This is a genomic window from Nocardia sp. NPDC005745 (assembly GCF_040630775.1).
Classification (GTDB): Bacteria; Actinomycetota; Actinomycetes; order Mycobacteriales; family Mycobacteriaceae; genus Nocardia.
In genome coordinates this window covers 1-115,343 of record NZ_JBEXYF010000014.1, presented here as the reverse complement: position 1 = coordinate 115,343, position 115,343 = coordinate 1, and the positions used below count along the sequence as shown (strand labels likewise).

Here is a 115,343-nt window from a genome sequence, read left to right as displayed (position 1 = left end):
CGTCACCGCACACTCGGTTGCCAACTCGCAGAACCCGCTCGGCACCGACCTGCAAAACTTTCCGGCCGGGGTGAACATGATGGCCAATACGGCCATGTTCGGCGTCGGCGTGCCGCTGACGCCGGTCACCTTGCTCTTCGGGCCCACCGTCACGTTCGTGCTCGTGCTCACCATCGGCCTCGCCGGTACGGCGTTCGCCTGGTATCACCTGTTCTCCCGCGAACTCGTCCGATCCCGGGTCGCCGCGGTGATCGGCGGCCTGTTCTGCGGTTTCGCGCCCGGGATGATCTCGCACGCCAACGCGCACCCGAATTTCGTCGTGCTGCTGCTGCTTCCGATCATCGCGGGCCTGCTGATCCGGATGACGCGGCGAGCAGCGCAGCCGCGCCCGCGGGTGCGCGATGCCGTCATCCTGGGCCTTCTGGTCGCGATGCAGATCGCGCTCGGCGAGGAACCGCTGCTGATCTTCGCACTCGCCTTCGGCTTGTTCGCGCTCGTCTACTACCTGCATGCGCCACGCGCCGGGCTGCGCGTGGCGCGGATGATCGCCCCCACCCTCGTGCTGAGCGCGGTGATCACCCTGGCGCTCGCCGAGATCCCGCTGTGGTGGCAGTTCTTCGGCCCGCAGAGCTATCGCTCGATCGACCACGGCCCGATGGGCAACGATCTCGAAGCGCTGGTGCAGTTCCCGTCCGAGTCGCTGGGTGGCGTGTTCGCTCCCGGCCAGAACGTGGCGATCAACCCGACCGAGCAGAACGCGTACTTCGGCTGGCCGCTGCTGCTCCTCGTGGTATTCACCGTGGGCCTGCTGTGGCGCGACCGGGTGGTGCGGGCCGCGGCCGTGGTGATCGCGGTCTTCGGAGTGCTGTCGCTGGGCGCGGTCGCCACGATCGGCAAGCGGCCGACCGGCATCGCACTGCCGTGGCGCTGGGCCGAACAGGTCCCGCTGCTGAACACGGTGCTGGAGAGCAGGCTCAGCATGGCCGCGATCCCGGCCATCGCGATCGTGCTCGCACTGGCCAGCGAGCGGGCGGTGCGGACCTGGACGCTATCGGCGGTGGACTGGAAGCCGCTCGCGTGGTTCGGCGCTCTCGCCTGCGCGCTGCTGCCGTTGATCCCGACAATCCTGCCGGTGGTCGAACGGACGCCGACGCCGGATTTCTTCGCCGACGGCACCGTACGCCGCTATGTCGGCGACGGATCGGTGGTTCTGGTACCCCCGCCCCGGCCACCCGACGCGCGGGGGCTGCGCTGGCAGGCCGACGCCGATTTCAGCTTCCCGCTCGCGGGAGGTTACTTCGTCGGCCCGACCGGTATGACCAAGAAGGGGATCTACGGCCCCGAGGCCCGTCCGACCACCGCCCTGCTGGTGCAGGCGCAGGACACCGGGGTGGTCCCGCGGATCGACGCCGACGTGCGCGCCCGCGCGCTGGATGATCTGCGGTTCTGGCGCGCCGACGTCCTGGTGCTGCCCGCGACGAGGAACGGCGAGGTACTGCGCGAGACGGTCACGCAGCTGCTCGGATTCACACCGACGCGCGTCGAGGACGTCTGGCTGTGGGACGTTCATACGCTGCGTGCGTCGGGGGCAGTCGGAATCACACCGGACGGTAGCTAGCATCAACCACCGTGCGACCGGACCGATCTTCTCGAGCGTTCACCCGTATCCGCTTGATCGCCCTCCTCTCCGGGCTTCTCGGATTCCTGCTGGCGTTGCTGACCCCGATCCTGCCGGTGCGGCAGGATCGGGCGAGCGTGGACTGGCCCCAGCCGGGCGCCGCGAGCGTGGCGGCGCCGCTGGTGTCCTACGAACCGCTGCGGTTGCGCGCGACGCTGCCCTGCTCGCTGGTGAGCGAGCTCGGAGCGGGCGGCACCGTGCTGTCCACCGTCCCGGTGGCCTCCGGCCAGGCGGCGACCAAAGGGCTGGTGGTCTCGGTCGCCGACGGCGTCCTCTCGGCGGTGCTGCGGGACATCCCGCTGCTGTCCGCGCCGCTGTCGGAGGTCGGGTCCTGCGCGACGATCGGCATCGAGTCGAACGCCGCCGCGACGACCCTCGAACTCACCGGCGTCACCCGTCAGGACGGCACGCCGTTTCGGACCACGATCGGCCGGGACGTGCGGCCGCAGCTGGTCGGCATGTTCACCGACCTGGATGCCGGTCGGCTCGCCGGAGCGCAGGTGCACGCGGACATCGACTCGCGTTTCTCCTCCACACCGACGCCGCTGAAGCTGGCCGCCATGCTCGCCGCCGCTGTGTTCACGCTGATCGCACTCGTCGCACTGCATCTGCTGGACACCACCGACGGGCGCAGAGCGCGGCGGTTCCTGCCCGCGCACTGGTGGCGGGTCACCCCGGCGGACGGCGTCGTGCTGGGCATCCTGGCGCTGTGGCACGTCATCGGGGCGAACACCTCCGACGACGGCTACATCCTGAACATGGCCCGAGCCTCCGAGCACGCGGGCTACATGGCGAACTACTACCGCTGGTTCGCGGTCCCCGAGGCTCCGTTCGGCTGGTCCTACGAGGTGCTGGCCTGGATGGCCCGGATCTCCGACGCGAGCCTGTGGATGCGACTGCCCACCTTGCTCGCGGGGGTCGTCTGCTGGCTGGTGATCAGCCGTGAGGTGCTGCCCCGCCTCGGCGCCCGGGCGCGCCGCAACAAGGTGGCGCTGTGGACGGCCGGGTTGGTGTTCCTCGCGTTCTGGCTGCCCTACGACAACGGACTGCGCCCCGAACCGCTGATCGCGGCGGGGGCGCTGCTCACCTGGTGCTCGATCGAACGCGCCATCGCGACCGGCCGGTTGCTGCCCGCGGCGGTGGCCGTGCTGATCGCCGCGTTCTCCCTTGCGGCGGGCCCGACCGGTCTGATCTGCATCGCGGCGCTGATCGCCGGGTCGCGACCGGTGCTGCTGATCATCATCAAGCGTGCGCGCGGTGTGATCCCGGTCCGCACCGGACCCGACGCGGACGCGGCCGCCGCGGGTTCCGCCGAAGCCGCGGCAGCGGTGAACGCTCCCGGGACCGTGCGCAAGACCTCCCGGGCAGCGACGGTCTTCCGGTTCGCCGCGCTGCTCGCCCCCGGCCTGGCGGCGGGCACGCTGGTGCTGGTGGTGATCTTCGCCGACCAGACGCTGTCGACGGTGCTGGAAGCCACCCGGGTCCGCACGATCGTCGGCCCGAACGTCGCGTGGTTCGACGAGCGCACCCGCTGGGATTCGCTGCTCATGCTCTCGCCGGACGGTTCACTGGCGCGGCGGTTCGGCGTGCTGGTGATGCTGCTGTGCCTGCTGGTGTGTGTGCTGCAAGTGCTGCGCAAGGGCCGGATTCCGGGCACCTCGCGCGGTCCTTCGGTGCGCATTCTCGGCATCGTGTTCGCGTCGCTGTTCTTGATGATGTTCACCCCCACCAAGTGGACGCACCACTTCGGCGTGTATGCCGGACTGGCCGGATCGTTGGCCGCGCTCGCGGCTGTCGCGGTGGGCACCACCGGCATTCGCTCTCCGCGCAACCGGGCGCTGTTCGCCGCCGCCGTGTTGTTCCTGCTCGCCGTAACCTTCACCGGCTCCAACGGGTGGTGGTACGTGTCCAGCTACGGTGTCCCGTGGTGGGACAAGGCGCCGCTGATCGCGGGCAAGGGACTGTCCACGTTGTTCCTCGGACTCAGCGGCGTCGCGTTGCTGATCGCCATCTGGCTGCACTACCGGGAACCGTATCGGCGCGAGCGGGCGACGGCGCCACGGCGTTTCGACCGGTGGGCGTCGGCGCCGCTGACCGTAGCCGCCGCGCTGCTGGTGGTGTTCGAGATCGCCTCGCTCGCCAAGGCCGCGGCCACGCAGTACCCCGCGTACTCGATCACCAAGTCGAACGTGGAGTCGGTCGGCGGGGATTCGTGCGCGCTGGCCAACGAGGTGCTGGTGGAGACCGACACCGCCGATTCGCTGCTGCAGCCCTTCACCGGATCGCTCGCGGACGGATCGGCCGCGCAGAACAAGGGTTTCACTCCGAACGGGGTGGCGAGCGACCTCACCGCCGACGCCGAGGAGACGGTCTCCGGCGGAGCGAACTCGGTGGACAAGGATTCCGAGAACAAGACCAGCAAGACCACCGGCGCCGGCACCGGAGGCGGCACCACCGCGCAGGCGGGCATCAACGGCAGTACCGTCGCGCTGCCGTTCGGCCTGGACGCGGCGAAGACCCCGGTGCTGGGCAGCTACCAGGAGGGCGAGCAGCAGCAGGCGAAGCTGACCACCCAGTGGTACCGGCTCGATCTGACCGACAGCATGCGCCACGACCCGGCCTACCAGGTGCTCGCGATCACCGCGGCGGGCCGGATCCGGTCGGTGGACGCGGACGGCGTGCTCACCTACGGACAGGAACTGCACCTGGAGTACGGCGTCCGCGGAGCGGACGGCGAGGTGCGCACACTCGGCTCGATCGATCCACTGGACATCGGCCCCGCGCCGTCCTGGCGAAACCTGCGGGTGCCGCTGGATCGACTGCCGGGGGAAGTGAACGCGGTGCGTCTGGTCGCGATCGACAACGACATCACGCCCAAGCAGTGGCTGGCCGTCACCCCGCCCCGGCTGCCCAAGCTGGCCACGCTGAATTCCGTGGTCGGCTCGGTTGATCCGGTGCTGCTCGACTGGCACGTCGGCCTGGCCTTCCCGTGCCAGCGGCCGTTCGACCACAAGGACGGCGTCGGCGAGATCCCGCGGTGGCGCATCCTGCCCGACCGGGTGGGCTCCGACGCCTCCAACGCCTGGCAGGACGACATCGGCGGCGGCCCCCTCGGCTGGACCGGCTTGCTGCTGAAGTCCCAAACCGTCCCCGCCTACCTCGACCACGACTGGGCCCGCGACTGGGGCTCCCTCGAGAAATTCAGTCTCTACGCCCCCGACGCCAGCCCCGCCACCATCCACATCTCTCCCCGAACCCGCACCGGCCTCGACACCGACGACCCCATCCGCATCCGCTGAACCCTGTGGGGCGCACACAGAGATGTGCGCCCCACAGGAGTATCGATCATAGGGTCGGCATCGAAAGCGATTATCAAGGCAATCACCGCCCTCAACTCGTTTCGAGCGAAATTCCTACCGAGCCACCCGCTGTCAATTATTGGCGGAAAAGCCCGTCCGAGCGCAGTGGAAAGAATGCTGGGATCATCCAGCCGCCCGCCGCCAGCCTTCGATCACGAAATCGACGTATTCATGACCGGGCACCCTCGAGCTCAGCACACCATTCGCGAAGTTCAGAGTGTACCGAATCACCGGCTTACCGAAGGGCTCTATTGGTACCGACAGCGAAATCCCGGATTCTATGACCGACCGCAATATCTCACAAATATCGGACAGGTCGAATGGATCGTCTCGGGGGGCAATGAACGACAGATTCAAGCCGAGGTCTACCCGCACTCCATCATCTACTTTCGTCAAGATCATAGACGAGCCCGAGCCACCATAGGGAGTCGCAGCGATCACGTCCGATCCTGCGTCGAAAAGGAATCGGCCTAATGCTCCATATTCTTTCGACAGCCATGAATGCAGATCCGGCATCACCCTATCGAAATCGCTCACAAGCTTTCCTTCCCACCTTCATCAGCGAATCAGCAAGTCACCGTCGATCGTGGCCCGAATCCATTCTGATAGTTCTTTGTCGTTTTACCGCCTACGGTGATGTGGCCCTCCGCCACCCCGATGTACTCTCCTGCGACACAGGGAGTTCCGTTCTGCGACATCACAGTATACTTCTTCCCCGCCGTCGGTGAGTGCACAGTTCTCTGTGCGATACTGTTTTCCACCCGGACCCACTCCGGACCATCGACTTTCACATAGTAGATGAAGACGTCTGCACGTTCGACGTCACCCTCGCAGATGAGCGTTCCCTTCACATCCATGAGTCCGGGAGAGCCTTTGGATGGGTGCACGTTGTGGACTTTGACTTCGCAGCTCCCGACACCAGCATTTGCGACACCCGATCCAGCACCGAGAATCCATCCGGTGGACATGACCAGTACAACTGTTGCCAAAAGCCTTGACTGTGATTTCGACAGATTATGTCTCGAAAGCATTATTCCCCCAATCGAACACAGCCCGAAGCGCTGCTTGATTTCGAGGTTACGTATAAGGTTCCCTGCGGTCAAGGTCGAAAAAGTGATGCCACCGCGACCAGCAATCCGCGAGCGGCACTAGACGCCACTCGCGGATCGAGATCAGGGGATGAGGACCAACCGCCCACGAATGCCGCCTGTCGCCAGACGGTGCTGAGCGATATCGACGGAAGTGAGGGGGAGCGTCCCCGCTACGCGGAGGGTGAGTTCGCCCGCGTCGACGTGGGCGACCAGTTGGTCGAGTTGTGCGCGGTCGGCGCGGACCAGGACCGTGCGGACCTCGGTTCCGCGCAACGGGATCGGGGTGTTCGGGACGCTGATGGACACGAACCGCCCGCCGCCGCGCACCGCCGCGAGCGTCGTGGGGCCGAGTGCGGCCGCGTCGAGGGCGGCGTCCACTCCGCCGGGGACGAGGGCGCGGACGGCATCCGGAAGGGAGGCCTGGCGCGGCACGAAATCGGTGGCGCCCAACGCGCGGACCGTGTCCTCGTCTGCTGGCGAGGCCGATGCGATCACCCGCACGCCCCTCGCGGCGGCGAGTTCGACGGCGAAGCCGCCGACCGCGCCCGCCGCGCCGGTCACCAGCAGCGTGTCGGTGGAGGTGAGATCCAGCGCGTCGAGTGCCTGGATGGCGGTGAGGCCGTTCAGCGGGATGGTGGCCGCTTGCACCGGAGGCACGGAAACCGGAGCGGGCGCGACGTTTCCGGCCTCCAGGACCACATAGTCGGCCTGCGCGCCGAGCGAGACGTCGAGCCGGTCGCTGATGCCGATCACCGCCTGCCCCACCGTGAACCCGGTGACGCCCGCGCCGAGCGCGTCCACCGTGCCCGCGACGTCCCAGCCGACGCCCCATCGGTCGCGCGGCGCGGCGAACGGCGTGCCGCCCACGCCCGCACGCACCATCAGGTCGACCGGATTCACCGTCGCCGCCGCGACCGCGATCCGGATCGCGCCCGGACCCGGTTGCGGCGTCGGCACTTCCACGATCTCCACCTCGGCTTCCGGTCCCGGCTGGTGAACCACTACTGCGCGCATGGCGTTCCTTTCTCTCGGCTGTCGACCAACTTACGAGGCGCTACTATCTGCTGGGTAGTAGTTACCCGAGAGTGCGTTAGTGGCGGCGAGGTATCCCCGATGACGACGAAGACCGCGGCGCAGCGCCGTGAACTGGCCAAACAGCATTACGACGCGTATATCGCCGAGTGTCCGACCCGGCAGCTGCTGGACCGGATCAGCGACAAATGGGTTAGCCTCGTGCTCGCTGCGCTCGCCGAGGGCCCTTTGCGCTACGCCGAACTGAACCGGATCATCGCGGGCGTGAGCCCCAAGATGCTCACCCAGACGCTGCGCGGACTGGAGCGCGACGGCTTGGTGAAGCGGCGGATCACCGCCGAAGTGCCGGTCCGCGTCGACTACGAACTCACCCCGCTCGGGCACAGCCTTCAGCCGGTCATGAGCGCCGTCAAAGCCTGGGCGGAGGCGCGCATGGACGACGTCATCGCCGCGCGGACACGCTACGACGGCAATCGGTAAATAAACCGGTTGTCCGGTCTGAAAACGTGCTCCCACCTGTGGCTAAACATCGCAGGACGAATCGGGTCGATGGCCTTAATCTGATTGCCATGACAACGGCATTCGATGAAATGGATCTGCGCGATCTTGTCGGACTGCTCAGCGAAGAGGAACAACGGGAGCTGCGGCCTGCGGTGCTGCGCGTGCTCGGCCGCCTCCCTTCGCAAGAGGTGCTCCGGCGCGAGCTCGGTCTTCGACTGAAGGTCTGAGCGCCCGGTTCGCACCGGCGAAATACGGCAGGGCCGCCGCGCAGGGTTCACCTGCGCGGCGGCCCTGTCTTCGGGTATCTATCCCGTAGCCAGCTCGCCGAAAGCGACATCGACGGGTATCGGCACGTCACAGCGATGCCAATACTCTCGACCTTGCCTATTCGCGCTGCTCGGCCACAGCGCGGATCTCCTCGGCGCAGGACGCCGCTCGAGCCAGACGTCCGTCCGTGGTGATCAGCGGCATGTCCAGCTGTTCGGCGAGTTCGACATAGAGAGCATCGGTCAGCCTGATAGCGGCACGCCGAGCCCAAGCCCCCTTGGTGAGGTTCATCAGTGGATGGCGGGTCAGTGGGGCGCGAGCGAGACGGCTCAGCGCGGTCTCGACTTCGGCATCGGTCAGATCGCCGGCACGGTTCAGTCGCCCCAGCGCGGACAGCACTTCGGCGTCGAAGTGCGCCGGGACGTGCATGACCGTCGTCGTGATCCGCGCGGTCACAGCGGCCGTGCGATCGTTGCGCATGAGTATGTCGACCATCGCGCTGGCGTCCAGCACAATCTGTTCGGTTTCGGTCACTGGCCGAACTCATCCCGCGCCGAATCAACAGCGGCGATGATGACCTCGTGTGAGACCTCAGGCCGGTCGTCGAACTCGGCCAACCATGCCGAGGTGGCGGTCTTTTCGAGTTCCGCGAGGATCGCGGCCTGAGTGAGCGCGGACACATTCAGCCCACGTTCCCGGGCGCGTTCAGCCAGTTCGTCGGGCACATAGACATTGAGCCGAGTCATACGCCAAATATACACACTTGTGTGTGTATAGATCGCTGAGGATGTCGCCGAGTTGTCCATGACACCAGAAGGCCGTCGCACAGGGGTTCTGCGCGACGGCCCGTTGGCCGGGATCACCCGAAACGGATCAGAAGACCCGCAAACTACCCGGCGACCAGAACCCGGAACGAGTGGTCGTACCGGTCTCCAGCTTCGCAGGGACGGCGTTGCGGTCGTACTGGTCGTAGCGCTCCAGCGAGCCCCAGTCGCGCGCCCAGTCGTCCTTCAGGTAGGTGGGCACGGTGACCGACTTGGCCAGCATCTGGGAGAAGCCGAGCGGGCCGCCGAATTCCTCGGCCTGCCAGGTGTTCGTCGAGCTGATGGCCAGCGGGCGGTCCGGCAGGATGCGGTAGCCGGGCACCTCGGCCACGCCGTTCTCGTGGTCGAACGGACGCTGGCACGGGAACTGCAGGCCCACCGCCCAGTCCAGCAGGATCGGCTGCTGGGAGCCCAGCAGGCTGTTGAGCGTCTGCAACTTCGGCATCCGCGGCGGCGTGAACGCCAGCCACTGGTCCCCGATCAGGATCGGGTCGTTGGCGACGATGCGCACCGCGTCGGCGTCGGGCGCGATCTCGTCCAACGGCACCCGCAGGTTGCGCCAGGACGGGAACGGGCCGATGTCGCGCGGCAGATAGGTGCCGAGCTTCTGCACGCTGCCGTCGGGCAGGTGCTTGCCGTAGTCGACGGTCAGCGATTGGCCGTACTTCATCGAGCCGGTGTCGTCGAATGAGAGGATGCGACCGGCGGCCGAGATCACCACCAGCGGCCTGTCCGCCGAACGAGCGGGCAGCCCGTACCAGCTCGAGGTGACGTTCGCAGGCTGCTGCACACCGTTCTGGTAGCTGCCGAGGATCGGCGTGGTGGCCGGGTCCAGACCGAACGGGAGGGCGACGGTGGAGCCGTTGACGCCGAGCGCGCCCTGACCGCCGCCGGTGCCCGCGCTCTGCCCCTCCGCGAACGCCGCGCCGACCGACTGCGTGGAGGTGTTGCCGGTGCCCGGCTTCACCTCGACACTGTCGGCGGACAGATCGTTGGGCACGCCGTTCGGAGCGAAGCCGACCGGATCGACGCCGGCCAGCGGATCGGCCGGATCGGTCGGCGGATGCGCCGGATCGATGATCGGCGCGAGCCTGCCGCCGTTCGGGTCCGGCTCGACCAGCACGTCGTTGGCCAGACCGCAGGTGCTGCCGCCGAGCGCGTCGAAGTTCGACCGCGCCAGCGAGTACGCCGGATACTGCGCGACCGCGCCCTTGACCAGCGAGAGCACCTCGAGCGCGACCATCAGCGCGGCGACCACGGTCAGCGGGATCGCGGCGAACCGGCGGATCCGCCTGCCGCGCGCCGTCTTCGCCGACGGCTGCGGCGCGGTGTAGTCCTCCCGCAGCGCGTACCAGCCGACCAGCGCCAGTGCCAGGCCGAACAGCATGAGCATGACCGTGTTGGACTGGTAACCGTGCAGCGAGATGCGCTTGTCGAACCAGGGCACGCCGAAGCTGGACACGTACCAGTAGCCGTTGATGCCGGAGAACGCGATCGCGAGCACGAACAGCAATCCCGCCAGGAAGATCGCCCGGTTCTTGCGGGCCCGCAGGGCGCTCGCCGAGACCGCGACGGCGGTGACCGCCGCCAGCGAGCCCGCGATGCCCGCGTACGCGCCGAAGTGGTGAGTCCACTTGGTCGGGTTGAACATCATGAAGAAGATCGTTCCGAAGACCACGCCCATCAGCCGCCAGGTCGGCCCGCTCGCGATACCCGGCACCTGCCTGCGCCGCAGCAGCACGAGCATCGTGGTGAACAGGCACAGCAGCATCACCAGGAAGGCGAAGCGGCGCGACAGCGAACCGTCGACGGTCTCCACGAACAGGTAGTAGTAGCGCAGGTAGTCCTCATACCAGGCCAGGTTCGGCCCGGTCACCTGGCGCACCCGGTTGGCCTCCTGGATGCCCGCGAAGGTCTGGTCGCTGTAGACCACGGTGAGCACGAGAACGCCCGCCGCGGCGATCGGCGCGAGCAACGGGAGCGTCGAGCCCCACCGCCCGGCGCCCAGCGCGGCGAAGTGCCGGTGCTTGCGCACCACGATGCGCACCATCGGACGGATACCGGCCAGCAGCGCCGCTACGCACATCAGTCCGGTCGGCGCGGCCGCCAGGGTGAACGCGGCCACCAGAATGGCCACCGCGGCGGGCAGCAACCGTCCGGTCGCGATAGCCCGCTCGATCGACACCCAGGTCAGCAGCGCGCCGAGCGCGACGACCGGCTCGGAGCGCAATCCGTTGTCGAACGGCAGCCAGAACGCCAGGAACACCAGTCCGCCGGTCCACAGCGCCACCTTGCTGGTGCGCACACCGCGGCCGAGGCGGGGCACCACCTCGCGGCTGATCACCAGCCAGCAGAGGATCGCGCAGGCCAGGGCCGGCAACCGCACCCAGGGGCTGGCCGTGGAGATCTCCGAGAAGACCTGGATCACGTAGTAGTACCAGCCGAACGGCGCCTCCGGCACGCCGTACCAGCGGAAGTAGTTGGCCATGTAGCCCGCGTGCGGCGCCACCCGCACCATGCTGAGGATGTAGCCGTCGTCGGAAGTGTTGGCGCCGGCGAAATGCCACAGCAGCAGCGTGCCGATCACCGCGCCGTCCGCCCAGGTCGGCTTCAGCCAGTTCGCCGGAAGGAACCGGCGGTGCCCGCGCCCGTCACTGCTGTCCAGCCGGGCCAGCGCCGCCAGGGCGATCAGCGTGCACAGCACCGCCGCGATCATCGCGATCAGCTTGATCGCGGTCGGGCTGGACGAGAAACGGGTGTCCACCGTCATGTCGAACGACAACCCCGCGGGCGCCGCGCCCTTGAGGTCGGAGAACACACCCACCACCTGAGGCCGCAGATCGCCGCCGAGCTGCCCCTCCACCGGCACGGTGACCAGCTCGGTCGTGCCGGGCGCCGCACCCTCGACCGGCCGCTCCACCTGCTTGGTGAGCCCGGCGAACGCCGCGTAGGTGCGCTCGCTGTCCGAGCTGATGGTCAGCGACGTGCACTCGCCCATGCGGCTGCGGTCGGCCGACACCACCACAGCGTTGCGATCGATCACGTCGACCGAGGTCTCCGAGACCCGCACGAACATCGCCTCCAGCGCGGCCCGGTCGCCCTGCGGCGGCGCGGTGGCCAGCAGCATGCCGCCCCGCTCGGGCAGCTGGGCGATGGTCTCGCACGGGATCGTCGCCTTCAGGTCGATCGGGACCTGCGACATCAGCGGCGCCTGCACGTTGCCGAGCGTCCCGCTCTGCGGCCAATTCAGCACCGCGGTCGTCTGGGTGACCGGCAAGAACGGAGTCGCCAGCGCGAACAGCGCGCCGAGCAGACCGGCGAGCAATGCGATGAGCCGAGCGGTCCGGAAATCGTTCGGGGTCACCGCAGGGGCGGCGGGGGGTTTCGTGAGAACAGCGGTTGCGGCGTCGGGCACGGTTGGCAATGCTATCTGCCCGTCTGTCCGCGCGGGCGTCGCGCCGCCGGGAGAAATCGCGGGTCCTCAGTATGTTCGGAGCCGACTGCCAGAATGTTGTGCGGACGGGCCGGAGAAATGGCGCCTGACGACCAATCGACCCCGTCCTGCTGACCGCTATCGACCACAATGGAAAGGTGGGCGTATGACCAAGGTGAATCTCTCGACGAACTACGGATCGATCGTCCTCGAGCTGGACGACCAGAAAGCGCCGAACACGGTGCGCAATTTCGTGGACTACGTGAACGCGGGCCACTACAACGGCACGATCTTCCACCGCGTCATTCCCGGCTTCATGATCCAGGGCGGCGGCTTCGAGCCCGGCCTGCGCCAGAAGGGCACGCAAGCGCCCATCCAGAACGAGGCGAACAACGGCCTGAAGAACAACAAGTACACCGTCGCGATGGCCCGCACCAACGACCCGCACTCGGCCACCGCGCAGTTCTTCATCAACGTCTCCGACAACGACTTCCTCAACCACTCCGCGCCCACCGCGGCGGGCTGGGGCTACACCGTCTTCGGCGCGGTGACCGAGGGCACCGACGTGGTCGACAAGATCGCGGGCGTCGCCACGGCCTCGGCCGGCGGGCACCAGGACGTCCCGGTGAGCGACGTCGTCATCGAATCCGCCACCGTCAGCTGATCATTCGGCGCCCATGACGCGAATCGGGCCGCGCCCCTGAGGGGTGCGGCCCGATCGTGTTCCACAGCCTACAGCGGCAGCAGGTGATGCTTGCGCGGGTTGCGGGCAACAGCCTTGTCCCGCAACAGTTGGAGCGCACGACGGATTTCCAGCCGGGTCGTCGCGGGCTCGATGACCGCGTCGACGTATCCGCGCTCGGCGGCCACCCACGGGGTCGCCACGGTGGCGTTGTAGAAGTCGATCATCTGCTGGCGGATCGCGGCGCGCTGGTCCTCGGGCGCGGCCTCGATCTGCTTGGCTCCGATCAGGCTGACCGCGCTCTCCGCGCCCATGACGGCGATCCGCGCGGTGGGCCAGGCCAGGTTCACATCGGCGCCCAGCTGCTTGGAGCCCATCACGGCGTAGCCGCCGCCGTAGGACTTGCGGATCACCACGGTGACCTTCGGGACCGACGCCTCCACGTAGGAGAACAGGAACCGTCCGCCACGCTTGATGACGCCGATCTTCTCCTGTTCCACACCGGGCAGGAACCCGGGCGTGTCGACGACGAACACCAGCGGGATCTCGAACGCGTCGCACAGCCGCACGAAATGCGCGGCCTTGTCCGAGGCGCGTGCGTCCAGCGCTCCCGCGTACACCATCGGCTGGTTGGCCACCACGCCGACGGTGCGCCCGTCCACCCGGGCGAATCCGGTGATGACGTTGCGGCCCGCCGACGCGCCGACCTCGTGGAAGGCCCCGTCGTCGAAGATGCGCAACAGGATCTCGTGCATGTCGTACCCGGAGTTGTCGGAGTCCGGGACGATCGAGTTCAGTTCCAGGTCGCTGTCGGTGGTCTCCGGCTCCAGGCCGGGATTCACGACCGGCGCCAGCTCCTGGCAGCTGGTCGGCAGGTAGCCCAGGTAATCGCGCACCCACTCGAACGCGGCCGTCTCGTCCTTGGCCACGTGGTGGATGTTGCCGTACTCCGCCTGGCTGCGCGCCCCGCCGAGTTCCTCGAGGCTGACGTCCTCGCCGGTGACCTCCCGGATCACCTTCGGGCCGGTGACGAACATGTACGCCTCTTCGGTCGCCACCACCACGTCGGTGTTGATCGGGGCGTAGACGGCGCCACCCGCGCACTTGCCGAGAATCATCGAGATCTGCGGGACCAGACCGGACAGCGGCTCCTGGCGGCGGCCCAGCTCGGCGTACCACGCCAGCGAGGTCACCGCTTCCTGCACGCGGGCGCCGCCGGAGTCGTTGATACCGACCACCGGGCAGCCGACCTTGGCCGCGTACTCCAGGATCCCGGCGACCTTGCGGCCGAACATCTCGCCGACCGAACCGCCGTACACGGTCTGGTCGTGCGAGAACACCGCCACGGGCCTGCCTTCGACGAGGCCGTGCCCGGTGACGACGCCGTCTCCGTAGAGCGCGGCGGGATCGCCCGGTTTGCGTACCAGCGCGCCGATCTCCACGAAGGTTCCCGGATCGAGCAGCATGTTGATCCGGTCGCGGGCGCTGGGGATGCCTTTCTTCGCCCGCTTGGCGATCCCCGCTTCACCCGCGGGCTCCTGCGCCAAATCCAGGCGCTTGCGCAGGTCGGCGAGTTTTTCGGCAGTCGTGCTCACTTGGCCCCTTTCGCCTCGATCGCGGCGAGCTTCGCGGTCAGGTCGGCCCCGATCTTCCCGATCCGCGGTTCGTCGATGATCTGCAGGTGGTCGCCGGCGATGTGGACGACCTCCAAATTCGGGATGTACTCGTCCCAGCCACCGTTCGGCAGCCGGTCGGCGAAGCGCGGCTCCAGCTCGATCATCCCGTCGTGATAGCGATCGGCGAGGTACAGCACCACATTGCCGTCATAGTGCGACGGTTGCGTTTTCGCGAGCTGACGGCTCTCGATCCACGAGGTGCGCTGGTGTTCGAGCACCCCACCGGGGATCTTGGTGCCGCTGATCTTGATCAGATCACTGATCATCTTGAACTGCTCATCGTCGGATGCCGCGGCCAGTGTCTCCAGCTGTTCGCGGTCCAATTCACCGTCGACGCCATAGGTCTTCTTGGCGAACACCTGGTAGCGCTCGATCCGCCGCACACGCTCCTCGGGGCTGTTGTCCTCGCCCTGAGTCGGAATGGCCAGATCGATCAAGCCGACCGTGCGCACGTCCGCGCCCTCGGCGCGGAGCAACTGCGCGGTCTGCATGGCCAGCACCGCACCCAGCGACCAGCCGTACAGCACGAACGGACCGTCGCCCTGGATCTTGCGCAGCTCGGGCAGGTACTGGCGCGCCCGCTCCTCGATCGAACCGTCGACCCGCTCCAGGCCGTACATCGGCGTCTCGGCAGGCAGCCGCTTCAACAGGGGCTCGTACACGAGTGTGTTGCCGCCCGAGGGGTGGAACACGAAGACGGGCACCGCGTTCGAGCCCTCCGCGCGCGGCCGCAGCGGACGGACGAAACCGTCCACATCCGCGCCGCTGTCCTGCAGGTCGCGGACGATGTCGGAGAGCTGCTCGATGGTCTCGCAGTCGAGTACGTCGTCGACGGTGACCTCGGCCTTGACCCGTTCGGTCAGGCGCGCGGCCAGTTTCTCCGCGGTGTCCTCGTCCAGGATCGGCAGCGTGTTGAAGATGCCTCCGGCCGATTTCCCGGTGACCACCGCCCAGGTGGCGAAGGTCAGGCGCTCGGCGGCGTCGCGCGGCGGAACGTCGTCCTCGTCGGCGGGTTGCTGAGCGCCGCCGAAGACGGCCGCGGGCGCCGCCGGTGCGGCCGGTTGCGTGGCGGGAGCGACGTCAGCTTCGGCAGCCTTTTCCCGGCTCGCGGGAGCGGCTGCCGCAGGGGCCGAATCCGCCTCGGTCGCAATGGTTTCAGGCGTACCGGCACCCGCTACCGCGGCGACCGGGTCGGCGCCGGTGGCCAGGGCCGCACGGGCCGTGGCGATGAAATCGGTGTCGACGGCCAGCTCGCCCGTGCCGCCCGCCGCCTTTTCGGCAGCCTGCTGGTCGGCCATCGCCTGCACCTCGTCACGGTGCTCGATCGCGTACCGCAGCACCTTGCCGACCTCGTGCAGGCTCGCGTCCCGCACGGCCTGCACCTGCAGCTGCGGGATGTCGAACTCGTACTCGACCCGGTTCTTGATGCGCATCGCCATCAGCGAGTCCAAGCCGAGTTCCATCAGCGGGATCTCCATCGGAAGATCCTCGACCGCGTAACCCATGGACTCGGCGACGATCAGCGCGAGCCGCTCTTCGACGGTCTGCGTGCCGTTCGGATCCCACCGGTCACCGAAGGTCTCGACGACCTCGAGGTCGGCGTCGCTGCGCGTCTGCGCGGCGATCGCCGGGACCGGCTCGGCCGCCACGGGTTCCGGCAGCGGGGCGCCGGAGGTCACCACGGCGTCGAACACCAGGCGGAAGGCGTTGCCCTCCTTGGCGTGGACCTGCACCGAGGCGCCGCCGGGATGCGGGGTGAGGGTGGTGGTGAGCGTGCCCGCGGCCGGGATCGGCGCGGGCGGAATCGACGCGCCCAGCGAGACGTCGCTGAGCACCTGCGCCGACGCGGCACGCACCAGTCCGGCGAGATCGGTCACCGAGGACGCCTGGACCTCCCAGACGTGCCTGCCGTCCGGCAGCGCGACGTGCGCGCCGGGCAACCGGCCGTTGCCGCCCGTGGCCAGCCGGACCTTCGGCCAGTACTCCTTGCGCACGAACGTGGTGCGCGGAATGTCGGCGTAATCACCCGGGCCGAGCAGCGAGGACAGATCGACCTTGTGCCCGTGCACGTAGAGCTGGGCGAGCGCGGCGATCACGCCCGCGGACTCGTCCTCCTTGCGCTTGAGCGTGGGGATGAGCTGCGCGTCGTGCACCCCAGCTGCGAAGGTGGTGCCCAGCACCTGCATCAACGCGACGGAATTCGGCGCCAGCTCCAGGAACGTGGTGTGGCCCGCGTCCACCGCGAGCTTCACCGCGTTGGTGAAGTACACGCTGTGGCGCATGTTCTTGACCCAGTAGTCCTCGTCGTGGATAGGGTCGTTGCCCGCGCGGAAGAACTCTTCCTTGTGCACCGTCGAGTACAAGCCGGTCTTCAGCTTGGTCGGCTCGATGCCGGCCAGTTCCGCGGCCAGCTCGCCGAGCAGCGGGTCCATCTGCGAGGTGTGGCCCGCGCCGCGGGTCTGCAGCACCCGGGCGAACTTGCCCGCCGCCTCCACCTGCGCCACGATCGCCGCCACCTGATCCTGCGGGCCGCCGATCACCGTGTTGGTCGGCGCCGCGTATACCGCGACCTCGACGTCCGGGTAGTCCGGCAGCAGGCTCGCGACGTCCTCGGCGCTGTACTCGATGAGCGCCATGTTGCGCACGTCGTCGTCGCTGATCATCTGCTCGCCCTCGCCCATCAGGCGGGAACGGGCGCAGATCACGCGCACCGCGTCCTCGAGCGAGAGACCACCGGCGATGTACGCGCCCGCGACCTCGCCCATGGAATGGCCCACCACCGCGTCGGGTTCGGCGCCGTGCGCACGCAGCAGCGCGGCCAGGCCGATCTGGATGGTGAAGATGCCGACCTGCGAGGTGCCGACGTTGTAGTCCTGGCTGTCGTCCAGGAACAGCTCGCGCACCGAGTATCCGGCCTCGTCCTGCACCAGCTCGTCGACCTCGTCGACGGCCCCGGCGAAGATCGAGTTCTCCAGGTAGAGCTGCTTGCCCATCTTGCGGTGCTGCGCGCCGAAACCGGCGAGCACCCACATCGGGCCCATGGCAGCGGGCGCGTCGGCGGTGAAGACGCCCGTACCCGGCCTGCCCGCCGCGATGGCGCGCAGTCCGGCGACCGCCTCCTCGTGCGTCTTGGCCAGCACCACGCCGCGCGAACGCCAGTGGCTGCGCTTGGCCAGCGACCGCGCCACGTCGGCGAGCGGGGTCTTCGCGCCTGCCTCGGACTCCAGCCAGTCGGCCAGTTCGGCCGCGGCACGGCGGCGCCGCGAGGGCAGGTAGCCCGACACCGGCAGGATCTGCGGCAGCGGCTCGGTGCGCTCGGCGGTCCATTCGGCGGCGGGCGCGGCGGCTTCGGCCGCCTCGGCCACGGCGACGAGGGCATCGGACGCCGCGAGCGTATCGGTGGTCTCGTCCACCGCGTCCTCGTCCAGCTGGGTCTCGAGTTCGGAGAACGGAGCCTGGGTGTCGGCCGCGGCGGCAGGTACGTATTCCTGGACGACGACGTGCGCGTTGGTGCCGCCGAAACCGAAGCCGGAGACGCCGATGGTCGCCGTGCCGCTGTAGCGCGGGAACTCGGTGGGCTCGTCGACAACCTTCAGGTGCGCCTGGTCCCACGGAATGTACGGGTTCGGACCGGCATAGCCGATGTTCGGCGGAATGACGTTGTGCCGCAACGACATGACCACCTTCGCCAGGCTCGCCGCACCGGCGCCCGACTCCAGGTGACCGAAGTTGGTCTTGGCCGAACCGAGCAGCGCGGGCTTGTCGGCGTCGCGGCCGCGGCCGATCACCCGGCCGAGCGCGTCCGCCTCGATCGGGTCGCCGAGCAGGGTGCCGGTGCCGTGCGCCTCGACGTAGTCGACCGAGGACGGCGCGATGCCCGCGTCGCGGTAGGCGCGGCGCAGCACCTCGGCCTGAGCGTCGGGGTTCGGGGCGAGCAGGCCGTTGGACCGCCCGTCGTTGTTGACCGCCGAGCCCTTGATCACGGCGTAGATCGTGTCGCCGTCGCGTTCGGCGTCGGCGAGCCGCTTCAGGACGACGAGACCGCCGCCCTCGGACCGGATCATGCCATCGGCGTCCTTGGAGAACGCCTTGATGTGCCCGTCTTTGGCGAGGCCGCCGTTGGCATCGAAACCGAGCGTGGCCATCGGCGCGAGCAACATGTTCACGCCACCGGCCAGCGCCAGGTCGGCCTCGCCGCCGCGCAGCGCCTGCACCGCCTCGTGCACCGCCACCAGCGTCGAGGAGCAGGCGGTGTCGATGGACACCGACGGGCCGCGGAAGTCGAAGAAGTAGGAGACCCGGTTCGGGATGATCGAGCTGACGCTGCCCATGATGGCGTACGCCTCGGCCGACGCAGGCACGTTCGGATCGCGCTCGCTGCCCAGCCCGAGCGCCGCGAGCAGCATGAAGTCGTTGCCCGAGGAGCCGATGAACACGCCGACCGGCTCGCCCTTGAGATCGCTGGCCGGAATCCGCGCGTGTTCCAGCGCTTCCCAGGTCAGCTCCATCGCCAGGCGCTGCTGCGGATCCACCCGCTCGACCTCGACCGGCGACATGGCGAAGAACTCCGCGTCGAAGCCCTTGACGACGTCCTGGTCGAGGTAGCCGCCCCGGGTGTTCGCCTGCGCGATCGCCTCGGCCAGCTGCGGCTCGTCCAGGAATTCCGACCAGCGTCCCTCGGGCAGCTCCCGAATGCCGTCGCCACGGCCGATGAGGAAATCCCAGGTCGTCTCCGGGGTGTCACCCGCGCCGGGCAGCCGGGTCGACAAACCCACGATGGCGATGTCGTGCGCCTCACCGGGACGGTAGCCCGCGGTGTAGAAGGAGTCGTCCGCGGCTTCCTCCGGCGCGTCCGGCTCGCCGTTGACGATCCGCTCGGCCAGCGAGGCGATGGTCGGGTGCTGGTACACGACCGTCGCGTTCAGCATCACGCCGGTCAGTTCCTCGATGTCCCCACCGAGAGCGAGGGCATCGCGCGAGGCGAGCCCGAACTCCTCCATCGGCCGGTCCACCGTGATCTGCTCGATCGGTTGCCCGGTCGCCTCGGAGACCCAGCGCCGCAGCCACTCACGCAGCTCCGCCACCGACATGTCGGTCTGCGCGCCACCCTTCGCGGACTCGGCCGGAGCCGCCGCGTCGGCGCCGGTCTCGACGGGTGGGGTGTCGGTCGTCTGGGTGGGCGTGCCCTCGTTGTCAGCCATCAATTCCTCAAGCTACCTGTGTCCGTACCGGGCGTACCGTGAATTGACGCCCGGCGCGTGGGAAGGTCGGCGCCGAGCGTCGATGGTCGGTCCGAGGCCGCCCCTGGCAATTACTCTTCCGGTGCATCGGGGAAAGCCTGCTGGGTGTAACCACCCCGAAGCGTTCCCTCCAGATAGGCCGCCCGGCACGCGCGACGGGCGATCTTGCCGCTGGACGTGCGCGGGATCGACCCCGCGGGCACCAGCAGCACGTCTCGAACGGTCACGCCGTGGCGCTGGGAGATCGCCGCGCGAACCGCGTCGGCGATGGGCAGCGGATCGGCCTTGCCCGCACCGGGACCACGCTCGCCGACGACCACCAGTTGCTCGGAGGCGTCGTCGGCGTCGAACTGCAGGCCGGAGTGGCTGCCCTGCTCGAACACCTCCGCCGGGAGCTGGTTGGCCGGCACCGAGAACGCCGCGACGAAGCCGGGCCGCAGCGCGGTGCTGGCTTCCTGCGCGGAGAACTCCAGGTCCTGCGGGTAGTGGTTGCGGCCGTCCACGATCACCAGGTCCTTCACCCGGCCGGTGATGTAGAGCTCGCCTTCGAAGTACACGCCGTAGTCGCCGGTGCGCATCCAGTTCGCGTCCGGCTCGGTGCCCTCGGCATGGCTGCCCTGCGACAGACGCTCGGTGACCTTGTTCTGGAAGGTCGCCGCGGTCTCGTCGGGACGACCCCAGTAGCCGATGCCCATGTTGTTGCCGTGCAGCCAGATCTCGCCGACGTGCCCGTCGGGCACCTCACGACCGCCACCGGACTCCACGGACTCCACATCGATGATCGTCGCCCACTGCGACAGCGCGACATAACCGCAGGACACCTGCGCGATCGCGTCCTCGTGGCTCGGGTCGACCTTCACCATGCGTCCCGCGTTGAGTTCCTTGCGGTCGACGTAGGTGACCTTGGCCTCGTCCTCTGCCTTGGTGGCGGAGACGAACAGCGTGGCCTCGGCCATGCCGTAGCAGGGCTTGATCGCCGTCTTCGGCAGGCCGTAGGGGGCGAACGCCTCGTTGAACTTCTTCATCGACGAGGTGGTCACCGGCTCGCTGCCGTTGATCAGGCCGATGACGTTCGACAGGTCCAGCGACTCGCCGTTCTTCGGCAGACCACGCGCCGCGGCGTGCTCGAACGCGAAGTTCGGTGCCGCGGCGAAGGTTCCGGCGCCGTCGGAGATCGCCGCCAGTTCCTTGATCCAGCGGTAGGGACGGCGCACGAACGCGCTCGGCGACATGATGGTGATGTACTTGCCGCCCACCGCGGGCAGGATCACCGTCAGCAGACCCATGTCGTGGAACAGCGGCAGCCAGGTGACGCCGCGCGAGTTCCAGTCCAGGTTGATCGCGTCGACCATCTGCAGCAGGTTGGTGCCCACCGCGCGGTGGGTGATCTCCACACCGGCGGGCACCCGGGTGGAACCCGAGGTGTACTGCAGGTAGGCGATGTCGTCGATCGCGATGTCCGGGCGCACCCAGCTCTCGCCGACGCTGTCGGGGATCGCGTCCACCGCGATGATGCGCGGGCGCTGGGCCGCGGGCAGCGAGCGGAAGAACTGCCGGACCCCGGCGGCGGAGGAGCTCGCGGTCAGGATCGCCGAGGGCTCACAGTCGCCGAGCACGGCGTGCAGGCGATCGGTGTGACCGGGCTCGTCCGGGTCGAACAGCGGGACCGAGATGGTGCCCGCGTAGATCGCGGCGAAGAAGGAGATCACGTAGTCCAAGCCCTGCGGCGCGAGGATCGCGACCCGGTCGCCCGGGTTGGTCACCTGCTGCAGTCGAGCGGCCACCGCGCGCAGCCGAATACCGAACTCACGCCACGTCAGCTCCTGCGCCTCGCCGTCGCGCTCGCGCGAGTAGTCGATGTAGCGATACGCCAGGGTGTTCGCGTCGTTCCGGGTGTGCTTCTCGACGTGATCAACCAGGGTGTGATCCTCGGGAATACGGATGTTCCCGGTTTCGTCCAGGTAGTCGTCGAAAGTCTCTTCCATTCCTTCTTCTCCTCCGAGGCACACGCAGCAAGACGGCGAATCGCCGCTATTACCTGTGAGGCCCCGACTCGCTTTCGCCCGCGGGTGCTCCAAGTGCAGAGCCAGCCTGCAGATTTTGTGCGGTCTGCGCGGTGACCGCTTATCGGCTAGATGTACTCAAACCAGAGTCATGTTACAGAGAAGACCGGCTCACTCGTCCCGCAGCAGGGGAATAACGGGGGCGAACGCGTCCATCTGGGTGGGGAATACACCGACGTAGGACATCGAGGTGAGCTGCCGCACACGGCGGATCTGCTCGGCGATCTCCTCGAATGTGCCGATCGCCACGTAGGGCGAGTTCAGGATGTCCTCGACGGACAGCTGAACATCGACTTCCAGGTTCGGGTGCAGTCCCCGGTCCAACGCCGACAGCGCCATCTCCGCGGTCTTCTCGCGATCGTCGGTGATCACGACCGCGGTGACGGCCCAGTTCAGTTCGATGTCGGCGAACCGGTCACCGGCGGCCTCCTTGATCAGATTCACCTTTTCCACGGCCTTCTCGATGGTGATGCCGGAGAGCAGGCCCTTGCCGTTCTTGGTGGTCACCGGAACGACGGAGATGATGTCGGCGTGCTTGGCGGCCAGGCGCAGCATCTTCGGACCGCCACCGCCGGTACAGATCGGCGGGCGCGGGCCCTGCCGCGGCCTCGGGGTGCCTTTGATGCCCCGGACCTGGTAGTGCTTGCCCTCGAAGGTGCACTCCTGGCCGCGCAGCAGCACGTCGAGAATGGTCAGCGCCTCGTCCAGCTTCTCCAGCCGGACACCGGGCGATTCGTAGGCGATGCCCGCGTTGTCGAACTCCTCCTTGATCCAGCCCGCGCCGAGGCCGACCTCGAGTCGGCCCTTGGACAGCACGTCGATGGTCGCCAGGTCCTTGGCCAGCACGACGGGGTGGCGGAAACCGTTCGCCAGCACCGAGGTGCCGAGCCGGATCTTCTCGGTGGCCTGGGTCAGCGCGCCGAGCGCGGCGATCGGCCCGATCTGCTCGCCGAGGTGATCGGGCACCACGAAGGTGTCGAAGCCGTATTCCTCGGCCTGCTGAGCGGTCTGCACGAACTTGCGCGCTCCGCCCTCCTGCTTGTTTCCCTCGCCGGCCGCCGCGAAGCGGAACGGACGCAACGGAGTGCCCAGCGCGGACAACGCAGCATCCGCGTCACGGCTCGCCGTGGTGGCCGGTGCGGCGGCTTCTGTCATGAACTCATGCTCCTGGCTGTAAGGAAAATACGGGCGCGACGCCCGCCCGGGGTCTGCGCTGCGGTGGTGCCCGGCGTCGCGATCACCAGCGCACTTTACAGCGTGCTACCCAACTCGAGTTGCGCTTGTCACGCCAAGGGGGTGCGGGGTATCTCACGGGCTGTGAATTCTCACGAATGGGCCGGATGCGGCGCTGCCTCGATGAGGCCCGCCGCCCAGTTGGTGGTCCACTGCGTCGCGGTGGTGCCGTCGCCGTCGACGACGTAACTGTTGTAGAGGGTGTGCACCGGGTTGCCCGCCGCCCGGACCAGCGTGTTCACGCTGCCGAGGACGTTCCACGGACTCAGTGCCTCCCGTGGCGCATCGCAGATCAGATCCCCGGGCGCGCACATGGTGTAGGTGCGGTCGGCCAGCGCACCGAAGCCCCCTTGACGCGGACCGGTCATCGTGATGCCGGGCACGTTCAGCCCCTTCAGCGCGACTTCGGCACCCACGCCGGGCACCGGTGTGCCGATCTGGATCGCCTGACCCGGGCCACTCTCGCCGGTGCGGCGTCCGTCGGCGATCAACGTCACGCCGAGCACCAGATCGGCGGGCACCGGGCCGTCGCCCGCGCCGATCCGCGCGGCGACGTCACCCACGATCACCGCGCCTTGGGAGAACCCGGCGAGCACGTAGGTGGTCAACGGGCACTCCTGATGCCGTGCGGCCATGGCGTCGACCATCCGCGCCGTGCCCTCGGACCGGCTGTTGTTGTAGGACTGCTGGCCGTCCGGCGGGATCGCGATCGGATTGGAGAACTGCGCGACGTAGGGAACGGTGTACACGTCCACCCGCTCGCTGGGGAACCGCTGGGTTATCGGACCGGAGACGTTGAGCATCAGCGACACCGGGTTCGCGGTGGGGTTGTGCGGATCGTCGAAGCTGTTCGACTCCCAGGTGCCGGGCACCGAGATCATCTGCACATCGGGACAACTGGCCGGCTGCGAAGTCGGCCGCTCCGGCGGCTTCGGGCCGGGGCCGGGCGGGCGCAGACGCCCCGCCAGCAGATACCACAGCAACAGGACCGCCAGGACGATCAGCAGCACGACGCCGATCACGACCAGACATCCCGCCGGCCTGAACCGGCGGGAGGTCGAACGGGAACGCGAACTCACTGGCAGTACGTGGCGCGAGCGGTGGTGATGTAGATCTGCCCGGCCTTCTCCACCGGCATCTTGGCCGGGTCGAAGGACGGATCGGAACCTGCCATGGCGTTGACGAAGGTCATCAGATCCTGATCGGACGCACCGGCGGCGGTGCCCTGGCAGACGTACGCGCCGATGCTCAGCGCGATGTCCGGGGTGGACGGGGTGACACCCTGCTTGGCCAGGTCGTCCAGGAACCTCTTGTCCTTGTCGGTGAGCTTCGAGGTGTCCGCGGGCGGGACGGCTTCGGTCGGCACCGGCTGCGGACGCTCGGGAGCCACCGTCGTCGTGGGCTGCTCCGGCGCGGGAGCGGGCTGACCGGTGTCGGCGGGCGTCGATGCGGCCGGCGACGTCGTCGTCGCCGTCGTGGTGCGGGCAGGCGTCGACGGAGTGCTCGTCGCGGTCGAATCATTGTCGCCGCACGCGGCGAGCAGGCCGGTCGCGGCGAGCGCCACGACTACGCCGAATACCTTTCCACGGGTCCGATGCATGAATTCTTGTCCTCGATCTGTCGCTGAGCGGGGGTCGGGTCGCCCACCAGGCTAGCTGGGCCGGCTTCGCCGCGCCTTCGGCCGGTGCCGTCGGGAGTCGGACGATCCGAGCGTCTCAGAGGCTGTGGACTTCCGGTTTGCCGTCGCGCACCGTGATGAAGCCGCCTTGGAAGTTCTGCTGAATGCCATCCGAGATGGGGAACTCGTCGCCGGTGGGGTAGCCGAGTTTGCCGTTCTCGTAGCCGGTCTCGCGCCACGCGTCCAGCACCGGGCCGTTGCGCACCGCCCAAGCGCCGGAGACGGGGCTCCAGTAGATGTTGCCGCCTTCGAATCGGCTGAACCGGCCCAGTTCCTTCAGCGCCTGTTCCTCGTCGACCGGGAAGCCGAGCGGACTGTTCTCGAAGCCGAGCTGGGCATACTTACCGAGGATCAGACCTTGGACACGATGCACGCCGGTGGCTCCGCTGTAGTAGAACGGGCCGTTCTCGAAGGCTTGCACGACGCCGTCGCGGCTCGGTGTCTTGATCTCCGGCGCGACCGGATAGCCGGCGGGGCCGCGTTCGAACCCCTGCTTGCCCCATTCCTCCAGGATCGCGCCGCGGACCACCTGGGCACCGGTCTGCGGCGTCCAGTACAGCGAGCCGTTCTGGAAGGACTGGTACTTGCCGCGACCATCCTCCAGCGCGCGCTCCTCACCGGTCGGCAGGCCGAGCGGTCCGGTGGGGCCCCCTGCCGCCTGGTAACCCGCACCGAACAGACCGCCGACCGGATACGCGCCGCTGCCCGGCGTGTGGAATACCCGGCCACCCGCGAAGTCCTGAGCGGTGCCTCCCGCCACCGCGTACTCCCCGGTGAGGCAATGGCGGAGCCACCCCGCCGCGGCGGCCACCGGGCCGATCGCACCGCCCGGCTGACAGTCGGGCTTGCCTTGGTCGACGCCCAGCGCGGAGGCGGCTTGGGCCCAGGACTGGCGCATCTCGAAATCCCAGTACGGCCAGGAGTGCGTGCCGGACGGGCGATAGTTCACCTGCGCCGGGATGGCCAGCTTGGACAGCTTGGTCACGAAGTTCTGCGAGGTGAGCCGCGCGAGGATCTCCAAACCCATGCCCGCGATATTCGTGCTCACCCCGGGTATGCCGAGCGCCTGGTCGTAGGGTCCGATCGCGCCGCTGCCGCTGGAGATGTACAGGCTGACGCCCCGCAGCTTGTCGGCCAGCATGTACGGGTCGTGCGCCTCCCACTCCGGTCCGGTTTGCGGACCCCACATGGCGGCGGAGTCGAACCCGCCCGCGTCGCGCATCGCGAACTCGATGGCCTGGGGCATGCCCAGCGTCGTGGTGGTCAAGAAGCCGGAGTACGAGGCGGCGTGCCGCACGAAGCCGGGGTTGCGGGCGGCCAGGAGCATCGCGGCCGTGCCGCCCATCGACAGCCCTTCCATGCCCCGCACGCTCGTCGCCCGCCAATGGCTCTCCAGCAGCGGCGGAAGCTCCTTGGTCAGGAAGGTTTCCCACTTGTAGGTGCGGCCGTTGTCCGGCTCCAGCCAATCGGTGTAGAAGCTGGACTGCCCGCCGATGGGCAGCACGACGGTGACGTTCTTGTCGGCGAAGAAATCGACCGCGCCCGCCTCCTTCGTCCAGCCGTTCTCGTCGTCGGTCGCGCGCAGGCCGTCGAGCAGGAACAGGACGGGGAACCGGGCCTCAGGGCGGGCGTTCCAATCCCTGGCCAGCAACAACTGCACCTGGATCGGCGCACCCATGGACGGCGAGGTCACCCACAGAGCGACGCGACGGTCGCTGAGCCACTGGACCTTCTCCAGCACGGGCGCGGCCACGGCCACCGTGGGTTCCGCGGCCGCGGGCGCCTCCACGGACGTGCCCGCGGCTAGGGGGACCACCAGTGCGGTGGCGAGCAGCATCAGCCGCTCGCGCGCCGAACGAGCGACGAGACGCCCGCGTATGCCACAGCTACCGCGCGTAATCCCTGCCACAGAAGCTTTGTACTCCCGTTATAGCGACGTTTACGGGAGACACGCGCTGCCTAGCAAACTATGTTCGCTGCCCCGCGATCAGCACTGGCCCCGAACGCAATTCAGGCCGCACCGAAACGGTGCGGCCTGAATGCGAGAGGTGGATCAGATCACCAGGCGCCGGTGGCGTCCAGGATCATGTTGCGGGAGGCGAACAGCTGGCCCTCCCAGTACTTCCAGGAGTGGGTGCCCGCGGCCGGGAAGTCGAACCGGGCCGGGATACCCAGCGAGCTCAGGCGAGCCTGGAACGCGCGGGTGTTGACCAGCGAAAGGGCTTCCAGCGCCATCGCGTTACCGGTGTTGAACACGCCGACCGCCGAGTTCGGCTGGTCGAACTGACCCGGCAGACCGCTGGCGGCCGAGATGTACATCGGCAGGCCCTTCAACTGCGGCGCGAACACGAACGGGTCCATCCGCAGCCACTGCGGGCTCCACGGCGCGGCCATCGAGTCGACGTTGAAGCGGCCCGCGTCCAGCATCGCGACGCGGATCGCCTCGCGCATGCCCGGCGCGGAGATGTTCAGGTAGCCCGAGTAGGAGGCGGCGAACTTGAACTGGTCGCGGTGGTAGGCCGCGAGAGCCAGGGCCGCGCTACCGCCCATGGACAGGCCGACGACCGCGTTGTTGGTGCGCGATACGCCGTAGCCCTCCAGGAAGGCCGGGAGCTCCTTGGTGAGGAAGGTCTCCCACTTGTAGGTGGTCTTCTGGCCGTTCAGGTTCGACGGTGCGTACCAGTCGGTGTAGAAGCTGGACTGGCCGCCGACCGGCATCACCAGGGTGATGTTGTCGTTGCCGAACTGCTGCAACGCGTTGGTCTCGAACGACCACGCGTTGCGGTCGTCGCGGGCACGCAGGCCGTCGAGCAGGTAGAGCGCCGCGTTACCGCCGCGCGCTGCCCACTGGACCTGGACCTTGATCGGGCCCATGCTGGAGGGGACCATCAGGTCCTCGAAGCCACCCGCGGGCGCTCGCAACACCGGCGCGTGCGCCGACGGCGCCGCGGTGGCGAGCGTCGGGGTCGCCAGGCCCGCGGCGATCGGTAGCGCCAATGCGGCGGCACCGACAGCCAGAATTCGATTACGCCAACCGCGAGGCGCGCCTCGTCGTCCCGACTCTGTTCTCTTCGGCGCGGCCGCCCTGCCGAAACGCATGAATTCTGCTCTCTTTCTGCTGTTGTGGTGCCACCTCGCCACCCGAAGGGCGAAGCGGCACCCGTGTTGCCAACGAGACGCGCGTCACGGACATGGTCCCGACAATCCGATCCCCGTGACGGCGCTACAACGATCTGGTCACACTTGCGCTCGCTGGACGATATTCGACGGTCCTCGCTTTAGCAAGATCCGAGGTCTTTCCACTGGCCGAAATCCGTCCGTTTGCGCAAGGTAATGATGCGGTGACCTTATCGCGTTCTCGCGGTGATGTCGTCTCGGATCGCAAGATATTCGCGCTCCTGGCGGGAACTGTCACCGACCCGAGATCTTCGCAATCCCGGCGTCCGGCTCGCCCCCGAACCGGCGCACCGCGCATGCGGTCGACGATGCGAAGACCCGGCAGGGACCGTTGACCGAGATGTGATCGGCCCCGAGATCTGCCGTGATAGCCGCGAGAATGATCTCGAGCAAACAGTTCTAGCTCCGAAGATCCTACAGCAGCGATTTCTCAGCAAACGAAACGACAGCAGTCGCGCCCTCCCCGCCGACCCCTAAAAGCCCCTACTCTGCCCAACCCCTACCCCCGAGTTCGGCTGCCCAGAGCCCCCATACCCCTAGGGCTCACCCCCTACAGCACCCCACTCACCGAGAAGCAACACGACTGAACAAACGCGAACAAATGTTCCCGAACTACGGTGCATCACAAGCGCGAGATCCCCACTCGCTCACCCTCCTCGGGCTGCAAGTCATACGAGCGCCGTTGGCGGCCCGGCTCGCGCCGGAGCGGACGAAGCGCATGCGCCGCAGGGGCGAGGCTCGTCCGCTCCGGCGCGAGCCATAAAGGGGCCGTGAACACCCAGCGCCGCAGGCACTGGAAATCCAACTCACCCGATGTTCGCCGACATATCCGGAATCATTCGCATGGCCTCGTCGGACCAGTTGTTCCAGGCGTGAATACCGAACGGCGGGAAGGAGTACACGGCGTTGCCTCCGCCGAGCGTCGCCATCCGGACCTGGAACGCGCGGGTGTTCGCCAGTGCCAGGCTCTCCAGACCCATGCCGTTGAGGGTGCTGAAGCTGGGCGGGTCGGTGGCCGAGGGCAGGCCGCTGGCCGCGGCGATCCACAGGCGGGTGCCGTTGCGGACCAGGTTGGGGGCGAACACGAACGGGTCCATCCGCAGCCACTGCGGACTCCACGGCGGAGCCATCGAGTCGACGTTGTAGCCGCCGGCGTCCAGCATGGCGGCGCGAATCGCCTCGCGCATGCCCGGCGCCGAGTTGTTCAGGTACCCGGAGAACGAGCCGGCGAAGCTGAACTGGTCCGGGTGGTAGGCGGCCAGGGTCAGTGCCGCGCTGCCACCCATCGACAACCCGAAGGCGCCGTTGCGATTCGGGTTGAACCCCAGCCTGTCGCGCAGCGCCCAGCGCAGGTTGCTGGTCAGAAAGGTCTCCCACTGGTAGCGGTAGCTCTTGCCCGGCCCGCCCGCGAACCCGTCCAGCCCACCGGAACCGGTGCTCGAACCGCTACCCGCCGGGATCCCCAGGAACTCGCTCGGCGCGATCCAGTCGGCGTAGAAGCTCGACATGCCGCCGACCGGCATCACCACGTTGATGTTCTGGCTCGCCAGGACTTGCGGGATGTTCGTCTCGATCTCCCAGCCGTTCAGCGATTCCGGCGCCCGCATGCCGTCGAGCACGTAGACGACGCGATTGGTGTTGCCGTCCGCCGCCCGCAGGATCCTGGTCTTGATCGGGCCCATGCCGGAATCGACCCAGAAGTCGAAGGCCGCGGGATCGAAGGCCGCCGATGCCGTGGCGCCGGTGCCCGCGATGGTCGTGCCGAGCGGCAACAGCAGCGCCACGGCGACGCCGAGGGCGGACCGTCGCAACCACGAACCGGATGTTCGAGACCCCTCGGGCCCGCGCTTCCCGCGCGCACTACGCATCACATTCGACCTTTCCCTCGAGCGGCCTCGTCCAGCAAACTTTCAGCGATCAATACCGAACCCTCGTCGGGCACCGCGTCGCAACGTCCACCGAGAAATGGACGAATCGAACTCGGCGCATGTCGTTGGAGTATCAATCGGGAACGAATGCCTTCATGTTGCTGGATGGTGATCCAGACCACAACTACCGAAGCCCGTTTCTTCGTATTTGTTGCCGAAATACCCCCGGACGACCCGGTAAACGCCGCAAGACCGCTCCGTGCCGGTGGCGCGGAGCGGTCTTGCGTCGTGATTGCCGAGCTACCCGATGTTGGCGGACAGGTCGGGGATCATCCGGTAGACCTCGTCGGCCCAGTAGTTCCAGTTGTGCACACCGACGGCCGGGAAGTCGTAGGTGACGTTGTTCGCGCCCAGGGTGAGCATGCGGACCTGGAACGCGCGGGTGTTGGCCAAGGCCAGCGCTTCCAGCCCCATCGCGTTGACGGTGTTGAAGCTGAAACCGTCGGCCCCACTCGGCAGACCGCTACCGGCGGAGACCCAAAGGCGGGTGTTGTTCGCCTTCAGCCGCGGCGCGAACACGAACGGGTCCATCCGCAGCCACTGCGGGCCCCACGGCGGCGCCATCGCGTCGATGTTGTAGCCGCCCGCGTCCAGCATCGCCACGCGCAGCGCCTCACGCATGCCCGGCGCGGAGATGTTCAGATAGCCGGAGTACGAACCCGCGTAACGGAACTGGTCGGGGTGGTAGGCCGCCAGGGTGAGCGCGGCGCTGCCCCCCATGGACAGGCCGAACACGCCGTTGCCGTTCGGGTTGAAGCCGAGCCGGTCGCGCAGCGCCCAGCGCAGGTTGTTGGTGAGGAAGGTTTCCCACTTGTAGGTGCTGGTCTTGCCCGGTCCACCCGCGGAACCGGTCAGCAGGCCGGAGCCGGAGTTCGCCGAACCGGTGGACGACGAGCCCGCGCTGCCCAGGCCGAAGAAGTCGCTCGGACCGTTCCAGTCCGCGTAGAAGCTGGACGGTCCGCCGACCGGCATGACCACGTTGATGTTCCACTTGGTCAGCTCGCGAACGACCTCGGTATCGATCTCCCAGCCGCTCAGGTCGGTGCGCGCCCGCATACCGTCCAGCGCGTAGACCACGCGCCCGGTGTTGCCGTCGGCGGCGCGGAAGACGCGCGACTTGATCGGCCCCATCTCCGAATCGACCCAGAAGTCGAAACCGTCCGGGTTGAACGCGGCGGACGCCGGGGCGGCAGGGCCTGCCACCGACGCCCCGAGCGGTAGCAGAACCGCCAGCGATACCAGCACGGATCGCTTGAGCCAGGAACCTGCTCTTCGAGTATTAAGACGACGCCCGATCACGCCTCGCATCAGTTTGAACCTTTCGTTTCACAGCGACAGCGGCAAGCCGTCCACACGGTAACCCGCCGATGCCCTCAACCGATGGACGCCACGGCCGGGCATACGGTCGTAGCGTATATCGGTATCGACACGGTGGCGTTACCAAAAAGAGATAAAGCGGCGTACGCCACTTTATCGGACTCGCACAAGGCCATGGTCGGCGTGCATGACCGGGCCCGGTGCGTGCCACGGATTCAGCGCGGCGCGACCGGTTGCGGGAACGGATCGGCCAGTCCGCACCGCTGGATCTCGTACTTCGGCACTCGGTCGATGCGGTACTTCGCGAAACGCAGCGAGTTACGCAGGTTGTGCCGGAACCGCTCGAAGGTGAGCGGGTCGCGCGAGGAGATCAGCAGTGCCTGGGTGTCCGGGCAGGACATCGCGGTCCGCGCCTGGGTCACCCATTTCTCGTCCAGATACCAGGGCATCCACGGTTTCCTGTCCACCATGCCCGCGTCCACGATGACCCAGTCCGGGTACAGGCTCTTGTCGTGCCCGATCCGGCCGTCGGTGAGGCGGTCGGTGTGCGCCGCCAGCGGGTAGGCCAGGCCCATCGGATCGATCACGCGCACGTCCAGGGGGACGTTCATGCTGGTCATCCCGAGGTTCAGGAAGTAGACCGTGTGCCCGGCGCCGCCGTCCGGAATGGGCTGCGGCGGCGGAGCGACATACCAGAACATGAACGAGGGCGAGTTCAGCAGCAGGCCGCCGTTCGGGGTCGCGGTGATGTCGTCGACCATGGCGCGGATACGCGGATAGTCCAGGTAGTCCTCGGCCAGTATCGGGTGGTCGTGCCCGGTGTTGAGGACGTAGTAGACGCGCTCGTCGACGATGCCGGTAGAGGTGATCTTGGTGCCGGTCTTGATCGCGGTGGTGTCGGCGGCGAACAGCGCCCAACCCGCGACGCCCACGAATGCCACGGCGATCACCGCGAAGGACCAATCGGCGGCGGTCGCCGCGCGCACCCCGCCCCGGGGCGCGCGGATCGGGATGACCGCGACCGGGAGCAGCAGCAGGAACAGCTGCGGCAGCAGCATCCGGCCGTGCATGAAGTCGCCGCCGACTCGCAGCGCGTACAGGGTCAGCAGGAAACCGCTGACGAGGACCGCGGTGACCACCGCCCCCGGGGAGCGCAGCCACTTCCGGACCCGCTGGATCGACCAACCGCGCGCGTCCGACGAACCGGCGTCGGCGGTCCGGCCGGTCCGCGTGCGCGCGGCGAGCACACCGGCGAGCAGCAGCACCAGCAGCGGCGCCCACAGGAAATACGGACCGACGAGGTCCCAGAGGTAGGTGAAGCCCTGCCCCCACTTGGCTCCGCCCGCGTCCTTGGCGACGGCGGTATTGGGGTAGGGCAGACCGTAGTAGCCCATCCGCCAGATCTGGTAACCCAGCGGAACCAGGCCGGCCACCGCGACGATCACCGCGCGCAACACGATCGGCCGCAGCTTGCTCTCCGGCATGGGCGCGAAGAAGATCATCAGCAGCGCCAGCGCGCCGACCAGGGTCATCTCGGGCCGGATCAGCGGGGCGAGCCCGGCGAGGAAGACCAGTCCGAGCAGGCCGGGCAGACGCACCGACTTCGCCTGGCTCCAGCGCATCAGCTGCCACCACAGCAGGCCGATCCAGCAGATCACCAAGCCGCTTTCCAGGCCGGAGGTGACGTAGTCGCGGGCCGGGGGCAGTGCGATGTAGACCAGCACGCCCGCGGGCAGCAACAGCCCGGTGCCAGCGCCGCCCCACAGCCGCGCCGATCCGAGCATGGCGAACACGACCGCGGCCAGCGACACCGTGAGCGCGACACCGAGCACCACGTACTCGAGCCGCGCCTGGGTCAGCCAGCTGAAGAACCAGACCAGGTAGGTCCACGCGGTGCTGGTGTTGGTTTCGACGCGCTCGCCCTCGTTGAAGACTGGGCCGTTGCCTGCCAGCAGGTTGCGGACGGTGCGCAACACGATGAGGCCGTCGTCGGCGATCCACCGTCGCTGCCAGCCGCCGACCGCGAAAAGAACAACGGTGAGCGCGATCCCACCGACGAACGTGGCTTCGGATAGGCGCGTGAACCGCGACGCGGAGCGGGTCTGCTCATCGGCTTGCCGCTCCGCCCCGTGTTCCGTTCGCTCCGCTACCAGCATCTCGTCAGGTGAGATAGACAGCGACACCTACCGCTCCGATCCAGGCGATTGCGAGGAACTGCAGGATGCGGTCCCCCAGCGCGATCTCTTCCGGTTCCCCGGCCTCGCCACCATCGACGTCGACCGCGTAACGCAGGATTGCGATGGTAAACGGGATCATCGAGATCGCGAACCAGTTGGTGTCTTTGATGCCGTCCTGCTGGAACGCCCACAGCCCGTAGAACACCACGACCGCCGTCGCGGCCAGCGTCCAGATGAAGCGCAGGTAGGTGGGCGTGTAGTACTCCAGAGACTTGCGGATCTTGGCACCGGTGCCCAGCGCGATCTGCAGTTCCGCGTAGCGCTTGCCCGCGGCCATGAACAGCGAGCCGAAGGCCATGATCAACAGGAACCACTGCGACAGTTCGATGTCGGCCGCCGCGCCACCGGCCACCGCGCGCAGTAGGAAGCCGGACGACACGATGCAGATGTCCAGCACGGCCTGATGCTTCAGGCCGAAGCAGTAGGCCAGCTGGATGCCGATGTAGACCGCCATCACCACGGCCAGATGCCACGAGGCGAGGAACGATCCCGCGATCGACCCGGCCAGCAGCGTGGCCGACAGCAGATAGGCCAGGTTCACCGGGACGATGCCCGCGGCGATCGGCCGGAACCGCTTGGTCGGGTGCGCCCGGTCGGCCTCCACGTCGAGCGCGTCATTTACCAGGTAGATGCCCGAGGCCGCCATGCAGAACACCACGAACGCGATGCCGACGTGCGCGAGCACGTCCACATCGGTGGCCGTCCCCGCGGCCAGCGGCGCGGCGAGCACCAGGACGTTCTTGACCCACTGCCGCGGACGGACTGCCTTGAACAGACCGCCGGCCAGCGTCTTGGGCGGGCCCTTGACCACCGCCTCGGCGAGGTCGGCGCCGGTCGGCTCTTCACTCATGTCAACCAAGGCTCTTTCTTGTGCGGTCACTGTCGAGTCTCTTTTCGGCGGCGAGCAGGGCGGCGGCGGACGCGGCGCCGAGCGCGGAACCGGCGAGCACGTCGGAGGGGTAGTGCACCCCGAGGACCACCCGGGAAAGCAGCATCGGGGGGACGAGCACCGCAGGCAAGGGTAGCCCGGTCAATCTGCCGAGCAACACGGCCGCCGCCGTCGTGGAGGTCGCGTGCGAGGACGGGAAGCTCAATTTGCTCGGCGTCCCCACGTTGACCTGCACCGACGGATCGTTCGGGCGCGGTCGGCGAACTACGCGCTTGATGACGATCGAGGCCGCGTGCGCGCCGACCGCGCCGACCGCGACCCCCGCCCACTGTCTGCGCCGCGGTTTGTCGACCAGCCATCCCGCGGCGGCGATGCCGACCCAACCGAGCGCGTGCTCGCCGAAGTGCGACATGCTGCGGGCCGCGGACACCACGGCCGGTTTGCTGCCGAGGGTGGCCTGCACGGCGTTGATGATCGCCACTTCCGGCGGCGCCTGCTCCGCCCTGGCCGGTCGCGCGGACACCGGGCCGCCGTGCCCGTTGGCGCTGTGCAATGGCGGCTGCACGGCCGCGTCGTCGGCGGCGCTCGCTCCGAGACTCACTGCTGTCCGTCCTTCGTGTCGATCCCGAAGACCTTCTCCCAGGCCGCGGTGCTGGTCAGCTGCGGGTGGGCGGCACGGTAACGCTGCTGCATCTCCGGGAAGCGGGCGGCCAGCTCCTTGCGCAGGCGCATGGCCTCCTTGAACAGGCCGAGCGCCTGGCGCGGATCGCGCTTGCGGTAGACGACGCCGCGGCCGTCGGCCGTGGTGACGGTGACGCCGTCGACCTGCGAGAGCAGGAACCAGCGCGCGTCCAGCGTCGGCACGTTCAGCTGCGGGGTCTCGTGATGTTCGGAGTGCGCGGGACGGAAGTTGTGCACCAGGCCCTTGGCCAGGCGGACCACCTTGGCGATCGGGTTGGCGGGCTCGCCCACCGCCCCGACACCGATGTGGCTGGCCAGCGGCAGTTCGGTGGACGAGGGCAGGATCACCGCGTCCGGGTACTGCTTGCGCAGTTCGTGCACCGCGCCCAGCGCACTGGGCAGCAGCTGGAACAGCCGCTCGGGGCCGGCCAGGAAGTCGCGGATGGCGAGGTTCTGGATCGCGACCGTCGAGTACTCCAGGCAGAGCAGGTGTTTCAGGGTGGCCTTGATCGTGTTGACGACCATGCCCCGCCCGTTGCCCGGCAGGTGCAGCGAGGCGACCACCAGGCGATTGCGCAGGTGGAAGTACGCCTGCCAGTCGATGGCGTCGTCCTTGTCGCTCCAGGCCATGTGCCACACCGCCGCGCCGGGCAGGGTGACCGTCGGGTACCCGGCCGCGCGGGCGCGCAGGCCGTACTCCGCATCGTCCCATTTCAGGAACAGCGGAAGCGGCTGGCCGAGTTCCTCGGCGACGCGGCGCGGAATGACGCAGGTCCACCAGCCGTTGAAGTCGACGTCGATACGCCGGTGCAGAAGTTTCGAGTTGTCCCGGTCCTTGAGCGGGTACTTCGAGAAATCGTGGTCGTACTCGACGTTCGGCGCGGCGGTCCACATGAAGATGCCGCGGTCGACCACCTCGCCCATGACGTGCAGGTGCGAGCGCTCCTGCAGGTTGAGCATCTGACCGCCGACCAGCACCGGCGACTTCGTGAAGCGGGCGAAGGCCAGTGCGCGCAGGATCGAGTCGGGCTCGATCTCGATGTCGTCGTCCATGTAGACGATGTACTCGGCATCGGTCGTCTTCAGCGCCTCGTACATGACCCGGCTGTAACCGCCGGATCCGCCGAGGTTCGGCTGGTCGTGAATGGACAGGCGGTCACCGAGCGCCGCCGAGGATTCCGCGAAGCCGGGCTCGTCGACGACCTTCTTCGTGCCCTGGTCCGGGATGATGACGGCCGCGATCTTCTCCAGCACCAGCGGATCCGAGCCGAGGGCGGCGAGGGTCTTCACCGCGTCGGTGGGCCGGTTGAAGGTGGGCATGCCGACCGCGATGCTGCCCTCGCCGGGCGCCTCGATCGGCGCGTACCAGCCGCCGGACAGCAGCGTGACCGCCGTGTCGGTGGTGATGTCGAACCAGATCCAGCCGCCGTCCTCGAACGGGGCCAGATCGGTCTCGAACTCGACGACCACCGAGTCGGCGCCGGTCGCCACCGCGAACTCCCTGCCCTGCACGTGGATTCGCGAGCCGTCCGCCTTGGAGCGGTACACATCCACCCGGCCGTGCCCGGCCAGTTCCAGCCGCAGCACCACCGACGACAGGATGCTCCAGCGCCGCCAGTAGCTCGCGGGCAGCGCGTTGAAGTAGGTGCAGAACGAGACCTCGGACTCCGCGCCGATCGACAGCGACGTGCGGGTGGTCGCGTGCGCGCGCCGGGCGTTGGTCTGCGACTCCTCGACATAGAGCGTGCGCACGTCCAGCGGCTCACCCGGCCGGGGCAGGATGATGCGTTGCAGCAGCGACTTCGCGCGGGTCTCGGTGGTCATGTCTTCCAAAATGGATTGGGAGGTCATCGGTCTCCTAAGCCTCCTGGTCCACCAGCGGAGCACCGTCCGCCAGGTGCGGATGCAGCACGTTGTCGAACATGCTCAGCGCGCTGCCGATCGCCATGTGCATATCCAGGTACTGGTAGGTGCCGAGGCGGCCGCCGAAGACGACCTTCGCCGCGGCGGTCTCCTGCTTGGCCAGCTCCCGGTAGGCCAGCAGTTTCGACCGGTCCTCCGGGGTGTTGATCGGGTAGTACGGCTCGTCACCGGTCTGCGCGAACCGGGAGTACTCCCGCATGATCACCGTCTTGTCGGCGGGGTATTCGCGCTCGGGGTGGAAGTGGCGCGGCTCGATGATGCGGGTGTAGGGCACGTCCGCGTCGTTGTAGTTGATCACCGAAGTGCCCTGGAAGTCACCGACCGGCAGCACCTCGGTCTCGAAATCAATGGTGCGCCAGCCCAGTTCGCCTTCGCTGTAGTCGAAGTAGCGGTCCAGCGGGCCGGTGTAGACGACCGGTGCGTCCGGGTTCTCGGCGCGCAACTGCTCGCGCACCTCGAACCAGTCGGTGTTCAGCCGCACCTCGATCAGCTCGGAGGCGGCCATGTTCTCCAGCCACTTCGTGTAGCCCTCGCGGGGCAGACCCTCGTAGGTGTCGTTGAAGTAGCGGTTGTCGAAGGTGTAGCGAACCGGGAGCCGGGTGATGTTGCCCGCGGGCAGCTCCTTCGGGTCGGTCTGCCACTGCTTGGCGGTGTAGTCGCGCACGAACGCCTCGTAGAGCGGTCGGCCGATCAGCGAGATGGCCTTCTCCTCGAGGTTCTGCGCGTCCTTGGTCTCGATCTCCGAGGCCTGCTCGGCGATCAGCTTGCGCGCCTCCTCCGGCGAGAAGTAGCGACCGAAGAACTGGGAGACCAGACCGAGGCCCATCGGGAACTGGTAGGCCTGCCCCTTGTGCATCGCGAAGACGCGGTGCTGGTAGCCGGTGAACTCGGTGAACTGGGTGACGTAGTCCCACACCCGCTTGTTCGACGTGTGGAACAGGTGCGCGCCGTACTTGTGGATCTCGATCCCGGTTTCCGGATCCGGCTCGGAGTACGCGTTACCACCGAGGTGGTGTCGCCGTTCGATCACCAGAACCCGTTTACCCAGCACGGTGGCGGCGCGTTCGGCAACGGTCAGCCCGAAGAATCCGGAGCCGACGACGATCAGATCGAACTGTGAGGCGGAATGGACGGAGTTACCCGGGGACGATGCGACGGTCACGGGAGCCCAGAGTATCGGAAGTCCCGGCCGCGTCCGGGCGGAGTAGGAAGTGCGCTGAGCGGCACCGTTCGCGGCACCCGATTTCACGCCCCCGACCTCCCGATTTCGCCGGATGTTTGCCGGAATGGACCGCACGGGCAACCGGCGGGCTGTTTACTCCCCTGGCCGGCGACCGCGCTCGGTTCGCGATGCTCCGTGGCGGTCGGCCACCATGAGCCGGTGCGCGACGAAGAGGACTCCCTTCTGCGCAGCCCGCGAGCACCTCGGATGGATCCGCGCGGAGGTGCCCGGGAGCCGCCGCGTCCGGATGCGCCCAACCGCGCTCAGGCCGGGAAACCAACGTCCAGCTCGACCTTGTCCCGCTCGGTGTACAGCCGCCAGTAGTGGTCACCGAGTTCTTCGCCGCTGATCCGCACGATTTCCAGGCCGTCGGGAATCAGCTCCGGGTGCTCGTCGACGATCTGCGCGGCTCTGCTGCCCTCGATCAGTGCGCCGATGTTGAGCAACCCCACGTAGACACCGGTGCCGCGCAGTTCCACCTCGAGTTGGCGCAGGTAACCGCGCTGCGCGGCCAGCGCGATGCCGAAGTTGGCGAGGTAGGGCGCCACGAAATGCTCGGACGAGCCCGAGGAGAACAGCAGCGCTCCGTCGCCTCTTTCCACCATTTTCGGCGCTAGTGCCCGCGTCATCAGAATCGGTGAGTGCAGCTTGAGCGCGAGCGGCGCATCGAGGGAGGGGATGTCCACCTCCAGCGTCGAGGGCAGCCGGTCGCTCATGTTGCCCGCCGCCCCGTGCATCGCCACGTGGATCGGCCCGAAAGTCGCCTCGATCTTCTCGATCACGCCCGTGACCTGCGCGGCGACGGTCACGTCCGCGGGGAAGGCGGCGGCCTCGATGCCCTCGGCCGCCAGTTCCTCGGCATGCCGGCGCGCCTTCTCGGGATCGCGCCCGATGACGGCCACACGGAACCCGTCGCGTCCGAATCGGCGGCCGGTGCCGACGCCCAGGCCGGGGCCGTACCCGAAGATCGCGATGGTCTTGGTCATTTCCACTCCAGAATTAAGTTGAGACATGGTTCAAGTTCGATGTCGACGGTAACCTAACTTGAACTCATGCTCAACATATCCGCTACGGCCGATTTGTAGGATCGGCCCGTGGACAAGCCGTTACGCAGCGATGCCCAGCGCAACCGGGACGCGCTCGTGACCGCCGCCCGCGCCGTCTTCGAGGAACGCGGCCTCGACGCACCGCTGAAGGAGATCGCCACCCGCGCCGGGGTCGCCATCGGCACCCTCTACAACCGCTTCCCCACCCGCGACGACCTCATCGCGGCGGCGGTGGAGGACCGGATCGAAGCGGGCGGCCGCATCGCCGAAGTCGCGCTGGCCATGGACGACCCTTGGGAGTCGTTCGTCTATCTGGTCGAGCAGGTCTGCGCTTTGCAAGCCGCCGATCGGCTGCTCAGCGAACTCGCCGTGCGGGCGGCCCCCAGCCGCGCCGTCGCGCAGGCGCAGGAATACGGCCACGGCTTGATGCGCCGGATCATCACCCGCGCCCAGGAAGCCGGGGTCCTGCGGGACGACTGGGTACTGGAGGACATCGCCTTCATCACCTGGTCGCACACCAGAATCGTCGAGGCGACCAGCCATATCGCCCCCGAAGCCTGGCGCCGCCACCTCGGCCTGGTGCTCGACGGCTTGCGCGCGGAGGCCGCCCATCCCCTCCCGGTCCCCCCGATCACCGAAGACCAGCTGATGCACGCGCTCGGGCGCGACGACCTGGCCTAGTAAGCCTGTCGACGTGGTCCCGTGTCACACCGTGCGCGCAGGCCGCGCGTCAGTAGAGCGGTCGGGACTGCGGTGCGGGTGGGTGTTGGCCGAATTGGGACGCCGGTGGCTGGGCACCGGGCTGCGGCACCGGCGGCTCGGCACCGAACTGCGGCATCGGCGGCTGGAGACCGAACTGCGGCACCGCTGACGGGTGGCCGGGCCGCGGCAGCAGGGGTGCGGGTGGAGCCGTGGGGCGACCGAGCGGACTGGTCACGATCGCGCCTAACGCAACCGTGCAGAGAGCTGCCCCGACGATCAGGTAGAAGGGCGAAGCGGCCGACCGCGCGGCCAAACCGTACTCACCCCCGTACGTCGCCGCGATCAGGCCGCCGAAGAATCCCCATGCGGAGCCGATCAGCACCGCGGGCCGCCCAGCGGACTTGCCGAACAGCAGGAGGATCGCACCGGCGACCAGGACCACCGCCAGCAGCGCGGATACCCCCAGCAAGATTTCCTGCACCGCACGAATACGGGAGGCAGCCCACCAGGCGTCGAAATCCTTGATTGCGTCCGGGATTCCGATTGCCGGGCCGTTGAGTTCCCCGATGCCGAGCAGTGCGCCGATACCGATCCCGCCGCCACCGAGACAGGCCGCGATCACCGCCGACGCGGTGTGCCAAGTCGACGGCGCTCCGCTGCCCTGTCCCCCGGGCGGAGCAAACGAATTGTTCATCGAACCCCCTTCGAGATCGAACCCTACCGCCCCCTGCCGACAGAAATCGACCCGAAAGCAGCTCTCGCACAGTGGAATGGACGGCATTCACAACCGAACGGACGACGGCCGGTACGCGTGCGTGCGTACCGGCCGTCGGAAGGTTGTGCTCTACAGCCGCTGCTCGGCGTAGACCTTCATCGCGTCGCGCACGAACTCGGCGGTGCCGGCCCCGTGCACGTCGTAGTTGACCGCGAAACGAGGATCGGCCACGTACATCTCGCCCAGGTTGACGAACGCCTCCTTCACCACCGGACGCCCCTGCCAGCCGATGCCGATCCAGTCGTAGTGGCGCTGGACGATGGCCTGCACCTCGTCGCTGCCGGGGGCGAGCCCGTCGGCGTGCGCCCGGCCGTAGTCGGCGGCGATGTCGAGATGCGTTTGCTGGAAGGTCTTCTTGTCCGCGTCGGACATCGAGCGCCACCAGCGGTCACCGCTCTCGTAGGCGTCCTTGCCCCAGCGTTCGATCACCTCGTCCTTGTACTTCGTGTGGTCGAAGCCGTCGAAAACTTCTGCTGCCACGAGTTGTTCACCTCTTTCCGTCTTGTGCAGCGTGGTGTGCACCGACTCGATCAGCCGCCGGATCCGATCCTGTTCCTGCCGAAGCAGGTCCAGGTGCGCGCGCAGCGCGGCGGCGGTGTCCTGCTCTCCGGCAAGGACTTCGGCGATGACCGGAAGCCCGAGGCCGAGTTCGCGCAGCAGCAGGATGCGTTGCAACCGCACGAGGGAGGCCTGGTCGTAGTACCGGTACCCGTTGGCGCCGATCCGGCTGGGCGGCAGCAGCCCCAACTGCCCGTAGTGGCGCAGCGTGCGGCTGGTGGTACCGGCCGCCTTCGCCAGATCTTGGATGGACCATTCCTTGGCGACCACGACTTGTCCTCCCTCCTTCTCTCGTCGGTGTAACCAGCTTGCAAGTTGACGTTACGTCAAGGTCAACCCCGATATTCGGGCGGATTTTCCGACTGGGCACAGGCTCCGGCAGGCGCGACCAGCACTGGCGACGGCACAAAACGAGCCGGGACCTCGAGGGCACCGACCGTCCGGCCGGGCAGGGTTCCGCTTAGCGCGATCGCCATGCCGGGCACTGGAGCGGGGTGCGCCTGCGCCCGGTCCACCCACCCCACCGGCGGTCAGCCGCCAACCGGTCACCATCCACTGAATCCATAGGTTGGAGGCCGAGGGACTGGTCGTGCGCAAACCGTGCGCCGGTGCGGTGCGCCCGGCGCGCGTTGAGCACGGCGACGTCCGCGCACAGCCGCAGGAGTTCACCGAGCCGCGGAAGACCGCAGAGCCGTCCGGCTCCCGCTCACCGAACAGGGCCACTCGCTGACCGACGACCTGCTGCTCGAGCACATGATCGACCCCAGGCGCTGCGGGCGGCACTCGACGGCACCTCCCACCGGCAACCGGCCGGACTACTGCCAAGTCGACCGAGCCGCTGGGCGACTCCGCTCGGTAGCGATCATCGCGAGGGGTTGCGGGCTAAGCCCCGCCGCCCTGCGCGGAGGTAGCACCAAGCGGTGTCCCACCACCGGGTGCGATAGCACCGGATTGGGCGACGCCACCACCACGCGAGGTAACCCCGGGGTGAGCCGCACCGTCAGGCAAGGCAGCGTCTGCCTGAACCGCACCGTCCGGCGCGGTGGCTGTAGGCGGGACGTCATCACCCGGGTCGGTGGCATCGGACCGAGCCGGATCGCGGGGTGCGATTGCAGAAGACGTAGACCCATCACCGGGTGGGATAGCACCGTGCGGCGAGACAGCGCCGGGCTGAGCGCCACGAGACGCCGTGGCAGGCTGATCCACACCAGCAGGGGCGACAGCGCCGGCCTGAGCCGCGCCAGGCGCGATGACGCCAGCCCCACCGGGGGCGGTAGCACCAAGAGAAGGCGCCGCGCCAGGCGATGCCCCGGGCGGGACTCGTAACGGCTCACCCGCTTCCGGAACCGCCTGCAACATGCGTGAGTAGTCCACGACCTGCGCGCCCAATGTGGGCGTCACGATGATGACGCCGTTGGTGTAGAGCCGGTAGGTGCCCGCGCGACGCGGCAGGATCATCTCCGGCCCGAGCGGCGTACCGATCGTGCTGTTCGCGCCCCCGATACGGCGATACTCGGCATCGATCGCCGACTCGGTGACCGCCGCCCGTTTGCGCGGATCCTCGGGTGGCGCGGTGGTGATCGACTCGCCGGGCGCGGGGCCGACCTCGAGGGTCTGGATGTCCGCGGGTTCTCCGTCATCGGGCGCGGCGGAGTACTCCGTGCGCAGGATCCGGCCGTCGCGCAGCAGGACCGCACCGGCCGTAGCCGACACGGCGTCCGCCGTCCTCGGATCCTCCTGCGCGGTGCCGGGATACCGCTGGCAAGCGGTGGTGTCGCAGGTCTGCGCGTACGGATAGCGCTGTTCGGCAAGGGCATAGGAGCGCGCCGCGATCGCCTGGGCGCGCAGGGCCTCCGCCGCGCCCTTGTCCGCCCAGTTGGGCTGCACCTCCGCCGGGACCACGCCGAGTAGATAGTCCTCGACGTCCACCTGGTTGATCGTGCGGGCCGCGCCGTCCTCGATGGCGACGCCGAGCGCACCGCGATACGCCGAACCCCCGCACAGCGTGAGATGTTCCGACGCAGGGCGGTTCGGCCGGGAGTCGACGGGATGGATCCAGGGGTCGTCGGTCGCCGCCTGCCACAGCACGTCACCGTCGCAGCCCGCCGTGACGACCACGCTCGCTCGGCCACCCGGCTGCGGCGTCAGGTGCGCGACCTGACCGGGCGCCACCTCCCTGCCCGCCACGCGCAGGCCGGCGTCCGCGAAGGCGTCGAGAGCCGAGTTGTCCCGCGTCATGAGACGAACCCGGACGGCGGTGGGCGCGATGGTGGTGAGCGTCGCGCCTGGGTAGTAGTGCTCGAGGATCCGTGCGGCTGCCCACCCCGCTCGCGCGTTCTCGAACGCGCCCACCTGGCTCATGCCGCGCCCGTGCCCGGGTCCCGCCATAGGGCGAAATGGAGCATCCAGCGGACCGCCGGAGTGCGCGAAGAGCGTTCCAGCGACCATTCCGAAGCCGATTAGCAACACAATCGATGGCGAGTAGATGAGCAGCTGTCGCCGCTGCGGACGCGCGACGCGCGATCGCTCCGACAAAATGCTCTTTACCAGCATTGTTGCGCTCTCGGTGTGCTCAAATTACGAGGCATCCGTTCACTCCCGTGGTTTCCTCAGACGGTCGATCTCCATCTTTTCGGCACGTTCTGTAGATGCGATAGCAATCGACGAGCTACATTTAGGCAATCACATAATCCTCAACCAGAGGTTTAGTCATGTGACAAATGTGGCTATTGTGATCATTGCTACATCAGGAAGCAACCCTGAATCACTCATGATCACCGGTTCGACCTGATTGGAGACGCTCGTGCGGTACCGCAAACCGAAACGTTCCTACGTGCTCCCGGTTGTCACCACCCTCGCGGTAGCTGCCCCACTGGGCACGCTGACGTTCGGCGCTTCGACCGACTACCGCACCACCACCAACAGCGAACCGGCCGCCGTAACGGCCGAACTCGCCGAGGTCGCACTCACCCAGGCGCCCGATATCGTGCTGCCGCTGCGCGAACTCACCGGGTTGAGCCTGCCTGATCTGCATCTTTCCGATCTGCGCATGCTTCCGATCGCCGAGTCCATTCCGATTCCGGATGGCCCGCTACCACCGGACGCGCAGCTAACGGAAGGACTACGACTACCCGGCTCGAATTCCGACCAAACCTCCGGCCCGGAATTCACTCCGAATCGTTCGCCGGAGAGCCTGAATTCCCCAGCTCAGCCCATTTCCCAAGGCAGTGTGCGCTTCATCGCGGAGCCCGACCGGCTCCAGCCGGGCACCACTCCCGACACCCCCGCGCTGTCTCCCGGCGCCGTGACCCCCGAGCTGATGAGCCAAGTGGGGGCACAGGTGAAAGAACTCTCCAGCGACACTCCGTTCAGCATGGTCGCTCTCACCGCCCGCCAGTTGGCCGACACCGCGGCCACGATCCGGGCTCGGCAGCCCGACGGCACGTGGGGGCCCTGGTACGACACCGAACCGGTCGACACACACCGCACCGACCGCTCCGGCCCGGGTGCGACCGACGGCACCGAGCCGATCTACGTCGGCGATACGAACGCGGTGCAGGTCCTGGTCACTCGAAAGCAGGCTGCGGCAGGCCCGATTCAGCCGGTGGCGCAGCCCGCACCCAGCGCGGACGACGCGGCGCAACAACCCGCCCCGCGTTCCGACGACCCGGCCCCCCAGGCCGCGGACCTGACCGCCGTGCTCATCGATCCCGGTCGAGGCGCTGCCGACGGCTCGCTGCACAACGTCGCCGCGGCGCTGCCCGGCGGCGGACCGAGTGTGATCACCCGCGCCCAGTGGGGCGCCGACGAATCGATCCGCTGCGACGAGCCGACCTACGACGACGGCCTCGGCGGCGTCACCGTGCACCATACGGCGGGCCGCAACGACTACAGCAAGTCCGAGTCGGCCGGAATCGTCCGCGCGATTTACACCTATCACGCGAAGACGTTGGGCTGGTGCGACATCGGCTACAACGCGTTGGTCGACAAGTACGGCCAGGTCTTCGAGGGGCGCTTCGGCGGCCTGGACCGCCCGGTGCAGGGTGCGCACGCGGGTGGGTTCAACGAGAACACCTCCGGCGTCGCGCTGATGGGCAACTACGAATCCGAGCAACCGACCGAGGCGGCGATCGAGGCGATCGGCGCCTTCGTGGGCTGGCGCACCAAGATCGCCGGACTCGATCCCAAGGGCAACACCACGATGGTCTCCGAGGGCACCTCCTACACTCCGTATGCCCAGGGCGAGGCGGTCCAGTTGCCGGTCGTCTTCGCGCACCGCGACGTCGGCAACACCACCTGCCCCGGCGACGCCGCGTACGCGCTGATGGATCGGATCCGCGACATCGCCGCCGGTACGCCGGGTGCGTCCGGCGGGCAGGACAGTCGACCCCCGGCATCCGGCGAATCCGATGTGGCGAACCTCGCCGCGCTGACCACGAAGCTGCTGAACATGGTGCAGGAGAACATCATCGCCAGGCACTGGTCTCGGTCCGGTGGGCCGAACGGCCCGCTCGGCGCAGTCCGCTCGGACGTGCTGCCCGCCGCGGAGGGCCGGCAGTACGCGAAATTCTCCAACGGTTACGTCTACACCGCGGCCGACGGACAGGTCGTCGAGGTGCTCGGCACCATCCTGGATCGCTTCCTGCAACTCGGCGCCGACACGGGTGTCCTCGGACTCCCGCTGCAGAACGCCTATCCGGTCCCGGACGGCCTGCGTGCCGACTTCGAACGCGGCTCGCTGATCCTCAACCAGCTCACCGGCATCGTCACGACGGTGTGGAAGACCTACAACGACACCTACCGGGAGGAAACCCACCGCAACCCGGTCGCGGCCCAGGTGAGCGCGCCGATTCCGCCCCACGCGCCTGCTCCGGCCGCATCGGTTCCGGGCAGCGCTCCGGGTCAGGGTGTTGCCCAAGCTCCAGCCGCTCGAACTCCGGGCAATGCCCCAGCCCAAGGCGGTGCCCAAGCTCCGGCCGCTCAGACTCCGGGTAGCGCCCCGCCCCAAGCTCCGGGCAATGCCCCGCCCCAAGGCGGTGCCCAGGCTCCGGCCGCCCAAGCTCCAGGCAGTGCACCGCTCCGAGCTGACGCCCCGGCTGCTGTGCCCGCTCCGCCGATCGCTCCCGAAGCAGGGACCCCGCTCGCCCAGGCTCCGACAGAGTCAGGCGCTCGCGCCCCTATCGGTCCGTCCCCGGCGGAACTTCAGCAAGGTGGCCACCACCCAGCCGTCATCCCGCCGCCACACGGTCCGGCACCCGCGGTTGCCGACCCAGCCCGAGCCGCATCCCCATATCCCTCACCCGAGGGCTGATCGCGAACCACTCAGCAGGTCACACTGATTCGGAGCCCGCGCCACGGCGCGGGCTCCGGCTGTGTACCACCGCTACATCCACCAGCGTTCGAGAATTCGCGCGACTCCGTCATCGGAGTTCGATTCGGCGATCTCATCGGCGGCGGCGATGGCCTCGGGGTGGGCGTTGCGCATCGCGACGCCGTGGCCCGCCATGGTGAGCATGGGGACGTCGTTGGGCATGTCGCCGAACGCGACGATGGTGGACTCGTCCACGCCGAGCCGCTGCGCCACCACCGCCAGCCCGGCGGCCTTGGTGATGCCCGGCGCGGACAGTTCGATGAGCCCGTGCTCGGTCGAATAGGTGATGTCGGCTCGCTCACCGATCAGCGGAGCGAGCACGGTGCGCATGTCCGAGCTGCGTGCGCCCGGTAGCCGGATCAGCATCTTTATGGCGGGCGCGTCGATGACCTCTTCGCGGGCGACCGAGGTGTCGTCCGGGTTGAGCCAGGCGTGCTCGTACTGCGGCGAGCTGACGAACTGCGGGGTCACCGCGTCGTGCGCGCGCTCGCCGACGCGTTCGGCGGCCAGACCGCAGCCGGGCAACGCCCGCTCGGCGACGTCGGCGAGCCAGGCGAGCGTCGGCACGTCCAATGTCATGCTGGCCAGCACCCGGTCGGCGGCGCTGTCATAGATCACCGCACCGTTGCCGCACACGCACAGCGGGGCGTAACCCAGGCCCTGCACCACGGGATCGATCCAGCGTGGTGGACGCCCCGTGGCCAGGACGAACGGCACACCGTCGGCGATCAGGGCGCCTACCGCTGCCTTGGTCCGCGCGGTGACCCGCTCGTCGTGATCGATGAGCGTGCCGTCCACATCGGTGGCGACCATCTTCGGCTTGGGCAGGTGCAGGGGCATCACCCATTCCATCCTGCCGGACGACGCCCGTCCGGTCCCGCGGGCCGGTGTCCGGCCGAGCCTCGGACATGCCCGGATGTCATGTGGCACGCGCGCCGCCGACCACGTCCTTATGATCGGGGACTAATACCGACGCTGGCCCGTCCAGCCGAGAGACCAGAGGACTGATGACCGGCTTCCTGCTACGACGCGCGCTCAACTATGTCGTGCTGTTGCTGCTGGCTTCGTTCCTGACGTTCAGCCTGGCGTCACTGACGTTCCGGCCGCTGGACAGTCTCGAACAACGCAACCCGCGCCCGCCACAGGCAGTGATCGACGCCAAGGCCGAGGAGTTGCATCTCAACGACCCGATCCCGCAGCGCTATATCACCTGGCTCGCGGGCATTCCGCACGGTGACTTCGGCACCACGCTTGCCGGTCAGCCGGTCAGCCGGGAGCTGCCGCGGCGGGTCGCGGTGAGTCTGCGCCTGCTGATCGTCGGCTCCCTGGTCGGCACGGTGCTGGGCGTACTGATCGGCGCCGCGGGCGCGATCCGGCAGTACAAGTTCAGCGACTACTTCACCACGGTGGTGTCGCTGCTGGTCTTGAGCACACCGGTCTTCCTGCTCGCGACGCTGCTGAAATACGGTGCGCTGGAGATCAACTCGCTCACCGGGTCGCAGATCTTCCTCTATACCGGCGAAACGTCGGCGAACAAGATCGAAGGGTTCGGGCCGCAACTGCTCGACCGCGTCCAGCACCTGATCCTGCCCACCACCGCGCTGGCCCTCGGCGCCATGGCGGGCTACAGCCGATATCAGCGCAACGCCATGCTCGACGTGCTGCAGAGCGATTTCATCCGCACCGCCCGCGCCAAGGGCCTCACCCGAAGCAAGGCGCTGTACAAGCACGGCCTTCGCACGGCGCTGATCCCGATGGCCACACTGTTCGCCTACAGCCTCGGCGCCCTGATCACCGGCGCGACGTTCACCGAGAAGATCTTCGGCTGGCACGGTGTCGGGGAGTGGCTGGTCGACTCGATCAACGCGCAGGATCTGTACGTCGTGGTGACGGTGACCGCGTTCGCCGGCCTGGTCGTGCTGGTGTCGGGTCTGCTCTCCGACATCGTGTACGCGATTCTCGACCCCAGGGTGCGTGTGGGATGACCGAAGCCGAAATCATCGTCCAGGGCGCCCCGGAGGTCACCGCGACCGGACGGCGCAGGCTGGTCCTGCGGCGCTTCCTGCGTAACAAGCCCGCCGTCGCGGGTGGCTTGGTCCTCATCGCGCTGTTCGTCGCGAGCTTCGCGCTGCCGCCCTTGCTCGCCTACGACTACCAGCAACTGGACTACACCGCCCTGCTCAAACCACCGAGCGCGAAACATCCCTTCGGCACCACTCAGATCGGTCAGGACGTGCTCGCGCAGACTCTGCGTGGACTGCAGAAATCGCTGGTCATCGGCCTGTGCGTCGCGCTGTTGTCCACCACGATCGCGGCCACCGCCGGATCGCTGGCCGGATTGCTCGGCGGCTGGACCGATCGCGCGATCATGTGGCTGGTCGATCTGCTGCTGGTGGTCCCGAGTTTCATCATCATCGCGCTGTTCGCGCCGCGCACCAAGGGCAGCGGTTCCATCCTGCTGCTGATCGTGCTGCTGTCCTGCTTCGGCTGGATGATCTCGGCAAGGATCGTGCGGGGCCTGACATTGAGCCTGCGTGATCGCGAATTCGTCCGGGCCGCTCGGTACATGGGGGCGCCCACCCGCACGGTAATCCTCAGTCACGTCATCCCGAACATCGCCTCGATCCTGATCATCGACACCACCCTCACCGTCGGCTCGGCGATCATGGCCGAAACGGGGTTGAGCTTCCTCGGTTTCGGCGTGCAGCCGCCGGACGTGTCGCTCGGCTCGCTGATCGCCGCGGGCACGAAATCAGCGTTGACCTATCCCTGGCTGTTCCTGTTCGCGGGCGGTCTGCTGATCGTCACCGTGCTGTGCGCCAACCTCGTCGGTGACGGACTGCGCGACGCGTTCGATCCCGGCGCGAAGCGGGCTCGGTCGAAGAAGAAGGCGAAAGCATGACGAGCGCAGGAGAAACCGAGAAGACGGCCTCGACCGCGCCGCTGCTGGAGATCACCGATCTGCGGGTGTCCTTCCCCAGCGAGGAGGGCCGGATCGACGCGGTCCGCGGCGTCACTTACACGGTGTCCGACGGCGAGGTGCTCGCCATCGTCGGTGAATCCGGCTCGGGGAAGTCGGTGTCCTCGCTGGCGGTGATGGGATTGCTGCCGGAGCAGGCGCGGATCACCGGTTCCATCCGGTTCCGCGGACGCGAACTGCTCGGGCTCGGTGATCGCGAATTGTCCAGGCTGCGCGGCAGTTCCATCAGCATGGTGTTCCAAGACCCGTTGTCGGCGCTCACGCCGGTGTACCGGGTGGGCGATCAGATCGCCGAAGCCCTGCTGGCGCACGGCAAGATGGGCAGGCGCGAAGCCGCGAAGCGGGCGGTGGAGCTGCTCGACCTGGTCGGCATCCCGGATCCGGAGGTGCGGGCCAAGGCGTTTCCGCACGAGTTCTCCGGTGGCCAGCGCCAGCGCGTGGTCATCGCGATGGCGATCGCGAACGATCCGGCGCTGATCATCTGCGACGAGCCCACCACCGCGCTGGACGTGACGGTGCAGAAGCAGATCTTGAATCTGCTGCGCAAGGCGCGCGACATCACCGGCGCGGGCGTCATCATGATCACCCACGACATGGGCATCGCCGCGACCCTGGCCGACCGCGTCGCCGTCATGTACGCGGGCAGGATCGTCGAGACCGCCACCGCGGCGGACCTGTTCAGCGCGCCGCGAATGCCGTACACCGTCGGCCTGCTCGGTTCGATTCCGCGCATGGACGGTCCGCCGCGGCAGCCGCTGATCCCGATCGTCGGCGCGCCGCCCGCTATGCACGCCCTGCCGCCTGGATGCTCGTTCGCACCGCGCTGCCCGGTGGCGATCGACGAATGCAGGGCCGCGGAACCACCGCTGGAGGCCGTCGAACCCGGGCATACCGCCGCCTGCATTCGCACCGCGGAGGTCGGCGCCGACGACTTGTTCGAGGCCTACCGCCGCGAGATCGCCGAGCCGGACGCCGTGGCGGAGGTGGAGTCCGATGTGGTCTTGCGCGTCAAGGATCTGGTGAAAATCTTCCCGATCACCTCGGGTGTAGTACTGCGCCGCCGCACGGGGGAGGTCAGGGCAGTCGACGGCATCAGCTTCGAGGTCCGCGGCGGGCGCACCTTGGCGCTGGTCGGGGAGTCCGGCTCCGGCAAATCCACCACGCTCACGCAGATTCTCGATCTGATACCGCCGCAGTCGGGCGCCATCGAGATCATGGGCACCGATGTCGCGTCGCTGAGCAAGGCGCGCAAGCGGGAGATCCGCCGGAAGATGCAGATCGTCTTCCAGGACCCCACCGCCTCGCTGGACCCGCGCCTGCCGATCTTCGACGCGATCGCCGAGCCGTTGCGCATCGACGGGCGACCGCGGGCCGAGATCGTCCGCCGGGTCCCGCAACTGCTCGAGCAGGTCGGTCTGCGCCCGGATCATGCCGACCGCTATCCCGCGGACTTCTCCGGCGGCCAGAAACAGCGCATCAGCATCGCCCGCGCACTCGCGCTGGACCCGGAGTTGCTGGTGTTGGACGAGCCGGTCTCCTCGCTGGACGTCTCGATCCAGGCTGGCGTGCTCAACCTGTTGCGCGATCTGCAGACCGAGCGCGGGCTGTCCTACCTGTTCGTCTCGCACGACCTGTCGGTGGTGCGGAATCTGGCCCACGACGTCGCCGTCATGTATCGCGGCAAGATCGTGGAATACGGCCCGGCGGAGCAAATTTTCGCTGATCCTCGGCACGAGTACACCAGGGCGCTGATCGACGCGGTGCCGGTTCCAGCAGTCAGCCGATAGTCAGGAGAGCGCGATGCGGATCCGTTTCGATCGAATGCGGTGGACTGCGGGCTTGGCCGCGATCGCGCTGATCGCCGCGGGCTGCGCGACCGGCTCCGACGATTCGGCCGCGGGACTGTCCGACGCGCTCGGCACCACCAGCGACATCAATCCCAAAAACCGCGACGAGGTGCGCGAGGGCGGCAATCTCCGCCTGGCGGTGACCAGCTTCCCGGCGAACTGGAACACCCTGTCCAATGACGGGAACGACGGCGAGATCGGCGACATCGAGCGCCCGCTCATGCCGCGCGCGTTCGACGTCGACGCGGCGGGCAACCTCACCGTCAACAAGAACTACTTCACCGATGTCGCGCTGACCGGCACCGATCCGCAACAGGTCACCTACACCATCAATCCCGCCGCGGTCTGGTCCGACGGCACGCCGATCACCTGGGAGGACATCACCGCGCAAGCACACGCGCTCAGCGGGCGGGACAAGCGCTTCTTGATCGCGATCACCAACGGCTTCGAGTTCGTCGACAAGGTCGAGCGCGGTGTGGACGACCGGCAGGCGGTCCTCACCTTCAACCATCCCTATGGCGAATGGCGCGGACAGTTCGCGGGCAACTCCTCGCTTTTCCCGAAATCCGTGACGGCGGACCCGGAATCGTTCAACAAGGGACTCGTGGACCGTCTCGGCCCCAGCGCGGGCCCGTTCGTCGTCCAATCCACCGACCGCGTCCAGGGCCGGATCGTGCTCGGCCGAAATCCGAAGTGGTGGGGTGAGACGCCGAAACTGGACACCATCACCTACAGCGTGCTGGATCAGGCGGCCTGGGCGAGCGCCCTGCAGAACAACGAACTCGACCTCGTCCGGCTCGCCTCGATCGATGAGGTCAAGACGGTCCGCAACACCGGCGGGCTGGTCATTCGCCGCGCCCCGGGTAACCGATGGCGCCACATCACCTTCAACGGCGCGCCCGGCTCCATCCTCGCGGACGCGCGTCTGCGCGTGGCGATCGCGAAGGCCATCGACCGGCAGGGCATCGCGACCGCGACCCAGAACGGTCTGGTCGAGAATCCGAAGCCGTTGAACAACCACATCTTCCTCCAGGGACAAGACGGGTATCAGGACAATTCGGCGCCGGTGGCGTACGACCCGGACCAGGCGGCACAGGAACTCGACGCGCTCGGCTGGAAGCTCAACGGCGACGTCCGTGAGAAGGACGGCCGCAAACTGGAAATTCGCGACGTGATGTACAACGACCCGCTGTGGGTCCAGATCGCGCAGATCATCCAGCAGAATCTGGCCCGCATCGGCGTGCGGCTGACCATCGATACCAAGCCCGGCGCCGGTTATTTCACCGACGTCATCATTCCCGGTGATTTCGACGCCGCACAGTTCATCTTCTCCGGGGACGCCTTCGCGATGAGTTCCATCCGGCAGATCTACTACTACGACCCGAACGACCTGCAGGGCAACTACGGTCGCATCGGTTCGCCCGAACTCAACGCCCTGATCGAGCGCACGCTGACCGAACTCGATCCGAAGAAGGCGATCGAACTGGCCAACGAGGTCGACCGGAAAGTGTTCGAGGAAGGACATTCCCTGCCGCTGACCCAGTCCGACGGCAGTTTCGGCGCCCGCGCGGACCTCGCCAATATCGGCTCACCCGGTCTGGCGTCCTACGACTACACCGAGATCGGATTCGTGAAATGAGACCAGTACAGCCGACCCCCAACCGCCGGCGGCGGACACGGACCGTGATCGTCCGGGCGCTCACCGTGGGCACGGCGCTCGCGCTGCTGGCCGGCTGCGGCTCGGGCGACAGCGGGGTGAAGTCGGGTTCCAACGCGCTGGGTTCGACCAACGACATCAATCCCCAGGAGCCGAGCGCATTGCGCGACGGCGGCAACCTGCGTCTGGCCATCACGAATTTCCCCGCGACGTTCAATTCGCACCACGTCGACAGCGACTATGACATCTCCGAAGTGGTCGACTGGACATTGCCGGGGCCGATCACCTCCAACGCCGCAGGCGAATTGTCGGTCGACCACAATTTCTTCACCGACATCGCGTTGACCGAGACCAACCCGCAGCGAGTTGTCTACACCATCAACCCCAAGGCGGTCTGGTCCGACGGCAACCCGATCACCTGGGAGGACCTGCGGTCCCAGGCGGAGGCGCTGAGCGGCCGCAACACGGAATACCGGGTCTCCGCGACCCAGGGCTACAGCCGGCTGGCCGGCGTCGAGCGCGGCGTCGACGACCGCCAGGCAATCGCCACCTTCGAACAGCACTACGCGGATTGGCGGGGCCTGTTCAGTCAGCTGATGCCGAAAGAATCGACCGAGACGCCGCAGGCGTTCAACGAGCGTGACCGCAACGGGCTCGCCAAGTCGGCGGGACCATTCGTGATCACCTCCGTCGACCGGGCGCAGCAACGCATCGTGCTCAGCCGCAACCCGAAATGGTGGGGCGAGACGCCGAAACTCGACACCGTCACCTACAGCGTGCTGGACTATTCGGCCCGTCTCAACGCCTTGCAGAACAATGAACTCGACGCCATCGATATCTCGGGCATCGAAGAGGTCAAGTCCGCGACCAACTCACCGGGCATCATCGTGCGTCGCGCTTCGCGTCCGTCCAATTCGCACATCACGTTCAACGGAGCGCAGGGGTCGATTCTCGCGGATCCCCGCCTGCGCGTCGCGATCGCGAAGGCGATCGACCGGCAGGGCGTCGTCACGGCGCTGCAGAACGGGATCGTGGAGAATCCCAAGCCGCTGAACAACCACATCTACCTCGACGGGCAGAAGGGCTACCAGGACAACTCCGCGGTGATCGCCTACAACCCCGACGAGGCGGCCCGCATGCTGGACGAACTCGGTTGGAAGCTCAACGGCGACGTCCGCGAGAAGGACGGGCGGAAGCTGGTGATCCGGGATGTGATGTTCCAGCAGGACACTTGGGTGCAGATGGCGCAGATCATGCAGCAGAATCTGGCTCGGGTCGGGGTGAAGCTCGAAATCCAGACCTTCCCCGGCAACGGCCTGTTCACCGATGTCATCGACCCTGGCAACTTCGACATCGCTCAGTTCAGCTGGCAACGAAGCATTTTCCCGCTCGGCGCGCTGCCCCAGATCTACGCCTACGACCCAGCGAATACGCTCAGCAACAAGGGACGGATCGGGTCACCCGAACTGAACGCGCTGATCGAGCAGACCATCTCCGAACTCGACCCCGAGAAGGCGATCGAGCTTGCGAACAAGGCCGACCGGATGATCTTCGAGCTGGGTCATTCGGTGCCCGTCGCGCAATCGGCCGGCAACGTAGCGGTCCGTGCGGGCCTGGCCAACTTCGGCGCCTTCGGGCTGGCTTCCACGGACTACCTCCGGGTGGGCTTCGAGAAGTGAGGTCGTTTCCGTAGGACGCAACGAGCAGGAAGGATCACCATGCGGATTACCTCTGCGTGTGCCCGGCTGGCCTTATCGCTGGTCGTCGTAGGGCTGGCAATCACCGGTTGTGGCGGCGACAACGGAGTGACCCCGGGCTCCAGCACGGTCGGCAGCACCAACGACATCAACCCGAGGGACCCGAGCGAACTGCGCGACGGCGGCAACCTGCGGCTGGCACTCTCCAATTTCCCGGAGACTTTCAACTATCTGCACGTAGACGGCGGAACGGAAACTGTCTTCTACATTGTCGAAGCGACGATGCCCGCCGCCTTCGTCAGCGACGCGGCGGGGCAGCTGAGCGTCGACCACAACTTCTTCACCGATATCAAGCTGACCGGCAACAGCCCGCAGCAGGTGGAGTACACCATCAATCCGAAGGCAGTCTGGTCCGATGGCTCGCCGATCACCTGGGAGGATCTCCGGTCTCAGGCGAATGCGCTCAGCGGTAAGGACAACGCGTTCCTCGTCTCGGCCACCGGCGGTTTCGAACGGGTCGGCAAGGTCGAGCGCGGAGCCGATGACCGGCAAGCCGTGGTGACCTTCGACCAACCGTATGGCGAATGGCAAGGACTGTTCAGCCCGCTGTACCCGAAGTCGGTCACCGCGACCCCCGACGCCTTCACCAACGCGGCCAGGAACGGGCTGCCGCAAAGCGCGGGCCCCTTCGTGGTCACCTCCATCGACCGCAGCCAGAATCGCATCGTGCTCGGGCGCAATCCCAAGTGGTGGGGCGATACGCCGAAGCTCGATTCCGTCACCTTCAGCGTGCTCGACCATTCGGCCTGGCTGCCCGCGATCCAGAACAACGAACTCGATATCGCCTACATGTCCGGCATCGAGAACGTCAGCGCTGCGCGCAATGCCGCGAACGTGGTCATCCGGCGCACGCCCGAGCCGACCTGGTCGCACATCACGTTCAACGGAGCACCCGGTTCCCTGCTCGCCGATCCGCAGCTGCGAATCGCCATCTCCAAGGCGATCGACCGGCAGGGAGTGGTCACCGCCTCGCAGCACGGCGTCGTCGACGATCCCAAACCGCTGAACAATCACGTCTTCGTATCGGGGCAGAAGGGCTACCAGGACAACGCGGCGCCCATCGCCTACGACCCGGACGAGGCGGCCCGCATGTTGGACGCCCTCGGGTGGAAACTCAACGGCGATGTCCGCGAGAAGGACGGTCGCAAGCTCGAACTCCGCGACGTGATGTACCAGCAGGATCAGTGGGTGCAGACCGCGCAGATCGTGCAGCAGAACCTCGCGAGGGTCGGAGTGAAGCTGAGCATCCAGACCGTGCCCGGCACCGGTCTGTTCACCAATGTCATCGACCCCGGTAACTTCGATCTGGCCCAATTCAGCTGGAACGGTAGCGTTCTCCCACTGAGCGGATTGCGGCAGATCTACTACTACGATCCGAACAACCTGCAGGGCAACAAGGCGCGGATCGGTACCCCGGAACTCAACGCGCTGATCGACCGGACACTTTCCGAGCTCGACCCGGACAAGGCCATTCAGCTGGCCAACGAGTGCGATCGGATGATCTTCGAAGAGGGCTACTCCATTCCGCTGCACCAGGCGGCGGGCACCTACGCGGCCCGGACCGACCTGGCGAACTACGGTGCGTTCGGCCTCGCCTCCCGCGACTACACCAAGGTCGGCTTCCTGAAGTGAGTTCTGGATCGGGCCACCCGCTGGCCTATCCGGTCACGGTGACGTTCGGCGCCCTCGCGGTCTGTGCCGCTTGGGCGCCGTTCGGCACGTTGGATCAGGTGGCGGGTATAGCGGCCGTCGCGCTCGGCGTAGCCGGGTACACCGCGTATCGGCTCGCGGTCGCCTTCGGCGTACTTCCGTCGTGGCGTTCGGGCACCGCGCGGACCGTGCGGGTCACCCGCGTTCGCCAGCAGCACCGCCTGGTCAGCCGATCATGGTTGCAGATCGAAGGCACGGGTCGTCCACGCTGGCTTCCGGTGTACTTCGACCCGGCGCTGGTCACCCTCACCAAAACCGAAGGAGAACTCACCGACCGCACGATGCACGTCGGCGGGCGACGCTTCTACCCATCCGGCCGCGTTCGCGACGTCGAACCGCCCGGCCGTCTCCTCGACAACCCCAGCCGCCCCGATCCGGACGCGGACACCCACGCCGCGAAGGTCACCCGGCTGCGCCGCCGTCTGCTGCTGGACGCGCAACCCACCGTCGCTGCCCCCATCGCGGCACTCCTGTGGGTCTACATCGATGGCGGAGGCCTCCCCGCCTTCCTCGCGGCCGTTACCATCGCGGCCGTGTGCTCGATCTGGCTCTCCGCCATTCGGGGATCCGACCCCAGCTGACCGAGGCACTACTCGCGGATGTAGGAATACTTTCGAGATGCTGTCCCCTCTTCGAAGCCGCAGGCGCGATATGCGCGACGTGCGCCTTCATTGGCCGGGTCAACACTGAGATAGATGCGCTTGATCGCGCGTGTGCGCGCCGCTTCGGCCAGAACGTGCCGGGTGAGGGTCTTGCCATACGATCTGCGTTGGAACTCCTCGGCCACCGACAGATAGTCGAGCCGGGCGAAATCGGTGCCGCTGATGTGGATCCACAGTGCACAACCGACAAGCCGCCCTGACGATTCCAAAACAGCGACCTGATAACCGTCCTCCAGGTAGTCGTGGAGACGTGCCAGCGGATCGGATGGCCAATGATGATGTCTGCCAAGCAATGTCGCGGTGGCGCCGAATGCCGGATCGCTACTGCCCGCCAATCGTCGAATCGAATGCCGCACCTGAGCCGTCACCGCAGCGGGATCGGACGCTCGAATTTCGCAGCTCATCTCCAACTGTGCCGCGCCGCGCTGCCAACCGGTCCGTTGCAACGCCTCCCCGAGGACGACATTCTCGTCCTCGATATAGCCGACCAGCGCACCGGTGACATCGCGCTTACCCAGAACGAGGTTCACGACCTGTCGCGCGGTGTCGACGGTTCGCCATGCGCCATGAAGCAGCGGCCCGACAAGATAGCTGACCGCATCGGTATCGGACACCAGCAACCCGGTGCAACCCACCGCTGCGCCTTCAGCGTCGCACACCACGAACAGATGATCTTCCATCACATTGTCGTAGAGCGCGATTTCGGCCAATAGTTCCCGCTCGTCGGCACAGCGCGGATATCCGACGCCCTCGGCTGGTATCGACGTACTGCGCCTGCAGAGCTCCCCGATGAATGACAGATCGCCTATAGCGGCGGAACGCAATGAGATGTCCGGCACAGCAGTGTCTCCCCCGTGCGAAGCCCGCCACGAACGCTACACGACTAGCCACCGATCTCCGAACCATTTCTGCGCCGCCCCGACGCCATCTGGGCCTCCATTCCGCTCATCCAGCCTGGAGCCCGCCACATTGGTCTGACCACTTGACCTCCTGACCGCTTCGGCGCACAGTAGACGCATGGCGTTGCAACCTGTGGTCAAGCGGTCGGTGTCGGCGGATGTGTTCGAGCAGATCGCCGCGGATGTGCTCAGTGGCGAGCTGGCGCCGGGGGCGACCTTGCCCAGTGAGCGGCAACTGGCGGAGGCGCTGGGGGTGTCCAGGCCCGCGGTTCGGGAGGCGCTACAACGGCTGGCGGCAGCCGGGCTGGTGGCCGTGCGGCAAGGAGACGCGACGACCGTGCTGGACTATCGGCGCGGTGCCGGGCTCGAGGTGCTGCCCAGGTTGTTGGTGCAGGCCGGGGAACTCGACCCCGGTGTCGCGCGCAGCATTCTGGAGGCTCGCCTGCACAACGGACCGAAGGTGGCGGAGTTGGCCGCGCGCCGGGTCGGCGCAGTCGGCGCGGAAGAGATTCGCCCTCTGCTGGAGAGCTCGGTCGAGGCGCTCGCCGCCGAACCGGACCCGATCGCCCAGCAGCGGCACGCGATGGAGTTCTGGGATCACGTCGTGGACGCGGCCGACTCGATCGTTTTCCGGCTGATGTTCAACATGTTGCGCGCCGCCTATGAACCAGCGCTCGCGGCGCTGGCCCCGATCATGTCCGCCGAGGTGGGCAACGTCGAGGCGTACCGCGAACTGGCCGCCGCCATCGCGGCGGGCCGGCCGCAGAAGGCCGCCACCACCGCTCGGGCGCTGCTCGAGCCGGCGACCACCGCTCTGATCGAGGTCCTCGGTGGACCGCCGATCACGCACAGCTAGGAACCATCATGACCAAATCCAAGACATCCGACCGGGAATCGGTCGACGCACGGGCGCGGGTGCGCAGGGACGAGCGGGCGCTGCGCCGCGGACTCACCCTGGGTCGGGCATTCGAGGAATTCCTCCGGCACCCTTCCCCGTGGATGATCGGAACCACGCTGGTCGGCGCACTGATCGCCCGGATCGTCGTCGGCGACTGGCAGCCCACCGATCTGCTGGTGCCCGCCGTGATGCTGGCGTTCTTTCCGATCTTCGAATGGATCGTGCACGTCACCGTGCTGCATTGGCGGCCACGGCGGCTCGGCCCGATCGCGCTCGACAGCGAACTGGCTCGCAAGCACCGCGAGCATCACGTGGATCCGCGCGACATCCCGCTGATCTTCATCCCGACCAGGACGCTGGCGGTGCTGGTCGTCGTGTTGATCGCGTTGGCGGCGTTCGCCTTCCCCCACGCGAGCCTGGGACTGACCTTCCTGATCACCATCACCCTGCTCGGCCTCGGCTATGAGTGGACGCACTATCTGATCCACACCGACTACAAGCCGAAACGATCGCTCTACCGGGCGGTTTGGCGCAACCACCGCCACCACCACTACAAGAACGAGCACTACTGGTTCACGGTCACCAGCTCCGGCACCGCCGACCGCCTCTTCGGCACCTATCCCGACCCGGCCGCGACCGAAACCTCACCCACTGCGCGCAGCCTCCATTCGGCCTGACGGAAGCCCCTGGGATCACTTGGTGGCCAACAAGTGCGTCATCGACGCGAGATGAATCGTGCCGACGAGCACCGACCCCGCCACCTGCCCAGGGATCCGCCGCCACAGACCTATCACCGCATCCCCGACCTGACACACCCCGGCGCCGGCGAGCAGAACGATCCAGGCGCCGTTCGAAATCGACAGAAATGCCGCGATCAAGACCGCACAGCCGAGCGGGACAGCCCGCGCCGCATACATGGCGGCGTAGTACCGCGTCGAGGCCACCGCATCCGATCCCGCCAATGCCGCGGGCGCGACCACGCCCGTCACAGCGAATCCCACGCTGACCATCGCGACAGCCGCGTTCAGCGCGGCGAGCCAGAGCGACATCACGAAAACCTCATTCACTCAAGAATCGTTCTGTCCTGAACGATTCACTGCCGATAGTATCGGCGTCGTGAATCGTGTCAACGGTGAAGATCTGCTCGGCTCGCTGAGCTTCCGGCTCGGAGTGGTCGGCACACGGATAACCCAGATGTTCGGCGCCCGGATCGAAGCGCTCGGATTGACGCACAAGCAGGTGGGCGTGCTGGCCGTCGTCGATACCGGACAGGCACGATCACAACGCGAGGTGGCGGACGCGCTCGGAGTCGCGCCGAGCCTCGTGGTCACCCTCGTGGATCGCCTGGTGGCGATGAACGCGCTCGTCCGCGTCCAGGACACCGCCGACCGTCGCGTGCACACGTTGGAACTGACCGACCAGGGACGCGAGCTACTCGGCCGCAGCGTCGCGATCGTCGACGAACTGGACCGCGACTTGCGGAATTCACTCGACCAGCAGGACGCAGCGGCGGTGCACACCGCGCTGGCGCACTTCATGACCAAGCTCCAGCGCTAATCGAGTGTCGCCCGAGTAGCCGCCAACCGGCGGCGCTCGAAAGTTCTACCGCGCGGCGAGCAAACGCTCTGCGATCGCACGCGCCCGGGAGGCCGCATCCGGATTCCCCTCGCGAACAGCGGTGACGATCGCTCCGTCCACCAGCAACGCGAGTTCCGCGGCCATTCCCGAAGCATCGGACGAACCCGCCTCGGTGAGAAGTTCGGACAGGTAATCGATCACCCGCCGCTTGTGCCGATCGGCGACCTGATGCGCGGCGCTCTCGCGATCGGCGACCTCGACCATGGTGTTGATGAACGCGCAGCCGCGAAAGTCCTTGCTGGCGAATCGGTCGGCGAGGGCGTCGAAGACCGCCAGCGGGCGGACGGCCGGATCGCCGGTCTTCGCCTCGACCGATTCCCGCAGCCAGCTCAGCCACCGGCGATCACGATCTTCCAGCACCGCGACGACGAGTTCGTCCTTGCTCGCGAAGTGGCGATAGAACGACGCGCGGCCCACGCCGGACTCCTGGAGCAGGCGGTCGATGCCGACGGCTCGAATGCCTTCGGCATAGAAGAGCTCTTCCGCCGTGGTGAGCAAACGCTGCTTGGCTTGAGTTGCCATGACGTCACGGTAGCAGGACGGAACCGATCAGTACCATCTGACTTGACCAATACGGAACCGATCAGTACCGTCCAAGTTCAGCACCGATCGGTACCATCTTGTTCGAGCTGGAGGCTCAGATGCCCCGCCTGCCCCTTGTATCCCCCGACTCCGCCGATGCCGAGCAAGCCGATTTGCTCGCCGAGGTACAGCGCCAGCTGGGCCGCGTCCCGAATCTCTACGCCGCCATGGCGAACAGTTCCGCCACATTGCGCGGATACCTGAATCTGCGTGACGCATTGACCAGGGGAAAGCTCTCCGCTCGAGTGCGCGAACAACTCGCACTGCTGGTCGCCGACGAGAACGGCTGCGACTACTGCACCGCCGCGCACACCATGCGCGCCGAGCGGATGGGCTTCACCGAGCAGGCGATCGCCGACACCCGCGCGGCGCGCGCCGAGGACCCACACGCCGACGCGATCCTGCGCCTCGCTCGCGACGTGCTGCGTTCCCGCGGCCGGATCGACGACGCCACGCTCGCCGTGGCGCGCGCACGTGGTGTCAGCGATGCCGAACTGAGCGAGATCGTCGGCCATGTCGCGCTGAACGTCTTGTCCAACTACTTCAACCACGTCGCCGAGCCGGAACTCGACTTCCCGCCCGCGGCGCCGACGAAAGGCACTGTGATGGAAGCGAAATGGCGGTCCGCGGGCAAGGTCGTCCTGGTCGAGGGCTACTCCCTGCTGGACCGGGAGGGGCGGAGCGTGCGCAGCGTCGATGACGTCCGAATCGCCATCGAGGGTGGGTTCCTGCACGTCAAGGTCTCCGACGCGGCCGAAGTACAGGTGGTATCGGCTCCGGCGGTCGCCCTGGTGACCTACCCCGCCTCCTGATCCTCGACCAGCGAGCCCGGTCCGCGATCCGTCGCGGGCCGGGCTTTCGTCTAGGCCGGGCTTGACAATTATATACCCTAGGGGGGTAGGGTAAAAAGGTCAGCACCGAACGAGGAGAACGACCATGAGCACCAGCACCCTGACCGTCACCGGTATGACCTGCGACGGTTGCGCCGCCTCGGTCCGCACCGAGATCGGCCGCATCTCCGGCGTCGATACCGTCGCCGTCGACCTCGCCGACGGACTGGTAACCGTCGAAAGCGCGACTCCGATCGATCGCGCCGAACTCACCGCGGCCGTGGCCCGCGCCGGCTACACGGTCACCGACTGACGGAGCACTCCGATGAACGCATCCAGCAAGTTCGGCGGTTTCGCCCTCGGCCTCGCCGCGGTCTTCGGGATCGCTCTCGCGGCCGGTTCGCTCATCGGGCCGGAACCCGCAGCCCATGACTCGACCGCACACGCCGCCGACCAGGGCGAACCCAACTCATCACCCGGAGGAATGATGGCAACCGACCGCGGCTACACCCTGCGGCTGGACACCGCCCAGACCACCGCCGCGGCGAACGTACCGCTGCGCTTCACGATCCTCGACCACGCCGGAAAACCCGTAACCCGGTATGTACGCAGCCACGACAAGGATCTTCACTTGATCGTCGTGCGCCGCGATATGGCCGCCTTCCAGCATGTGCACCCGGCGCTCGACGGCAACGGAACGTGGAGCGTCCCGCTCGACCTCACTCGCGCCGGTGATTACCGGGTGTTCGCCGACTTCACCCCCGAGGGCGGCGACAACCTGACACTCGGCACGGACCTGCGGGTGGCGGGCGTCTACGACCCCCAGAAGCTGCCCGCGACGGCTTCCACCACCACCGTGGGCGACTACACCGTCACGCTGGAGGGCGCTGTCGTCCCGGGCCGGGCTTCGCAGGTGACGCTGTCGGTGAGCCGGGCGGGCAAACCGGTGACCGATTTGCAGCCCTACCTCGGTGCTTACGGCCACCTGGTGGCCCTGCGCGCCGCTGACCTGGGTTATCTGCACGTCCATCCGGAAGGCCACCCCGGTGACGGCGTGACCGCGGCCGGACCGGGCATCACCTTCGCGGTGACGGCGCCGAGCGCGGGCGACTACCGCCTGTTCCTCGACTTCCAGCACGAGGGTGTGGTCCGCACCGCCGAATTCACCCTGACCGTCGCGCCGGGCACCCCCGCCGTAGACGCCTCCACTCACAACGAACACACTGGTCAGCAGCAGGCGCCGGACGGCCACGCGCACTGACCGACGACCGTCCGCGCACAGAACGGAGCACCCACGATGACCACCGCGACACAACCGCCCCCCGTCGGGCAGGTCGAACTCGTGATCGGTGGAATGACCTGCGCGTCCTGCGCCGCCCGGATCGAGAAGAAGCTCAACAAGCTCGACGGCGTCACCGCGACGGTCAACTACGCGACCGAGAAGGCCCGGGTCGAGGTCATCGGCAGCGTCTCGCCGGACGAGCTGATCGCCACCGTCGAACAGGCCGGTTACACCGCTGCCCTGCCCGCCAAGCCGGAGCGCTCGGAGGAGGCCGAGACCGAGGACGATCCCGCCGCCGCCCTGCGCACCCGCCTGCTGGTGTCGCTGGTGCTGTCGGTGCCGGTGATCGCCATGGCGATGATCCCGGCGTTGCAGTTCACCAACTGGCAGTGGCTGTCGCTGACACTGGCCGCCCCTGTGGTGGTGTGGGGCGCGCTGCCGTTCCACCGTGCGGCATGGACCAACCTGCGCCACGGCACCGCGACCATGGACACCCTGGTCTCGATGGGGACGCTGGCCGCGCTGGGCTGGTCGCTGTACGCCCTGTTCTGGGGCACCGCAGGCACGCCGGGCATGACGCATCCGTTCGAGTTCACCATCTCGCGGATGGACGGCACCGGCAGCATCTATCTCGAGGCCGCGGCGGGCGTCACCACGTTCATCCTGGCCGGACGCTTCTTCGAGGCGCGCGCCAAGCGGCGTGCGGGCGCGGCGCTGCGGGCTCTGCTCGAACTGGGCGCCAAAGAGGTCTCGGTGCTGCGCGACGACATCGAGCAGCGTATTCCGGTGGAGCAGCTGACCGTCGGCGACCGGTTCGTGGTGCGTCCCGGCGAGAAGATCGCCACCGACGGCATCGTGACGGAAGGTTCCTCGGCCGTCGACGCCTCGATGCTCACCGGTGAGTCGGTGCCGGTGGAGGTCGGCCGGGACGACGTCGTGGTCGGCGCGACCGTCAACGTCGGCGGACGGATCGTGGTGCGTGCCACCAGGATCGGTTCGGACACCCAGCTCGCGCAGATGGCGAAGCTGGTCGAGGACGCGCAGACCGGCAAGGCGCAGGCCCAGCGGCTGGCCGACCGGATCTCCGGCATCTTCGTGCCGATCGTTATCGCCCTGTCGGTCGCGACGCTGGGCTTCTGGCTCGGCACCGGCGGATCGGTGGCCGCGGCCTTCACCGCGGCGGTGGCGGTGCTGATCATCGCCTGCCCGTGCGCGCTCGGGCTGGCCACGCCGACCGCGCTGATGGTCGGCACGGGTCGCGGCGCGCAGTTGGGCATCCTGATCAAGGGCCCCGAGGTGCTGGAATCGACCCGGCGGGTGGACACGATCGTGCTGGACAAGACCGGCACCGTCACCGCGGGCAAGATGACGTTGCTCGATGTCGTCCCCGCCGAAGGCGAGCAGGTCCCCAGGATTCTGGAACTGGCCGGAGCGCTGGAGGATTCCTCGGAACACCCGATCGCCCAAGCCGTCGCCAAGAGCGCCCGCGAGCGGGTGGGCGAGTTGAAGCCGGTCGAGGATTTCGCCAACGTCGAGGGCCTGGGTGTGCAGGGCATGGTGGACGGCCACGCGGTGCTCGTCGGCCGCGCCCGGCTGCTCGCCGACTGGTCACAGCATCTCGACGACGATCTGACGCAGGCGATGCGCGCGGCCGAAGCCGAAGGCAAGACCGCCGTCGCGGTCGGCTGGGACAGCAAGGCGCGCGGTGTGCTCGTCGTGGCCGACGCGGTGAAACCGACCTCCGCCGAGGCGATTTCCCAGCTGCGCGCCCTCGGTCTCACCCCGATCATGCTGACCGGCGACAATCGGGCCGCCGCCGCCGCGATCGCCGCGCAGGTCGGCATCGACGAGGTGATCGCGGAAGTGCTGCCGCAGGACAAGGTCGACACCGTCAAGCGCTTGCAAGCCGAGGGCAAAGTGGTGGCGATGGTGGGCGACGGCGTGAACGACGCCGCGGCGCTGGCCCAGGCCGACTTGGGCCTGGCCATGGGCACCGGCACCGACGTGGCCATCGAGGCGGGCGATCTCACCTTGGTGCGCGGCGACCTGCGGGCGGCGGCGGACGCGATCCGGCTGTCGCGCCGCACCCTCGCGACCATCAAGGGCAATCTCTTCTGGGCCTTCGCCTACAACGTGGCCGCGATCCCGCTGGCCATGGCGGGCCTGCTGAATCCGATGCTCGCGGGCGCCGCGATGGCGTTCTCCTCGGTCTTCGTGGTCAGCAACAGCCTGCGGTTGCGCGGCTTCCGCTCCACCGCGAACTGACGAAAACACCGGACGGGACGGCACACGTAGTGTCGTCCCGTCCGGGCATCCGCCAGGAGGTCTCCATGTCGGCAATCGCCGAAGGCGCGGCGCGAGCCGCGCGGCATCCGGCGGCACGAGCGGCGGCCAGATGTCTCGCCGCGTGCCTGCTCGCGGCCGCTGCTCGAGTTCTACGCTCGAGCGCCGCGGATTCCGGCAAAGCATGCGCATAACACCATGGGCGAGCGTACCCCTGGCACACCGAAATCCGAAATGAAATCTCGCTCAGCCGCGCAGGGTGGTGACCGTGACCAGCGATGGCTGGATGGGCGACCCGTACACCTCGACCGACACCCCGCCGGTCGGGGTTTCGCTGGCCCACCGGGCGTGCTCGGTGATTCCCTCGCCGAGCAGAGCTTTCGCTCCGGGAGACCAAGCGACGGCCACCTGGCTCAGCGCCGGTCCCAGGTTCAGGTTCGCGATCGCCGCGGACTCACCGTTGTCGAAGTAGACCTCCGTGCCGCCGGGGAAGGGGTTCACCGCGACCGCGGACGCACTCGCGCCGCCGAACGCGGCGGCCGATCCGCCTGCTACGACCGCTACCAAGACCGTCATGACCCGTTGACGCATCCGAATTTCCTTTTCGTGTAAGCACACCGGTCGACCGGCCGGTCCTGTCACCCTTGCCGAGCAGGCACCGTTCGGCAATTCGATGTGGCGCTGATCACAGGTACCCTACGGCCTGCGCTCGTCGGCCACGAACTTACCGGCGTAATCGGTGGCCCATTCGGCAAAACTTCGGGCACGCCCGAGAATTCGGGCCACATCGTCGGTGACGATCGCATTGTGCCCCGCGCGCACATATGCCTGCCCGGCCAACGCACCGTCGGCGAATTCGGCGGACATTCCGGACGCGAGCATATGTGCCCTCGCTTCGGTTTCGGGAATATCGGTCACGTAGACGGGACGGCCGGTGACAGTAGCCAGAATGGCGGCCAGGTCGTGCGTGGTCAGCAATTCCGGCCCGGTGAGGGTGTAGATCCGTCCCGCGTGATCGGCGGAGGTCAACGCCTCGACCGCCACCCCGGCGACGTCGCGTGGATCGATGACGCCTTGCGCCGCGTCACCGGTCATGTTCGGCACCGGCTGCCCGGCACGGATCGCGGCGGCCCAGCTCAGGGTGTTGGAGGCAAACGAGCTGGGGCGCAGGATGGTCCAGTCGACGCCGCTCTCGCGCGCGGCCTGCTCACCCGGCAGATGCCAGGTTCCGACCCGGCCGAGGCCGGTATCGCCGGTACCGATCGCGGAGAGTTTGACGATCCTGCCGACTCCCGCGTCCCGCGCTGTCGCGATCAGCGCACGGTCGGCCTCCACATACTCCGGACCCAGCACGCCGACGATGAACGCGGCCTCCGCACCGATCATCGCCTTCGCCATGGACGCGGGGTCGGTGTAGTCGCCGCGCACCACGTCGACGCCTGCGGGCACCTCGGCCCGGTCCGGGTCACGAGTGACAGCACGGATCGCGGTTCCGCGCATGCTGAGCTGCCGGACGATTTCACTGCCGATGGTGCCTGTCGCACCGGTGATCACGATCATGAGAACCACCGTGCCGGGCATTCGCGCAGGTCTCTAGGAAATTTCGGCACACCTGCGGGAGGCGCGACTGCATACAGTGGATGCCGTGACCACCCTGCTGCGCCCGCCGGTCGTGACCGCCGAACTGGTCGAGACGTCCGAGCCCGCGCCGGAGTCGCTGCGCCCGTGGCTGGCCGAACTCGGCCGCATCCCGACCGTGCTCGACCTGTCCGAGCCGTTCGCGCACATTCCACAAGCAGCCACCACGATCGTGCTGCGGGCCGAGCACGGAGACGCCGCTGACGCCCGCGTCGCGCTCGTCGTCGGACCGCAGACCAAGGCGAGCTACTCGCGCGCGAGCAAGCCCGCGGGCTGTGTCCGCCTGCGGCTGGCGCCGGGTGCGGTCCCCGCGCTGCTCGGCGTCTCGGCGGCCGACCTCACCGATCGCGTTCTGCGACTGGACGATTTACCCGGTCCGGTCGCGCGACTGGCTTCCGAGCTGATCGAACTCGCACACGACGAGGTCGTGCCATACCTGGAGAACGAGCTGCCCCGCCGCATCCCCGACGACCCGGCCCAGCGCACCCACCGCAGACTGCTCGCCACCGCCGTGGCTGCCATCGCCGCCGACCGTCCCCTCTCCGTCACCGCGTTGGCCGCACATCTCGCGGTGAGCGAACGACAACTTCGCAACCTGTTCACCAGCGGAATCGGCGTCTCCCCCAAGCACTTCGCACGCATCGACCGCGTCCGCCGGGTCTTGTCCCGGGCCGAGGACACACCATTGGCCGACATCGCCACCGGCACCGGTTACTACGACCAGTCCCACATGACGGCCGATTTCCGCAGCCTGATGGGCGTCCCGCCCACCTCCTTCCTCCGAGGTGAGGTACCCGCCCCTTCCCCGTGCCGCGCGCTCACCCGCTTTTCCTGATCGGCGGTCCGAACGCCCGCAGTAGCAGCATTCGTTCCCCTTCCACGAGGGCCGACCGTGGGTTCAGGACAGGAGCGGCGCAGCAATCGGCTCGTCCGGATACACGGGCGTTGGTGACGATGGCGTCGGCACAGCATCAGGCCGTCGGATTCATCGCCGAGCTGATGCGAGAATTCGGAACTGTTTGTGCAGCAGGTGACTACGACTTCAGCTGGCCCGGGTTCGAGGCTTTGGACTCCTCACCCGACTTGCCCTCTATTGGCAACTCGTCAGCACGACGCAGCTTATCCCGCAATCCCTCCCCGGAATGCCGCGGCAGATCCCAGGCCCTGACGGCAAAATGAGTAACCACATTTCCCAGTGCTCCAGAAGTGCTCGCGCTATCTTCTGTCTGCTCGCGGTGCAGCGAGCAGATCGGAGTCAATTCATGCACATCACGTCGATCACGCGCCGGATCGGAATGGCCGCAATCACACTGGTCGCGACGGCTACCGCTGCACTCGGCATCGCGACGCCGCAGGCAGCTGCGGCGCCGGCGCGAGATCCGATCCTTTTCGTCCACGGTTGGCATGGATCGGCGGCGGACTGGAATTACATGTGGAGCCGATTCCTGGAGGCGGGATACTCCGCGGATAACATGGCACGATTCAGCTACGACGCCACCCAGTCGAACAAAGACATCGCACTGGAGGTGCAAGCACAGGTCGATGCGCTGCGCGCGAAAACCGGTGCCGCCAAGGTCGACATCATCACCCACTCCATGGGCGGCCTCAACAGTCGCTGGTATCTGAAGAAGCTCGACGGCCTGAATTTCGTCGACGACTGGGTCTCCATCGCCGGCCCCAATCACGGCACCGACGCCGCCAACGGATGCCTCGACGCCTCCTGCGAGGAGATGCGGCCCGGCTCAGCCTTCCTGGCCGAACTCAACAACACCGACGAGACCCCCGGCCGGGTGAACTACGGCACCTGGTGGTCACCGTGCGACGAGATCATCAATCCTGATGACAGCACCATTCTCGGCGGTGCCACCAACACCCAGACGCAGTGCCTCGGCCATGTCGCTCTGCTGTCGTCATCGACGGTTTTCGAGGGCGTGCGCGACTTCGTGAAGTAGTCGGCTGAACTCCAGTCCGGCCCCGTCTCGCATCCGCGAGGCGGGGCTGAGTTACACCCCGGTGATCGGCGGCCACTCGACGGATACCGAGCCCGATGACCACACTCCTTCCACAACCACGTGCGGGCGTGATGTCAACCGATCGCGTCTATCAGCAGTTGCGCAGCCACCATTGCCCCGTCCGAGCGGATCGTGCCGGCCACTACGTTCGCGCGGTCTCGGGTGGCGGACGCCAGTGCGATGTCGAGAGCGGCTGACAATGACGCTGTTGTGGGATCCGCCTCCTCGCATGCCGCGCCGATGCCGAGATCGGCTACTCGCCGCGCCCAGTACGGCTGGTCCATCCTCTGGGGTACCACCACTTGCGGCGCGCCCGCGCGGGCGGCAGCCGTCGTCGTGCCCGCGCCGCCGTGCTGGATGACGGCGGCGACCCGGGCGAACAGCGCCTGGTGATCGACGTCATCGATGGCCATGCAGTCGGCGAAGTCGTCGATCAAGGCCAGCTCCGCCCAGCCCCGAGAAAGGAGCACACGGCGGTTGTGGGCGCGGATCGCTTCGATGGCCGTCTCGGCAATACCGGGGCGCATCGGCATACTGCCGAACCCGACGTACACCGGCGCTGTCCCCGCGTCCAAGAACGCCGACAGCTCGGCGGGCAAGGGGCGTTCGTCAGGCATTATCCAGGCACCGGTCTGCAGAACGTTCAGACCCGGCGATGGCGACCACGGACCCAGAATGGGGTCCGCTGCCAGCTATGGGCTGTCGGTGATGACGTGGTCACGTACATCGGCTACCGGTGGTAGCCCGAGCGCTGCCCGGCCGGAGTTGAGCGCGTGGCCGAACTCCGCGTTCCAACCGTGGGTGTCGATCTCCCACAGCAGCTGGTTGCCGATCCCTTCCGGTGCGGGCCGATCGCCCGGCAGCGGCATCGGTGGATGGTGTGGCGAGGGCAGGGTGGTCGGCTGGTAGCTCACGTACTGGTAGTGGATGCCCAGCTTCTCGGCGACGGACCGGGCCGCGAATTGTGTCACGCCGGTCGCTACCACCACGTCGCATCCTGCGGCCGCCGTGGAGAGAGCGCCGAATTGGATTGCGGGCCAATTGATCAGATACCGCGACAGCTCGGTGCGCGAACCGGTCTTCGGCTGCGCCAGCGGCTCCAGCGGCAGGCCGAGGTCAGCACAACGCGAGGCGAAGTCCGGTGGCGCGCACACCCGCGCGTGGGCTCCGAATTCGCACAACCACACCGCGAGGCCCAACATCGGCTCGATGTCGCCGCGCGAGCCGCTCGCCGTCAACAACACCCGCACGGCGTCACCGGCGATCTGCGGCCGGATTCGCACAGATCAGCGCGATCGGAACGAGGTCATCGATGCCACCCATGGCGATCATCATCGAGCCGCAGCACCTCGGGGCGGCGGCACAGCCGTTCCCATCCCGGGGAATCGCCGTGCCGCCGCGCTCCGTATCGACGCGTCGATTCAGCGTGTCTTCGCTCGCCGCCGCCGCTCCATCTCCTCCCGTTCCAGCACGGCCGCTTCCGCGAGGGTCGGGGCGGTCCCGCCGAGGCGCGCGGGCACCCAGCGGGCACCTTCGACCATCGGGTAATCGCGTTGAGCGCTTTCCAGAAGCTCGTTCATCCGGGCGCGGAGGGTGGCGGTCAGTTTCTCGGCCGGTGGGTCGGGTGGGATGGCCGCGCCTACGCTGATGTTGATCGGGAAGTTGTGGCGGCCGAGCTGTCTCGGGATGTCCTTGGTCCAGATCCGGTGGGCGCCCCAGATGATCAGGGGCACGATCGGGACGTCGGCTTCCAGAGCCATGCGCGCCGCGCCGGACTTGAATTCCTTCAGTTCGAAGCTGCGGCTGATCGTCGCCTCGGGGTAGACCACCACCAGTTCACCGTCGCGCAGTGCGGTCACCGCGCGGGCGTACGACCGGGCGCCCGCCGTGCGATCGACGCCGATCGCCTTGCAGTGCTTCATGAGGAAGCCGACGATGCCGTGCTCGAGTTCGGCCTTCATCATGAACCGGACGTTGCGGCCGGACTTCCGCCCGACCAGCCCGACCTCCATGAAATCGAGATAGGCGGTGTGGTTCACGCCCAGCACCGCTCCGCCGGAGCGCGGAATGTGCTCTTGCCCTTCGACATCGATGCGCAGACCCTGCGCGAAGAAGATCGCGCGGGCCACGCCGGTGAGGATGTCGTAGACCGGTTCCCGCGCCATCACAGCTCCCGTTACTGCCCCGCCGCGTCCTTGCCCGCGGCCTTGGCCTCGGCTTCGGCGGCATCCATCGCGTCCGCCTCTTCCAGGGTAGGAGCGCTGCCGCCCAGCCGGGCGGGAACCCAGTACGCGCCGGGCTCGTGCACGTAGTCCTTCTGCAGGTCCAGCAACATGTCCTGCATGGTCGAACGCAGCTCGGCGGTGAGCTCGGCGACGGGCTCGAACGGCTGGATCGGTTCGCCGACGGCGATCGAGATGGGGGTGTTGGTGCGGCCGAGCCGCTTCGGGAAGCCCTTCGTCCAGACCCGCTGCGCGCCCCAGATGACGATCGGGATGATCGGCACCTCCGCCTCGACGGCCATGCGCGCCGCGCCGGACTTGAATTCCTTGATCTCGAAACTGCGGCTGATCGTCGCCTCTGGGTACACGCCGACCAGCTCGCCCCGGCGCAGGTATTCCACGGCGGCCTTGTAGGAGTCCGCGCCCGCCGAGCGGTCCACCGGGATGTGCTTGAGCGCGCGCATGATCGGGCCGGAGATCTTGTTGTCGAAGACCTCCTTCTTGGCCATGAACCGGATGTAGCGCTTCGGTGTGCGCACCGGCAGGCCCGCGTAGGTGAAGTCCATGTAGCCGGTGTGGTTCACCGCCAGCACGGCGCCACCGCGGGCGGGGATGTGTTCAGCGCCCTTGACGGTGAACTTCAGACCTTCGACGAAGAAGACGGTTCGGGCCAGCCCGATGATCGTCCGGTAGACGGGTTCCACAAGTCCGCTAGCGTAGTCGCTGCTCGTCCCACCGGCAGTGCACGCCATCACGCGCCGCGCCGGAGCGAGGACGCTCGAGCAGCCCCGACCACACACGCCTGAGAGAAGAGGATCGCCGAAGTGGAACGCGCCCGATCGGCCCTGCGCGAGGACGACCGCAGTGCAGCACGCGAGCGGAATCGGGCCTCGGTTGGGCGAGCGCCCCGCGCTGCGCTGGTCGGCGGCTCGGTCCTGATCGCAGCGATCGCGTTGTCCGGTTGCGACTCGGTCGTCGGGATTCCGGAGGAGAGCGCGCCGCAAGCGGCGGTGCGCACAACGCCACCGGCCGTCGTCCCGACCACGCCACCGCCCAGCACCTCCGCACTGCCTCCGGTTCCCGCCGACGCTCCGCCGGTCGGCGCGGTCGCCGGGCTGCCCGCGGCCGCGACCGCGATGCAGCGCTGGGCCGCCGACCTGCGCTCGCACACCATCGCCGAGATGCAGGACAAGTGCTGGACCATCGCGCCGAAGAACGTGGCCGACATGTACGCCGACCAGCAGGCCGTCTTCACCGCCTTGGCCCAGCCGGGCACGACGACCGAGGACGCCGTCGTCTGGAGGAGCCCGGCCGCCACGGTCGCCGTGCCACGCGCCGAGCTCGAGAGCGGCTACGCCTGCCCACGCGTCGCCACGGAGGGCGCGGAGATCGCCTACAACGACGCCGATGCCCGCCACACCGTGCGCCGCTACCTGTCCCGGTTCGTCGGCACACCGCTCGACCCCGCCGACAAGGAGGGCGACTACCCTCTGATCTGCAAGGCGTCCCCGGCGACCTGGGATCCCAAAGGCACCGGGCGTCCGAGCCCCGCGCCGCTGGCGAACAACCAGGGCGTGCTCACCGGGGCCACCGAGTTCGCCGACCAGCAGATCCGGTCGGAGCAGGTGAACACCGACTACATCGCGGTGCTCGTGCCGGTGACCAACTCCTCCGGTGTGACGCAGACCCGCACCTTCACCTTGCGCTCCGGGCCGGACGGCTACTGCATCGGCGACATCTCGCCGTAACTACTACCCTGGTTGGCTGGTAAACAGCAGGAGGAGCAGCTAGTGCAGATCACCAGCGTCGGACACGCCGGATTCCACATCCGCACCGCGGCCGGGTCGATCCTTTGCGATCCCTGGGTGAACCCCGCGTACTTCGGTTCCTGGTTCCCGTTCCCCGACAACACCGGGCTGGACTGGGACGAGCTGGGCGCGTGCGACTTCCTGTACGTCTCACACCTGCACCGCGACCACTTCGACGCTCGGACGCTGACCGAGCACGTCAACAAGGACGCGACCGTCCTACTGCCGGACTATCCCGTGCCGGACCTGCGCCGCGAGCTCGAACAACTGGGCTTCCACAAGTTCTTCGAGACCGAGGACTCGGTCAAGCACACGGTGACCGGTCCCGGCGGCGACCTGGAGATCATGATCATCGCGCTGCGCGCGCCCGCCGACGGCCCGATCGGCGACTCCGGGCTGGTCGTCTCCGACGGCGAGACCACCTGCTTCAACATGAACGACGCCCGGCCGGTCGACATGGACGTGCTGCACGACGCGTTCGGCCAGGTGGACATCCATCTGCTGCAGTACTCGGGCGCGATCTGGTACCCGATGGTGTACGACATCCCGGCCCGCACCAAGTCGAACTTCGGCAAACAGAAGCGTCAGCGCGGCATGGACCGCGCGCGCAGCTACATCGAGCAGGTCGGCGCGACCTGGGTGGTGCCGTCGGCGGGTCCGCCGGTGTTCCTCGACGACGAGCTGCGCTACCTCAACGACGATCGCGGTGACGAGGGCAACATCTTCCCCGATCAGAAGGTGTTCCTGGAGCAGATGGAGATCCACGGCAACGCCGGCGGCATCCTGATGATCCCCGGTTCGGTCGCCGACGTGCGCGGCGCCGAGCTGACGTTGACCCATCCCAGCGACCCAGCCGAGATCTACGAGCACAAGGCCGAGTACATCGAGCGGATGGCCCAGCGCTCGGCGCCGGTGCTGGAGGCCGAGAAGGCGACCTGGGAACGCGGCGACGGCTCCCTGCTGGAACCGCTGCGCAAGCTGTTCGAGCCGATCATGGCGCAGAGCGACGTGATCTGCGACGGCATCGGCTACCCGGTCGGCCTGGTGATCGGCGAGGAAACCATCGTGCTGGACTTCCCCAAGCGCGCGGTGCGCGAGCCGATCGAAGGCGAGGGCCGCTACCGCTACGGCTTCCGCATCGCGCCGGAACTGGTGCGCACGGTGCTGCGCGACCGGGAGCCCGACTGGGTGAACACCATCTTCCTGTCCACCCGCTTCCAGGCCTGGCGGATCGGCGGGTACAACGAGTTCCTCTACACGTTCTTCAAATGCCTCACCGACGAGCGAATCGCCTACGCCGACGGCTGGTTCGCCGAGGCGCACGACGATTCCGCCTCCACCGAGCTCAGCGGCTGGGAGGTGCAGCGCCGCTGCCCGCACCTGAAGGCGGACCTGTCGAAGTTCGGTGTGGTGGAGGGCAACACGCTCACCTGCAACCTGCACGGCTGGCAGTGGGACCTGGAGTCGGGACGCTGCAAGACGTCGAAGGGTCACGAACTGCGCTCGCGCAAGCTGGACTGACCCGACTTCCGGCCGACGCGTCCGCGCCGGCCGGAAGCGTTGCCAGCTGATTGCTATCGGTCGGCAACCTCGCGGGTCAGCTTCGACGACCACGGGCACCACATACAGCCGGGCAGGAAGGCGCCGCAGGCCTCGTCCAAGTGGTCGTTGACGTACATGATGCTGGCGTCGCAGACCTCGATCGCCATGGTGAAGAAGGTGATGGTGTCCGGGTCCAGATGGAAGTCCCAGCCCGGGTTGTAGGGCGCGGGCATCTTCCGGATCCGTCCCATGACGTGCACAGACATCTGCTCGTCACCCGACAGGATGCGGCGGGCCTCAGCGATCCGCTGTTCATTGGTCAGCTGGATGATGAACTCTTTGCCGGAGTAGTCGGTGAATGCGAAGAACGCCATATCTTTCCCCTCTTGTCGATGGGTCTGTGGTCGATCGCTGGCGAATTCCGCACCGGTGCGACTCGATCCTATCGGTGCCTCACGTTAATTTGCTGAAAATTTGCCAACTAGCGAATAACCGGACTGGGGTCGGTCTCGGGAGCGGAAAAGAGGTACGTCCCGAAATCAACGCGCGGCCCCGGCCGGGACCCTGTCGCGCGCGGGTTCGCGCGGTGCTTTCCGCACCGTGGTGATCAACTCGCGGATCGCGATACCCCCTCTGGCCACCGGCGCGGCGACACGCCCCTCAGGGTCGATCAGCACAGCGGAGGGGGTGCCGCGCACCCGGTAGCGCAAGGCGGCCTCGTTGGCCTGCTGCACGAGCGAGGGAATGTCACCCAGTCCGTGCTCGACGCCCCAAGCGGCTTGCTCGGCGGCGTCTCCGTTGCCGACCGCCACGATGGCCAGGGCGTCAGCCGCCCGAGCGCGCCAGCGGGGCAACTCGCGGGCCAGCGCAGCGCACAGCTCGCAGCCCGGGTGCACGAAGACCAGCAGGACCGACCTCGCCCCGCTCAGCAGATCCTCGAGCGTGGTCTTCGTTCCCTGCGGGCCGAACAGCTCGAACTCCGGCGCCACCGCGCCGACCGGCAAGCCCTCCGCACCCAGGGTGGACAGCGCCTGCTCGTCCACCCGGCGGCGCAGGAGACGCACCTGGCCCGCCAACCACACCAGCACCGCCACCACCGCGGCGGCCACCGCGCAGCCGATCGCGTTGTCGGTTGGCAGACCCATCGGCACGCGCGGATGTGTCAACGCGCCGATAACCACCAGCACGGCGAGCACGGCGAAAAGACCATTGCGCATCAAGATCTTCGGCCCGATCGGCGCGGCGCTCGTAGCACCGAAACAGGAACAGGATGGATGCTCGCCACGCCGCAGCAAGCGCACGATCACCGCCGTGAACACGGCGAGCAACAGCAGCGTCGCCAGCGCGGCCACGCCGCAAACCCACGGAAGCAGCACGCCTACCGCGATGGTCGCCTCGGCGATCGACAGCGCCCAGGCCACCGCGGGCGCCCAGCGCAGCGGCACCCCGAAATCCCCCACCGCCTGCCGCGTCGCGCTCCGATCCGCCAGCTTGCCCCACGCCGACAACCCGAACACGACACACAGCCCGAGCCGCGAAACCCACACCCCGTATTCGATCAGCATGAGCGCACCATTCCACACTCATGCGCTTCGAGCATGAATGCGCGGCGAGTGTCCTCAGGACTGCGACCGAGTGGCGATGGCGACCGCGACCAGGGTCAGCGCACAACCGATGATCGCGGTGGCGGACAGGCCTGCGCTGGTCGGGGTGAGCACATCGAGGATCACCGAGACCAGCAATTGCCCCGCCACCGAGGTGAGCCCGAGCAGAAGGACGCCGATCCAGCGAACGGTCAGCGCGGCGAGGGCGATGAAGGCGACGCCGATGAAACCGCCGAGATACAGCCAAGGCTCGGTGGGGAATTCGGCCGGCCCGCCGGAGGACGCGACGACCACGGCCTCGATGACGAGCAGCGCGGCCAGACCGGCGCAGAAATTCACCATGGCCGCCGAGAGCGACCCGCCGACGGCGCCCACCTTGCCGTTCACCGCCTGCTGCCAGGCCAGTCCGATGCCCGCCAACGCGGGCAGCACGATCAGCAGAGCGGTCGGCGTGCCGCGCAGCGCGTCGGGCACGGAGAGCCCACCGGTGACGCGAGTGTGCCCGAATCCGGCGACGAGCACCGCGACCACGCCGAGCGCCGCACCCACCAGACGCACCGTCGTGACCGGCGTGCGTCCGCTCGGACCGAGCCCGAGCCGGTCGACCACCAGACTGCTGAGCAGCTGGCCCGCGACGGCCGCCACGGTGAACGCGGTGACGCCGATCGCCGCGACGGTCAGTCCCTGGCACGCGACGAAGAACGCGCCGCACAGACCGCCGAGCAACTGCCACGGCCGCAGCACGCCCTCCGACAACGCCCGCCGCACCCGCCGCCCACCCTCCCGCAGCCGCCCACTGACCGCGAACGCCACCGCCAGCACGACGAATCCCGCCCCGAAACTGATCACCGCCGCGGCGACCCCGTCCTCCAGCCGCGCCCCCAACGCCCCATTGATCCGCGCCTGCACCGCCACCCCCGCACCGATCCCGAACCCGAAAACCAGCCCCACCCTCGCCTCCGCACTCACCTTCCGCACGCTACCCAACCGCGAGTGGCACATGGTCGCGGCGTTTCCCGAGAAGAGCTCTCGGTGGTGTGCCGCTCGTCAGTCGGCGCGGGGTGGGAGCCAGCGGGGAGCGAGGGTGGAGAGGGCGAGGATGGAGGCTCCGAGAAGGGCCAAGAGGGTGGCCATGGAGGACCAGAGGGTGATCACGGCGGCGAAGCCGAAGACCGCTAGGGCGATCACCTCGCCCAAGAGGCCGGAGACGGAGGTGACGGTCGCCCGGGCCGGGCCCTCGATGGCGTCCTGGAGGCGGGCGCCCGCGACGATGCCCGCGTTGTAGACGATGCCGTAGGAGACGCCGATCGACGCGAAACCGAGGCCCGTCAACAGGTAGATCGCGTCCGGACGACCGGTCGCGAGGCCTGCGATCAGCGCGCCGCCGAGGAAGAGCACGCCGGCAACGCCCACCGCGATCGACATCGTGCGGCCCGACATTCCTTCGGTGCGCCCCGCCAGCACCGAACCGGTCAGCGAACCGAGCACGGTGAGACCGACCAGCAGCGGCACCACAGCGGTCGAGATGCCCGATTCCTCCGCCAGCAGGGCGAAATACTCGTCGAACGCCGTGATCCCGAACAGCAGCGCTTCCAGCAGCACGCCATGGCGCACCACCCGCACGCGGACCGCCTCGCCCACACCGGCTTTCAGCATGGTGAGGTATCGCGCGAACGGGCGAGGCCGGGCCGCTTCGCGATTCCCGGTGAACGCCGCCTCGTCTGTCTCGTCCCGACCGCCGGACACCGAGACGGGACCACGTCCGTCCGCACCGGGCGCCCCGCCGAGTCGGGCGGAGTCGCCCGCGAAGTCGAGGAGGGACGCGACGTTCCCGACTGCCGGGTCCGGGGCCGACACAGCGGTGCGCGCAGCGGATGCCGGCTCTTCCTCTTCCAGGTCGTCGATGTCCGCCGCCGACACCGCCTTCGGCGCGGTGGGCAGCGACAGCGCGATCAGCGTATGCACGGCCGCGACGGCGACACTGGACCAGCCGACCAGGGCATAGCCGCCGTAGAGATACAGGGGTGTCGCGGCGACGATCGCGATGACGACGGCCGCTTCCGCTCCGGCGCGGGTGTAGCCGAGCACGCGCGGGTATGCCGACGACTCGCCCCGGGCGGCCAGCTCGTCGTACAGCAGCGCCTCGAAGGTGCCGGAGGCCAGCGCCCCCGAGGTTCCCCACAGCACGAATCCGGCGGCGAAACCCGCGAAGGAGGGCGCCACCGTCCACAGCGCGAAGCCTGCCGTCAGCAACGCACCGCTGAGCACGAGCAGTCCGCGCCGGGAGACGGTGTCGGCCCACGCACCGGAGGGCACCTCGAGCAGGAACGAAGTCGCCGACCAGATGGCGAACAGCAAGGAGATCTGCCCCGTGCTCATGCCGTGGTCGGCGAACAGCAGGGCGTACAGCGCGTACAGCGGAATCAGTTCACCGATGCTCTTGAAGAGCACCGCCCGAACCGTCAGCGAGCGCAGGCCGAAGGTATGTGCGCTACCAGCCCGCGGGGAGCGCAGCGATTCGGCGAATCAATAGGCGTAGACGAGCAATCGCATGTCGACCAGCATGCTCAAAGTCGGCCCGTACGGTCAAGCGATTTACGGCAGCGGCACCCAGCCGTTGGCGGGCACCGAGTCCCCATCACCCAGTTCCCGGTCGGTGACGCCGGGGCCGATCCGGCCTTTGTTCTCGTTGAGGTCGCTGATCAGCTCCGAGACCGGGTGCGAATCGCTGTAGTGATAACCCTGCGCGAGCGCGAAGCCCAGTTCGGTGAGCACGGCCGCTTGGTATTCGGTCTCCACGCCCTCGGCGATGACCTGCAGGTCCAGCGCGTTGGACAGGGCGGCGATCACGCCGAGCAAAGGCGGCGCGGGCGAATCGGAGCGGATCGCGGCGACGAAGGACTGATCGACTTTGAGGATGTCGCTGGGCAGGGTGGCCAGCCTGCTGAGCGAGGAGTAACCGGTGCCGAAGTCGTCGATGGCGATGCGCACGCCCCGGTCGCGCAGCAGGTGCAGATTCTCGATCGCGGTCTGTGATTCGGCGGCCAGCTCGCTCTCGGTCACCTCGAGCACCAGCTGATCGGCGGGCCATCCCGTGGCGGCGAGGATGCCCGCCACCCGGTCGGCGTAACCGGTCTCGGCCAGCTCCAGCCCGCTGACGTTCACATTCAGCGTCAGATCCAGCTGGGCGAAGGTTTCCTGCAACCGAGCGGCGTCCGCGCAGGCCCGGCGCAGCACCAGTTCGTCCAGGTCGGAGATGAGGTCGTACTCCTCGGCGACGCGGATCAGACCCTCGGTGGTGACATCCGGCTGCGCGCTGGACGACCAGCGCAGCAGTGCCTCCACGCCGACCGCCTTGCCGCCGCCTTCGGTCAGGCTGACGATCGGCTGGTAGTGCACGTCGAGGGCGCCGCGGTCGATCGCCTCGCGCAGCTCCACCGCCAGCGGCAACTGCCGGGAGGACTCCAGCACCGTCCGGTTGCGCCCGGCCTGCTTGGCCCGGTACAGACCGACATCGGCGCGGCTGACCAGCAGCGACCCGGATTCCCCCGGCTGCCAGGAGGTCACACCGGCCGAACAGCCGGTGGTCACCGCCGCGCGCAGCTGCTCGGTGAGCAGGATCGCGGCCTGCTCGGTGGTGTTCGGCAGCAGCAAGGCGAACGCGTCGCCGCCGTAGCGCGCCAGGCGCTGGTCGGGGGCCAGTAGCTTCGACCAGGTGTCGGCCACCCGCTGCAGGACGGCGTCACCGGCGCGATGGCCGAGATGGTCGTTGATCTTCTGGAAGCGGTCCAGGTCGACCAGCACCAGCGCGAGCCCGTGACCGGACCTGGTGGCCTGCTGGATCGCGGTGTTCAGCGCCCGGTCGAAGCCGCGCCGGTTGAGCAGTCCGGTGAGCACGTCGATGTCGGCCTCGGACGCCATCCTGGTCAGGATTCCGACCACGACGCCGACGCCGAAGGTCACACCGGCCGGGATCAGGCCCGACCACCACGGCAGCCCGGGACTCACCGGCCGCGCGGGCAGCACCCACAGGCACAGCGCCAACGCGAACGCGATGTGGGCGGCGGCCTGCGACCAAGCGAAGAACAAGGCGGCGTCGCAGGCGATGAATACGTAGAACGCGGCGAGGCTGATCGCGCCCACCGTGTTCGGAAAGGAGTGCACCGCGATCGTCACCAGCACCGTCGCTATCGCGACGTACACGTGGTGGATCGAATGCGGCAGCCGTGGGCCCCACGCGAGCAGCGTGAGACCGAGCACCAGCGCTACCGCTGCTGCCCCGCCGACCAGCGGCCGATTACCCTCCTCACCAGGGGCGATGGCGGTGATCAACAGACCGAGCACCCCGCCCATGACGTAGAACGCCCCGGTGGTCCGAGCCATGACCATAGCCGTCGCCAGCGCAGACGCGGCCCGCACCCGGGTTCGGGTATCGCCGCGAGACCCGATTCCTCGCACGACGAATAGCCTATCCACAAGGAATCCCGCCGGTTGCCACATCCCGGGAATCCGGCATGGCGAACCAGTAGCTATTCACCTGGACATCGTTCGCGTGTGGTCAGTTCGCCGGTCGGAGCACGTCGGTCCCGACGAACGGAACCAGGGCGGACGGAACCCGGACCGACCCGTCGGCTTGCTGATGATTCTCCAGCAGCGCCACGATCCAGCGGGTGGTCGCGAGGGTGCCGTTCAAGGTGGCGGCGATCTGCGGCTTGCCGTTCTCGTCGCGATAACGCACCGACAGCCTGCGTGCCTGGTAGGTGGTGCAGTTGGAGGTCGAGGTGAGCTCGCGGTAGGTCTGCTGCGTCGGCACCCACGCCTCACAATCGAACTTGCGCGCGGCCGAGCTGCCGAGATCGCCGGCCGCGACGTCGATCACCCGGTAGGGCACCTCGATCGCCGCGAGCATCTCCTGTTCCCAGGCGAGCAAGCGCTGGTGTTCGGCGTCGGCCTGATCGGGCGTGGTGAAGACGAACATCTCCACCTTGTCGAACTGGTGCACCCGGATGATGCCGCGGGTGTCCTTGCCGTAGCTGCCCGCCTCCCGGCGGAAACACGACGACCAGCCCGCATACCGCTTGGGCCCGCCGCTCAGGTCGAGGATCTCGTCCGAGTGGTAGCCCGCCAGCGGCACCTCCGAGGTGCCCACCAGGTAGAGGTCGTCGTCGGCGAGGTGGTAGACCTCCGCCGAATGCTGTCCGAGGAACCCCGTGCCCGCCATGACCTCCGGGCGCACCAGCACCGGCGGGATCATCATGGTGAAGCCGTTGGCCACGGCCTGCTGCGCGGCCAGTTGCAGCAGCCCTAGCTGCAGCAGCGCGCCGTAGCCGGTCAGGAAGTAGAACCGGGCGCCGGACACCTTCGCGCCGCGCTCCATGTCGATCAGGCCGAGCGACTCGCCGAGTTCCAGGTGGTCCTTCGGCTCGAAGTCGAACTCGGGCGGCGCGCCGACGGTTTGCAGCACGACGTAATCGTCCTCGCCGCCCGCGGGCGCGCCCTGCTGCACCACGTTGGAGATGGCGCGGTGCGCGGCGTCCAGATCCGCGTCGGCGGCATGCTGTGCGGCCTCGGCCTCCTTGACCTTGACCGACATCTCCGACGCCTGCGCCAGCAGCGCGGAACGCTCTTCCTTGCTCGCCTTGCCGATCAGCTTGCCCATCGCCTTGTGCTCGGCGCGCAGATTGTCCGCGGTGGCCACCGCGGCACGCCGCGCCGCGTCCGCCTCGAGCAGCGCGTCGACGAGAGCGGGGTCTTCGCCGCGGGCGCGCTGCGAGGCGCGGACCGCATCGGGGTCGTCCCGCAGGAATCGGAGGTCGATCATGGGCAACCAGCCTAGTGGTCGCTGTGCCGACCTTTCACGCCGATATCCCAGGATGCGGTACATCCGCGCGAGATCGCGCGCATAGTGGGCTTGTGGGCACTCCGTTCGACGAGACAGCCATCGACAACGCCCTGGCCGACCTGATCGCGGGCGAGAAGGCGTGGGCCGCGACCTCGCTGCGCCGCCGCCGCGAGCTGCTCGACGAGATCCACGCCCGGACCGCCCGCTTCGCGGAGGACTGGGTGCGGGCCGCGTGTGTCGTCAAGGACCTCGCCCCGGATTCCCCGCTGGTCGGCGAGGAATGGATGTCCGGCCCGCTCACCCTGCTGCAAGCCACGGCCGCGCTGTCGGCCACCCTCGCCGCCCTGGAGGCCGGGCGCACCCCGCTGACCGGCATCACGCTGCGGGAGGCGCCGGGCGGACGGGTTGCGGTGCCGGTATTCCCGCTCGGCGTCTACGACCGGCTGCTGCTCAACGGTTTTCACGGTGAGGTGTGGCTGCGCCCCGGCGTGGACGCGGGCGCCGCACGCAGGCGAGCCGGACTCGGCCAGCTGGATCCCACCGCGACCGGCGGGATCGGCGCCGTGCTCGGCGCGGGCAACATCACCTCGATCCCGCCGCTGGACGCGCTGTACGAGCTGTACGCGCACAACCGGGTGGTCGCCCTGAAACTCAACCCGATCACCGACCCGCTGTTCACGGTGTTCGAGATGGTCTTCGAACCGCTGCTGGAACTCGGCGTGCTGCGGATTCTCACCGGCGGCGCACCGCAGGGTGGCTATCTGGTCGGTCATCCCGATGTCGCGCACGTGCACATGACCGGCAGCGCGCAGACCCACGACGCCATCGTGTGGGGCCCAGGCGCGGAGGGCGCGGAGCGGAAGAAGGACAACCGGCCGCTGCTGGACAAACCGATCACCAGCGAGCTGGGCGGCGTCTCGCCGACCATCGTGGTGCCCGGCGACTGGTCCGACGCCGATCTGCGCTACCAGGCCGAGCACGTGGCGACCCAGCGGCTGCACAACGGCGGCTACAACTGCGTGGCCGCGCAGGCGGTGGTGATCGGCGCGGAGTGGGACCGCAAGGACCGGTTCCTCGCCGAGCTGCGCCTGGCCATGGAGCGGGCGCCACAGCGCACGGCGTACTACCCGGGCAGCGACGCGCGTGTCGCCGACGCGGTGGCCTCGTATCCGGAGGCCGAGCGTCTCGGCGGGCAACGGGTGCTGGTCGAGGGGTTGCCGCCCACCGGCACACCACTGTTGCGCACGGAGTACTTCTCCCCCGTGCTCGGCGTGGTCGAATTGCCCTTCGCGGGCGGCGAGTTCCTGCAACGCGCGGTCGACATCGCCAATGCCGAGCTGACCGGGACGCTCGGCGCGAACGTGATCGCTCATCCGACGACCATCCGCAGGCTCGGCGTCGCCTTCGACCGCGCGATCGAGCGGCTGCGCTACGGCGCGATCGCGGTGAACACCTGGACCGGGCTGGCCTTCCTCGCGCCGCGGGCCGCCTGGGGAGCCTTCCCTGGCCACACCCTCGACGACGTGCAGAGCGGGATCGGCGTGGTGCACAACGCGCTGCTGCTCGACGACGTGGAGCGCACGGTGGTGCGCGGCCCGTTCCGGCCCGCGCCGCGCTCGTTGCTGGGCGGCGAACTCGCCCTCTCCCCCAAGCCGCCGTGGTTCGTCGACAACGCCACCGCCGCGACCACCGGGCGCAGGCTCACCGAGTTCTACGCCGACGCCAACCCCGCCCGCCTGCCCGGCGTCTTCCTTTCGGCTCTGCGCGGCTGACCGCCCGTGACTCGTGCCGCGCCGATCGGGGCAGGTCGTGGCACCGAGGCACGGACGCTGCCATGATGGACCGCGATGTCCTCCGAACCTGTGTCCCGGTCCCCGCAGGCGCCCAAGCGCGGCGCGTCGTCGCGTGCCGACTCGGTACGCCGCTCGATCGACTCGGCCAAGGCCGCTCTCGCCGACAGCGATCTGCGCGATGTGCAGCTGTCGGCGCCCACATTGCGCTGGGGTCTGCTCGCGGTGGCCGTCGGCGCCGTCGTCGCGGCCCTGGTGACGCTGTCCATCACCGGCTTCGACAACGGGAAGAACCTGGAAGTGCACAATCCCGGCTCCCCGGCGCAGCCCGTGCTGGACAAGGAATTCGGCACCGCCGCCAAGGGCGACTGCCTGAGCTGGACCAAGCCCGACCGGTCCGACCTGGTCAAGGTGAACTGCTCGAGCAAGCACATGTTCGAGGTCGCGGCCGACATCGATATGAGCAGGTACCCGGGCAAGGAGTTCGGTCCGGGCTCGCGCTTCCCGGACTCGCTGCGGCTCACCGAGCTGAAGGAAGAGCACTGTGTGCCCTCGGTGCAGAAGTACATGTCGGGCCGCTTCGATCCGCGCGGCAAGTACATCGTCGGACTGATGTACCCGAGCCCGGACGGCTGGCAGCACGGTGACCGCACCCTGCGCTGCGGCCTGCAGGTCGCGGCCAGCGTCGGCACCCCGCCGTCGGTCGGCAGCGCCACCGAGCACGACCAGTCCAAGGTGTACGAGGCGGGCGTGTGCCTCGGCATCAACCAGAACCTGCCCACCGATCCGGTGGACTGCGCGCAGCCGCACGCCGTCGAGATCGTCTCCACAGTCGATCTCGCCGGGCACTTCACCGGCGGCCCGCCCGCCAAAGAGGATCAGGACAAGTTCGTCGAGGAGGAGTGCACCCGCACCTCGACCGACTACCTGGGCGGGCCGGACGTCATCCGCAACAAGACGCTCACGCTGTTCTTCGACTACATCGATGCCCGCAGCTGGATGGCGGGCAGCCGCAAACTGGACTGCATGATCGGCAAGGGCGCCGATCGGGAAGGTTTCGCGCCGATCACCGGCTCGGCCAGGGGCGACATCCTGATCAACGGCCAGGCTCCGGTACCGCCGCCGAACACCGGGCGTTCCACGCCCGCACCGTTGCCCGGCGCCGCGCCGCTGCCGCCGCAGCCCCAGCCGAGGTAGCCCGGCGCCGATGCCTGTATCGATGTCCGACGACCGGTTCGAGGAATTGGTCGGGGACGCATTGGATCTCATCCCGCCCGAGCTGACCCGCGCGATCGACAATGTGGTCGTGCTGATCGAGCCGCGAAATCCGGAGGATCCGCATCTGCTGGGCCTGTACCACGGCATCGCGCTCACCGAACGCGACAGTCATTACGGCGGAGCGCTTCCCGATACCGTGACCATCTACCGCGAGGCCATTCTCGAGCTCTGCGCCGACGAGACGGCAGTCGTGGAAGAGGTGGCGGTCACCGTGATCCACGAGATCGCACACTATTTCGGCATTGACGAAGACCGCCTGCATCAGCTGGGATGGGGATAGTCTGAACCGAGCTGTATTGCGCACCCCGAGCGGTGGGTGTGTAATCGGCACGGAGATCGAAAAGTTGGGGATTCGATGGAACCGATCGCGTTGCTGTCGCGTCCTATCACTCGAAGGGGGAATTCTCGTGGTTCCGCCCCACAGCCACTAGAAGGAGTCGAGTCATGGTTGGACATGTACTGATCGCACCCGAAGCCATTCTCGCCGCCGCGGCCGAACTCGACCTCGTCGCCGAACGTCTGGCCGCCGCCGCGGCGATCACCGCGCCCGCGACGCACGTGCTGCCCTCCGGCGCCGAGGAGGTCTCCTTCCTCGGCGCGAGCCATTTCAACCAGGGGGCGATGTCGCACGACCGCGCGATCGCGCAGGCGATTCTGGAATGCCACCACGCCGCGGCGACGCTGCGCATGCAGCTGGCGCAGCACGTCGCGGGTGACGTGGTGCGCGCCGCGGGCATCAGCGCCATCCAGGTGTAGTTCCAGACCCATCAGCAACGCTTAGCAGGGGAGAAGTCAAACATGGTTGCAGGAGTCACCGGGGTGATCTGGGCGGCGCGCCCGTCGGAGATCAATTCGGCCACCCTTCACGCGGGCGCGCACGCGATTCCGATCTCGGCCGCGGCCACCGCCTGGGGCGGCCTCACCGCCGCCTGGATCGACGCGACGACGACCGTCGCCAGGGTGATGGCCGAACTCGGCGTCGGGATGCAGGGCATCAACGGTATCGCCGCGCTGAGCAAGCTCACCGGTTTCCTCGGCTGGTCCGAGCAGCAGGGCGTGCAGGCGGCCGCGATGGGCGCGAAGGCCGCGGCGAACGCCACCGCCTACACCGTCGCCTCGCTGGCGATGCCGAGCCCGCCCGAGATCGCGGCCGTCAACGCGGCCTTGGCCGCCTCTGCGAACCCGCCCGGCGTACTGAGCGGCGCGTTCGAGGTCGCGGAAGTCGCCAGGAACGCCATGGACATTCGCGCGGCGTTGGTCATGGAGACCTACGAGGCCGCCACCAGCGCAATGGTCGCCACGCCTGCCGAGTTCCTGCTGCCGCCGCCGATCGCCAAGGGCGCCGGATCGGCCGGCCCCGAACAGGCGGCGGATACAACCACCGAGGTCCCTGCCGATCCGATCCAGGCGGCCGTGGCCGCCACGCAGGCGTTCTTGAGCAATCCCGGTGTGGCGAGCGCTGCCACCCAGGCCGCTCAGGCCGTCGGCTCGATCGCCACCACCGGTGTCTCCACCGTCGGAAATGTCGCGGGCAGCGCGATCGCGGCGGCGACCACCACCTCCGCTCCCACCTTCTCCGGCATGGCTCCGATGGCTATGGGAGCCGGTGCGGCAGCGACCGCCGTCGGCGCCGCGACTCGGGCGGTGTCGTTCTCCGGCCTCGGGTCGGCCGGTATCAGCAACGGATCGCTCAAGCTTCCGGAAGGCTGGGGCTCCAGCGGCACGATCGGTGGCTCCGCCGCGGTGCAGGAGACTGTGGCGGTCAAGCCCGTCGAGGCTGCCCCGGTCCGTCCGGCGAACAACGGCAACGGCAATCCGTTGCTCGGTAACCAGGCTCGCAGCGACGAGGAGGACGAGAGCGAGCACAACGGCCGGGATTACCTGCGGTCGGCCGAGCACTTCAACGACGGCCGCTTCACCGCCGATGGAGTCATCGGCGGTGACTTCAGCGGGACGGTTAGGTGACCGTACTCGGTGCGGGCCGCGACCCGTCGACGCTCGAGTCGGTCGTCCTGTCGCTCGACGAGATGCAGTTTCTCGTGGAGAAACTGCAGATCGAAGTCCCCGTCGTCTTGAACGCTCGGGCACGTTACGACAACCTGACCGATCACAGAGCGGCGATGGACGCGGCCGCCGAGTCGCTCGTCCAGCGGGAACTCCTCATCGACGATGTGCTCCATCGCGACCTGGAGAATCGGCTGCGCGCGCTGAACCGGCCACATTGGATCATCGCGCTGCGATTGATCGTCGACGGTTGGGTGAGTCGCTTCTGTCTGGCGAAGGGCGCCGACCTTGCGGTCGTCGCCCTTCGGGGACAGGACTCCTATGTCATCGACGAGGCGGGAATCGACCTGCCCGGCACCATTCTCGCGGCACTCGGCTACGCCGACCCGCTGGAGCTGTACGGCATGAACGCCCCCACCGAAGAGCTGGCCACGATCTTCGGCGACACCGGTGACGCCGCGGCCACCGCCCAGCGGCTGACGAAGGTGGGCAACCCTGCCCACGATGCGAAGACCTTGGCGGCGGCTTTGGTCGAAATCCACTCGTATGCGGAGATAGTCGGCGTCATCTACGGCGACGGCACCAGAGATATGGCCGACAACCACATCGCCGTCTTCAACACGCGCGCAGGGCGATTCATCGCGACCGCGAGCAAGTCCGACGACGGCGTGAAGTGGACGTCACTCAGCAGCGGAACCCCCGCGCGACTGCGCACGGCGGTGCAGGACCTGATCAACTCCCTGCCGGAACGCGAAGAGTTCCCGCGGCATCCGAAGCTGTCCTGAGCACGCCGAACATGCCTAGCTAACCCATGGGATCGTCGGAGGTAGGCGCGACGTCGTAGCCGAACGGCGGCGTGAACCGGCCCCAGCGAATGCACTCCCACCCGCCGTCCGGCATCGGCACCAACTCGATGGTCTCGGTGTTGTCCAGGTGGTTGTTCGTGGTGAACGGCGGTCGAACATCCGCGAGCGTGCGGCCGACGAGCCGCATGGCCGCACCGTGGCTGACCACCATCACGTCGCCGTGCCCGCCGTCCTCCGGCGTCAGATACGTGTTCCGCAGCTCCGCGATCACAGGCAGGAACCGATCCAGCACATCCTGGGCGGACTCGCCACCGGGCACCCGCAACGTGAGATCGCCTTCGTGCCAGGCGCGGTAGATCTGCTGGAACGTCTGGTGCGCATCCTCGCTGTGCTGGCCCTCCAGATCCCCGGCCTGCACCTCGTGCAGTCCGTCCAGGACCATGGCGGCGACACCGGTCGCCGCCTCGATGTAGCTCGCCGTCTGGCGTGCCCGAAGCGCCGCCGAGGAGAACAGCACCTTCGGCGCGCGGAGCAGGCCTTCACCGAACGTCTTCGCTTGTGCCGCACCACGTTCGGTCAACGGTAGTCCTGGAATTCTGGTATCCAGCAGCTTGGCGACGTTACCTTCGGTCTCCCCGTGCCGGACCAGAATCAACCTCCCGGTCATAGGTCCGCCTTCCCCTTTCTCAGCTGGATCAGCCACTCCGACGCGGCTTCGTCGGAGGGTGGCGGCGTGCCGGTCGCCGATGTCGCCGGCCAGGACCCGAGAAATCGGATCCGCGCGGCGCGGTGCAGCGCCTTGAGCGCCTCGGCCACCGCCGTGTCGTCGATGTGCCCTACGCAATCGAGATAAAACCGGTAGGTGCCCATGCCGGTTCGGGTGGGCCGCGACTCGATCCTGGTCAGATCGATACCGCGCGTGGCGAATTCGGCGAAGGCGCGCATCAGCGAGCCCGGTACGTTCGGCAATTCGAGCACGATCGAGGTGCGGTCGGCGCCCGTGGGGGGCGGCGCGACCGTGGGCCGGGTGCACAGCACGAATCGCGTGATGGCCTGCTCGTGGTCGGCGACTCCGGAGGCCAGCGCGATCAACCCCAGCCGCTCGCCCGCCAGGGCGGTCGACACGGCGGCATCGGCGTGACCGGCCACCACGTCTTCCGCGGCCGCGGCATTCGACGCCGAGGTGTAGGGCTGCGCTTGCGGCAGATGCCGCGCCACCCACAGCCGCACCTGCGCAGCGGCTACGGGGTATGCGGCGAGGGTGCGCACATCCGGAAGCGCCGTGCCGGGCTTGCCCAGGATCGTGAAACTCACCTCGAGTTCGGTCTCGGCGACGATCTGCAGACGCGGGCCGATTGCCAGCGAGTCGAGCGTCGCCGAGATCGACCCCTCGACGGAACTCTCGATCGGCACCACCGCGCCGTCCACGTCGCCGGAGCGGATCAAGTCGAGCGCCGCCCCTTGGCTGGGCGCGGCAATCCGCTCGACGGGTCCGTCGAAGGTTCCCGAGGATTCGAGTTGGGCGAGGGCCATCTCGGTGAAGGTTCCGGACGGCCCGAAGTACGCGATTCGCGGCACGGTTACGAGATTACTTGCGCGCTCGCCCGGCCCCCCACCAATCGCGGAAGGCCCGGCCACCGCGCGGCCGCTGTTCCACGGCCGCCCGAGCGTCGTTCAACCTTCGTTGAGCACCCGCAACGCGTCGTTCACCCGGTCACCGGCCGCGGTTTCGATGGCGAGCAGGACGGATCTGACCGCCTCGACGGCCGGTGGTTTCAGAGAAGTCAGGAAGGCGATATCGGGGTTGCGCAGTGCGGCGCCGATGTCTTCGCCGCACAGGGCCGCGGCCGTCGCGGCGACGATGGCCACCGCGCGCTCACCAGAGGCGGTACGCGCGACGAAACCGGTATCGGAGTGTGCCGCCTGCGCGAGGAAGTCGGCGATCCCGCTGTCCGGCGCGTCCAGTTCCACGGTCGGCGCGGCGGGGCTTGCGCCGATGTTGCGGACCAGCCCGTCGACCAGACTGCGCCGCGGCGGCGTCGACAACGTCACCAGCACCGGTTCTCCGGATTCCGTCCCTTCCGACACGCCCTCACCGTAACAACACTCTTCGACCCGAGGCCGGCTGCCCGCGGGACCGGTGCACATGAGATTCGCCGCGGTCGGCCGTATCCCACGGGCCGCTTCGATTCGGCCCGATCGGAACGCTTGCGAAACCCGCGCGCTGTCACTTAGCTTAGGGTAACCTAATCAATACCGCGCGCTGTCCGCTCCACGGAGGTTTGTATGCCGAGTCCGTCCTCGACCGTCGCACCGTCCACCGCCGAGCGGGTGCGCAGCGCGTGCGCCCACGCGGAGCAAGCGGTGCTGGCCATGCCGGGCATCGATCCCACCCCCGCGTCGGTGCACCACGTACGCCAGTGCGGCGACGCCGTCATCGCGGTGCCCACTGCCTCGGTCGCCGCGATTCTGGCGGGCAATTCCGGCGAGCAGGGCGCGCCCGCGGTGCTCGAGCTCACCGATCACGCCCCGCTGCCGCTGCGCGAGCCGGTGCGGGCACTGGTCTGGCTGCGCGGCTGGGTGCGTGCGGTGCCCACCCAGGCGCAGCGCGCGCTGGCCACCGAGGTGGCCGAGGACCACCCGCATCCCGGCCTGCTCGACATCGGCTTCGGCGCCACGCTGCTGCGGCTGGTGATCAACTCCGCGGTGGTGGCCGACTCGACCGGCGCGGAATCGGTGAGCAGCGACGAGTTGCGCTCGGCGCAGCCGGATCCCTTCTGCGCCATGGAATCCGCATGGCTGCAGCACATGCAGGCCGACCACGCCGATATCGTCGCCCAACTGGCCAGGCACCTACCGCCGCGCCTACAGCGCGGCATCGTGCACCCGCTCGCCATCGACCGCTACGGGCTCACCCTGCGGGTGGAGGGACATGACGGTGACCACGACTTCCGCTTGCCGTTCAGCGCTCCGGCCGACGACATCGAAGGCCTCAGCCGGGCCGTACGCACGCTGGCAGGCTGCCCGTTCCTCAACGGCCTGCGCCGCATCTGACCCGGTGACCACCCCGCGCACCGCACAGCAGAACCAGGTGACGGTGCGGCCCGACTCCACAGGTCTGGCCGCTCGTTCACGAACCGGCTCGATCATGTGACCCCGCCCGAGCACCACGCAGGCCGACCACAGCGGAGGCCGGCTTGTAGCGACTACGACACGATGCGTGGTGACGCACCGAACGGGCGGGTTCCGAACCGTCACGGGACTCGACGGTGACGCGCCGCGCGCCCAACCGGTCGAGCGCAATAGATTCGACCCATGCGTGCGGAGTCCGATGCCCAGTGGGACGAGGCCGAGCCGACCGATCGCGAGCGGCTGGCGCTCAAACTCGAGATCGCGGTGGTGCTGCTCGTCACCTTCGGGCTCAGCGGGCTCAGCGCCGCGCTCTCGCTGGTGGAGAGTGCGCTCGCGCCGGGCGGGATCGGTGGGCGGACGGTCGCGCTGAACCCGTCGCGATCCACGCAATCCACTATCGACCTGCTGTTCCAGCTGCTCAGTGTGCTGCGGCTGGCCGGGTGGGCGGCCTTGGGCCTATATCTGCTGTGGCGCGGCGGCATCGGGCCGCGACTGATCGGGCTGGCGAATCGGCTCCGGTGGCGCGCGGACGTGCTACCCGGCTTGACGCTCGCCGCGATCATCGGACTACCGGGGCTGGGACTGTACCTCCTTGCCCACGCACTGGGCCTCAGCGTGACGATCGTGCCCGCCTCGCTCGGCGACTACTGGTGGCGGCTGCCCGCGCTCATCCTCTCGGCCTGCGCGAATGCCCTGGCCGAGGAGGTCATCGTGGTGGCGTTCCTGCTCACCCGGCTGCGCAGGCTCGGATGGTCGGCGAACTCGGCGCTGCTGGCCTCGGCGTTGCTGCGTGGCAGCTATCACCTGTATCAGGGACTGGGCGGAGGACTCGGAAATTTTGTGATGGGCGTCATATTCGGCCGCTATTGGCAGCGCACGAACCGGCTGTGGCCGCTGGTGCTCGCGCATGCGACCATCGATGCGGTCGCCTATCTCGGCTATACCGTTCTGCGTGGCCATGTTTCGTGGCTCCCGTGACGCAACCGTGCCCTGCGGAACGCTAACAACCCGGCGCCGCCTGCGAATTAGGAAGCAGCGCCGCTTCCGTGTGCGCCCGGTGTCCACATGCGACACCTCACAACCGCCCGATAAGTAGAGTTTCAGTGATGAACGGCGACGACCCCCAGCGCAACGCGCACATGCGCCGGATGCCGCCGCCCGGCAGACCCGGCGAGCCTCCCATGCGCCGCCGCGTGCCACCGCCCGGCCCCGGCGCGCCGCCGCCGATCGAGCCCACCCAGGTGATGCGTCGCGATGGCGCGATCGACCCGCACGGGCAGCCGCTGGCATATTCGCAGGTCCCGCCGGAACAGGCACGTCGCATGCCGCCGCCTCCCCCGGCCCGCAGGCACGCCCCCGCGCAGCGCCCGGCGCCGCATCACGAAGCTCCTACGCATGCGCCCACGCAGCGCCCGGTGCCCTATCACGAAGGTCCGCCGCCCACACCGCCCCGGAAGCCACGGCCGTTCCGCGAGGGCCCACCGCCCGTGCCGCCGCGTGGCGAGCGCCCGCCGCGAGCGCCGCGACCGCGCCGCAAGCGACACCCGTTCCGCTGGTTCCTGGTGATCCTGCTGGTGCTGGTGATCGCGGCCGTCGGCGCCGTCATCCAACTGGACAACTCGCTCAACCGCATCCCCGCGCTTGCGAACTACGCCAAGCGGGTCGGGAACACCCCCGGCACGAACTGGCTGCTGGTCGGCTCCGACGGCCGCGGCGAGCTGACCCCCGAGCAGGAGCAGGAACTCGCCACCGGCGGCGAGGTGGGTCCCGAGCGCACCGACACGATCATGCTGGTGCACGTGCCGAAATCGGGCAAGACCACCCTGGTCAGCCTGCCGCGTGACTCGTACGTCGGCATCCCCGGCCAGGGCAAGGACAAGCTGAACGCCGCGTTCGCCATCGGCGGCCCCGCGCTACTGGTGCAGACCGTGGAGATCGCCACCGGCTTGCGCATCGACCACTACGCGCAGATCGGTTTCGGCGGCTTCGCCGGCGTGGTCGACACCCTCGGCGGCATCGACGTGTGCGTCCCCAAGGCGATCGACGACCCGCTCGCCGGCATCGACCTGCCCGCGGGCTGCCAGCGGCTGAACGGACCACAGGCGTTGGGCTTCGTCCGCAGCCGGGCGACCGCGCTCGCGGACATCGACCGGATGAACAATCAGCGCCTGTTCATGGCCGCCCTGCTGAAGAAGGCGACCAGCGGCGCCACCCTCGCCAACCCGTTCAAGCTCTGGCCGCTGGCCTCCGACACCGCCGAGTCGCTGAAGGTCGACAACGGCGACCACATCTGGGACCTCGGCGGGCTGGGCTGGGCGCTGCGCGGCGAAACCGTCGCCACGACGGTACCGATCGGCGGATTCGACGACACCGACAGCGGCAACGTGCTGCTGTGGGACAAGGAGAAGGCCGGCCGCTTCTTCAACGCATTGGCCGCCGACCGTGCCGTTCCGGAGGATCTGCTGACGCGGTAGCGTCGATGCCATGCCGGACACCGACGAGGCCGACGAGTCCTTCCCCGACTTGCTGCGCACGCAGATCCGTCACGAATTCACCGCCGCCCAGCAGTATCTCGCCGCCGCCGTGTACTTCGACTCGCGCAGACTGCCGCAATTGGCCGGACACGCCTACGGCCGGTCACGCGAGCACCACGGCAATGCGCTGCGCATGGTCCAGTACCTGCTGGATCGGGATCTCCCGGTGCAGATCGGGGGTCTGGAGGAGATCACATCGACCTTCGAAACCCCGCGCGGCGCAATCGCTCTGCTGCTGGGGATCGAACAGGACCGCAGCACCCGGATCAGCGATCTCGCCCGCGCGGCCCGCGGCTCCGGTGACTATCTGGGCGAACGATTCGTCCGGTGGTTCTTGGAGGAACAGGTGAAGAGCGTCGCTCGGATGACCACGCTGCTGGCCGTACTCGACCGCGCCGACGGACAGTTGTTCGACGTCGAGGAGTTCGTCGCCCGGGAGATGCGGGCGCGGCAGCGTACCGATATACCGGCGCCGAAAATGGCTGGAGCGGCGCGGAATTAATTAGGCAACACTAGCCTCAATAAGGTTGCACTTGGATGACACGCGATCTGACCAGCGCTAATGTCGATGCCATGTCAAGCCATCCGGATGCACCCCGCAGCAAATTTCACAGCCTGTTGCACGATCAGATCCGGCACGAATTCAATGCCGAGCATCAGTACATCGCGATTGCGGTGTGGTTCGACAATGCCGACCTGCCGCAGCTGGCCAAGCGGTTCTACAAGCAGTCGGTCGAAGAACGCAATCACGCGATGATGATCGTGCGGTACTTCCTGGACCGGGATATCAGCGTCGAGATTTCCGGCATCGACGCGGCGAAATCGCATTTCGAGAGCGCTCGGGAGCCGATCGCGCTCGCGCTCGCCCAGGAGAAGACGGTCACCGAGCAGATCATCCAGCTGGCGAGCACCGCCCGGGAAGAGGGCGACTACCTCGGCGAACAGTTCATGCAGTGGTTCCTGAAGGAACAGGTCGAGGAAGTCGCGAACATGACCACACTGCTCACCATCGCCGATCGCGCCGGGTCGAACCTGTTCGACCTGGAGGATTTCGTCGCCCGGGAAATGAGCGGCCCGAGCGATACCTCCGGTGCGCCTTCGGTGGCGGGCGGCTCCGTCTGACGGAGCTCGCGCCGAGAAGGCGAACAGGCCCGGTTTCTTATCAGGAACCGGGCCTGCCGCTGTTCGGGTCTTTTTGCCCGCCGAATCCGCGCGAGACGGTTTCGGCCGCTTTCCGTCGATAGTTCGGTGAGACTTCCCTATCTTCCAGCGTTATCGGCGGCAATCGAAAAGCGGCGCCGCGGATCGATAGGTATTTCGCATGAATCCCGTCGACCGGGTACTCAGCGCAGTGTGACCTGACGTGACCGCAGGCCGTCACGGGAGCGGCGCTCGTCGGCCGTCAGCGGGGCGTCGACGGCCAGCGCCTCGGACAGGCGCGCACCGAATTCGGTTGCGGGCTTCACCCATTCGTCGGGGTGCCGCTCCGGGTCCAAGTCGAACACCGGGACCAGAACGCCGTGCGTACGGAACGACCCGGCGAATCGGGAACCCTCGCCGAGGTGCAGGCCGCCGGATGCGTGCAGCCGAGCCAGCGCCAGCATCAGCGCGTCCTCGTCCTCCGGCCGCACCCAGCGGATATGCGCCTTCTCGCCCGCGTCCACCCACCAGGCCGCGCCGATCGCGTCCGCGTCCAGCCCGAGCCGCGCCGACGGCATGATCGCCTGCTTGGCCTGCTCGATGGTGGCGGCGACCTGCGCGTCGGGCTCGACTCCGGCAGGCACCCACCAGTCGAAGTCCTGGTGCACGGTCAGCTCCAGGCGCGCGGCGGGATCGATGACATCGGCCAGCCGCGGGCCGCCCGCGACGCTCGCCACGGAGGACAGCGAATCACCGGGCTCGGCGGACTGGGTCCACAGGATCGCCGCGGCCAGATCGGCTGCCGGGTCGGCGCCCTGGAATTGCGTCTGCAGGCCCACGTACCCGCTGGGCTCGTCGCCGGCGCGCACCAGCGCGGCCACCGCGCCGGGCAGCACCGTGGCGAGCACGACCGGCCGCTCGGCTGCGACCGACGCCACCGGCGTCAACCGCGCGGTAGCCGAGGGAACGAATTCACGGAGCGCGACCAGATCGCACTCCGCGGCCAAGCCCTCGAACGGACGCGTGACGGCCTGTGCCGCTTGCTCCTGCGCTGCCCGCCGCTCGGCGAGACGCTGGGCCCGGTTCCCCCCGGGCTTAGGACTGTTGCGCTTGCTCTTACCCACGAGGGGTCAACCTACACAGTGTCGGACCGGCCGCGCCCGCGGCGCGGCGTGTTCGCTGTGTTGGTTTTCCAGCGCCTGCGGCGCTGAGTGTTCGCGGCCGATGCTCGGTCTCGCTTCGCTCGAAACCGGGAGTCGAGGTGAGCTGGGCATACTTGGCTTTCGAGTTCTGGGCATGGGGTGCGCGACTCGGTGTGGCGAACGGGCACTGCGTGGTATCGCGCCCTCGAGACCTGTGGTTGAGGTGGTTTGGTGCATCATGCGGTCACCGCGCGAACGGGGTTGCGCCGTCGTCAGGACGCGGCAGCGAACGCCGTTGCACGGTGGATCGCAGATGCGGCGGCTCTCGTACGCGCCCCGACTTCGCGGGCGGCTGTGTTGTGGATGCCACGGCTATCCCCGCGGCGGGCGGGTGGGGCTTTCGCCGTACGCGGGAGAGCGGCTGGTGCGATCGTTATGGAGCCGATGGTCCGATCGGCATGCGCTCGTTCGCCCCGCGCGGCCGATTCAGGCGGCCGGGAGCAGCGACTTGGTGCGGCCGGGGTGGTTGGTGGCGATCCAGCTGACGCCGAGGTCGGCGCACAGTTGGACGTCGTCGGCGTCGTCGACGGTCCAGCAGTAGGTGGCGCGGCCTGCGGCGGCGGCCTTGTCGACCAGCTCGGGGTGTTCGCGCAAGGTCTTCACCGAGGGGCCGACGGCCGTGGCTCCGACGGTTGTGGCCGCGGAGCCGCCCAGGTAGCGCGATGATTCGCCGAGCAGAACGGTGGGCAGCAGCGGCGCGGCGCGGCGGATGCGCCACACCGCGGTGGCCGCGAACGACATCACGACGGCCCGGGAATGGTCGGCGGAGGCCGGGGTGGCGATGCCGAAGCGCTGGAGCTCGGCGAGCAGTTTGTTCTCGACGAGCGCGCCGTAGCGGACCGGGTGCTTGGTTTCGATGAACAGCTTGGTCGGCCTGCTGCGCCAGTCCAGCACCAGGCTGATCAGCTCGCTGAGGGTCAGCACCGAGGCGGGCGAGCCGTCGGCGCCGAAATCGAGAGCCCGCAGTTCGTCCAGCGTCATCTCGCTGACCAGTCCGCTGCCCGAGGAGGTTCGGTCGACGGTGCGATCGTGCACGCACACCAGATGTCCGTCCCTGGTCAGCCGGACATCGCATTCGACGCCGTCGGCGCCCTCCTGCAGCGCCAGCTCGTATGCGGCGAGCGTGTGCTCGGGACGCGCCGCCGAGGCGCCTCGATGCGCGACGACGAATGGCGCGCGACTGCCCTGGCTCACTTGGCCATAACCTCCTCCTGCTCACGGTCCTGAGCACCGTTGTCCTCGGGTGCCTGCTCGGCGCCCGCCGGTTCGGCCGCGTGTTCGCGTCCGCCGGGATGCACCGGCTCGATCACCGGCACGGCGGGGTCGACCGCGATCAGCCAGCGGCGTGCGGTCCGGTGCCGACCGAGCAGGTCACGTCCCTCGAGCGTGCGCAGCACCCACAGGGTCAGCAGCGCGACCGCCGCGGCGACCACGTCGGTGACGGCGGTGAACAACACCCCGTCCGCCTCCGCCTGCAACGAATCCGCGGTGCGCCACAGTAGCGCGGCCGTCGCGACGACCCCGCCGAACACCCACGCCGCCCACCAGATCCGGGCCGCTCGTACCGCCCGGGGATCACCTTTCAACGCGGCCACTTCGATCAGGAAGATCCCGGGCCACAGCAAGTTGACCACCGGGATCAGGCAGCCGGATATCAGCGCCCGCGGCGACCGCGGGTCGCTCCGGCCCACGGCGTCGTAGGCCGCCCGCCTGAGTTCGATCAGCCTTCCGACCGCGGACAAGGCCGCCAGCAATGCGATCAGGATCGCGAGCACCCCCGCGCCGATCACGAACGCGTCGGAGGCGAAGAGCACGACGGGGTGGATCAGGCGCGTCCGGTTGTGCAGCAAGAGCGCATAGCGCGCCAGCTCGGCGACGGCCGCCAGCCCGAAAACGCCCGTGGCCGCGACGAGCAGTACGGTCACCGAGTCGGTCAACTTGCCCAGCGGGCGGCGTACCGCGCCCACGGCCTGCGGTGGCGCATCGATCAGACCCCAGCGCGGAATCCGCGTGTAGCGAGGTGTGCGGCTCTGCTCGGCCGGCCCTGGCGGCTGCCTGCGGACGCGATGATCCGGTTTACGGGCCACCCAGCGGTAGTTGCGACGGTCGGCGGGCGCGTCGATCGGCGCAGGCGAGAGGAGCACGCCGCGGCAACGCGGGCACCAGTGCATCGGCGCCCGTTGCACGGCCCAGCGCGCACCGCAGCGCGCACAAGGTTGTACCACCGTACTCACCCGCGCACCTCGTTCTTTCGTCAGTAGATCTTCGCCTCGTGGTCGCCCTCCGCGACCAGCGGGCGGCCGGCCTGCTGCCACGCCACCATGCCCCCGCGGACCTGAACGGCCTCATAGCCGATGTGCGCGAGATATTCGACCACCTGCAAGGACCGGCCGCCCTGCCTGCAGATGACATAGAGTTCCGCGTCGTAGTCCAGCTCGTCGATCCGGGCGGGGACGTCGACCATCGGGATGTGAGTCGCACCCGGGGCGTGTCCGAGCCGCCACTCGTCGTCCTCGCGGACGTCGAGCAGGATCGGTCGCGGCGTGTCGGCCGACGCGGGCGCGCTGTCGAATTCGGCAGGCACGTCCTCCACCGTGACCGACGGAACGTGGGGGCTCGTCACAGATTCGATCCTGCCATGGGCGGCGGGCCGCCGTGCAGTTCCATGCCTGGAGAGCGGCCTCGACAGCGGGCGACGACTTCGGGTATGTTCTCCCTTCCGGAACCGACCACGCCCCCGCTCGATGCGGGTTGTGCATAACTCGGGCGAAGTTATCCACATAATCCACAGGTTGATCCACAAGGCGCAGCTGTCGAGGGCATTTTGCCGCGTTGGCGGAGCGTTTCCGCTACTTATCAGCTACCGCTTCGGGGTGTTTCCATACTTCTGGTCCGGATCAGAGGGCTGATACCTGATACGTGACAGGATTCACCCCCTAACGGCCGCGCGGTGCGAATGGCCGATCCGGGACTCCCCTCCTAGTGATCCCGGAGCGGCCATTCGTCGCCGACATCGGAACCCGCGGCCGAAGGGGTTCCGACATCTACTTGGACGGGGCCGGGGCGCGTTCGGTTCCATGAAATTCAGAACGCCGCCGAAATGCCGCGATCCGGCGTCGACGATCGGTAGCCTGAGCGCATGAACGTGAGCAGGGGGCTACGCCACGGAATGGACACCGAAGGGCTCAACGTCGCGTTGTCCGAGGCCACGTGCCTCGGACTCGCGGTCGACGAGACCGCGGGCGAGTTGCGACTCGACCTCGAAGTGCTGACCCTCCCCGAACACGGGACGGCCGCCGAGGACAGCCGGGTGCAGGTGCGGTTCACCCGCGTGAGCCGGGTCGCCGCGTCACTGCGCACGCAGCATTGGGACGACCTGGAACCCCGGGTGCTGCCGCTGCAACTGGACGGCCTGGACGAGGCGATCCGCAGCTTCGGCGGCGGGCGGCTGCACGGCTGGGAGTTCATCGATCTCGACGACAGCAGCTGGGCGCTGTGGAGCGAACTGCTCAGCTTCGATACCAGGATCGACGATCATGAGTCCGCGCACGTTCTGGAGTTCTCCCAGGAGGAGGGCATCGATCCGCGCGAGCTGGACGTCCGGGTGTGGTTCGACGACATCGTCGTGTACGACACGCGGGGCAAGCAGATTCCCTTGGCGGACTTCATCGAGGGTGGTGCGCGGTGGTGGCGGGCGCACGATGCGGGTGATCCACGGGCGATGCGTCCCGGTATCGCTCCGCCCTTGTGAGCTCCGCACCCGGGATCTCCGCGAGCCGACCGCACATCCGCCCGACCGGATGTGCGGTTTTTCGTGTCGGGTCGTTCAGGCGCCCGTGCCCACCGGGCAGCTCACTCCGGTGGCGTGCACCGGGCAGTATCCGCCGGGGTTCTTCGCCAGGTACTGCTGGTGATAGCCCTCGGCGTAGTAGAAGGCCGCCGAGCCGGGCAGCGGCGCGATGTCCGTGGTGATCCGCCCGTACCCCGCCGCGGCCAGGCGCTTGCCGTACGCCTCGGCCGTCGAGCGCACGAGATCGGCCTGCTCCGGGCCGAAGGTGAAAACGGCCGAGCGGTATTGGGTGCCGCGGTCGTTGCCCTGACGCATGCCCTGGGTGGGATCGTGGTTCTCCCAGAAGTGCCTGAGGATGCCCGCGTAGTCGATCACCGCGGGATCGAACACGACGAGCACGGCTTCGGTATGTCCCGTCCGTCCGCTGCACACCTCTTCGTAGGTGGGGTTGGGCGTGTATCCGCCGACGTAGCCGACCGCCGTGGTGTAGACCCCGTCGAGTTCCCAGAAGCCCTTTTCCGCGCCCCAGAAACAGCCCATCGCGACGACCGCGAGCTGAAGCCCTTCGGGAAACGGCGGGTGGATCGGGTGACCGTTGACGTAGTGGGTATCCGGCACGTCGAGCGGCTCCGCCCGCCCGGGCAGGGCTCGCTCGGGTGCGATCATGACGGGTTCGGGGAGGCTCAGACGCCCCACTAGTTCGTCGTACCACGACATGGTTCGATGCTACGCGTGCGTTTCCAGTGGGGCCGATGTGCGTGATGTGACGGTGCGCGACCCGCGGGCTGTGAGCGGCGTCACCGGAATGTGCGGGCGTGGGCCCGAGTTGGAATCGACCGGGTGTACGAATGATGGTTGGCTGTGCTCGGAACAACGGGCACAACCGGCCCGACATAGGAAGGGACATCGTGGCTGAGTACACGCTGCCAGATCTGGATTACGACTACAGCGCCCTGGAGCCCCACATCTCCGGGCAGATCAACGAGCTTCATCATTCCAAGCACCACGCCGCGTACGTCGCCGGTGCGAACACCGCGTTGGAGAAGTTGGAAGCCGCTCGCGAGTCGGGCGATCACAGCGCCATCTTCCTGCACGAGAAGAACCTCGCGTTCCATCTGGGTGGGCACGTCAACCACTCCATCTGGTGGAAGAACCTTTCACCCAACGGCGGCGACAAGCCGGTCGGCGAACTCGCCGCGGCGATCGACGACCAGTTCGGTTCGTTCGACAAGTTCCGCGCGCAGTTCACCGCGGCGGCCAACGGTCTGCAGGGCTCGGGCTGGGCGGTGCTCGGCTTCGACACCCTCGGCCAGAAGCTGCTGACCTTCCAGCTCTACGACCAGCAGGCCAACGTCCCGCTGGGCATCATCCCGCTGCTGCAGGTCGACATGTGGGAGCACGCCTTCTACCTGCAGTACAAGAACGTCAAGGCCGACTACGTCACCGCCTTCTGGAACGTCGTCAACTGGGCCGACGTGCAGGAGCGCTTCGCCAAGGCGACTTCGCAGGCCAAGGGCCTCATCTTCGGCTGAGCCGGATCGAGCACCGGAACCGGGTCCGCGAATCCGTCCGCCACGCGCGGCCGGATTCCCGGGCCCGTTCTGTTTCCCGGCGACGCGGGCACTTTGCCGAGAACCCCGCCCGGTGACCACGAATTCGGGCCCGGCGAGGTGGGGCCGGATCCGCCGCGTGCGCAGCCCGATTGCCCGCCGATCTCCGTCCGACTGTCCGATTGGCACTCTTTGGTACTTGTGTGCCAGGTGACTCGTGGTTCATATTCGGGATCCACACCAAAAAGGGACGGGCAAGGTCGCCCCCGGGTTCGACAACGGGAGGCAGAAATGCGCACGAACGAACCGATCGGCATCACGCCGTTCCATTCGCGTGGGTCGCTGCGTGGCTTCTTGATCTCCGGCCGCTGGCCGGACACCACCAAGGAGTGGGCTCAGGTGCTGGTCCTGGCCGTGCGCGTGGCCACGCTACCCGGATTGCTGACGACCTCGACGGTGTTCGGGGTCCGCGAGGACCTGCCCGACGATCCCGCGCCCGGCACAGTCGGCCTGGTGCTGGCCGAAGGTCCGGTGTTGGGCGAGGAAGCCGTCGAGCCGGGCCACTTCGCCGAGCATGTGCCCCCGGCGCTGCTGATGTTGCATCCTCCTTCCGAAACCCGCCCCTCGCTGCCCGAATGCGCCGGCGCTGCGTCCGGCTGCGTGCTGCTGCCCGGCGTGCCCCATCTGGGGCTGGAGCACCGTGCCGCGTGGGTGGAAGCGGAGTCGGACGGAACGATCACTTCGCTGGTCAGCCGGGTGGGACTGGACCCGATCAGCCATCCCGATACCGCGGTTCTGGCTATGCTGCTGGCCGCGTGAGGGTAACCGAAATTCGCCGGTTGGATCGCCAAACTTATTGTGCGCATGGCGATTTCGATGACAGCGGGTTGGCAGGAGCCGGTTCCGCCGGGTAGAGTCGGCTACAGCGAAGGGGAGTAGCCCCCAATCACGCAGTCGACATACTGGCCCTCCGGCCCACCGGCGGGTCCGGCTGTGTGAACCGGCATCCGTCCGGTGGGCGAGACCTTCGGCCTGGACAACCATTTCGTTGTCGGCCGGAGCCCCCGCATCTCCGACCGGCAGGCCGGAGACCTGGGAGAACCGCCACACATGATCGCCACCGTCTTGCTGAGCATCGGCATCGTCTTTCTCGCCGAACTGGGTGACAAGTCCCAGCTGATGGCGCTGACGTTCGCGCTGCGCTATCGCTGGTGGGTGGTCCTGGGCGGTATCGCGACGGCTTCCGCCGCGGTTCACCTGATCTCGGTCGGCGTCGGTCACTTCCTCGGCGCGGCCCTGCCCACCAGAGCTATCGCGCTGGTCGCCGCCGTCACCTTCCTGGCCGTCGGCCTGTGGACCCTGCGCGAACACTTCGGCGCCGGCGACGACGATCCCGAACCGAAGACGCCGAAGGCCGCCGGGGCGCCGTTCTTCGTGGTGCTGTCCGCGTTCCTGCTCGCCGAACTGGGCGATCGCACCATGTTCGCGACCGCCGCGCTGGCCACCGACTACGACTGGGTGGGCGTCTGGCTCGGCTCGACCATCGGCATGGTCGCCGCCGACGCGCTCGCCATCGCGGTGGGCATCCTGGTCGGCAAGCATCTGCCGGAACACGCCATCGGCATCGGCTCGGGTCTGCTTTTCCTCTACTTCGGCTCGGCGACCCTGCTCGGCGCGGCCGCACCGGCCCTCGGCGGCGCCGCCGTCGCCGGACTCGCGGCGCTGGCTCCCGCGCTGGCCGGTGCCGCGCTGCTGCTCACGCGGATTGCTCGCCGCACGAGTCCAGCGCCGCTCCATACAGTCCGCCACCCCGGCGCAGCAGATCCAGCAGCGGTTCTCGCAGCGCGGGCAGACCGCCCACGTCCCCTGCCGCGATCCGAGCGGTGACCATCGAACCGATGGCCGCGGCCACGGCCTGGCAAGCGAAGCGCTGCGACTCGGTCCGAGCGTCCAGCACGTCGGCGATCAGCTCGACGAACCGCTCCAGCAGCCGAGCCCGGCGCGCGATCGCCGCCGACCCCACCGCGAAGACCTCGACCAGGAACAGCCGTGCGCTGGCCGGGTCGTCCACAAGATACTGGAGATAGGCGCGAAGGATTCGGTCCATGCGAGTGATGGCGTCCGCCTCGTCTTCCGTCCCGGTGGCCTCGGCGATCCGGTCGAGCAACAGCTGCACCGCACGCTCGTAGGCCGCTTCGAAGCAGTCCTCTTTGGACCGGAACTGCTCGTAGAAGGTCTCCCGCGACACGCAGGCCCGTTTCAGGATCGCCGCGACGGAGGTTCCGATATACCCGTTCTCGGCCATGGCCTCCGCCGTCGCGACGAGGATCCGCTCGCGCTGCGAGGCGATCACCTGCTCCCGCGGCAGGCCGTGCCTGCCTCGGGGCAGACGTGCGCTGAGGGCCGATTCGGTCATGCGGTGACTCCGGTGTTCGGTCGAGCTGAACTGGGCCGCTTCATTCTGCGCGGTCGGGTCCGCAGGCCGGTCGAAGAGGGTGCGCGCCGGGAACGGGTCACGGGAGCCGTGCAGGGCCGCGCGCCGCGCACCGGTTAGGGTGCAATTGACGAAAGGCCAACTGGCTGTCACGAACGAGAGGACCATCGTGGAGATTTCGGGTTCCGCCGCCATTGTCACCGGAGGCGCATCGGGCCTCGGCGCCGCCACCGCCAAGCGCTTCGCCGAACTGGGCGCCACCGTCTTCGGGCTCGATGTACCGCAGTCGATCGAGCGCGCGGGCGACAACGTGCCCGCCGGGGTCACCCTCATTCCCGCCGATGTCACCAGCAACGACGAGGTCGCCGCGGCCGTCGCGCAGGTCGTCGAGTCCGGCGCGCCGCTGCGCATCGTGGTCAACTGCGCCGGCGTCGGCTGGGCGGGCCGCATCCTGTCCAAAAACGGCCCGCACGACCTGGAGCTGTTCCGCACGGTCATCACGGTGAACCTGCTCGGCACCTTCAACGTCATGCGACTGGCCGCCGACGCGATCGCCAAGACCGATGCCGTGGACGAGTACGGCCAGCGCGGCGTCGTCATCAACACCGCTTCCGTCGCGGCGTTCGAGGGCCAGATCGGTCAGATCGCCTACTCGGCCTCCAAGGGCGGCGTGCACGGCATGACCGTTCCGGCCGCGCGTGACCTGGCCCAGTTCGGCATCCGGGTCAACACCATCGCCCCCGGCATCATCGACACCCCGATGCTGGCCGGCGTCACCGAGGAATACCGCAAGGGCCTCGAGGCCGGGGTGCCCTTCCCGTCCCGCCTGGGCCGTCCGGACGAGTACGCGCAGCTGTCGCAGTACATCGTCGAGCACGACTACCTGAACGGCGAGACCATCCGCATGGACGGCGCGCTGCGCATGGCGCCGCGCTGATCGCGCTGCGCTACTCCGGCAGTGCGCGGCCCCTCCCTGGCAGGGCCGCGCGCTGCCGTCTTTCACGTCTGCGGCTTGTGCCCGATACCGAGATAGGCCGTGGTGGACAACGGATAGTTCGGCCGGTACTTCTCGGCGAGAAACGCTTTCATGACGGCGGCGCGCCGACCCCAGACCTCCGCGCTCACACTGTGGCGCATGAGCTCCAACGGGGCGCTGCTGCGCACCATGGTCTCCCACATCTCCTCGGGGCTGCCGAAGGTGAGCGCGATCGAATGCCGCTGGATGGACACCGCCTCGAAACCCGCGCCGCGCATCTCGGATTCGAAGACCTCGGGATTCTCCAGGCTCAAGAAGTTCGGTTGCGGCTCCTGGATGTTCGGGTCGGCCGCGGTCAGGGCGCCGAACATCATCCGCATCAGCGGTGAGTCCGCGATCGGCGCCCAGCTCGACACCACCGCGGTGCCGCCCGGCCGCAGCACCCGGAACAGCTCGGCGAAACCACGAGCACGGTCAGGGAAGAACATCAGGCCGAACATGGAGAACCCGGCGTCGAACCGGTCGGACTCGTACGGCAGATTCTGTCCGTCGCCCACCCGCGCTCGGATGTTCGTCAGCCCGGCGGCAGCGGCGTCCTTCGCCAAGCGGGCGATCATCGACTCCGCGAAATCGATCGCCTCGACCTGCGCGACCTGGCCCGCGGCCAGCAGACCGAGCGTGCCCGGCCCCGCAGCGACATCCACGATCCGCGACGCCGGGGACAACGAGGCGAACTCGAGCGCCCTCGCCGAGAACGGTCGCATGATGGTTGGCGCGAACTCGGCGTACCCGTCGGCGACGAGATCCCATGGCTCGGCGACGGCAAGCGGGTTTGCGGACATGTTGTGACGATCCTTTCAGGCATCCACATCTAACCGCGCCACCCGGGGGCATACTCCCCAGTCCTGCGAATATGCCACCTCGACGGTCACCGTAACCGAGAAATGGCCGAAACGTCGCCGACCGCACCGGCCGCGACCGGAGAACCTCGATGTGGCCCTCCGGTCGCGGGCGGGTTCACAGCGTGCGGGTCAGCCGATCGGTGAGGATGTGGGCGAAGTGCGCCGGATCCTTCAACTCACCGCCCTCGGCGAGCACCGCCGTGCCGAACAGCAGTTCGGCGGTTTCCGACAGCTCGGTCGCCGTGCCCGCGTCGGCCTCCTCCTTTTTGGCGGCGTACGCGTCGCGTAGACCGGTGACCAGTGGGTGGGCCGGGTTGAGCTCCAGAATCCGCTTGCTCTCCGGCAGCGCCTGACCCGAGGCGCGGTACATCCGCTCCAGCATCGGCGTGAAATCGAACACGTCACCGACCAGGCAGGCCGGGGAGGTGGTGAGCCGGTTGGTCAGGCGCACCTCCTTGACGTTCTGCTCGAGCGTCTTGCCCAGCCACGTCAGCACCTCGGCGAAGTCCTTGTCCTGCTGCTCACGCAGCGCCTCGGAGGCCTTCTTCTCCTCCTCGGTCTCCAGGTCGACCTCGCCCTTGGCGATGGACTGGAACGCCTTGCCGTCGAACTCAGGCACCGAACCGACCCACATCTCGTCGACCGGGTCGGTCAGGATCAGCACCTCGCGGCCCTTGGCCTTGAACGCCTCCAGATGCGGCGAGCTCTCGACCTGGTGGCGGGTCTCGCCGGTCATGTAGTAGATCGTGTCCTGCCCCTCGGGCATCCGCTCCACGTACTGGGCCAGCGTGGTCAGCTCGGTCTCGGAGTTCGTCGAGGCGAACGAGGAGACCTGCAGGATGGTCTCCCGGTTGTCGAAGTCCGAGAGCAGGCCCTCCTTCAGGACGCGGCCGAATTCCTTCCAGAACGTCTGGTAGCTGGTCTGGTCCTCGGCGCCCTGCAAATCCTTGACCGTGGACAGCACCTTCCGCACCAAGCGCTTGCGGATCATCTGGATCTGCCGGTCCTGCTGCAGGATCTCGCGTGAGACGTTGAGCGACAGGTCCTGCGCGTCCACCACACCCTTGACGAAGCGCAGGTACTCCGGCATCAGCTCTTCGCAGTTGTCCATGATGAACACCCGCTTGACGTAGAGCTGCACACCGCGCTTGTGCTCGCGGGTGAACAGGTCGAACGGCGCGTGCGAGGGGATGAACAGCAGCGCCTGGTACTCGAAGGTGCCCTCGGCCTTCAACGGGATGATCTCCAGCGGATCGTCCCAGCCGTGGCTGACGTGCTTGTAGAACTCCTTGTACTCCTCGTCGGAGACCTCGCTCTTGGGACGCGTCCACAGCGCCTTCATCGAGTTGAGCGTCTGGTCCTCGAGGATGGTCGTCTCCTTGGCGTCCTCACCCTCGCCCTCGGTGACGGTCCGCTCCACCTGCATGCGGATCGGCCACGCGATGAAGTCGGAGTACTTCTTGACGATCTCGCGCAGCTTCCACTCCAGGGTGTAGTCGAAGAGGTGATCCTCCTCGTCCGCCGGCTTGAGATGAAGCGCGACCGACGTGCCCTGCGGGGCCTCGTCCAGTTCCTCGATGGTGTAGGTGGAGCTGCCCGCACTCGACTCCCACCGGGTGCCGGTGGTCTCCCCCGCGCGGCGGGTGGTCAGCGTGACCTTGTCGGCCACCATGAACGTCGAGTAGAAACCGATGCCGAATTGGCCGATCAATTCCTCGGCCGCGGCCTCGGACTTCGCCTCGTTCAGCTTCTTGCGCAGCTCGGCGGTACCGGACTTGGCGAGGGTGCCGATCAGGTCGACGACCTCGGCGCGCGACATGCCGATGCCGTTGTCCCGTACGGTCAGGATCCGGTTGTCCTTGTCGACCCCCAGCTCGATGTGCAGGTCCGAGGTGTCGACGTGCAGATCCTTGTCCCGGAAGGACTCCAGGCGCAGCTTGTCCAGCGCGTCGGAGGAATTCGAGATCAGCTCCCGCAGGAAGGTGTCCTTGTTGGAGTAGACGGAATGGATCATCAGCTCGAGCAGCTGATGTGTCTCTGCCTGGAACTCGAGTTGTTCGACGTGCTCTGTCACGTCGGCGATGGTACCGCCGCGCTCGGACTACGTGGCCGAAGGTGGCACCGAGGCGTAATCCGGGACGACACCGTGCGATCGCGGATCGGTAACCGGCCGGAAGTCGGCGAGACCGGGAACCTCTTCGTCGGCACGGGTGGTCATCCATTCGCGCAGCACCTGGGTGGCGCGCACGTCGTCCTCGTTGTACTCCAGCAAACGGGTGCGCTGGGTCTGGTCGGGCGCGGCGCCGTCGTAACCGACCGCGAGCCGATACCAGCTCATCGACGCCTCGCCGCTCGCCTCCGGATCACGCCACGAGAACCCGGCGACCGGCGCGATCTTCTTGAGTCCCTTGCCGTTCGGGCAGATGAACTGGTCCGACACGGCTTGGAACATGTCCACCCATTGCGGCCCGTCCACGAACGCGCGCACCTGCTCCACCGTCGGCACGCCAGGGCGGCCCGCGAACCGGCGCGCCGATTCGTACAGCCACTTGTCCTCCGCCGTACGCGAATAGCAATACGCGGCGAACGTTCTACCCGTCGCGGCCGCCTCCGCACGCACCGTCATCAGCCAGGTCCAGAACTCGCCGAAGGAGCGGCCCTCGTCCTCGGTGGGCAGCGGATCCCAGGTGACGAACGGGCGGTACACGCCGTCGAGCAGCGTCCCCCACAGGTACGCGCCGTATTCCTGGAAACTCTCCAGATCGACGTCGACCTCCACGTCCGCCCTTCGCACCCGCACCTGCTCGACCCGCCGCACCAGCGGCGAGCCCGCGATCCACGCCCGCGCCGTCACCACGGCCTCGTCGAACGGGCCGTGCTGCCAGTCCTCGGGTTCCTCGCCCACCCACGCGGCGAGTTCGTCGATGGTCTCGATGTCGTGCCTGCGCAGTACCTCGGCTCGGGAGCCGGGCGCCACCAGGCTGACGTCGCGATGCTCGATCAGCCAGCCCTCGCAGCTCGGCCCATCGACCCCGCGCGTCCACCACGGGCACTGCCTGCACTCGGGCACTTTGGACGGGATGGTGGGCAGCTCGCCGCGCACCACCGCGATCCGGTCGGCGTAGCGGCGGTCGTAGTCGGCCAGCAGCGGAGCCAGATCGTGCACCAGGATGCGATCGAAGTCGAAGCCGATCACGCCGCCGAGCAGCGCGGGGCTGGCGAGGCCGTGCCGTTGCAGCATCCGGTGCAGATGGGCGAGCCGCTGCTGGTCGCGCGGCTGCTGACGGAGTTTGCGGTGCGGATCCGGTTGCGGATTCCAGCGATAGGGGTCCGAGGTGATGGGGTGGAAGTCGGCCCGCTCGGGTTGACGCGGGTCGGTCACCTTGTGGTTCACCACGATGATCGGGATGTACCCGCCGCGATCGGCGTCGCGCAGCAGGATCTCCGAACCTCCGCGCCTGCCGGTGTCCGGCTCCTGCGGTAGCAGGCCGCCCCAGATGTGCTGTGCGCCGATCTCGCACGCGCGCATCGTCGCTTCGGCGCGCTCGGCGGCGCGCAGTCCGGGATCGATCACCACCCAGGCGTCCGGGTCGGCGCCGACCAGCGCGTCGCACACCCGGGCGCGGTGCGCGACTGCGGCATCCCGGCGCTGGCGTACACCCGCGTCCTCGGAGATGCCCACCAGTGCGTCGGGGTGCGTAGCGTCCAGACGCAGGCGATGGCGGCAGCCGATCAGCGCCCTGGCATCGATGAAGGCGGTCGGCGCGCCGGTGGCTCGATCCACGGCCGTTCCGTCGCGCTTGAGACCGTCTTGGTCACCGATGTCCGAATCCACGCTAAGCAGTATGGTCCCTACCCCCGACAGTGTTGAATTCCAGCGCCTGGGCCGCACTACCCTCGCAGCGGACGCTGCGGACCCGATAGGGTGGCGGCAAAGCGTGTGACATGGGCGGACGGGCTTCCCCGGCGTCGTACTGCCATGGCGAACCAGCATGACGGAGGGCCTTCGATGGGGTTGTTCACGAAGCGCAAGCGGCGGCCGAGCCGCAGGGCCGAGGCGAAAGCCCTCAAGCACAAGGCCGCGATCGAGGCCAGGCTCGCCGCGAAGAACGACCGCAAAGCGCGCCGCGCCGAGGCCCGCACCCAGCGCAAGGTCGCCAAGGCGCAGATCGCGGCGTTCCAGGCGGAGGAGAAAGCCGCGCTGAAGGCGGCCGCCAAGGCCGAGCGCGATCCGTTCAGCGCCGGCCAGGTGAAGAAGTACCTCGGCGTGGCGCGTGTGCTCATCCCGGTGCTCGCTCCGCTCGCCTACCGTGGCGCGACCTTCCTGCGCGGGCAGCTCGACACCCGCCGCGCCCAGCAACTCGGCGTCGGCGTCGACCAGCTCGGCGACTTCACCGGACACGGCGCCAAGCTGCAGGCGCGCATCACGAATGCCGAAGCGGCGCTGCTGAAGATCGGCGCGCAGAACGGCAAGGACAAAGGCGAGACGCAGAAGTTCGTCGCCGCCACCAAGGACCGCCTCGGCAGCCTGACGGCCGCCGTGCACACCGCCGACCAGATGCCCGCCAACCGGCGCCGTTCGGTGCATACGTCGATCTCGCACGAGCTGTCCGGGATCGAGTCCGACATCCTGGCCCGGCTCGGCGTGCGCTGACCCTCCTTCTCTCATGCCCCCGCACCCGATCACCGGCCACCTGCGTGGTGGCCTGGTCGGCGTGCTGGTCGGTGTGCTCGCCGTGGCGGCGCACGGGGCAGCGGGTGGCGGTGCGCCGGGCTCCACCGAGCTGACGTTGCTGTTGCTGATCGCCGCCGTGGCCGGCTCGGCCGCGGGAGCCGTGCGGGTGTGCACGCGCCCGTCCGTCCTGGCCGGGCTGCTCGGCGCTAGCCAGCTGCTGAGCCACGCCGCGCTGTCGGTTCTGCTCGGTCACGACCACCCCGGGACCGGGTCGCCCACAACGGCTTCCTCGCTGCCGGCCGGATGGATGCTGCTCGCGCACACCGCCGCAACGGTCTGCTGCGCGGCATTGATCGTGCTCACCGAGCGGCTCTACGCCGCGGCCTCCGCCGCCCTGCGCGCGATATTCGCTCCGCCGCGCCGCGCGCGGATCGCCGGTGCACCGACCTGGTCGGATCCCGGTCTCCTGCCCCATCGCTGTGCTCCGCTCGGTGCGCTCGGTCCGCGCGCGCCGCCGGTGTCGGTCTGATCCCCGACACCTTTCCCTTCACAGGAGGCTTCAGCATGCACAGCTCGATCTCGCGCGCCGTCGCGACGACGGTCACCACAACCGCACTCGCCCTGTTCGCAGGCGGTACCGCCGCGGCCCACGTCACGGTGGACGCTCCCGGCGCGACCCAAGGCGGATACACCGTCGCCACCTTCCGGGTGCCCACCGAATCCGACACCGCGAGCACCACGGCGCTAACCGTCACCCTGCCCAACTTGAAATCGGCTCGGACCGAATCGATTCCCGGATGGTCGGCAAAGGTCGAACGCAACGACAAGAAGGAGATCACCGCGATCACCTGGACCGCCGACCCGGGCGCGCCGGGCATTCCGCCCGGCCAGTTCCAGCGTTTCGCGGTCTCCGTCGGCCCGCTGCCCGCCCTGGATTCGGTCAGTTTCCCCGCCAAGCAGACCTATTCCGACGGCAAGGTGGTCAGCTGGGATCAGCCGGTCGGCAAGGACGGCGACGAACCCGAACATCCGGCTCCCTCGGTGACCCTGACGGCGGGCAAATCCCACGCGCCGGACGGGCACCAGGTGAGCAGCGAAGCCGAAGCGGACGACGACGACCACGACGACGAGACGGCCCGCTGGCTCGGCGGGATCGGTCTCGCGCTCGGTCTACTCGGTGTCGCGCTCGGCCTCGGCAACGTGATCCGCGGGCGGCGCGCATGACCCGCCGTCTCCTCGCCGCCGTGGTGGCGGGGCTGTTCCTGCTCGGATTCGGTATCGCCGCAACGGGAGTGGCCGCCGCGCACTCCGCGGCGACGGGAAGCGTCCCGGAGGACAACGCGGCCGTCGACGCAGGCCCGGAGCGCGCGAGCGTCACGTTCAACGAGGAACTGCAGCCCAGCTTCCCGTCGCTCACCGTCGTCGGGCCGGACGGCAATCTGTGGTCGAAGGGTGATCCGGTGGTCGACGGCAAGACGGTCAGCGTGGTCCTGGGCGAGCTGGGACCGGTCGGCGAGTACACCATCGCCTACCGGGTGACCTCGGCCGACGGACACCCGGTCAGCGGCAAGCGGCACTTCACGCTCGGCAAGCCCGGCAATGGCACGCCGGGACCGAAACCCAATGCGAAAGCCAAGGACGGCTCGGACGGCTCGGACGGTATCCCGCTGTGGGTGTTCATCGTCGGCGCGGTCGTCTTGTTCGGCGGCGGGCTCGCGTTCGCGTTGTTCGGCGGCAGGAACCGCGACTCCAAGCGGTGAACGGCGTGAAGATCGGCGGCCGGGGTGGCGCTCGGCGCGCTCCCGGCCGAATGCCCTGGCCCGTACTGCTGCTGACCATCCCGGCCGGGCTCCTGGGCGTCGCGCTCGCCTGGGTTCTGATCCGGCCGGTCCCGTTGCCAGGGGAGGCCGTGGTCCGGGTGGTGGCCGATGGCGTCGGGGCGACCGCGCTCGGCTTGGCCGCGCTGCCCAGGATCGCGCCGCGCTTGCTCACACCCTGGCGGCTGCTGGCGGTGCTCGCCGGGATCTGGGCGGTAGCCGAGTTCGCCGTGCTGGTCTTCGAGGCCGCCGACGTGGTCGGCGTTCCGGCGCGCGAACTCGGCGCCGAGGAGTTCGGCACCTATCTGGTCGACGTCAGCGGTGGGCAGGTCGGAATCGCGATCCTGATCGGCGTCGCGACGGTGGCCGGTGGCTCGGCGCTGGCCTTCCGGCGGCCCGCGTCCGCCTCCGCCGACCTCGTCCTGGTGTTCGCGGCGGTCGCGCTGGCATTGCGGCCGATCACCGGGCACATGTCGCAGCAGGCGTTCGGCTCCGTGCTCGCGGCGGTGCACGCCCTGGCGGCGGGCGCCTGGTTCGGGTTGCTGATCGCGCTGGCGCTGGTCGTGCGCACCCGCGGTGAGTGGGCGGTCGTGCTGCCGAAGTACTCGGCGGTGGCGCTGCCCCTGGTGGCGGTCGTGGCGGTGACGGGACTGCTCAACGGACTGATCCGGGTCGGAGGGGTAACCCCGTTCGTCAGCACCGGCTACGGCCGGATCCTGCTCGCCAAGACCGTGGTGCTGCTCGGTTTACTCGCCCTCGGCTGGTGGTGGCGGCGCAGTTGGGTGCCGAAGGCGGCGGATCACCGGATGGACGCGAAGGACTCGCTGCGCCGCGCGGTAGCCGAGGTGGTGGTGATGGCGCTGGCCTTCGGGCTCGCCGCGACCCTGGCGGTGACAGCCTGAGCCGTACCGCCGGGGCCCGGTTATGCGTACCTCCGCCTTCGCTCCGGCCATGCGCGGGCTGAGGACGGCCTACGTCCGACCGCACCCGTTATGGTCTGCGCATGACCGAAGTGAAGATCGTCGAGGATTGCTCGGCCTCGGCGGAGTCCGCGTTCGCCTATGTGAACGACTATCGGAACCTGTCGCGATTCCTGTACGGCATCCAGTCCTTCACCCCGGTCGGTGAGCAGACCGAAGGTGTCGGCGCCGCGTTCGACGGGCACATGAAGCTGGGGCCCGCCTCGCTGAAGTCGCGGATCCAAGTGATCCGCTGGGAGAAGGACTTCGCGATCGGCGTCAAGTCCATCAAGGGTTTCGACGTCGAGTCCACGTTCCTGTTCCACGACAAGGGCGAGGGCTTGTGCACCGTCGACGCGATCGTGGACTACCGGGTGCCCGGCGGCTTGGCGGGGCGGGCCCTCGGTAAGACCATCGAGCCGTTCGTCAAGATCGCCGTGCAGCACACGACCCACAACTTGGTCACCCAGATCACCGCGTTCCACGCGGATTCGGTCTGATCCGTTCGATTCGCCGCGCCCGGGGCGCAACACCGTGTTCGTCCGGAGGGCCGCCTACAGACGGGATGGTCGCGGTCGGTCGAGACCTATGGCCCTCGCCGAGCGCCTCGGGATGCCATGTCGCTCGCGGCGCGGTGGGTCGGTTGCGCCGGTGGTGGCGGAGTCGGGATGCTGGAGTCGTGAGCGCTACACCTTCGTTCGGACAGCGGATCGGCTACGTCTTCGGCCGCACGCTGCCGGAATCGATGTCCGAATGGGTGCGGGAGGACCTGGTCGGGCCCGGCGCTACGCGGCGTTATCTGCTGCGGTTCCTGGTGCCCGTGCTGCCGGTGCTCATGCTGTTCCTGCTGCTGCCCGGCCCGCTGTGGATGGGTCTGGCGATGATGGCGCTGCTGTACATCCCGCTGATCTACTTCACGGTGGCGCTGCTGTACGTCTACCGGCGCCACCGGTTGATCAAGCATGGTCTCGACCCCGCGCTCGCCGACGCCGACGCCCGGCGCCGCGACGAGCGCGACCGCCTCGACTACGAGCGCAGGCACGGGCGCGCCTGAGGCCCAGCGACATCTAGCGGTGACTTAAACCACAGGCATAGCCTAGAAGCATGAAGACCCCCACATTTGGGCAGCGAATCGCCTACGACCTGGGCCGCGAGCTCCCCGAGGAGCTGCACGAGTGGGTCACCCACGACCTCGTCGGCCACGGGGCCATGGAGCGCTATCTCGTCCGTTTCATCGGGCCGATCATCCCGTTCTTCGCGTTGGTGCTGCTGTTCCCAGGACCGCTGCCCCTGAAGATCGGCTTGATCGTGATGATGATCGTCCCGCTGATCGTCTTCACGGTCGCGCTCAGCTACGTCTGGCGCCGCTTCCGCTTAATCCAGCACGGCCTGAGCCCCGACCTGGTCGACCACGGCAAGTGCACCGATCACGACCGCGAACTGTACGAACTGCGCTACCGCCACCGATAGCTCCGCCCACCTCCCTCCGCGCGCCGAGAAACCACGCGCGAGGGCGAAGCACGTCCACCTCAGCCACCCACACGCGTCCCTGGCCGCTTGATCATCGACGTCACCTCCGCCGCCCGGGCCGGTCACCACGGCTTATGCACCTGGCTGCGACGGCAACCCCGCGAGCCCCAGAACCTGAATCCCGACTTCAAGCACTCACCGAATCCCGCCGCACCGCGGCGCCCATGCTGAAGAAGCAAGCGCCCGAGACAGCTGAGCCCCAGCTAGTGTGATTTCCGCCCTACGCCACCCCCCAGCTCAACTCCCGGTTCCAAGCGAAGCGGGACCGAGCATCCGCCGTCCGCGGCCCAGCTCACGTCCCCCGCCTCCGCGACTGATCACCGGCCGACGGAACAACCGCCGACCACAGCGAACCGCGTGCACGATGCCCAAAGCTCGCGCCCTACGCGCCCAGCACACCCCAACTCCCGGTTCCGAGCGAAGCGAGACCGAGCATGCGCCGTTCGCGGCCCGGCTCGCGTTTGCGTGGCCGTCGCGTACGCGACGAAGGAGCAAGCGGCGCGGAGATGTTGCGCCCCACGCCGATTCGGTCCGAACAGCGCGGACTC

99 protein-coding genes and 2 pseudogenes (1 of these 101 running past the window's edge) are annotated in these 115,343 nt (G+C 68.1%); 49 read left to right on the top strand and 52 right to left on the bottom strand.

The annotated features are described in order from the left end of the window. Positions 1–1,618, top strand: partial view of a DUF6541 family protein gene (locus ABZ420_RS16925; RefSeq protein ID WP_357123146.1) — the 3' portion only. It extends 266 nt beyond the left edge of the window; the window shows 1,618 of its 1,884 coding nt (coding positions 267–1,884); its start codon lies off the left edge, out of view; it ends in the stop codon at positions 1,616–1,618. A gap of 11 nt (positions 1,619–1,629) precedes the next feature. After that, a complete protein-coding gene (locus ABZ420_RS16920; protein ID WP_357123143.1) occupies positions 1,630–4,977 on the top strand; it encodes an arabinosyltransferase domain-containing protein in 3,348 nt (1,115 codons plus the stop codon). A 183-nt stretch (positions 4,978–5,160) separates the two neighbouring features. Here the strand turns inward: ABZ420_RS16920 and ABZ420_RS16915 are convergent, their stop codons facing one another. The 3 genes from ABZ420_RS16915 to ABZ420_RS16905 all read right to left on the bottom strand — a co-directional run bounded on the left by ABZ420_RS16915 (position 5,161) and on the right by ABZ420_RS16905 (position 7,142). Next, positions 5,161–5,574, bottom strand: a complete 414-nt coding sequence (locus ABZ420_RS16915; RefSeq protein ID WP_357123140.1) for a hypothetical protein — start codon at positions 5,572–5,574, stop codon at positions 5,161–5,163. A 29-nt stretch (positions 5,575–5,603) separates the two neighbouring features. Further along, positions 5,604–6,140 (bottom strand): hypothetical protein, encoded by a 537-nt coding sequence (locus ABZ420_RS16910; RefSeq protein ID WP_357123137.1) that lies wholly within the window; start codon positions 6,138–6,140, stop codon positions 5,604–5,606. A 69-nt stretch (positions 6,141–6,209) separates the two neighbouring features. Then, positions 6,210–7,142, bottom strand: coding sequence for an NADP-dependent oxidoreductase (locus ABZ420_RS16905; protein ID WP_357123134.1), 933 nt, complete (start codon positions 7,140–7,142; stop codon positions 6,210–6,212). A 99-nt stretch (positions 7,143–7,241) separates the two neighbouring features. On the opposite strand from ABZ420_RS16905, the gene ABZ420_RS16900 reads away from it, so the two are divergent. Both ABZ420_RS16900 and ABZ420_RS16895 read left to right on the top strand, forming a co-directional pair. After that, positions 7,242–7,640: a helix-turn-helix domain-containing protein gene (locus ABZ420_RS16900; RefSeq protein ID WP_357123131.1), complete on the top strand. Its 399-nt coding sequence runs from the start codon at positions 7,242–7,244 to the stop codon at positions 7,638–7,640. Positions 7,641–7,729: 89 nt separating this feature from the next. Continuing rightward, positions 7,730–7,888 carry a hypothetical protein gene (locus tag ABZ420_RS16895; protein ID WP_168434190.1) on the top strand — a complete coding sequence of 53 codons (159 nt, stop codon included), beginning with the start codon at positions 7,730–7,732 and terminating at the stop codon, positions 7,886–7,888. A 157-nt stretch (positions 7,889–8,045) separates the two neighbouring features. On the opposite strand, the gene ABZ420_RS16890 is transcribed toward ABZ420_RS16895, so the two are convergent. The 3 genes from ABZ420_RS16890 to ABZ420_RS16880 form a co-directional block, all read right to left on the bottom strand. Then, positions 8,046–8,462 (bottom strand): type II toxin-antitoxin system VapC family toxin, encoded by a 417-nt coding sequence (locus ABZ420_RS16890; protein ID WP_357123128.1) that lies wholly within the window; start codon positions 8,460–8,462, stop codon positions 8,046–8,048. Further along, the gene (locus ABZ420_RS16885; RefSeq protein WP_357123125.1) at positions 8,459–8,674 is read right to left on the bottom strand and encodes a type II toxin-antitoxin system CcdA family antitoxin; all 216 of its coding nucleotides are present in this window, start codon (positions 8,672–8,674) and stop codon (positions 8,459–8,461) included. The genes ABZ420_RS16890 and ABZ420_RS16885 overlap by 4 nt, the downstream gene beginning before the upstream one ends. 127 nt (positions 8,675–8,801) lie before the next feature. Further along, positions 8,802–12,116 (bottom strand): arabinosyltransferase domain-containing protein, encoded by a 3,315-nt coding sequence (locus tag ABZ420_RS16880; protein ID WP_357123346.1) that lies wholly within the window; start codon positions 12,114–12,116, stop codon positions 8,802–8,804. 235 nt (positions 12,117–12,351) lie between these two features. Here ABZ420_RS16880 and ABZ420_RS16875 point away from each other — a divergent pair, with 235 nt between their 5' ends. Further along, the gene (locus ABZ420_RS16875; protein WP_357123122.1) at positions 12,352–12,849 is read left to right on the top strand and encodes a peptidylprolyl isomerase; all 498 of its coding nucleotides are present in this window, start codon (positions 12,352–12,354) and stop codon (positions 12,847–12,849) included. Positions 12,850–12,917: 68 nt separating this feature from the next. Here ABZ420_RS16875 and ABZ420_RS16870 read toward each other — a convergent pair whose 3' ends face one another. The 16 genes from ABZ420_RS16870 to ABZ420_RS16795 all read right to left on the bottom strand — a co-directional run bounded on the left by ABZ420_RS16870 (position 12,918) and on the right by ABZ420_RS16795 (position 39,117). After that, positions 12,918–14,462, bottom strand: coding sequence for an acyl-CoA carboxylase subunit beta (locus ABZ420_RS16870; RefSeq protein WP_357123120.1), 1,545 nt, complete (start codon positions 14,460–14,462; stop codon positions 12,918–12,920). Beyond that, positions 14,459–19,744, bottom strand: coding sequence for a polyketide synthase Pks13 (gene pks13, locus ABZ420_RS16865; RefSeq protein WP_357123117.1), 5,286 nt, complete (start codon positions 19,742–19,744; stop codon positions 14,459–14,461). The genes ABZ420_RS16870 and pks13 overlap by 4 nt, the downstream gene beginning before the upstream one ends. A 110-nt stretch (positions 19,745–19,854) precedes the next feature. Beyond that, a complete protein-coding gene (fadD32, locus tag ABZ420_RS16860) occupies positions 19,855–21,768 on the bottom strand; it encodes a long-chain-fatty-acid--AMP ligase FadD32 (protein WP_357123114.1) in 1,914 nt (637 codons plus the stop codon). Positions 21,769–21,957: 189 nt separating this feature from the next. Next, positions 21,958–23,001, bottom strand: coding sequence for an LLM class F420-dependent oxidoreductase (locus ABZ420_RS16855; RefSeq protein WP_083863172.1), 1,044 nt, complete (start codon positions 22,999–23,001; stop codon positions 21,958–21,960). Positions 23,002–23,171: 170 nt separating this feature from the next. Next, positions 23,172–24,158, bottom strand: a complete 987-nt coding sequence (locus tag ABZ420_RS16850; RefSeq protein WP_357123111.1) for a cutinase family protein — start codon at positions 24,156–24,158, stop codon at positions 23,172–23,174. After that, on the bottom strand, positions 24,155–24,679 hold the full coding sequence (locus ABZ420_RS16845; protein WP_357123109.1) for a DUF732 domain-containing protein: 525 nt from the start codon (positions 24,677–24,679) through the stop codon (positions 24,155–24,157). Before ABZ420_RS16845 ends, ABZ420_RS16850 begins: the two co-directional genes overlap by 4 nt. A gap of 115 nt (positions 24,680–24,794) precedes the next feature. Further along, positions 24,795–26,594 carry an alpha/beta hydrolase-fold protein gene (locus tag ABZ420_RS16840; protein ID WP_357123343.1) on the bottom strand — a complete coding sequence of 600 codons (1,800 nt, stop codon included), beginning with the start codon at positions 26,592–26,594 and terminating at the stop codon, positions 24,795–24,797. A 221-nt stretch (positions 26,595–26,815) separates the two neighbouring features. Continuing rightward, entirely contained in the window at positions 26,816–27,856 is a 1,041-nt protein-coding gene (locus ABZ420_RS16835) for an alpha/beta hydrolase family protein (RefSeq protein WP_245548770.1), read from the bottom strand. Between the two features lie 884 nt (positions 27,857–28,740). Then, positions 28,741–29,802 (bottom strand): alpha/beta hydrolase family protein, encoded by a 1,062-nt coding sequence (locus ABZ420_RS16830; protein WP_357123106.1) that lies wholly within the window; start codon positions 29,800–29,802, stop codon positions 28,741–28,743. A gap of 300 nt (positions 29,803–30,102) precedes the next feature. Further along, positions 30,103–31,170 carry an alpha/beta hydrolase family protein gene (locus ABZ420_RS16825; protein WP_357123103.1) on the bottom strand — a complete coding sequence of 356 codons (1,068 nt, stop codon included), beginning with the start codon at positions 31,168–31,170 and terminating at the stop codon, positions 30,103–30,105. Positions 31,171–31,394: 224 nt separating this feature from the next. After that, positions 31,395–33,335, bottom strand: a complete 1,941-nt coding sequence (gene zomB / locus ABZ420_RS16820) for a flagellar motor control protein ZomB (RefSeq protein ID WP_357123340.1) — start codon at positions 33,333–33,335, stop codon at positions 31,395–31,397. A 4-nt stretch (positions 33,336–33,339) separates the two neighbouring features. Beyond that, complete coding sequence (locus ABZ420_RS16815; protein ID WP_357123100.1) at positions 33,340–34,266, bottom strand: decaprenyl-phosphate phosphoribosyltransferase; 927 nt, start codon at positions 34,264–34,266, stop codon at positions 33,340–33,342. 1 nt (position 34,267) lies between these two features. Next, entirely contained in the window at positions 34,268–34,828 is a 561-nt protein-coding gene (locus ABZ420_RS16810) for a phosphatase PAP2 family protein (RefSeq protein WP_051174779.1), read from the bottom strand. Between the two features lie 74 nt (positions 34,829–34,902). Continuing rightward, entirely contained in the window at positions 34,903–36,837 is a 1,935-nt protein-coding gene (locus ABZ420_RS16805) for a glycosyltransferase (RefSeq protein WP_357123097.1), read from the bottom strand. Positions 36,838–36,844: 7 nt separating this feature from the next. Continuing rightward, positions 36,845–38,071: a UDP-galactopyranose mutase gene (gene glf / locus ABZ420_RS16800; protein ID WP_357123094.1), complete on the bottom strand. Its 1,227-nt coding sequence runs from the start codon at positions 38,069–38,071 to the stop codon at positions 36,845–36,847. 323 nt (positions 38,072–38,394) lie between these two features. After that, positions 38,395–39,117: an SDR family oxidoreductase gene (locus ABZ420_RS16795; protein ID WP_357123091.1), complete on the bottom strand. Its 723-nt coding sequence runs from the start codon at positions 39,115–39,117 to the stop codon at positions 38,395–38,397. A 108-nt stretch (positions 39,118–39,225) separates the two neighbouring features. On the opposite strand from ABZ420_RS16795, the gene ABZ420_RS16790 reads away from it, so the two are divergent. Then, positions 39,226–39,858, top strand: coding sequence for a helix-turn-helix domain-containing protein (locus tag ABZ420_RS16790; protein ID WP_357123088.1), 633 nt, complete (start codon positions 39,226–39,228; stop codon positions 39,856–39,858). 49 nt (positions 39,859–39,907) lie between these two features. Here the strand turns inward: ABZ420_RS16790 and ABZ420_RS16785 are convergent, their stop codons facing one another. The 3 genes from ABZ420_RS16785 to ABZ420_RS16775 all read right to left on the bottom strand — a co-directional run bounded on the left by ABZ420_RS16785 (position 39,908) and on the right by ABZ420_RS16775 (position 43,600). Further along, a complete protein-coding gene (locus tag ABZ420_RS16785) occupies positions 39,908–40,573 on the bottom strand; it encodes a hypothetical protein (RefSeq protein ID WP_357123085.1) in 666 nt (221 codons plus the stop codon). 150 nt (positions 40,574–40,723) lie between these two features. Further along, complete coding sequence (locus ABZ420_RS16780; RefSeq protein ID WP_357123082.1) at positions 40,724–41,482, bottom strand: MerR family transcriptional regulator; 759 nt, start codon at positions 41,480–41,482, stop codon at positions 40,724–40,726. A gap of 612 nt (positions 41,483–42,094) precedes the next feature. Beyond that, positions 42,095–43,600, bottom strand: coding sequence for a SpoIID/LytB domain-containing protein (locus ABZ420_RS16775; protein WP_357123079.1), 1,506 nt, complete (start codon positions 43,598–43,600; stop codon positions 42,095–42,097). A gap of 415 nt (positions 43,601–44,015) precedes the next feature. On the opposite strand from ABZ420_RS16775, the gene ABZ420_RS16770 reads away from it, so the two are divergent. After that, complete coding sequence (locus ABZ420_RS16770; RefSeq protein WP_357123076.1) at positions 44,016–46,523, top strand: N-acetylmuramoyl-L-alanine amidase; 2,508 nt, start codon at positions 44,016–44,018, stop codon at positions 46,521–46,523. Positions 46,524–46,595: 72 nt separating this feature from the next. On the opposite strand, the gene ABZ420_RS16765 is transcribed toward ABZ420_RS16770, so the two are convergent. Then, complete coding sequence (locus ABZ420_RS16765) at positions 46,596–47,423, bottom strand: HAD family hydrolase (RefSeq protein WP_357123073.1); 828 nt, start codon at positions 47,421–47,423, stop codon at positions 46,596–46,598. A 167-nt stretch (positions 47,424–47,590) separates the two neighbouring features. Between ABZ420_RS16765 and ABZ420_RS16760 the strand changes: the two genes are divergently transcribed. Genes ABZ420_RS16760 through ABZ420_RS16730 form a run of 7 tightly spaced genes read left to right on the top strand, consistent with a single transcriptional unit; the run spans position 47,591 to position 57,115 of the window. Next, positions 47,591–48,568 carry an ABC transporter permease gene (locus ABZ420_RS16760; protein ID WP_040864240.1) on the top strand — a complete coding sequence of 326 codons (978 nt, stop codon included), beginning with the start codon at positions 47,591–47,593 and terminating at the stop codon, positions 48,566–48,568. After that, complete coding sequence (locus ABZ420_RS16755) at positions 48,565–49,485, top strand: ABC transporter permease (protein ID WP_357123070.1); 921 nt, start codon at positions 48,565–48,567, stop codon at positions 49,483–49,485. Before ABZ420_RS16760 ends, ABZ420_RS16755 begins: the two co-directional genes overlap by 4 nt. Beyond that, entirely contained in the window at positions 49,482–51,350 is a 1,869-nt protein-coding gene (locus tag ABZ420_RS16750) for an ABC transporter ATP-binding protein (RefSeq protein WP_357123067.1), read from the top strand. Before ABZ420_RS16755 ends, ABZ420_RS16750 begins: the two co-directional genes overlap by 4 nt. Positions 51,351–51,363: 13 nt before the next feature. Further along, positions 51,364–53,049 carry an ABC transporter family substrate-binding protein gene (locus tag ABZ420_RS16745; RefSeq protein ID WP_357123064.1) on the top strand — a complete coding sequence of 562 codons (1,686 nt, stop codon included), beginning with the start codon at positions 51,364–51,366 and terminating at the stop codon, positions 53,047–53,049. Next, entirely contained in the window at positions 53,046–54,746 is a 1,701-nt protein-coding gene (locus ABZ420_RS16740; protein ID WP_357123061.1) for an ABC transporter family substrate-binding protein, read from the top strand. Before ABZ420_RS16745 ends, ABZ420_RS16740 begins: the two co-directional genes overlap by 4 nt. A gap of 39 nt (positions 54,747–54,785) precedes the next feature. Continuing rightward, positions 54,786–56,456, top strand: coding sequence for an ABC transporter family substrate-binding protein (locus tag ABZ420_RS16735; RefSeq protein ID WP_357123059.1), 1,671 nt, complete (start codon positions 54,786–54,788; stop codon positions 56,454–56,456). Then, positions 56,453–57,115: a hypothetical protein gene (locus ABZ420_RS16730; protein ID WP_357123056.1), complete on the top strand. Its 663-nt coding sequence runs from the start codon at positions 56,453–56,455 to the stop codon at positions 57,113–57,115. Before ABZ420_RS16735 ends, ABZ420_RS16730 begins: the two co-directional genes overlap by 4 nt. Before the next feature lie 8 nt (positions 57,116–57,123). Here the strand turns inward: ABZ420_RS16730 and ABZ420_RS16725 are convergent, their stop codons facing one another. Beyond that, positions 57,124–58,035 (bottom strand): GNAT family N-acetyltransferase, encoded by a 912-nt coding sequence (locus ABZ420_RS16725; RefSeq protein ID WP_357123053.1) that lies wholly within the window; start codon positions 58,033–58,035, stop codon positions 57,124–57,126. 178 nt (positions 58,036–58,213) lie between these two features. Between ABZ420_RS16725 and ABZ420_RS16720 the strand changes: the two genes are divergently transcribed. Together ABZ420_RS16720 and ABZ420_RS16715 are read left to right on the top strand one after the other, a co-directional pair. Further along, positions 58,214–58,951, top strand: a complete 738-nt coding sequence (locus tag ABZ420_RS16720; protein WP_357123050.1) for a FadR/GntR family transcriptional regulator — start codon at positions 58,214–58,216, stop codon at positions 58,949–58,951. 8 nt (positions 58,952–58,959) lie between these two features. Continuing rightward, the gene (locus ABZ420_RS16715) at positions 58,960–59,670 is read left to right on the top strand and encodes a sterol desaturase family protein (protein ID WP_357123047.1); all 711 of its coding nucleotides are present in this window, start codon (positions 58,960–58,962) and stop codon (positions 59,668–59,670) included. 15 nt (positions 59,671–59,685) lie between these two features. On the opposite strand, the gene ABZ420_RS16710 is transcribed toward ABZ420_RS16715, so the two are convergent. After that, positions 59,686–60,042: a hypothetical protein gene (locus ABZ420_RS16710; protein WP_357123045.1), complete on the bottom strand. Its 357-nt coding sequence runs from the start codon at positions 60,040–60,042 to the stop codon at positions 59,686–59,688. 67 nt (positions 60,043–60,109) lie between these two features. Here ABZ420_RS16710 and ABZ420_RS16705 point away from each other — a divergent pair, with 67 nt between their 5' ends. Then, on the top strand, positions 60,110–60,550 hold the full coding sequence (locus ABZ420_RS16705; protein ID WP_357123042.1) for a MarR family winged helix-turn-helix transcriptional regulator: 441 nt from the start codon (positions 60,110–60,112) through the stop codon (positions 60,548–60,550). 45 nt (positions 60,551–60,595) lie between these two features. Here the strand turns inward: ABZ420_RS16705 and ABZ420_RS16700 are convergent, their stop codons facing one another. Beyond that, the gene (locus ABZ420_RS16700) at positions 60,596–61,153 is read right to left on the bottom strand and encodes a TetR/AcrR family transcriptional regulator (protein WP_357123039.1); all 558 of its coding nucleotides are present in this window, start codon (positions 61,151–61,153) and stop codon (positions 60,596–60,598) included. A gap of 119 nt (positions 61,154–61,272) precedes the next feature. On the opposite strand from ABZ420_RS16700, the gene ABZ420_RS16695 reads away from it, so the two are divergent. The 4 genes from ABZ420_RS16695 (at position 61,273) to ABZ420_RS16680 (ending at position 65,590) form a co-directional block, all read left to right on the top strand. Continuing rightward, positions 61,273–62,025: a carboxymuconolactone decarboxylase family protein gene (locus tag ABZ420_RS16695; protein WP_357123036.1), complete on the top strand. Its 753-nt coding sequence runs from the start codon at positions 61,273–61,275 to the stop codon at positions 62,023–62,025. Between the two features lie 124 nt (positions 62,026–62,149). After that, positions 62,150–62,356 carry a heavy metal-associated domain-containing protein gene (locus ABZ420_RS16690; RefSeq protein ID WP_357123033.1) on the top strand — a complete coding sequence of 69 codons (207 nt, stop codon included), beginning with the start codon at positions 62,150–62,152 and terminating at the stop codon, positions 62,354–62,356. A gap of 12 nt (positions 62,357–62,368) precedes the next feature. After that, entirely contained in the window at positions 62,369–63,304 is a 936-nt protein-coding gene (locus ABZ420_RS16685) for a hypothetical protein (RefSeq protein WP_357123030.1), read from the top strand. A 36-nt stretch (positions 63,305–63,340) separates the two neighbouring features. Beyond that, positions 63,341–65,590, top strand: a complete 2,250-nt coding sequence (locus ABZ420_RS16680) for a heavy metal translocating P-type ATPase (protein WP_357123028.1) — start codon at positions 63,341–63,343, stop codon at positions 65,588–65,590. Positions 65,591–65,854: 264 nt separating this feature from the next. On the opposite strand, the gene ABZ420_RS16675 is transcribed toward ABZ420_RS16680, so the two are convergent. Both ABZ420_RS16675 and ABZ420_RS16670 read right to left on the bottom strand, forming a co-directional pair. Beyond that, complete coding sequence (locus tag ABZ420_RS16675; RefSeq protein WP_357123025.1) at positions 65,855–66,199, bottom strand: hypothetical protein; 345 nt, start codon at positions 66,197–66,199, stop codon at positions 65,855–65,857. Between the two features lie 105 nt (positions 66,200–66,304). Beyond that, the gene (locus tag ABZ420_RS16670; protein ID WP_357123022.1) at positions 66,305–67,168 is read right to left on the bottom strand and encodes an SDR family oxidoreductase; all 864 of its coding nucleotides are present in this window, start codon (positions 67,166–67,168) and stop codon (positions 66,305–66,307) included. Between the two features lie 85 nt (positions 67,169–67,253). On the opposite strand from ABZ420_RS16670, the gene ABZ420_RS16665 reads away from it, so the two are divergent. Both ABZ420_RS16665 and ABZ420_RS16660 read left to right on the top strand, forming a co-directional pair. After that, entirely contained in the window at positions 67,254–68,081 is an 828-nt protein-coding gene (locus ABZ420_RS16665) for a helix-turn-helix domain-containing protein (protein ID WP_357123019.1), read from the top strand. 427 nt (positions 68,082–68,508) lie between these two features. After that, positions 68,509–69,198, top strand: coding sequence for a triacylglycerol lipase (locus ABZ420_RS16660; protein WP_357123016.1), 690 nt, complete (start codon positions 68,509–68,511; stop codon positions 69,196–69,198). Positions 69,199–69,332: 134 nt separating this feature from the next. On the opposite strand, the pseudogene ABZ420_RS16655 reads toward ABZ420_RS16660, so the two are convergent. The 3 genes and pseudogenes from ABZ420_RS16655 to ABZ420_RS16645 form a co-directional block, all read right to left on the bottom strand. Then, positions 69,333–70,508 (bottom strand): annotated as a pseudogene (locus ABZ420_RS16655) (glycosyltransferase). A 171-nt stretch (positions 70,509–70,679) separates the two neighbouring features. Continuing rightward, positions 70,680–71,423, bottom strand: a complete 744-nt coding sequence (locus tag ABZ420_RS16650; protein WP_357123014.1) for a lysophospholipid acyltransferase family protein — start codon at positions 71,421–71,423, stop codon at positions 70,680–70,682. An 11-nt stretch (positions 71,424–71,434) separates the two neighbouring features. After that, the gene (locus ABZ420_RS16645; RefSeq protein WP_357123011.1) at positions 71,435–72,184 is read right to left on the bottom strand and encodes a lysophospholipid acyltransferase family protein; all 750 of its coding nucleotides are present in this window, start codon (positions 72,182–72,184) and stop codon (positions 71,435–71,437) included. A gap of 120 nt (positions 72,185–72,304) precedes the next feature. Here ABZ420_RS16645 and ABZ420_RS16640 point away from each other — a divergent pair, with 120 nt between their 5' ends. Then, positions 72,305–73,228 carry a hypothetical protein gene (locus ABZ420_RS16640; RefSeq protein WP_357123008.1) on the top strand — a complete coding sequence of 308 codons (924 nt, stop codon included), beginning with the start codon at positions 72,305–72,307 and terminating at the stop codon, positions 73,226–73,228. 42 nt (positions 73,229–73,270) lie between these two features. Further along, positions 73,271–74,809: a Rieske 2Fe-2S domain-containing protein gene (locus ABZ420_RS16635; protein WP_357123005.1), complete on the top strand. Its 1,539-nt coding sequence runs from the start codon at positions 73,271–73,273 to the stop codon at positions 74,807–74,809. A gap of 53 nt (positions 74,810–74,862) precedes the next feature. On the opposite strand, the gene ABZ420_RS16630 is transcribed toward ABZ420_RS16635, so the two are convergent. From ABZ420_RS16630 to serS, 6 genes are all read right to left on the bottom strand, one after another. After that, positions 74,863–75,204 (bottom strand): calmodulin, encoded by a 342-nt coding sequence (locus ABZ420_RS16630; protein WP_357123002.1) that lies wholly within the window; start codon positions 75,202–75,204, stop codon positions 74,863–74,865. A 165-nt stretch (positions 75,205–75,369) separates the two neighbouring features. Beyond that, positions 75,370–76,395, bottom strand: a complete 1,026-nt coding sequence (locus ABZ420_RS16625; RefSeq protein WP_357122999.1) for a MauE/DoxX family redox-associated membrane protein — start codon at positions 76,393–76,395, stop codon at positions 75,370–75,372. A gap of 54 nt (positions 76,396–76,449) precedes the next feature. Further along, the gene (locus ABZ420_RS16620) at positions 76,450–77,403 is read right to left on the bottom strand and encodes a DMT family transporter (protein WP_357122997.1); all 954 of its coding nucleotides are present in this window, start codon (positions 77,401–77,403) and stop codon (positions 76,450–76,452) included. Positions 77,404–77,481: 78 nt separating this feature from the next. Beyond that, a complete protein-coding gene (locus ABZ420_RS16615; protein ID WP_357122994.1) occupies positions 77,482–78,885 on the bottom strand; it encodes an MFS transporter in 1,404 nt (467 codons plus the stop codon). A 144-nt stretch (positions 78,886–79,029) separates the two neighbouring features. Next, positions 79,030–80,817: a bifunctional diguanylate cyclase/phosphodiesterase gene (locus ABZ420_RS16610; protein WP_357122991.1), complete on the bottom strand. Its 1,788-nt coding sequence runs from the start codon at positions 80,815–80,817 to the stop codon at positions 79,030–79,032. 175 nt (positions 80,818–80,992) lie between these two features. After that, on the bottom strand, positions 80,993–82,255 hold the full coding sequence (gene serS, locus ABZ420_RS16605; RefSeq protein ID WP_357122988.1) for a serine--tRNA ligase: 1,263 nt from the start codon (positions 82,253–82,255) through the stop codon (positions 80,993–80,995). A gap of 92 nt (positions 82,256–82,347) precedes the next feature. Between serS and ABZ420_RS16600 the strand changes: the two genes are divergently transcribed. The 6 genes from ABZ420_RS16600 to ABZ420_RS16575 all read left to right on the top strand — a co-directional run bounded on the left by ABZ420_RS16600 (position 82,348) and on the right by ABZ420_RS16575 (position 88,133). After that, a complete protein-coding gene (locus ABZ420_RS16600) occupies positions 82,348–84,048 on the top strand; it encodes an aldehyde dehydrogenase family protein (protein ID WP_357122985.1) in 1,701 nt (566 codons plus the stop codon). A 75-nt stretch (positions 84,049–84,123) separates the two neighbouring features. Next, positions 84,124–85,263, top strand: a complete 1,140-nt coding sequence (locus tag ABZ420_RS16595) for a septum formation family protein (RefSeq protein ID WP_357122982.1) — start codon at positions 84,124–84,126, stop codon at positions 85,261–85,263. Positions 85,264–85,273: 10 nt separating this feature from the next. After that, a complete protein-coding gene (locus tag ABZ420_RS16590; RefSeq protein WP_357122980.1) occupies positions 85,274–85,624 on the top strand; it encodes a metallopeptidase family protein in 351 nt (116 codons plus the stop codon). 164 nt (positions 85,625–85,788) lie between these two features. Then, a complete protein-coding gene (locus tag ABZ420_RS16585) occupies positions 85,789–86,100 on the top strand; it encodes a PE domain-containing protein (RefSeq protein ID WP_040864191.1) in 312 nt (103 codons plus the stop codon). A 42-nt stretch (positions 86,101–86,142) separates the two neighbouring features. Continuing rightward, a complete protein-coding gene (locus ABZ420_RS16580; protein ID WP_357122977.1) occupies positions 86,143–87,309 on the top strand; it encodes a PPE domain-containing protein in 1,167 nt (388 codons plus the stop codon). Continuing rightward, a complete protein-coding gene (locus ABZ420_RS16575) occupies positions 87,306–88,133 on the top strand; it encodes an ESX secretion-associated protein EspG (RefSeq protein WP_357122974.1) in 828 nt (275 codons plus the stop codon). Before ABZ420_RS16580 ends, ABZ420_RS16575 begins: the two co-directional genes overlap by 4 nt. Before the next feature lie 19 nt (positions 88,134–88,152). Here the strand turns inward: ABZ420_RS16575 and ABZ420_RS16570 are convergent, their stop codons facing one another. The 3 genes from ABZ420_RS16570 to ABZ420_RS16560 all read right to left on the bottom strand — a co-directional run bounded on the left by ABZ420_RS16570 (position 88,153) and on the right by ABZ420_RS16560 (position 90,242). After that, a complete protein-coding gene (locus ABZ420_RS16570) occupies positions 88,153–88,821 on the bottom strand; it encodes a histidine phosphatase family protein (RefSeq protein ID WP_357122971.1) in 669 nt (222 codons plus the stop codon). Next, on the bottom strand, positions 88,818–89,732 hold the full coding sequence (gene pheA, locus ABZ420_RS16565; RefSeq protein ID WP_357122968.1) for a prephenate dehydratase: 915 nt from the start codon (positions 89,730–89,732) through the stop codon (positions 88,818–88,820). The genes ABZ420_RS16570 and pheA overlap by 4 nt, the downstream gene beginning before the upstream one ends. Positions 89,733–89,828: 96 nt before the next feature. Further along, positions 89,829–90,242: a hypothetical protein gene (locus ABZ420_RS16560; protein WP_357122965.1), complete on the bottom strand. Its 414-nt coding sequence runs from the start codon at positions 90,240–90,242 to the stop codon at positions 89,829–89,831. A gap of 198 nt (positions 90,243–90,440) precedes the next feature. Between ABZ420_RS16560 and ABZ420_RS16555 the strand changes: the two genes are divergently transcribed. The 5 genes from ABZ420_RS16555 to ABZ420_RS16535 all read left to right on the top strand — a co-directional run bounded on the left by ABZ420_RS16555 (position 90,441) and on the right by ABZ420_RS16535 (position 94,942). Continuing rightward, a complete protein-coding gene (locus ABZ420_RS16555; protein WP_357122962.1) occupies positions 90,441–91,208 on the top strand; it encodes a DUF2470 domain-containing protein in 768 nt (255 codons plus the stop codon). Positions 91,209–91,469: 261 nt separating this feature from the next. After that, on the top strand, positions 91,470–92,264 hold the full coding sequence (locus tag ABZ420_RS16550) for a CPBP family intramembrane glutamic endopeptidase (RefSeq protein ID WP_357122959.1): 795 nt from the start codon (positions 91,470–91,472) through the stop codon (positions 92,262–92,264). 128 nt (positions 92,265–92,392) lie between these two features. Beyond that, the gene (locus ABZ420_RS16545; RefSeq protein WP_357122956.1) at positions 92,393–93,760 is read left to right on the top strand and encodes an LCP family protein; all 1,368 of its coding nucleotides are present in this window, start codon (positions 92,393–92,395) and stop codon (positions 93,758–93,760) included. A 10-nt stretch (positions 93,761–93,770) separates the two neighbouring features. Next, entirely contained in the window at positions 93,771–94,322 is a 552-nt protein-coding gene (locus ABZ420_RS16540; RefSeq protein ID WP_357122953.1) for a ferritin-like domain-containing protein, read from the top strand. Positions 94,323–94,393: 71 nt separating this feature from the next. Next, on the top strand, positions 94,394–94,942 hold the full coding sequence (locus ABZ420_RS16535; RefSeq protein ID WP_357123337.1) for a ferritin: 549 nt from the start codon (positions 94,394–94,396) through the stop codon (positions 94,940–94,942). A gap of 221 nt (positions 94,943–95,163) precedes the next feature. Here the strand turns inward: ABZ420_RS16535 and ABZ420_RS16530 are convergent, their stop codons facing one another. From ABZ420_RS16530 to ABZ420_RS16515, 4 genes are all read right to left on the bottom strand, one after another. Continuing rightward, on the bottom strand, positions 95,164–96,084 hold the full coding sequence (locus ABZ420_RS16530; RefSeq protein ID WP_357122950.1) for a DUF5926 family protein: 921 nt from the start codon (positions 96,082–96,084) through the stop codon (positions 95,164–95,166). Between the two features lie 504 nt (positions 96,085–96,588). Continuing rightward, on the bottom strand, positions 96,589–97,356 hold the full coding sequence (locus ABZ420_RS16525; RefSeq protein ID WP_357122947.1) for a glycerophosphodiester phosphodiesterase: 768 nt from the start codon (positions 97,354–97,356) through the stop codon (positions 96,589–96,591). Further along, on the bottom strand, positions 97,353–98,396 hold the full coding sequence (locus tag ABZ420_RS16520) for a DUF4328 domain-containing protein (RefSeq protein ID WP_357122944.1): 1,044 nt from the start codon (positions 98,394–98,396) through the stop codon (positions 97,353–97,355). Before ABZ420_RS16520 ends, ABZ420_RS16525 begins: the two co-directional genes overlap by 4 nt. 20 nt (positions 98,397–98,416) lie before the next feature. Next, positions 98,417–98,755, bottom strand: a complete 339-nt coding sequence (locus tag ABZ420_RS16515; RefSeq protein ID WP_062967049.1) for a rhodanese-like domain-containing protein — start codon at positions 98,753–98,755, stop codon at positions 98,417–98,419. Positions 98,756–99,301: 546 nt separating this feature from the next. Between ABZ420_RS16515 and ABZ420_RS16510 the strand changes: the two genes are divergently transcribed. Continuing rightward, positions 99,302–99,913 carry a hypothetical protein gene (locus ABZ420_RS16510; protein ID WP_357122941.1) on the top strand — a complete coding sequence of 204 codons (612 nt, stop codon included), beginning with the start codon at positions 99,302–99,304 and terminating at the stop codon, positions 99,911–99,913. A gap of 75 nt (positions 99,914–99,988) precedes the next feature. Here the strand turns inward: ABZ420_RS16510 and msrA are convergent, their stop codons facing one another. Beyond that, on the bottom strand, positions 99,989–100,669 hold the full coding sequence (msrA, locus tag ABZ420_RS16505) for a peptide-methionine (S)-S-oxide reductase MsrA (RefSeq protein WP_357122938.1): 681 nt from the start codon (positions 100,667–100,669) through the stop codon (positions 99,989–99,991). Positions 100,670–100,860: 191 nt separating this feature from the next. On the opposite strand from msrA, the gene ABZ420_RS16500 reads away from it, so the two are divergent. From ABZ420_RS16500 to ABZ420_RS16490, 3 genes are all read left to right on the top strand, one after another. Further along, complete coding sequence (locus ABZ420_RS16500; RefSeq protein ID WP_039794275.1) at positions 100,861–101,484, top strand: superoxide dismutase; 624 nt, start codon at positions 100,861–100,863, stop codon at positions 101,482–101,484. A gap of 309 nt (positions 101,485–101,793) precedes the next feature. After that, the gene (locus ABZ420_RS16495; RefSeq protein ID WP_040864175.1) at positions 101,794–102,321 is read left to right on the top strand and encodes a hypothetical protein; all 528 of its coding nucleotides are present in this window, start codon (positions 101,794–101,796) and stop codon (positions 102,319–102,321) included. A gap of 291 nt (positions 102,322–102,612) precedes the next feature. Continuing rightward, a complete protein-coding gene (locus ABZ420_RS16490) occupies positions 102,613–103,389 on the top strand; it encodes a TMEM165/GDT1 family protein (RefSeq protein ID WP_357123333.1) in 777 nt (258 codons plus the stop codon). A gap of 313 nt (positions 103,390–103,702) precedes the next feature. Here ABZ420_RS16490 and ABZ420_RS16485 read toward each other — a convergent pair. Then, positions 103,703–103,918, bottom strand: a pseudogene (locus tag ABZ420_RS16485) (helix-turn-helix domain-containing protein); the annotation flags it as partial. A gap of 187 nt (positions 103,919–104,105) precedes the next feature. Between ABZ420_RS16485 and ABZ420_RS16480 the strand changes: the two are divergent. After that, positions 104,106–104,873, top strand: a complete 768-nt coding sequence (locus ABZ420_RS16480) for an SDR family NAD(P)-dependent oxidoreductase (protein ID WP_040864299.1) — start codon at positions 104,106–104,108, stop codon at positions 104,871–104,873. Positions 104,874–104,935: 62 nt separating this feature from the next. Here the strand turns inward: ABZ420_RS16480 and ABZ420_RS16475 are convergent, their stop codons facing one another. The 3 genes from ABZ420_RS16475 to ABZ420_RS16465 form a co-directional block, all read right to left on the bottom strand. Beyond that, positions 104,936–105,754: a methyltransferase domain-containing protein gene (locus ABZ420_RS16475; protein WP_357122934.1), complete on the bottom strand. Its 819-nt coding sequence runs from the start codon at positions 105,752–105,754 to the stop codon at positions 104,936–104,938. A gap of 175 nt (positions 105,755–105,929) precedes the next feature. Next, the gene (gene htpG, locus ABZ420_RS16470) at positions 105,930–107,888 is read right to left on the bottom strand and encodes a molecular chaperone HtpG (RefSeq protein WP_357122931.1); all 1,959 of its coding nucleotides are present in this window, start codon (positions 107,886–107,888) and stop codon (positions 105,930–105,932) included. Between the two features lie 27 nt (positions 107,889–107,915). Then, positions 107,916–109,598, bottom strand: coding sequence for a TM0106 family RecB-like putative nuclease (locus ABZ420_RS16465; protein ID WP_357123330.1), 1,683 nt, complete (start codon positions 109,596–109,598; stop codon positions 107,916–107,918). 225 nt (positions 109,599–109,823) lie between these two features. Here ABZ420_RS16465 and ABZ420_RS16460 point away from each other — a divergent pair, with 225 nt between their 5' ends. From ABZ420_RS16460 to ABZ420_RS16425, 8 genes are all read left to right on the top strand, one after another. Next, positions 109,824–110,468: a DUF6474 family protein gene (locus ABZ420_RS16460; protein WP_040864172.1), complete on the top strand. Its 645-nt coding sequence runs from the start codon at positions 109,824–109,826 to the stop codon at positions 110,466–110,468. Between the two features lie 13 nt (positions 110,469–110,481). Further along, the gene (locus ABZ420_RS16455; protein ID WP_357122928.1) at positions 110,482–111,018 is read left to right on the top strand and encodes a hypothetical protein; all 537 of its coding nucleotides are present in this window, start codon (positions 110,482–110,484) and stop codon (positions 111,016–111,018) included. Between the two features lie 35 nt (positions 111,019–111,053). Continuing rightward, positions 111,054–111,713: a YcnI family protein gene (locus ABZ420_RS16450; protein ID WP_357122925.1), complete on the top strand. Its 660-nt coding sequence runs from the start codon at positions 111,054–111,056 to the stop codon at positions 111,711–111,713. Continuing rightward, positions 111,710–112,249, top strand: a complete 540-nt coding sequence (locus tag ABZ420_RS16445) for a copper resistance CopC family protein (protein WP_357122922.1) — start codon at positions 111,710–111,712, stop codon at positions 112,247–112,249. The genes ABZ420_RS16450 and ABZ420_RS16445 overlap by 4 nt, the downstream gene beginning before the upstream one ends. Positions 112,250–112,299: 50 nt before the next feature. Beyond that, a complete protein-coding gene (locus ABZ420_RS16440; protein ID WP_357123327.1) occupies positions 112,300–113,208 on the top strand; it encodes a CopD family protein in 909 nt (302 codons plus the stop codon). A gap of 101 nt (positions 113,209–113,309) precedes the next feature. Beyond that, the gene (locus tag ABZ420_RS16435) at positions 113,310–113,765 is read left to right on the top strand and encodes an SRPBCC family protein (RefSeq protein ID WP_357122919.1); all 456 of its coding nucleotides are present in this window, start codon (positions 113,310–113,312) and stop codon (positions 113,763–113,765) included. Positions 113,766–113,944: 179 nt separating this feature from the next. Further along, positions 113,945–114,319 (top strand): DUF5313 family protein, encoded by a 375-nt coding sequence (locus ABZ420_RS16430; protein WP_040864169.1) that lies wholly within the window; start codon positions 113,945–113,947, stop codon positions 114,317–114,319. Positions 114,320–114,369: 50 nt separating this feature from the next. After that, a complete protein-coding gene (locus ABZ420_RS16425; RefSeq protein ID WP_357122916.1) occupies positions 114,370–114,735 on the top strand; it encodes a DUF5313 family protein in 366 nt (121 codons plus the stop codon). The last annotated feature ends 608 nt before the right edge of the window (positions 114,736–115,343 follow it).

Coding starts and splice junctions, on each gene's coding strand:
- ABZ420_RS16905 (WP_357123134.1), bottom strand. CDS start 7,142: ATGCGCGCAGTAGTGGTTCACCAGCCGGGACCGGAAGCCGAGGTGGAG.
- ABZ420_RS16900 (WP_357123131.1), top strand. CDS start 7,242: ATGACGACGAAGACCGCGGCGCAGCGCCGTGAACTGGCCAAACAGCAT.
- ABZ420_RS16895 (WP_168434190.1), top strand. CDS start 7,730: ATGACAACGGCATTCGATGAAATGGATCTGCGCGATCTTGTCGGACTG.
- ABZ420_RS16885 (WP_357123125.1), bottom strand. CDS start 8,674: ATGACTCGGCTCAATGTCTATGTGCCCGACGAACTGGCTGAACGCGCC.
- ABZ420_RS16875 (WP_357123122.1), top strand. CDS start 12,352: ATGACCAAGGTGAATCTCTCGACGAACTACGGATCGATCGTCCTCGAG.
- pks13 (WP_357123117.1), bottom strand. CDS start 19,744: ATGGCTGACAACGAGGGCACGCCCACCCAGACGACCGACACCCCACCC.
- fadD32 (WP_357123114.1), bottom strand. CDS start 21,768: ATGGAAGAGACTTTCGACGACTACCTGGACGAAACCGGGAACATCCGT.
- ABZ420_RS16855 (WP_083863172.1), bottom strand. CDS start 23,001: ATGACAGAAGCCGCCGCACCGGCCACCACGGCGAGCCGTGACGCGGAT.
- ABZ420_RS16845 (WP_357123109.1), bottom strand. CDS start 24,679: ATGCATCGGACCCGTGGAAAGGTATTCGGCGTAGTCGTGGCGCTCGCC.
- ABZ420_RS16840 (WP_357123343.1), bottom strand. CDS start 26,594: ATGCTGCTCGCCACCGCACTGGTGGTCCCCCTAGCCGCGGGCACGTCC.
- ABZ420_RS16835 (WP_245548770.1), bottom strand. CDS start 27,856: ATGCGTTTCGGCAGGGCGGCCGCGCCGAAGAGAACAGAGTCGGGACGA.
- ABZ420_RS16830 (WP_357123106.1), bottom strand. CDS start 29,802: ATGCGTAGTGCGCGCGGGAAGCGCGGGCCCGAGGGGTCTCGAACATCC.
- ABZ420_RS16825 (WP_357123103.1), bottom strand. CDS start 31,170: ATGCGAGGCGTGATCGGGCGTCGTCTTAATACTCGAAGAGCAGGTTCC.
- zomB (WP_357123340.1), bottom strand. CDS start 33,335: ATGCTGGTAGCGGAGCGAACGGAACACGGGGCGGAGCGGCAAGCCGAT.
- ABZ420_RS16815 (WP_357123100.1), bottom strand. CDS start 34,266: ATGAGTGAAGAGCCGACCGGCGCCGACCTCGCCGAGGCGGTGGTCAAG.
- ABZ420_RS16805 (WP_357123097.1), bottom strand. CDS start 36,837: ATGACCTCCCAATCCATTTTGGAAGACATGACCACCGAGACCCGCGCG.
- ABZ420_RS16795 (WP_357123091.1), bottom strand. CDS start 39,117: ATGACCAAGACCATCGCGATCTTCGGGTACGGCCCCGGCCTGGGCGTC.
- ABZ420_RS16785 (WP_357123085.1), bottom strand. CDS start 40,573: ATGAACAATTCGTTTGCTCCGCCCGGGGGACAGGGCAGCGGAGCGCCG.
- ABZ420_RS16775 (WP_357123079.1), bottom strand. CDS start 43,600: ATGGCGGGACCCGGGCACGGGCGCGGCATGAGCCAGGTGGGCGCGTTC.
- ABZ420_RS16765 (WP_357123073.1), bottom strand. CDS start 47,423: ATGCCCCTGCACCTGCCCAAGCCGAAGATGGTCGCCACCGATGTGGAC.
- ABZ420_RS16760 (WP_040864240.1), top strand. CDS start 47,591: ATGACCGGCTTCCTGCTACGACGCGCGCTCAACTATGTCGTGCTGTTG.
- ABZ420_RS16755 (WP_357123070.1), top strand. CDS start 48,565: ATGACCGAAGCCGAAATCATCGTCCAGGGCGCCCCGGAGGTCACCGCG.
- ABZ420_RS16750 (WP_357123067.1), top strand. CDS start 49,482: ATGACGAGCGCAGGAGAAACCGAGAAGACGGCCTCGACCGCGCCGCTG.
- ABZ420_RS16745 (WP_357123064.1), top strand. CDS start 51,364: ATGCGGATCCGTTTCGATCGAATGCGGTGGACTGCGGGCTTGGCCGCG.
- ABZ420_RS16740 (WP_357123061.1), top strand. CDS start 53,046: ATGAGACCAGTACAGCCGACCCCCAACCGCCGGCGGCGGACACGGACC.
- ABZ420_RS16735 (WP_357123059.1), top strand. CDS start 54,786: ATGCGGATTACCTCTGCGTGTGCCCGGCTGGCCTTATCGCTGGTCGTC.
- ABZ420_RS16720 (WP_357123050.1), top strand. CDS start 58,214: ATGGCGTTGCAACCTGTGGTCAAGCGGTCGGTGTCGGCGGATGTGTTC.
- ABZ420_RS16715 (WP_357123047.1), top strand. CDS start 58,960: ATGACCAAATCCAAGACATCCGACCGGGAATCGGTCGACGCACGGGCG.
- ABZ420_RS16710 (WP_357123045.1), bottom strand. CDS start 60,042: ATGTCGCTCTGGCTCGCCGCGCTGAACGCGGCTGTCGCGATGGTCAGC.
- ABZ420_RS16700 (WP_357123039.1), bottom strand. CDS start 61,153: ATGGCAACTCAAGCCAAGCAGCGTTTGCTCACCACGGCGGAAGAGCTC.
- ABZ420_RS16695 (WP_357123036.1), top strand. CDS start 61,273: ATGCCCCGCCTGCCCCTTGTATCCCCCGACTCCGCCGATGCCGAGCAA.
- ABZ420_RS16690 (WP_357123033.1), top strand. CDS start 62,150: ATGAGCACCAGCACCCTGACCGTCACCGGTATGACCTGCGACGGTTGC.
- ABZ420_RS16685 (WP_357123030.1), top strand. CDS start 62,369: ATGAACGCATCCAGCAAGTTCGGCGGTTTCGCCCTCGGCCTCGCCGCG.
- ABZ420_RS16680 (WP_357123028.1), top strand. CDS start 63,341: ATGACCACCGCGACACAACCGCCCCCCGTCGGGCAGGTCGAACTCGTG.
- ABZ420_RS16675 (WP_357123025.1), bottom strand. CDS start 66,199: ATGCGTCAACGGGTCATGACGGTCTTGGTAGCGGTCGTAGCAGGCGGA.
- ABZ420_RS16670 (WP_357123022.1), bottom strand. CDS start 67,168: ATGATCGTGATCACCGGTGCGACAGGCACCATCGGCAGTGAAATCGTC.
- ABZ420_RS16660 (WP_357123016.1), top strand. CDS start 68,509: ATGCACATCACGTCGATCACGCGCCGGATCGGAATGGCCGCAATCACA.
- ABZ420_RS16650 (WP_357123014.1), bottom strand. CDS start 71,423: ATGGCGCGGGAACCGGTCTACGACATCCTCACCGGCGTGGCCCGCGCG.
- ABZ420_RS16630 (WP_357123002.1), bottom strand. CDS start 75,204: ATGGCGTTCTTCGCATTCACCGACTACTCCGGCAAAGAGTTCATCATC.
- ABZ420_RS16625 (WP_357122999.1), bottom strand. CDS start 76,395: ATGCTGATCGAATACGGGGTGTGGGTTTCGCGGCTCGGGCTGTGTGTC.
- ABZ420_RS16610 (WP_357122991.1), bottom strand. CDS start 80,817: ATGGCTCGGACCACCGGGGCGTTCTACGTCATGGGCGGGGTGCTCGGT.
- serS (WP_357122988.1), bottom strand. CDS start 82,255: ATGATCGACCTCCGATTCCTGCGGGACGACCCCGATGCGGTCCGCGCC.
- ABZ420_RS16595 (WP_357122982.1), top strand. CDS start 84,124: ATGTCCTCCGAACCTGTGTCCCGGTCCCCGCAGGCGCCCAAGCGCGGC.
- ABZ420_RS16590 (WP_357122980.1), top strand. CDS start 85,274: ATGCCTGTATCGATGTCCGACGACCGGTTCGAGGAATTGGTCGGGGAC.
- ABZ420_RS16585 (WP_040864191.1), top strand. CDS start 85,789: ATGGTTGGACATGTACTGATCGCACCCGAAGCCATTCTCGCCGCCGCG.
- ABZ420_RS16580 (WP_357122977.1), top strand. CDS start 86,143: ATGGTTGCAGGAGTCACCGGGGTGATCTGGGCGGCGCGCCCGTCGGAG.
- ABZ420_RS16570 (WP_357122971.1), bottom strand. CDS start 88,821: ATGACCGGGAGGTTGATTCTGGTCCGGCACGGGGAGACCGAAGGTAAC.
- ABZ420_RS16555 (WP_357122962.1), top strand. CDS start 90,441: ATGCCGAGTCCGTCCTCGACCGTCGCACCGTCCACCGCCGAGCGGGTG.
- ABZ420_RS16550 (WP_357122959.1), top strand. CDS start 91,470: ATGCGTGCGGAGTCCGATGCCCAGTGGGACGAGGCCGAGCCGACCGAT.
- ABZ420_RS16545 (WP_357122956.1), top strand. CDS start 92,393: ATGAACGGCGACGACCCCCAGCGCAACGCGCACATGCGCCGGATGCCG.
- ABZ420_RS16540 (WP_357122953.1), top strand. CDS start 93,771: ATGCCGGACACCGACGAGGCCGACGAGTCCTTCCCCGACTTGCTGCGC.
- ABZ420_RS16535 (WP_357123337.1), top strand. CDS start 94,394: ATGTCAAGCCATCCGGATGCACCCCGCAGCAAATTTCACAGCCTGTTG.
- ABZ420_RS16510 (WP_357122941.1), top strand. CDS start 99,302: ATGAACGTGAGCAGGGGGCTACGCCACGGAATGGACACCGAAGGGCTC.
- msrA (WP_357122938.1), bottom strand. CDS start 100,669: ATGTCGTGGTACGACGAACTAGTGGGGCGTCTGAGCCTCCCCGAACCC.
- ABZ420_RS16495 (WP_040864175.1), top strand. CDS start 101,794: ATGCGCACGAACGAACCGATCGGCATCACGCCGTTCCATTCGCGTGGG.
- ABZ420_RS16490 (WP_357123333.1), top strand. CDS start 102,613: ATGATCGCCACCGTCTTGCTGAGCATCGGCATCGTCTTTCTCGCCGAA.
- ABZ420_RS16475 (WP_357122934.1), bottom strand. CDS start 105,754: ATGTCCGCAAACCCGCTTGCCGTCGCCGAGCCATGGGATCTCGTCGCC.
- ABZ420_RS16460 (WP_040864172.1), top strand. CDS start 109,824: ATGGGGTTGTTCACGAAGCGCAAGCGGCGGCCGAGCCGCAGGGCCGAG.
- ABZ420_RS16455 (WP_357122928.1), top strand. CDS start 110,482: ATGCCCCCGCACCCGATCACCGGCCACCTGCGTGGTGGCCTGGTCGGC.
- ABZ420_RS16450 (WP_357122925.1), top strand. CDS start 111,054: ATGCACAGCTCGATCTCGCGCGCCGTCGCGACGACGGTCACCACAACC.
- ABZ420_RS16445 (WP_357122922.1), top strand. CDS start 111,710: ATGACCCGCCGTCTCCTCGCCGCCGTGGTGGCGGGGCTGTTCCTGCTC.
- ABZ420_RS16440 (WP_357123327.1), top strand. CDS start 112,300: ATGCCCTGGCCCGTACTGCTGCTGACCATCCCGGCCGGGCTCCTGGGC.
- ABZ420_RS16435 (WP_357122919.1), top strand. CDS start 113,310: ATGACCGAAGTGAAGATCGTCGAGGATTGCTCGGCCTCGGCGGAGTCC.
- ABZ420_RS16425 (WP_357122916.1), top strand. CDS start 114,370: ATGAAGACCCCCACATTTGGGCAGCGAATCGCCTACGACCTGGGCCGC.